102 protein-coding genes, 1 tRNA gene and 1 pseudogene (2 of these 104 only partly in view) are annotated in these 115,343 nt (G+C 62.3%); 62 read left to right on the forward strand and 42 right to left on the reverse strand.

Annotated features, from left to right (window positions below; translation table 11 throughout):
• From fabG to QEH68_RS10810, 3 genes are all read left to right on the forward strand, one after another.
• Positions 1 to 516, forward strand: partial view of a 3-oxoacyl-ACP reductase FabG gene (gene fabG, locus QEH68_RS10800; protein ID WP_207593539.1) — the 3' portion only. Its footprint begins 210 nt before the window's first position; the window shows 516 of its 726 coding nt (coding positions 211–726); its start codon lies beyond the left edge, outside the window; the stop codon is at positions 514 to 516.
• A gap of 108 nt (positions 517 to 624) precedes the next feature.
• Positions 625 to 1,377 (forward strand): SDR family oxidoreductase, encoded by a 753-nt coding sequence (locus tag QEH68_RS10805; RefSeq protein ID WP_207593540.1) that lies wholly within the window; start codon positions 625 to 627, stop codon positions 1,375 to 1,377.
• Positions 1,378 to 1,645: 268 nt separating this feature from the next.
• A complete protein-coding gene (locus tag QEH68_RS10810) occupies positions 1,646 to 3,148 on the forward strand; it encodes a sugar ABC transporter ATP-binding protein (RefSeq protein WP_280627944.1) in 1,503 nt (500 codons plus the stop codon).
• A 77-nt stretch (positions 3,149 to 3,225) separates the two neighbouring features.
• Here QEH68_RS10810 and QEH68_RS10815 read toward each other — a convergent pair whose 3' ends face one another.
• Entirely contained in the window at positions 3,226 to 3,822 is a 597-nt protein-coding gene (locus tag QEH68_RS10815) for a hypothetical protein (RefSeq protein WP_280627945.1), read from the reverse strand.
• Between the two features lie 316 nt (positions 3,823 to 4,138).
• Positions 4,139 to 5,032, reverse strand: a complete 894-nt coding sequence (gene serB / locus QEH68_RS10820) for a phosphoserine phosphatase SerB (protein ID WP_280627946.1) — start codon at positions 5,030 to 5,032, stop codon at positions 4,139 to 4,141.
• A 111-nt stretch (positions 5,033 to 5,143) separates the two neighbouring features.
• Between serB and QEH68_RS10825 the strand changes: the two genes are divergently transcribed.
• The 5 genes from QEH68_RS10825 to QEH68_RS10845 all read left to right on the forward strand — a co-directional run bounded on the left by QEH68_RS10825 (position 5,144) and on the right by QEH68_RS10845 (position 9,137).
• Entirely contained in the window at positions 5,144 to 5,929 is a 786-nt protein-coding gene (locus tag QEH68_RS10825) for an ABC transporter ATP-binding protein (RefSeq protein ID WP_207593543.1), read from the forward strand.
• 19 nt (positions 5,930 to 5,948) lie between these two features.
• On the forward strand, positions 5,949 to 6,734 hold the full coding sequence (locus tag QEH68_RS10830; protein WP_207593544.1) for a sulfite exporter TauE/SafE family protein: 786 nt from the start codon (positions 5,949 to 5,951) through the stop codon (positions 6,732 to 6,734).
• A gap of 7 nt (positions 6,735 to 6,741) precedes the next feature.
• On the forward strand, positions 6,742 to 7,551 hold the full coding sequence (locus QEH68_RS10835) for an RNA methyltransferase (protein WP_280627947.1): 810 nt from the start codon (positions 6,742 to 6,744) through the stop codon (positions 7,549 to 7,551).
• Between the two features lie 143 nt (positions 7,552 to 7,694).
• Positions 7,695 to 7,952 carry a type B 50S ribosomal protein L31 gene (locus QEH68_RS10840; protein ID WP_017200906.1) on the forward strand — a complete coding sequence of 86 codons (258 nt, stop codon included), beginning with the start codon at positions 7,695 to 7,697 and terminating at the stop codon, positions 7,950 to 7,952.
• A gap of 84 nt (positions 7,953 to 8,036) precedes the next feature.
• Entirely contained in the window at positions 8,037 to 9,137 is a 1,101-nt protein-coding gene (locus QEH68_RS10845) for a biotin/lipoate A/B protein ligase family protein (protein ID WP_280627948.1), read from the forward strand.
• A gap of 14 nt (positions 9,138 to 9,151) precedes the next feature.
• On the opposite strand, the gene pepN is transcribed toward QEH68_RS10845, so the two are convergent.
• Entirely contained in the window at positions 9,152 to 11,758 is a 2,607-nt protein-coding gene (pepN, locus tag QEH68_RS10850) for an aminopeptidase N (protein WP_280627949.1), read from the reverse strand.
• A gap of 4 nt (positions 11,759 to 11,762) precedes the next feature.
• Positions 11,763 to 12,800 (reverse strand): putative sulfate exporter family transporter, encoded by a 1,038-nt coding sequence (locus QEH68_RS10855; protein WP_280627950.1) that lies wholly within the window; start codon positions 12,798 to 12,800, stop codon positions 11,763 to 11,765.
• Between the two features lie 111 nt (positions 12,801 to 12,911).
• Here QEH68_RS10855 and QEH68_RS10860 point away from each other — a divergent pair, with 111 nt between their 5' ends.
• Genes QEH68_RS10860 through QEH68_RS10870 form a run of 3 tightly spaced genes read left to right on the forward strand, consistent with a single transcriptional unit; the run spans position 12,912 to position 16,298 of the window.
• Positions 12,912 to 14,468 carry a circularly permuted type 2 ATP-grasp protein gene (locus tag QEH68_RS10860; protein ID WP_207593549.1) on the forward strand — a complete coding sequence of 519 codons (1,557 nt, stop codon included), beginning with the start codon at positions 12,912 to 12,914 and terminating at the stop codon, positions 14,466 to 14,468.
• 55 nt (positions 14,469 to 14,523) lie between these two features.
• The gene (locus QEH68_RS10865; protein ID WP_026540668.1) at positions 14,524 to 15,450 is read left to right on the forward strand and encodes an alpha-E domain-containing protein; all 927 of its coding nucleotides are present in this window, start codon (positions 14,524 to 14,526) and stop codon (positions 15,448 to 15,450) included.
• Positions 15,447 to 16,298 (forward strand): transglutaminase family protein, encoded by an 852-nt coding sequence (locus tag QEH68_RS10870; RefSeq protein WP_280622841.1) that lies wholly within the window; start codon positions 15,447 to 15,449, stop codon positions 16,296 to 16,298. The genes QEH68_RS10865 and QEH68_RS10870 overlap by 4 nt, the downstream gene beginning before the upstream one ends.
• 87 nt (positions 16,299 to 16,385) lie before the next feature.
• On the opposite strand, the gene QEH68_RS10875 is transcribed toward QEH68_RS10870, so the two are convergent.
• Both QEH68_RS10875 and glgC read right to left on the reverse strand, forming a co-directional pair.
• A complete protein-coding gene (locus QEH68_RS10875; protein WP_280622842.1) occupies positions 16,386 to 17,837 on the reverse strand; it encodes an SDR family NAD(P)-dependent oxidoreductase in 1,452 nt (483 codons plus the stop codon).
• A 73-nt stretch (positions 17,838 to 17,910) separates the two neighbouring features.
• Positions 17,911 to 19,323, reverse strand: a complete 1,413-nt coding sequence (glgC, locus tag QEH68_RS10880; protein ID WP_172322769.1) for a glucose-1-phosphate adenylyltransferase — start codon at positions 19,321 to 19,323, stop codon at positions 17,911 to 17,913.
• 93 nt (positions 19,324 to 19,416) lie between these two features.
• Between glgC and glgA the strand changes: the two genes are divergently transcribed.
• Positions 19,417 to 20,613, forward strand: coding sequence for a glycogen synthase (glgA, locus tag QEH68_RS10885; RefSeq protein WP_207593552.1), 1,197 nt, complete (start codon positions 19,417 to 19,419; stop codon positions 20,611 to 20,613).
• A gap of 123 nt (positions 20,614 to 20,736) precedes the next feature.
• Here glgA and QEH68_RS10890 read toward each other — a convergent pair whose 3' ends face one another.
• Positions 20,737 to 22,836 (reverse strand): acyl-CoA dehydrogenase, encoded by a 2,100-nt coding sequence (locus tag QEH68_RS10890; RefSeq protein ID WP_280622843.1) that lies wholly within the window; start codon positions 22,834 to 22,836, stop codon positions 20,737 to 20,739.
• 47 nt (positions 22,837 to 22,883) lie between these two features.
• A complete protein-coding gene (locus QEH68_RS10895) occupies positions 22,884 to 23,639 on the reverse strand; it encodes a TetR/AcrR family transcriptional regulator (protein WP_280628000.1) in 756 nt (251 codons plus the stop codon).
• Between QEH68_RS10895 and QEH68_RS10900 the strand changes: the two genes are divergently transcribed.
• The 3 genes from QEH68_RS10900 to QEH68_RS10910 are packed head-to-tail and all read left to right on the forward strand — an operon-like array spanning position 23,638 to position 27,264.
• Positions 23,638 to 24,990 carry an acetyl-CoA C-acetyltransferase gene (locus tag QEH68_RS10900; protein WP_280622844.1) on the forward strand — a complete coding sequence of 451 codons (1,353 nt, stop codon included), beginning with the start codon at positions 23,638 to 23,640 and terminating at the stop codon, positions 24,988 to 24,990. The genes QEH68_RS10895 and QEH68_RS10900 overlap by 2 nt on opposite strands.
• A 10-nt stretch (positions 24,991 to 25,000) precedes the next feature.
• Entirely contained in the window at positions 25,001 to 26,341 is a 1,341-nt protein-coding gene (locus tag QEH68_RS10905; RefSeq protein WP_280622845.1) for a 3-oxoacyl-ACP reductase, read from the forward strand.
• Positions 26,338 to 27,264: a MaoC/PaaZ C-terminal domain-containing protein gene (locus tag QEH68_RS10910; RefSeq protein ID WP_280622846.1), complete on the forward strand. Its 927-nt coding sequence runs from the start codon at positions 26,338 to 26,340 to the stop codon at positions 27,262 to 27,264. The genes QEH68_RS10905 and QEH68_RS10910 overlap by 4 nt, the downstream gene beginning before the upstream one ends.
• Positions 27,265 to 27,444: 180 nt before the next feature.
• On the opposite strand, the gene QEH68_RS10915 is transcribed toward QEH68_RS10910, so the two are convergent.
• Positions 27,445 to 27,527 (reverse strand) — tRNA-Leu (locus QEH68_RS10915).
• Between the two features lie 267 nt (positions 27,528 to 27,794).
• Here QEH68_RS10915 and QEH68_RS10920 point away from each other — a divergent pair.
• Both QEH68_RS10920 and QEH68_RS10925 read left to right on the forward strand, forming a co-directional pair.
• Positions 27,795 to 29,099: a M20/M25/M40 family metallo-hydrolase gene (locus QEH68_RS10920; protein WP_280622847.1), complete on the forward strand. Its 1,305-nt coding sequence runs from the start codon at positions 27,795 to 27,797 to the stop codon at positions 29,097 to 29,099.
• A gap of 30 nt (positions 29,100 to 29,129) precedes the next feature.
• The gene (locus QEH68_RS10925) at positions 29,130 to 30,308 is read left to right on the forward strand and encodes an acyl-CoA dehydrogenase family protein (RefSeq protein WP_280622848.1); all 1,179 of its coding nucleotides are present in this window, start codon (positions 29,130 to 29,132) and stop codon (positions 30,306 to 30,308) included.
• Here QEH68_RS10925 and QEH68_RS10930 read toward each other — a convergent pair.
• Positions 30,288 to 30,521: a DUF5703 family protein gene (locus QEH68_RS10930; protein ID WP_280622849.1), complete on the reverse strand. Its 234-nt coding sequence runs from the start codon at positions 30,519 to 30,521 to the stop codon at positions 30,288 to 30,290. The two genes, QEH68_RS10925 and QEH68_RS10930, sit on opposite strands and share 21 nt — an antisense overlap.
• A 39-nt stretch (positions 30,522 to 30,560) precedes the next feature.
• On the opposite strand from QEH68_RS10930, the gene QEH68_RS10935 reads away from it, so the two are divergent.
• The 12 genes from QEH68_RS10935 to QEH68_RS10990 all read left to right on the forward strand — a co-directional run bounded on the left by QEH68_RS10935 (position 30,561) and on the right by QEH68_RS10990 (position 44,273).
• The gene (locus QEH68_RS10935) at positions 30,561 to 30,818 is read left to right on the forward strand and encodes a hypothetical protein (protein WP_207593559.1); all 258 of its coding nucleotides are present in this window, start codon (positions 30,561 to 30,563) and stop codon (positions 30,816 to 30,818) included.
• Positions 30,819 to 31,070: 252 nt separating this feature from the next.
• Positions 31,071 to 32,753, forward strand: coding sequence for a sugar transferase (locus tag QEH68_RS10940; RefSeq protein WP_280622850.1), 1,683 nt, complete (start codon positions 31,071 to 31,073; stop codon positions 32,751 to 32,753).
• 58 nt (positions 32,754 to 32,811) lie between these two features.
• Complete coding sequence (locus tag QEH68_RS10945; protein WP_280622851.1) at positions 32,812 to 33,921, forward strand: Gfo/Idh/MocA family oxidoreductase; 1,110 nt, start codon at positions 32,812 to 32,814, stop codon at positions 33,919 to 33,921.
• The gene (locus QEH68_RS10950; protein WP_280622852.1) at positions 33,918 to 34,937 is read left to right on the forward strand and encodes an NAD-dependent epimerase/dehydratase family protein; all 1,020 of its coding nucleotides are present in this window, start codon (positions 33,918 to 33,920) and stop codon (positions 34,935 to 34,937) included. Before QEH68_RS10945 ends, QEH68_RS10950 begins: the two co-directional genes overlap by 4 nt.
• The gene (locus QEH68_RS10955) at positions 34,934 to 36,100 is read left to right on the forward strand and encodes a DegT/DnrJ/EryC1/StrS family aminotransferase (RefSeq protein ID WP_280622853.1); all 1,167 of its coding nucleotides are present in this window, start codon (positions 34,934 to 34,936) and stop codon (positions 36,098 to 36,100) included. Before QEH68_RS10950 ends, QEH68_RS10955 begins: the two co-directional genes overlap by 4 nt.
• Positions 36,097 to 36,759: an acetyltransferase gene (locus QEH68_RS10960; protein ID WP_207593564.1), complete on the forward strand. Its 663-nt coding sequence runs from the start codon at positions 36,097 to 36,099 to the stop codon at positions 36,757 to 36,759. Before QEH68_RS10955 ends, QEH68_RS10960 begins: the two co-directional genes overlap by 4 nt.
• Positions 36,756 to 37,829 carry a glycosyltransferase gene (locus QEH68_RS10965; RefSeq protein WP_280622854.1) on the forward strand — a complete coding sequence of 358 codons (1,074 nt, stop codon included), beginning with the start codon at positions 36,756 to 36,758 and terminating at the stop codon, positions 37,827 to 37,829. Before QEH68_RS10960 ends, QEH68_RS10965 begins: the two co-directional genes overlap by 4 nt.
• Positions 37,826 to 39,328: an oligosaccharide flippase family protein gene (locus QEH68_RS10970; RefSeq protein ID WP_280622855.1), complete on the forward strand. Its 1,503-nt coding sequence runs from the start codon at positions 37,826 to 37,828 to the stop codon at positions 39,326 to 39,328. Before QEH68_RS10965 ends, QEH68_RS10970 begins: the two co-directional genes overlap by 4 nt.
• Positions 39,325 to 40,593, forward strand: coding sequence for a glycosyltransferase family 1 protein (locus QEH68_RS10975; protein WP_280622856.1), 1,269 nt, complete (start codon positions 39,325 to 39,327; stop codon positions 40,591 to 40,593). Before QEH68_RS10970 ends, QEH68_RS10975 begins: the two co-directional genes overlap by 4 nt.
• Positions 40,590 to 42,050 carry an O-antigen ligase family protein gene (locus QEH68_RS10980; RefSeq protein ID WP_280622857.1) on the forward strand — a complete coding sequence of 487 codons (1,461 nt, stop codon included), beginning with the start codon at positions 40,590 to 40,592 and terminating at the stop codon, positions 42,048 to 42,050. Before QEH68_RS10975 ends, QEH68_RS10980 begins: the two co-directional genes overlap by 4 nt.
• Complete coding sequence (locus QEH68_RS10985; RefSeq protein WP_280622858.1) at positions 42,038 to 42,913, forward strand: chain-length determining protein; 876 nt, start codon at positions 42,038 to 42,040, stop codon at positions 42,911 to 42,913. The genes QEH68_RS10980 and QEH68_RS10985 overlap by 13 nt, the downstream gene beginning before the upstream one ends.
• Before the next feature lie 10 nt (positions 42,914 to 42,923).
• Positions 42,924 to 44,273, forward strand: a complete 1,350-nt coding sequence (locus tag QEH68_RS10990; protein ID WP_280622859.1) for a hypothetical protein — start codon at positions 42,924 to 42,926, stop codon at positions 44,271 to 44,273.
• Here QEH68_RS10990 and QEH68_RS10995 read toward each other — a convergent pair whose 3' ends face one another.
• The 3 genes from QEH68_RS10995 to rfbB all read right to left on the reverse strand — a co-directional run bounded on the left by QEH68_RS10995 (position 44,274) and on the right by rfbB (position 49,711).
• Positions 44,274 to 47,111 carry a WecB/TagA/CpsF family glycosyltransferase gene (locus tag QEH68_RS10995; protein ID WP_280622860.1) on the reverse strand — a complete coding sequence of 946 codons (2,838 nt, stop codon included), beginning with the start codon at positions 47,109 to 47,111 and terminating at the stop codon, positions 44,274 to 44,276.
• 188 nt (positions 47,112 to 47,299) lie between these two features.
• Entirely contained in the window at positions 47,300 to 48,709 is a 1,410-nt protein-coding gene (locus tag QEH68_RS11000) for a bifunctional dTDP-4-dehydrorhamnose 3,5-epimerase family protein/NAD(P)-dependent oxidoreductase (RefSeq protein WP_280622861.1), read from the reverse strand.
• 3 nt (positions 48,710 to 48,712) lie between these two features.
• Positions 48,713 to 49,711: a dTDP-glucose 4,6-dehydratase gene (rfbB, locus tag QEH68_RS11005; protein WP_207593572.1), complete on the reverse strand. Its 999-nt coding sequence runs from the start codon at positions 49,709 to 49,711 to the stop codon at positions 48,713 to 48,715.
• A gap of 53 nt (positions 49,712 to 49,764) precedes the next feature.
• Here rfbB and rfbA point away from each other — a divergent pair, with 53 nt between their 5' ends.
• Complete coding sequence (gene rfbA, locus QEH68_RS11010) at positions 49,765 to 50,631, forward strand: glucose-1-phosphate thymidylyltransferase RfbA (RefSeq protein WP_280622862.1); 867 nt, start codon at positions 49,765 to 49,767, stop codon at positions 50,629 to 50,631.
• A gap of 6 nt (positions 50,632 to 50,637) precedes the next feature.
• Here rfbA and QEH68_RS11015 read toward each other — a convergent pair whose 3' ends face one another.
• Positions 50,638 to 51,570 carry an aldo/keto reductase gene (locus tag QEH68_RS11015; protein ID WP_280622863.1) on the reverse strand — a complete coding sequence of 311 codons (933 nt, stop codon included), beginning with the start codon at positions 51,568 to 51,570 and terminating at the stop codon, positions 50,638 to 50,640.
• Between the two features lie 52 nt (positions 51,571 to 51,622).
• Between QEH68_RS11015 and QEH68_RS11020 the strand changes: the two genes are divergently transcribed.
• Positions 51,623 to 52,456: an undecaprenyl-diphosphate phosphatase gene (locus QEH68_RS11020; RefSeq protein WP_207593575.1), complete on the forward strand. Its 834-nt coding sequence runs from the start codon at positions 51,623 to 51,625 to the stop codon at positions 52,454 to 52,456.
• Positions 52,457 to 52,471: 15 nt separating this feature from the next.
• Positions 52,472 to 53,749: a cysteine--1-D-myo-inosityl 2-amino-2-deoxy-alpha-D-glucopyranoside ligase gene (mshC, locus tag QEH68_RS11025; protein ID WP_280622864.1), complete on the forward strand. Its 1,278-nt coding sequence runs from the start codon at positions 52,472 to 52,474 to the stop codon at positions 53,747 to 53,749.
• 99 nt (positions 53,750 to 53,848) lie between these two features.
• Here the strand turns inward: mshC and QEH68_RS11030 are convergent, their stop codons facing one another.
• Positions 53,849 to 54,754: a PAC2 family protein gene (locus tag QEH68_RS11030; protein WP_207593577.1), complete on the reverse strand. Its 906-nt coding sequence runs from the start codon at positions 54,752 to 54,754 to the stop codon at positions 53,849 to 53,851.
• 123 nt (positions 54,755 to 54,877) lie between these two features.
• On the opposite strand from QEH68_RS11030, the gene QEH68_RS11035 reads away from it, so the two are divergent.
• The 18 genes from QEH68_RS11035 (at position 54,878) to QEH68_RS11120 (ending at position 75,837) form a co-directional block, all read left to right on the forward strand.
• Positions 54,878 to 55,597: an HAD family phosphatase gene (locus QEH68_RS11035; protein WP_280622865.1), complete on the forward strand. Its 720-nt coding sequence runs from the start codon at positions 54,878 to 54,880 to the stop codon at positions 55,595 to 55,597.
• A complete protein-coding gene (locus QEH68_RS11040; protein WP_280622866.1) occupies positions 55,598 to 56,764 on the forward strand; it encodes a site-2 protease family protein in 1,167 nt (388 codons plus the stop codon). It abuts the gene before it with no gap.
• A 115-nt stretch (positions 56,765 to 56,879) separates the two neighbouring features.
• A complete protein-coding gene (locus QEH68_RS11045; protein WP_280622867.1) occupies positions 56,880 to 57,959 on the forward strand; it encodes a tRNA (adenine-N1)-methyltransferase in 1,080 nt (359 codons plus the stop codon).
• A 97-nt stretch (positions 57,960 to 58,056) separates the two neighbouring features.
• The gene (gene arc / locus QEH68_RS11050) at positions 58,057 to 59,865 is read left to right on the forward strand and encodes a proteasome ATPase (protein ID WP_280622868.1); all 1,809 of its coding nucleotides are present in this window, start codon (positions 58,057 to 58,059) and stop codon (positions 59,863 to 59,865) included.
• Between the two features lie 50 nt (positions 59,866 to 59,915).
• A complete protein-coding gene (gene dop, locus QEH68_RS11055) occupies positions 59,916 to 61,535 on the forward strand; it encodes a depupylase/deamidase Dop (RefSeq protein WP_280628001.1) in 1,620 nt (539 codons plus the stop codon).
• A 119-nt stretch (positions 61,536 to 61,654) separates the two neighbouring features.
• Positions 61,655 to 61,858 (forward strand): ubiquitin-like protein Pup, encoded by a 204-nt coding sequence (locus tag QEH68_RS11060; RefSeq protein ID WP_026540702.1) that lies wholly within the window; start codon positions 61,655 to 61,657, stop codon positions 61,856 to 61,858.
• 79 nt (positions 61,859 to 61,937) lie between these two features.
• Positions 61,938 to 62,747, forward strand: a complete 810-nt coding sequence (gene prcB, locus QEH68_RS11065) for a proteasome subunit beta (protein WP_207593581.1) — start codon at positions 61,938 to 61,940, stop codon at positions 62,745 to 62,747.
• A 1-nt stretch (position 62,748) separates the two neighbouring features.
• A complete protein-coding gene (gene prcA, locus QEH68_RS11070) occupies positions 62,749 to 63,456 on the forward strand; it encodes a proteasome subunit alpha (protein WP_207593582.1) in 708 nt (235 codons plus the stop codon).
• A 1-nt stretch (position 63,457) separates the two neighbouring features.
• On the forward strand, positions 63,458 to 64,822 hold the full coding sequence (pafA, locus tag QEH68_RS11075) for a Pup--protein ligase (protein WP_280622869.1): 1,365 nt from the start codon (positions 63,458 to 63,460) through the stop codon (positions 64,820 to 64,822).
• Between the two features lie 111 nt (positions 64,823 to 64,933).
• Entirely contained in the window at positions 64,934 to 65,860 is a 927-nt protein-coding gene (locus QEH68_RS11080) for an FKBP-type peptidyl-prolyl cis-trans isomerase (RefSeq protein WP_280622870.1), read from the forward strand.
• Between the two features lie 85 nt (positions 65,861 to 65,945).
• The gene (locus QEH68_RS11085) at positions 65,946 to 66,341 is read left to right on the forward strand and encodes an FKBP-type peptidyl-prolyl cis-trans isomerase (protein WP_017200957.1); all 396 of its coding nucleotides are present in this window, start codon (positions 65,946 to 65,948) and stop codon (positions 66,339 to 66,341) included.
• A 94-nt stretch (positions 66,342 to 66,435) separates the two neighbouring features.
• On the forward strand, positions 66,436 to 68,448 hold the full coding sequence (locus tag QEH68_RS11090) for a WYL domain-containing protein (RefSeq protein WP_280622871.1): 2,013 nt from the start codon (positions 66,436 to 66,438) through the stop codon (positions 68,446 to 68,448).
• A 9-nt stretch (positions 68,449 to 68,457) separates the two neighbouring features.
• Complete coding sequence (locus tag QEH68_RS11095; protein WP_207593586.1) at positions 68,458 to 68,808, forward strand: hypothetical protein; 351 nt, start codon at positions 68,458 to 68,460, stop codon at positions 68,806 to 68,808.
• 36 nt (positions 68,809 to 68,844) lie between these two features.
• On the forward strand, positions 68,845 to 69,114 hold the full coding sequence (gene tatA / locus QEH68_RS11100) for a Sec-independent protein translocase subunit TatA (protein ID WP_280622872.1): 270 nt from the start codon (positions 68,845 to 68,847) through the stop codon (positions 69,112 to 69,114).
• A gap of 6 nt (positions 69,115 to 69,120) precedes the next feature.
• A complete protein-coding gene (gene tatC, locus QEH68_RS11105; protein ID WP_280622873.1) occupies positions 69,121 to 69,957 on the forward strand; it encodes a twin-arginine translocase subunit TatC in 837 nt (278 codons plus the stop codon).
• Between the two features lie 24 nt (positions 69,958 to 69,981).
• Positions 69,982 to 72,957, forward strand: a complete 2,976-nt coding sequence (locus QEH68_RS11110) for a DEAD/DEAH box helicase (RefSeq protein ID WP_280622874.1) — start codon at positions 69,982 to 69,984, stop codon at positions 72,955 to 72,957.
• 49 nt (positions 72,958 to 73,006) lie between these two features.
• Complete coding sequence (locus QEH68_RS11115) at positions 73,007 to 74,665, forward strand: amidohydrolase family protein (RefSeq protein ID WP_280622875.1); 1,659 nt, start codon at positions 73,007 to 73,009, stop codon at positions 74,663 to 74,665.
• Positions 74,666 to 75,093: 428 nt separating this feature from the next.
• Positions 75,094 to 75,837, forward strand: a complete 744-nt coding sequence (locus QEH68_RS11120; protein WP_280622876.1) for a polyprenol monophosphomannose synthase — start codon at positions 75,094 to 75,096, stop codon at positions 75,835 to 75,837.
• Positions 75,838 to 75,925: 88 nt separating this feature from the next.
• Here the strand turns inward: QEH68_RS11120 and QEH68_RS11125 are convergent, their stop codons facing one another.
• The 5 genes and pseudogenes from QEH68_RS11125 to QEH68_RS22530 all read right to left on the reverse strand — a co-directional run.
• On the reverse strand, positions 75,926 to 76,273 hold the full coding sequence (locus tag QEH68_RS11125; RefSeq protein WP_011774875.1) for an RNA polymerase-binding protein RbpA: 348 nt from the start codon (positions 76,271 to 76,273) through the stop codon (positions 75,926 to 75,928).
• Positions 76,274 to 76,529: 256 nt separating this feature from the next.
• Positions 76,530 to 77,507, reverse strand: coding sequence for an SPFH domain-containing protein (locus tag QEH68_RS11130; protein ID WP_207593592.1), 978 nt, complete (start codon positions 77,505 to 77,507; stop codon positions 76,530 to 76,532).
• Between the two features lie 82 nt (positions 77,508 to 77,589).
• The gene (locus QEH68_RS11135; RefSeq protein WP_207597560.1) at positions 77,590 to 78,051 is read right to left on the reverse strand and encodes an NfeD family protein; all 462 of its coding nucleotides are present in this window, start codon (positions 78,049 to 78,051) and stop codon (positions 77,590 to 77,592) included.
• A 79-nt stretch (positions 78,052 to 78,130) separates the two neighbouring features.
• The gene (locus tag QEH68_RS11140; RefSeq protein WP_348537390.1) at positions 78,131 to 78,787 is read right to left on the reverse strand and encodes a methyltransferase domain-containing protein; all 657 of its coding nucleotides are present in this window, start codon (positions 78,785 to 78,787) and stop codon (positions 78,131 to 78,133) included.
• Between the two features lie 88 nt (positions 78,788 to 78,875).
• A pseudogene (locus QEH68_RS22530) lies at positions 78,876 to 78,929 on the reverse strand (hypothetical protein); the annotation flags it as partial.
• Between the two features lie 107 nt (positions 78,930 to 79,036).
• On the opposite strand from QEH68_RS22530, the gene QEH68_RS11145 reads away from it, so the two are divergent.
• Positions 79,037 to 81,064, forward strand: a complete 2,028-nt coding sequence (locus QEH68_RS11145) for a S9 family peptidase (protein WP_280622878.1) — start codon at positions 79,037 to 79,039, stop codon at positions 81,062 to 81,064.
• 31 nt (positions 81,065 to 81,095) lie between these two features.
• Here the strand turns inward: QEH68_RS11145 and QEH68_RS11150 are convergent, their stop codons facing one another.
• The gene (locus QEH68_RS11150; RefSeq protein ID WP_207593595.1) at positions 81,096 to 81,770 is read right to left on the reverse strand and encodes a peptide deformylase; all 675 of its coding nucleotides are present in this window, start codon (positions 81,768 to 81,770) and stop codon (positions 81,096 to 81,098) included.
• 51 nt (positions 81,771 to 81,821) lie between these two features.
• Between QEH68_RS11150 and QEH68_RS11155 the strand changes: the two genes are divergently transcribed.
• Positions 81,822 to 82,229: a nuclear transport factor 2 family protein gene (locus tag QEH68_RS11155; protein ID WP_207593596.1), complete on the forward strand. Its 408-nt coding sequence runs from the start codon at positions 81,822 to 81,824 to the stop codon at positions 82,227 to 82,229.
• Here the strand turns inward: QEH68_RS11155 and QEH68_RS11160 are convergent, their stop codons facing one another.
• From QEH68_RS11160 to QEH68_RS11170, 3 genes are read right to left on the reverse strand one after another with little or no spacing between them, the layout of a single operon-like run.
• Positions 82,230 to 83,360: an NAD(P)/FAD-dependent oxidoreductase gene (locus QEH68_RS11160; RefSeq protein WP_280622879.1), complete on the reverse strand. Its 1,131-nt coding sequence runs from the start codon at positions 83,358 to 83,360 to the stop codon at positions 82,230 to 82,232.
• Complete coding sequence (locus QEH68_RS11165) at positions 83,353 to 84,084, reverse strand: class I SAM-dependent methyltransferase (RefSeq protein WP_280622880.1); 732 nt, start codon at positions 84,082 to 84,084, stop codon at positions 83,353 to 83,355. The genes QEH68_RS11160 and QEH68_RS11165 overlap by 8 nt, the downstream gene beginning before the upstream one ends.
• Positions 84,081 to 85,217, reverse strand: a complete 1,137-nt coding sequence (locus QEH68_RS11170; protein ID WP_207593599.1) for a type III polyketide synthase — start codon at positions 85,215 to 85,217, stop codon at positions 84,081 to 84,083. Before QEH68_RS11170 ends, QEH68_RS11165 begins: the two co-directional genes overlap by 4 nt.
• Positions 85,218 to 85,345: 128 nt before the next feature.
• Here QEH68_RS11170 and QEH68_RS11175 point away from each other — a divergent pair, with 128 nt between their 5' ends.
• A complete protein-coding gene (locus QEH68_RS11175) occupies positions 85,346 to 87,745 on the forward strand; it encodes an excinuclease ABC subunit UvrA (protein WP_280622881.1) in 2,400 nt (799 codons plus the stop codon).
• 51 nt (positions 87,746 to 87,796) lie between these two features.
• Here QEH68_RS11175 and QEH68_RS11180 read toward each other — a convergent pair whose 3' ends face one another.
• Positions 87,797 to 88,711: a helix-turn-helix domain-containing protein gene (locus QEH68_RS11180; RefSeq protein ID WP_280622882.1), complete on the reverse strand. Its 915-nt coding sequence runs from the start codon at positions 88,709 to 88,711 to the stop codon at positions 87,797 to 87,799.
• A 41-nt stretch (positions 88,712 to 88,752) separates the two neighbouring features.
• On the opposite strand from QEH68_RS11180, the gene QEH68_RS11185 reads away from it, so the two are divergent.
• The 3 genes from QEH68_RS11185 (at position 88,753) to QEH68_RS11195 (ending at position 91,327) form a co-directional block, all read left to right on the forward strand.
• A complete protein-coding gene (locus tag QEH68_RS11185) occupies positions 88,753 to 89,751 on the forward strand; it encodes a phytanoyl-CoA dioxygenase family protein (RefSeq protein ID WP_280622883.1) in 999 nt (332 codons plus the stop codon).
• 135 nt (positions 89,752 to 89,886) lie between these two features.
• Positions 89,887 to 90,441, forward strand: a complete 555-nt coding sequence (locus QEH68_RS11190; RefSeq protein ID WP_280622884.1) for a hypothetical protein — start codon at positions 89,887 to 89,889, stop codon at positions 90,439 to 90,441.
• A 655-nt stretch (positions 90,442 to 91,096) separates the two neighbouring features.
• Positions 91,097 to 91,327 (forward strand): hypothetical protein, encoded by a 231-nt coding sequence (locus QEH68_RS11195; protein WP_280622885.1) that lies wholly within the window; start codon positions 91,097 to 91,099, stop codon positions 91,325 to 91,327.
• An 80-nt stretch (positions 91,328 to 91,407) separates the two neighbouring features.
• On the opposite strand, the gene QEH68_RS11200 is transcribed toward QEH68_RS11195, so the two are convergent.
• Positions 91,408 to 91,683, reverse strand: coding sequence for a hypothetical protein (locus QEH68_RS11200; protein ID WP_280622886.1), 276 nt, complete (start codon positions 91,681 to 91,683; stop codon positions 91,408 to 91,410).
• A 324-nt stretch (positions 91,684 to 92,007) separates the two neighbouring features.
• On the opposite strand from QEH68_RS11200, the gene QEH68_RS11205 reads away from it, so the two are divergent.
• The 3 genes from QEH68_RS11205 (at position 92,008) to iolB (ending at position 94,524) form a co-directional block, all read left to right on the forward strand.
• Positions 92,008 to 92,502 carry a hypothetical protein gene (locus tag QEH68_RS11205; RefSeq protein WP_280622887.1) on the forward strand — a complete coding sequence of 165 codons (495 nt, stop codon included), beginning with the start codon at positions 92,008 to 92,010 and terminating at the stop codon, positions 92,500 to 92,502.
• Positions 92,503 to 92,869: 367 nt separating this feature from the next.
• The gene (locus QEH68_RS11210; protein ID WP_207593601.1) at positions 92,870 to 93,610 is read left to right on the forward strand and encodes a GntR family transcriptional regulator; all 741 of its coding nucleotides are present in this window, start codon (positions 92,870 to 92,872) and stop codon (positions 93,608 to 93,610) included.
• Positions 93,611 to 93,630: 20 nt separating this feature from the next.
• Entirely contained in the window at positions 93,631 to 94,524 is an 894-nt protein-coding gene (gene iolB, locus QEH68_RS11215) for a 5-deoxy-glucuronate isomerase (RefSeq protein WP_280622888.1), read from the forward strand.
• A 77-nt stretch (positions 94,525 to 94,601) separates the two neighbouring features.
• Here iolB and QEH68_RS11220 read toward each other — a convergent pair whose 3' ends face one another.
• The 7 genes from QEH68_RS11220 to QEH68_RS11250 all read right to left on the reverse strand — a co-directional run bounded on the left by QEH68_RS11220 (position 94,602) and on the right by QEH68_RS11250 (position 102,019).
• On the reverse strand, positions 94,602 to 95,636 hold the full coding sequence (locus QEH68_RS11220) for a Gfo/Idh/MocA family oxidoreductase (RefSeq protein ID WP_280622889.1): 1,035 nt from the start codon (positions 95,634 to 95,636) through the stop codon (positions 94,602 to 94,604).
• Complete coding sequence (locus tag QEH68_RS11225; RefSeq protein WP_280622890.1) at positions 95,633 to 96,721, reverse strand: Gfo/Idh/MocA family oxidoreductase; 1,089 nt, start codon at positions 96,719 to 96,721, stop codon at positions 95,633 to 95,635. The genes QEH68_RS11220 and QEH68_RS11225 overlap by 4 nt, the downstream gene beginning before the upstream one ends.
• On the reverse strand, positions 96,718 to 97,716 hold the full coding sequence (locus QEH68_RS11230) for a Gfo/Idh/MocA family oxidoreductase (protein ID WP_280622891.1): 999 nt from the start codon (positions 97,714 to 97,716) through the stop codon (positions 96,718 to 96,720). The genes QEH68_RS11225 and QEH68_RS11230 overlap by 4 nt, the downstream gene beginning before the upstream one ends.
• Positions 97,717 to 97,819: 103 nt before the next feature.
• Entirely contained in the window at positions 97,820 to 98,746 is a 927-nt protein-coding gene (locus tag QEH68_RS11235; protein ID WP_280622892.1) for an ATP-binding cassette domain-containing protein, read from the reverse strand.
• Positions 98,747 to 98,758: 12 nt separating this feature from the next.
• Positions 98,759 to 99,805 carry an ABC transporter permease gene (locus QEH68_RS11240; RefSeq protein ID WP_207593605.1) on the reverse strand — a complete coding sequence of 349 codons (1,047 nt, stop codon included), beginning with the start codon at positions 99,803 to 99,805 and terminating at the stop codon, positions 98,759 to 98,761.
• Positions 99,806 to 99,859: 54 nt separating this feature from the next.
• Positions 99,860 to 100,855, reverse strand: a complete 996-nt coding sequence (locus QEH68_RS11245) for a substrate-binding domain-containing protein (RefSeq protein ID WP_207597561.1) — start codon at positions 100,853 to 100,855, stop codon at positions 99,860 to 99,862.
• A gap of 141 nt (positions 100,856 to 100,996) precedes the next feature.
• A complete protein-coding gene (locus QEH68_RS11250; protein WP_207593606.1) occupies positions 100,997 to 102,019 on the reverse strand; it encodes a LacI family DNA-binding transcriptional regulator in 1,023 nt (340 codons plus the stop codon).
• 149 nt (positions 102,020 to 102,168) lie between these two features.
• On the opposite strand from QEH68_RS11250, the gene QEH68_RS11255 reads away from it, so the two are divergent.
• From QEH68_RS11255 to QEH68_RS11265, 3 genes are all read left to right on the forward strand, one after another.
• The gene (locus tag QEH68_RS11255; protein ID WP_280622893.1) at positions 102,169 to 103,356 is read left to right on the forward strand and encodes a Gfo/Idh/MocA family oxidoreductase; all 1,188 of its coding nucleotides are present in this window, start codon (positions 102,169 to 102,171) and stop codon (positions 103,354 to 103,356) included.
• The gene (locus QEH68_RS11260) at positions 103,353 to 104,375 is read left to right on the forward strand and encodes a sugar phosphate isomerase/epimerase (RefSeq protein ID WP_280622894.1); all 1,023 of its coding nucleotides are present in this window, start codon (positions 103,353 to 103,355) and stop codon (positions 104,373 to 104,375) included. The genes QEH68_RS11255 and QEH68_RS11260 overlap by 4 nt, the downstream gene beginning before the upstream one ends.
• Before the next feature lie 103 nt (positions 104,376 to 104,478).
• Positions 104,479 to 104,745 carry a hypothetical protein gene (locus tag QEH68_RS11265; RefSeq protein ID WP_280622895.1) on the forward strand — a complete coding sequence of 89 codons (267 nt, stop codon included), beginning with the start codon at positions 104,479 to 104,481 and terminating at the stop codon, positions 104,743 to 104,745.
• 152 nt (positions 104,746 to 104,897) lie between these two features.
• Here the strand turns inward: QEH68_RS11265 and QEH68_RS11270 are convergent, their stop codons facing one another.
• From QEH68_RS11270 to QEH68_RS11310, 9 genes are all read right to left on the reverse strand, one after another.
• Positions 104,898 to 106,352: a sugar porter family MFS transporter gene (locus QEH68_RS11270; protein ID WP_280622896.1), complete on the reverse strand. Its 1,455-nt coding sequence runs from the start codon at positions 106,350 to 106,352 to the stop codon at positions 104,898 to 104,900.
• A gap of 25 nt (positions 106,353 to 106,377) precedes the next feature.
• Positions 106,378 to 107,250, reverse strand: a complete 873-nt coding sequence (locus tag QEH68_RS11275; protein WP_280622897.1) for a sugar phosphate isomerase/epimerase family protein — start codon at positions 107,248 to 107,250, stop codon at positions 106,378 to 106,380.
• Positions 107,251 to 107,260: 10 nt separating this feature from the next.
• Positions 107,261 to 108,274 carry a Gfo/Idh/MocA family oxidoreductase gene (locus QEH68_RS11280; RefSeq protein ID WP_280622898.1) on the reverse strand — a complete coding sequence of 338 codons (1,014 nt, stop codon included), beginning with the start codon at positions 108,272 to 108,274 and terminating at the stop codon, positions 107,261 to 107,263.
• 48 nt (positions 108,275 to 108,322) lie between these two features.
• Entirely contained in the window at positions 108,323 to 109,240 is a 918-nt protein-coding gene (locus tag QEH68_RS11285; protein ID WP_280622899.1) for a sugar phosphate isomerase/epimerase, read from the reverse strand.
• A gap of 37 nt (positions 109,241 to 109,277) precedes the next feature.
• Positions 109,278 to 110,789: a CoA-acylating methylmalonate-semialdehyde dehydrogenase gene (locus QEH68_RS11290; RefSeq protein ID WP_207593612.1), complete on the reverse strand. Its 1,512-nt coding sequence runs from the start codon at positions 110,787 to 110,789 to the stop codon at positions 109,278 to 109,280.
• Between the two features lie 44 nt (positions 110,790 to 110,833).
• Positions 110,834 to 112,780: a 3D-(3,5/4)-trihydroxycyclohexane-1,2-dione acylhydrolase (decyclizing) gene (gene iolD / locus QEH68_RS11295; protein ID WP_207593613.1), complete on the reverse strand. Its 1,947-nt coding sequence runs from the start codon at positions 112,778 to 112,780 to the stop codon at positions 110,834 to 110,836.
• A 6-nt stretch (positions 112,781 to 112,786) separates the two neighbouring features.
• On the reverse strand, positions 112,787 to 113,746 hold the full coding sequence (locus QEH68_RS11300) for a deoxyribose-phosphate aldolase (protein WP_280622900.1): 960 nt from the start codon (positions 113,744 to 113,746) through the stop codon (positions 112,787 to 112,789).
• Positions 113,743 to 114,762 carry a 5-dehydro-2-deoxygluconokinase gene (gene iolC / locus QEH68_RS11305; RefSeq protein ID WP_280622901.1) on the reverse strand — a complete coding sequence of 340 codons (1,020 nt, stop codon included), beginning with the start codon at positions 114,760 to 114,762 and terminating at the stop codon, positions 113,743 to 113,745. The genes QEH68_RS11300 and iolC overlap by 4 nt, the downstream gene beginning before the upstream one ends.
• A 228-nt stretch (positions 114,763 to 114,990) precedes the next feature.
• A protein-coding gene (locus QEH68_RS11310; protein WP_280622902.1) for a tautomerase family protein crosses the window boundary here: on the reverse strand, positions 114,991 to 115,343 show its 3' portion. 52 nt of this gene lie beyond the right edge of the window; 353 of the gene's 405 nt are visible here — the last part of the coding sequence; its start codon lies off the right edge, out of view — the gene reads right to left on this strand; its stop codon occupies positions 114,991 to 114,993.

Genomic DNA, 115,343 nt, shown 5'->3' on the forward strand with positions numbered 1-115,343 from the left:
GAAGCCCATGGACCTGTTGAAGTCCTGGTTGCCAATGCCGGCATCACGAAGGACACGCTCCTGCTCCGCATGAGCGAAGACGACTTCACGTCGGTCCTCGACACCAACCTCACCGGCGCATTCCGTGTGATCAAGCGGGCATCCAAGGGAATGATCCGGCTCCGGAAGGGCCGTGTGGTCCTCATCTCTTCCGTCTCCGGCCTCTACGGAGCACCCGGCCAGATCAACTATTCCGCGTCCAAGGCCGGCATGGTGGGCATTGCACGTTCACTGACCCGCGAGCTCGGCAGCCGGGGCATCACCGCCAACGTGGTGGCGCCAGGTTTCATCAACACCGACATGACGGCTGAACTGCCCGAGGACACCCAGAAGGCCTACCTGGCCAACGTCCCGGCAGGTCGCTTTGCCGAGGCCTCCGAAGTGGCTGACGTAGTGCGCTGGGTTGCCAGTGACGAAGCTGCGTACATCTCAGGGGCCGTGATCCCGGTGGATGGTGGTCTGGGTATGGGCCACTAGCCTCAAACGCGGTTTTTGTCCGGGGCCCACAAGCGATTTCGTCCTTGCCGCTGGCATGATGGAAGGCGAGGCCACGGAATTTGGATGAAGTGAACAAAAGGAGCATGAATGGGAACGCTGGATAACAAGACCGCCATCGTCACGGGATCTTCCCGCGGAATTGGCGCCGAAGTTGCCAAGATCCTCGCGGGCGAGGGTGCCGCCGTCGTCGTTAATTACCGGCAGAAGGCGCCCCGCGCCAACAAGGTAGTGGCGGGCATCCAGGAAGCAGGCGGCCGCGCGGCTGCCGTGGGCGCTGACCTGACCACCGATGAAGGCGTGCACGCCCTTGCCAGCAAAGCCATGGAGGAGTTCGGATCCCTTGACGTCTTGGTGCTGAACGCGTCAGGCGGCATGGAATCGGGCATGGAAGAGGGTTACGCCCTCAAACTGAACCGTGATGCCCAGGTCAATATGCTCAACGCAGCCGTTCCGCTCATGCCTGAGGGTTCACGCGTCGTTTTCGTGACCAGCCACCAGGCGCATTTTGTGGAGACTGTTCCCACCATGCCGGAGTACGAGCCCGTCGCGAAGAGCAAGCGCGCCGGTGAGGACGCACTGCGTGAACTGATTCCCCACCTCGCGGACAAGGGCATCTCGCTGGTGGTGGTCTCCGGTGACATGATCGAGGGCACAGTGACTGCGACCCTGCTGGATCGCTCCAACCCTGGAGCCATCGAAGCGCGCCGCGCCGAGGCCGGCAAGCTTTACTCCGTGGAGGAATTCGCTGCCGAGGTTGCGAAGATGGTCACCGCGGACGTCGAATCCGGACACACGGAATACGTTGGCGGAGCCGATTACTTCGGCAAGACTGCCGAGTAGCAAATACCACCACAGCTGCGGCCCGGGACCTGTTCCCGGGCCACAGCTGTTTAACGCCACAACAGCGCAATAGTCACCCACGCTTTGAAGTATCATTTTGGTAAATTATCTGGTTTTTTGCGTCACGAAATGCGACTAGTCGTTTCGAATAAATGGCTTTGCATTATAAGAATTCTTCTGGTTGACTCTCCAAGGCAGCCTCGCACGTAGTTGTCAGCACGTTGCGTAAACCACAATGAGAGGGTTTATGCATGCCTTAGGAGCTTCTTTGGACCTGTTATTAGATGCTGATGATATTCACGCGTCGTATGATCAACGGCGCATCCTCAAAGGTGTGGGGCTTTCGTTGCATCGCGGCGAGATTCTGGGGTTGATTGGGACCAACGGCGCCGGCAAGACCACCCTGATGGGCGTCCTGGCCGGTTCCGTCAAGCACGACCATGGACGGATCACCCTGGCGGGTGAAAAATACATGCCGGATTCCATCGCAGAAGCGCAGGCTTGCGGAGTGGGGCATATTCCCCAGAACTTCCACATAGACCCGGAACTGACCATCACCGAAGCCATCTTTCGCGGAACCTTCCAGTCGGGCCGGCCACACGCGGAACTCCGCGATCAAGCGGGCAAGCTCATCCGGGACATTGGTATCACCATGGACCCCGACGCGAGGGTCGGAACGCTGATTCGAGCCGAGCAGGCCTTGGTGGAGGTACTCCGGATGGTGGCCGAGGAAGCCCAACTGGTGATCATGGACGAAGTGGCCGCGTCACTTCCGGACCACGATGTCGCGGTTTTGCATCAGGTCCTGAGAATGCTCACACGGCAGGGCCGGGCCATCATCTACATCACCCACCGCCTTGATGAGGTCCGTTCCATAGCCCACCGCATTGCTGTTATGCGCGACGGTAAGGTGCACAAGATCGTGGAGGCCAGCAAGACCGACGTCGACGAACTTGCCTTCCTCCTGCTGCAGCAGGAACTGGAGCGGATTTCCCGGCCCTCCGGCCCTGCGGCCGGGGGAGAGGCCTTGCGGATCTCCCACCTCAGCGTGGAGGAGAAAGTCCGTGATGCGAGCTTCAGTGTGGCCAAAGGCGAAATTTTCGGACTGGCAGGAACCCACAGATCGGGCGTCTATCAACTGATATCAGCCCTGGCGGGTATCCGCCCCTGCACGTCGGGAGAGATCTACGTGAACGGAACCCACGTCCAAATCCGCGGGCCCCAGGACGCGCAGCGGTTGAAGATCGGTTACTCGCCGGATGCGGCCTTTACCCTTGGTCCTGGGACGAGCATTGCGGAAGGGCTTCATCAGGGCGCCGGGGCGGGCGCTGAAAACCTTCGGGATGAGATCACCCACCTGAGGAATGTGGCTGACGTTGTGCACCGCATGCGCATCAACACCACCAACATCCAGGGCGCCCTCTCCACTTTGTCCGGCGGCGACCGCCAGAAGGTGGAACTGGCCCGATGGATCTCCAGCGACTGTGACGTCCTGATTCTCAGTCATCCCAGCCGCGGGATTGACGTTGGAGCCAAAGAGGTTGTGTACAAGATGTTGACGCAGCTCAGCAAGACTGGTGTCGCCATCATTCTCCTGTCCTCAGACCTCTCGGAGATGGTCAACTGGTGCCACCGGATTGGTGTCATGCGGGACGGGGAACTTGTCACCATTGAGGCCAACGCCAATACCAATGAGGATGTTTTGGTGCACCATATGCTGGGCGTCAAGTTCGAATCGGGGGGCAGCGCGGCCCGCCGCGCGAAAGTCTGACGCTTCCTGAAACACCGGCGAATGAATGGGGGGGCGGCTGCGATATTCGCAGCCGCCCCCACGGTTAGCACCGGAGATCAGATGGCGATGGCCTTGGCGATGTTATTGAGCTTGTGCCGTGCCAGCGCCAGGTTGGCATAGGTCCGGTCCAGCACGAGGTAGACAAAGAGCCCCTTGGACCCCGCCGAGTTCAGGACATTGATGAGGTGGTACTGCGAATCCAGGGTGATGAGGACGTCCTCGATGGAGCTGTCCAGTCCAAGGTCGGCCATGGTTCGGAGCTTGGAGCTGACAACATTGGAGTTTCCGGCAGCAGCGACGCCCAGATCGAAGCCTGGGTTGCCGCCCTGCGCCAGCGCCATTCCGCTGGTGTAGTCAACAATGGCCGCACCCGTGGCGCCTTCTATGGCGAGCAGTTCTTTCGTAGCTTCGTCAAGTGAGCTCATGATCAGTTCTTCCTGTTCTGTGGTTTCATCACTGGCAGCCATGAAATAGACGGACGGAACTTCCTGGTAGGCGGGCGCGCCGGGGCCGGAATCCCATTGGTTGGGAGCCATCCCCGTTGCCACCGCGTCAGGGTGCCGCTCGCGAATGATCTCGTGGAGCGGTGTTGGAAGGGGTTCAAATCCTGCGCTGCGTTTCCACCATTTCCACGTACGCTCCGAACGGTTCACTTACTGACCCTGCACTTCCGTCATTCAGACTGCCGTATGTTCTACGGATTTCTTCGTCGAGTTTTTCACTCTACACATGAATTACGGGGATAACGGAAAGAGCGTTCATTTCCATCGAATCCTTGGCAAAGAATGTGCTATTAATGACGATTTGATAAACAGTCAGAATAATCGCGTCACGAAATACACATTGTTGTTTCACGCGACAGACAACCAGGGAGTGCAGATGAGGCATCACTTGTTTTTGGGCGCGCTGAAGCGGACTGCAGCAAAGTGCAGCTGGCCGCGGGTCACCGCGGCGTGGGCACAGCAGGAGTCAGACGTTGGCGATGTGCCGTACGGCGTCAAGGTAAGGCATGTTGATTGCAGCGTCCGCTACCGCACGAACTGCTGGTTTGGCATTGAACGCAATACCAATTCCTGCCGCACTGAGCATGTCCAGGTCATTGGCGCCGTCGCCCACTGCGATGGTGTGCTCAAGACTGATGCTCTCCGCTGCTGCCCACTCACGCAAGTACTTCTCTTTGGCCGCCCGGTCGATCACAGCGCCAAGCACCTTGCCCGTCAACACGCCGTCGATGATTTCGAGCTCATTGGCGATCCAATGGTCCAGTCCAAGGTCTGCGGCAATGGGACGAAGAATCTGGTTGAAGCCGCCGGACACCACGGCAACAACGTGGCCTGCTTCCTTGAAGGCGGCGACGAGTTCTGCAGCACCAAGGCTGAGGCGCACCTCTTGCCGGACTGACTCGACGACCGCCACGGGCAACCCTGCGAGCACGGCAACCCGGGCATGGAGACTCTGGGCGAAGTCCAATTCACCGCGCATGGCGGCCTCGGTGACAGCAGCGACTTCCTCGCGCTTGCCTGCGTGGGCTGCCAGCAATTCAATGACTTCCTGCTGGATCAGCGTGGAATCGACATCCATGATGAGGAGCTTCCGGGTGGCCTGGCGCAGGCCCTCGGGAACAATGGCTGTATCAAAGCCGTCACTGGCTGCCGCAGCAACGTGCCGCCGAACGGTTGCAAGATCCGCCAACGTCTCCGTGCCCGCAGCAAGACCGGCCGTCATGACACTGAAACGATGATCGCCACCCTGTGATTCCGATGACACCTCGACGCCGGCGTCAGCAAGTACCCTCCGAAGGCCAACGAGGGATTCGGGGGACAAATGCACGCCATAGCTGACTGCAGCCAAGTTCGAAGTCATGGCGTCAATCCTACTGAGCACTTCCTGTCCGCCCGAATTCATTTCGACTGGCAAACACTGCTACGTGACCGGTTATCAGTCATATGGATTTTTGTCCTAGTGTCTACTGCTATGAGTGATGTTCTGGAATTGGCTTCCGTCAGCGTTGTCCGAGGCAAGAAGACCCTGCTGGACAAGGTTGACTGGCAGGTCAACGAAGGGGAGCGCTGGGTCATTCTGGGACCGAACGGCGCAGGCAAGACCACCCTTCTCCAAATTGCCGCAGCCCGGCTCCACCCCAGCAGCGGAAAGGCCGGGATCCTGGATGAGGTCCTGGGTCGCGTTGACGTCTTTGAACTCCGCCCCCGGATCGGACTCTCCTCGGCCGCACTTGCTACCCAGATTCCCGAGCACGAGAACGTCCTGAACGTGGTGGTTACCGCCGCCTACGGTGTTACCGGACGGTGGCGTGAGGGCTACGAGCGCGACGACGAACGTCGCGCCTTTGGGCTGCTGAACGACTGGGGGATGGGCCCGCTGCTCAACCGGACCTTTGCCACGTTGTCCGAAGGGGAGCGCAAGCGTGTGCAGATTGCCCGCGCCCTCATGACGGACCCCGAACTGTTGCTCTTGGATGAACCGGCTGCGGGCCTGGACCTCGGCGGCCGGGAGGAACTGGTCCACAAGCTCGGCGAGTTGGCCGGCGACGAAGCCGCACCCGCCATGGTGCTGGTCACCCACCACCTTGAAGAAGTGCCTCCAGGGTTCACCCACGCCATGCTGCTTCGCGAAGGTGGAGTGGTCGCTGCCGGCCCCATCAAGGAAGTACTCACCGACGAACACCTGAGCACCACGTTCGGCCTTGCCCTGGATGTCTCGGAAAACGGTGGCCGTTACACTGCCACCGCCCGCCGCTAGAGCGGTCCGGTAGCCAACAGTGGAGATTCTTAGCAGCATCCTGGTCTTTTTTGCCGGCTTGTGGGCCGGCACCATCAACGCGGTAGTCGGCTCCGGCACGCTGGTGACCTTCCCCGTGCTCATCGCCATCGGCATCACACCCGTGGTTGCGTCCATGAGCAACGCCATGGGCCTGGTGGCTGGCACAGCAGCAGGGGCGTGGGGTTACCGCCGCGAGTTGGCCGGCAGGGGACGGCAGCTGATGAAGCTGCTGCCGGCCTCACTGCTGGGCGGCATCACCGGTGCTTGGCTGTTGCTGCATCTGCCGGAGAAAGTCTTCCACTACGTAGCGCCCGTCCTGCTTGTCCTGGCGCTCCTGATGGTGCTGTTCCAGCCCAAGCTGCAGGCCTGGGTGCGCAGCAGGGAACAAAACCCCGAACATGCCATCCGGGACCGCAGCCACGGCATCCTCCTGGTGGTGCTTGTCTACCTCGCCGGCGTCTACGGTGGCTATTTCGTGGCGGCGCAAGGGATCTTGCTGGTAGGCATCCTCGGTGTGTTCCTCACGGGAACCATGCAAAATGCCAACGCCATGAAGAACATCCTGGTGCTCGGTGTCAACATGGTGGCAGCAATCTCCTACCTGATTTTTGCTTTCGACCGCATCGAATGGCTGGTGGTCCTCCTCATTGCCGTGAGCTCCACCATCGGCGGCTTGGTGGGATCAAAGGTTGGCCGGAAGTTGTCCCCGCGCGTCCTCAGGGCCGTCATCTTCACCCTGGGGATAGTGGCCCTGGGCTTCATGATCGCCAACCTGCTGAAATAATCACCCGGTGACATTCCACTACCTTGAGTCCGCGGATGATCCGCGCGTGACGGACTACACCACCCTCACCGATGTGCACCTGCGGAAGTTGCGCGAGCCGGAAGAAGGCATGTATATCGCCGAATCCTCCAGGGTCCTGCGCAGGGCACTGGCGGCCGGGCACCAGCCCCGCTCCTTTTTCCTGGCAGAGAAGTGGATGGAAGACCTCGACGACGTTTTCCAGGCATATCCGGACGTTCCGGTGTTTATCGGCAAGGCTGCCTTGCTGGAGGAAATCACGGGATTCCACCTGCACCGCGGTGCAATGGCGGCAATGCACCGGCCGGCCCCTGTTCCCCTGGAAGTGCTGCTGGCCAACGCGCGGCGCGTGGCCGTGCTCGAGGACATTGTTGACCACACCAACGTGGGAGCCATCTTCAGGTCCGCTGCTGCACTTGGCGTGGACGCTGTCCTGGTCTCTCCACGCTGTGGAGATCCGCTCTACAGGCGAAGTGTCCGGGTCAGCATGGGAACGGTCTTCCAGGTTCCCTGGGCACGCCTGGAAAGCTGGCCTGACGACTTGTTCCGCCTCAAGGAGCAAGGCTTCACCGTGGCAGCAATGGAGTTGACCGAGGACGCGGTGGATCTGGATGATCTTGCGGCGAAGCAATATTCCAAACTGTCCTTGGTGCTCGGTACAGAGGGTGCCGGCATGAGCCAGGACACGTTGGCCGCGGCGGACCTCGCAGTCAAGATTCCCATGCGTGCCGGCGTTGACTCACTCAACGTCGCCGCTGCCTCGGCGGTGGCCTTCTGGGAACTCCGCCCACGGGACTGACCGGCGGTTCGTCTGGCGGGGCGCTTTCCGCTATGATTGGTTGTTGGCCCGGCAGCTGGATTATTCATCCTGCAGCAACCGGACCACCTCCATTCATACCTGGCAACTGGCAAAATCCAGTTGCGTGAACAAAAGGTCCCATTATGAAGTCTGATATCCACCCGAAGTACGAAGCTGTTGTTTTCAACGACCTGGCTTCCGGTACGCAGTTCCTGACCAAGTCCACCGTGTCTTCCTCGAAGACCATCGAGTGGGAAGACGGAAACACCTACCCGGTTATCGACGTCGAAATCTCTTCGGAGTCCCACCCGTTCTACACGGGCAAGCAGCGCATCATGGACTCCGCTGGCCGCGTCGAGCGCTTCAACGCCCGCTTCAAGGGCTTCGGCGGCAAGAAGTAACCACTTCACCCCAAGGCTTTCAAGGCCCGCATTGCTGGATCTCCGGCGATGCGGGCCTTTGCGTTTTCCGGCAAGATGGAACGCATGACTTCCAGCCCTGGGCAGCGACCCACCCTCAACGACGCCGACCACCCCTTTCACGGCGAATATAAAGTTCCCGGCGGAAAACTGGTGGTGGTTGACCTGGACGTCGTGGCGGGGAAGTACGCCAACGTCTCGCTGAGCGGTGACTTCTTCCTTGAACCGGACGAAGCCCTGCAGGCCATCAACGCCTCACTCACCGGACTTCCGGACAGCTCAACGGCAGCAGACATCGCCGCAGCCGTCACGGCCGGGCTGCCCAAGGATGCCGTCCTGTTTGGGTTCTCCGCGGAAGCCGTAGCTGTCACCGTCCGCCGTGCACTGGCCAAAGCCACCAGCTGGGCGGACCACCAGTGGGACGTCATCCCGCCGTCCGTGCTGCCCACCCAGCTGAACGTCGCCCTGGACGAGGTCCTCACTGAAGAGGTAGGCGCCGGATTGCGCAATCCTACGCTGCGCTTCTGGGACTGGGAGGAGCCATCCGTGGTGATAGGCAGCTTCCAGTCGGTACGCAACGAGGTGGACCCGGAGGGTGTAGCCCGCCACGGCATAACCGTGGTGCGACGCATCAGCGGTGGCGGCGCCATGTTCATGGAAGCCGGCAATTGCATCACCTATTCGCTCTACCTGCCCCAGACCTTGGTGGACGGCATCAGTTTTGCCGACTCCTATGCTTTCCTGGATGCCTGGGTGATGGCAGCCTTGGAGAAACTGGGCATCACGGCTTTCTACGTTCCCCTCAATGACATCGCTACCGAACAAGGCAAGATCGGGGGCGCAGCCCAGAAGCGCCTGGCGAACGGTGGCATGCTGCACCACGTCACCATGAGCTACGACATCGATGCCGACAAAATGGTGGATGTTCTTCGCATCGGCAAGGAAAAACTCTCGGACAAGGGGACGCGGAGCGCCAAGAAGCGTGTTGATCCGCTTCGACGCCAAACGGGTCTCGCCCGCGCGGCTATCCTCGCGGCCATGCAGGAGGTCTTCGCGGAACGCTATGGCGCCGAAGAGTCCCGCCTCACCGAGGCCGAGCTCGGTGAGGCCAGGAAACGTGTAGAGGCCAAGTTCGGCACCGACGAATGGTTGAACCGGGTTCCGTAGCCGGCCGGTGGGAACTACCCCACGGCGGCCTGTGCCGTGAGTGCCCGCAGCAAGTGGCTTCGCTGCTCGATGACTATCCGGCGCAGGGCGCGGGGAGCGTCAGCATGCGCCTTCAGCCAAGCATCCGTCCGTACCAGCACCGGATGTTCGGCGGGCTGCATGCCCTCGCTCAAGTCCTGGGCGCCCGGGAACAATCCGCGCACAATCCTGCCGGCAATCTCGATGCTGCGTTCCGCCCATACCTGCTCGAGACAGTCGAAGTAGCGTTCCACATACGGTTCCAACAGGAACCCTGGGGCCGTGGAGAAACCCGTGATTGTCGCGCTCAGGATCTCGTTGGACAGCCCAGGGCTGTTAACCATGGAATCCCACGCAGCTGCCTTGACTGAGGCATCCGGCACGGCAGCCGATGCCATAGCATGGCCCTCCCTGCCGGACGCTGTGGTATCGGCCTGCAGTTCCCGGTCCAGTTCGGCACGTGACGCCTGGCCTTGGGCGGACAGGGCCTGCCAGAAGCTCCACCGCAGTTCTGCGTCCACCGCAAGTCCGTCAATGACAATGTTGCCTTCCAGGATTCCGCGCAGCAAAGGAAGTTCAGTGTCCCCATGCCGGGACACGTCTGCCAAGGTCCTGGCCCATGCCAGTTGTTGGTCTGAGCCGGGGGCTGCTGCCTTCATCCTGGCCGCCACGACTGCGAGGAAATCCTTGCGTACCCCTTCACGGGCTGCCGCCGGAACGTAGCGTTTAATGGCGCCGGAGGCATTGCCAAGCACGTTCAACAGGACCCCAATGCCGGTCTCCGAGGAGGCAAACTGCTCTACTGCGGCCACGTAGCGCACGGCGGGCGTCACACCGTCGCGGGCAGAATCCCACAATGCGGTCCAGCAGAGGGCGCGGGCCATGGGATCGGTGATTTTGTCGAGCGACGTCCGGACCGTGTGTTCGGAATCCGGATCCAGGCGGACCTTGGCGTAGCTCAGGTCATCATCGTTGACCAGAAGCAGGGCTGGACGGCGCTTGCCGTTCAGTTGGGGCACCAACGTGCTGGGCCCTGTCACGTCCACCTCATGGCTTTCGGACCGGACGAGCCGGCCCGAAGCATCAGCGTCGTACAGGCCCAACCGCAACCGGTGAGGTCGGAGTTCCTGATGTCCCGTGATGGGGTCAATAGCATCCTGCCGAAGCGTCACGGCGCCAAAGACGCCGTTGTCGTCCACGATTTCTGCCGAAATCGTGGAGATGCCGGACGTCTGAAGCCATTGACGGGCCCAGTCTCCAAGGTCCCTTCCTGATGCGGTGCTGAGTGCGCGGAGGAGGTCCTGGAGAGAGGTATTGCCGAACGCATGGTCCCGGAAGTACTGACGGGAGCCGGCAATGAAGGCATCAAAGCCTACGTAGGCCACCAGTTGTTTCAGTACCGAAGCGCCCTTGGCATAGGTGATCCCGTCAAAGTTCTGCTTGGCTGCTTCAAGGTCCGGGATGTCGGCCACAATCGGGTGCGTGGTGGGCAGCTGGTCCTGGACATAGGCCCAGGCTTTACGCTTATTGGCGAAGTTCACCCATGCGGTGTCCCAATCGGTGGCACGGTCCACGCCAAGTGTCCCCATGTAGTCGGCGAACGACTCCTTGAGCCAGAGATCGTCCCACCAGTTCATGGTCACGAGGTCGCCGAACCACATGTGGGCCATCTCGTGCATCAAGGTGTTCGCACGGGCCTGGTACTGGGCATCGGTGGCGCGGGAGGCGTAGACATACTTTTCCGTGAATGTGACCAACCCGGGATTTTCCATGGCTCCGAGGTTGTATTCGGGCACGAAGGCCTGGTCATACTTACCCCACGGGTAGGGGTAGTCGAAGAGGTCGTTGAAGAAGGCCAGCCCGCTCTTGGTCAACCGGAACAGTTCTCCGGCATCGAAGGAGTCCGCCAACGAGGCCCTGCAGAAAAGTGCCAGCGGCACGTCAAGGCGGGTGTCGTCGTCGAGCGTTACGCCCCAGTGGTCAGTTGCCTTGAAGTAGGGTCCCGCGAGGACGGTGGTGATGTACGTGGACATGCGTTGGGTTGTGGCGAAATCCCAGCGCGCGGCGCGGGTGTCACCGGCCTCCGGTGTCCGCAGTTCCTCAACTCCGTTGGACGCAACTTCCCAGTTTGCCGGAGCGATCACGTGGAACGTAAATTCGGCCTTGAGGTCCGGCTGTTCGAAGTTGGCGAAGACCCGGCGGCTGTCCGCAGGTTCGTACTGGGTGTAGAGATAGCACTGTCCATCGGCGGGATCAACAAACCGGTGCATGCCCTCGCCTGAGCGGCTGTAAAGCCCTGTTCCGGTTACGGTGACCGTGTTCTCGGCTGCCAGTCCGGCCAGGGTGATCCTGTCGCGGTCCACCACCGATCCGACGTCCAACGCCTGGCCGTTCAGCACCACGGACTGCACGCCGCCATGGATGAAATCCAGGAAGGTGGCAGAGCCAGGCTCAGCGGAGAAAGTGATGGTGCTGACACTCGGATAACCGGAGACGGCGGGATCTTCCGCGTCGCGGACATCGAGGGTGACGTCGTAGCTGTGGGTGGTGATCAGGGCTGAACGGGTAGCGGCTTCATCGCGCGATAGATTGTGATTCGACACACAGCTATCTAATCATGATCAAGGCGGCGCCCAGGCCCAGCGATGCGATGAGCAGCCAGGAGCCCAGGGCTACCAGAACAGCCCGCCCTCCGGTGTGGATCAGGGTCCGTATGCGCACGGCTGAGCCCAGTCCAAAGAGCGCCGTCGCCAGCAGAATGTCCTGGACCGCTGCCGCGATCTCCATGGCCACCGGCGGGGCCCAGCCCAACGACCGTACGGCCACCAACGCGAGGAAGCCCACCACGAACAGAGGGACAATCGGCGGAAACCTGCTCTCCATTCCGGCCGTTCCATTGGCGCGTTCCCGGACATGGAGAATCCGCTGATGAAGCCCCGCGGTGGCTGCTATCGGTGCCAGCAGGACAACCCTGGTCAATTTCACGACGACGGCGATTGCCAACGCCGAAGTCCCGGCGGTTTGGGCGGTGGCTACCACCTGGCCGACGTCATGGACGGAGGCCCCTGTCCATGCACCGAACTGCCCAGGGCTGAGGCCCAAGGGGTGCATGAGCAGGGGAAGAACCCCAATGGCCAACGTGCCGCAGAGGGTCACCAGCGCTACTGGCAGGACCGTGTCCTGGTGCCTGATCCGCCGCACTGCAGCCATGGCCCCGATAGCCGATGCGCCGCAGATGGAAAAGCCTGTGGCAATCAACAACGCCGCCTCGCGAGGGAGACGCAACAAGCGGGCCAGGCCATACGTTCCTGCGAAGCTCACCAGGACCACCCCGGCGATCAGCAGCAGTGCCACCCATCCAAGTCCAAGGACATCGCCCATGCTGACCTTGAGTCCCAGCAAGATAATGCCTGCACGCATGAAGTGTTTCCCCGCGAAGTCGAGCCCCTGGCGGGCGCGCCCCGCCGTGAGGACAGCCGTCCCCGGTATATTTGCTGAGAGTAAGCCCAAGGCGACAGCGAGCGTCATGGCCGGAACCGCCGGAAACACGGCGTGGATTGCGAAGGCAAGACCCGTAGCGGCGATGCTCAGGACCAACCCGGGCCCCAGCCGGGACAGCTGGGGCGTAAGACTGTTGAAGGGCATGCCATAACCCTGCCGGATGGGGGCACGGAAAGGCGAACCGGGAGCATCCGGAAACCGCGACACAATCAGTGCGTAATGCGCTCGACTCAAAAAGGTGATTGTCTAATTCCCATGTCTGACCTATTCCAGGATTACTCCGAGGCCGCTGCCCGCAGCGGCGCCTATGACGAGATGTTTGCCCCCGGCCACGTTGCCAGAAAATCCTACGGTCAGGTTTCCGGCGCCTTGCGGGAGCTGTCCCTGGCCGATGTGACCGCCCGGGCCGACTCCATGGCGCGCACGTTCCTGGACCGCGGAGTCACCTTCGACTATGCGGGGGAGGAGCGCCCGTTCCCGCTGGACATCGTTCCCCGCGTTATCCCTGCCGACGAATGGGACGTCCTGGAACGCGGGGTAGCCCAGCGGGTCAAAGCACTGGAGGCTTTCCTCAACGACGTCTATGGACGCATGGCGGTAGTCACCGATGGCGTGATCCCCCGGCAACTCGTCACCACCAGCGCACACTTCCACCGGGCAGTCCATGGATTCGAACCATCCGGCGGTGTGCGTGTCCATGTCTCGGGCATCGACGTCGTCCGTGATGCTGCCGGGACCTTCAGGGTGCTTGAGGACAACGTCCGCGTTCCCTCCGGCGTCAGCTACGTTCTGGAGAATCGCCGGGCGATGGCCAAGGGCCTTCCAGAGGCTTTCGGCCAGCAACACATCCGTCCTGTGGAGGAATATCCCCGGCGGCTTCTCTCAGCACTCCGTAAGACAGCTCCCGCGGGCGTGGACGATCCTACGGTGGTTGTCCTGACGCCCGGCGTGTTCAACAGCGCCTACTTTGAACACACGCTCCTTGCCGGCCTCATGGGCGTGGAACTGGTGGAAGGCCGCGACCTCATCTGCCGCGGCAACCGGGTCTACATGCGGACCACTGCGGGCGAACAACGCGTGGACGTCATCTACAAGCGCATCGATGACGACTTCCTTGATCCGCTCCAGTTCCGTTCCGATTCCATGCTGGGTTGCCCTGGCCTGGTCAATGCCGCACGTGCCGGGGGAGTGACAATAGCCAACGCTGTGGGCAACGGCGTAGCTGATGACAAGCTCGTGTACAGTTACGTCCCTGACCTGATCCGGTACTACCTTCACGAAGAGCCGATCATCGCCAACGTTGACACTTTCCGGCTTGAGGAAAAGGAAGCCAGGGAGCATGTGCTGGACCGCCTTGACGAACTGGTGGTGAAGCCCGTGGACGGTTCAGGCGGCAAGGGACTGGTCATAGGACCTGATGCCACGAAGGACGAACTCGATGCCCTGCGCAAACGGGTTATTGCCGATCCGCGCGGATGGATCGCGCAGCCTGTCCTGCAGCTGTCAACCGTGCCGACGCTTTCCGGGGACAAATTCGGACCCCGTCACGTTGACCTCCGTCCCTTCGCTGTCAACGACGGCGACGACGTCTGGGTCCTCCCCGGCGGACTGACCAGGGTGGCACTCAAGGAAGGTTCCTTGATAGTGAACTCCAGCCAGGGCGGCGGCTCCAAGGACACCTGGGTGTTGGCCGACTCGCCGAAGCTGCCCGCCGAGGTCATCCCGCGCCAGTCCGTCACCGTCCGTGAACAGGTCTCTGTATGGCCCGTCGAAAGCAATTGGCGTGACCGCCAAACGGAGCAGCAACAGTGACCCCGATCCACCACCACTTGAACTTCGACCTGCACCCCTCGAAGGAGGCAGTTCCATGCTGAGCCGTATTGCTGAGTCTCTTTTTTGGATCGGACGCTACGTAGAACGCGCCGATGGTACGTCCAGGATCCTGGATGTGCACCTCGAACGACTGAACCACCTGCCCCTCGAGGAGCAGCGGAGCGTAGCCCGGGAACTCCTTGCCGTGATGGGTGCCAAGCCCCAGAGCGAGGACTTCGGACTCCCTGAACTCCTGCATGCCCTCGCTTATGACAAGCAGAGCGCGTCCTCCATTGCCGGTTCGCTGGGGGCTGCACGCGAGAATGCACGGCGCGCCCGGGAAACTGTTTCGCAGTCACTCTGGGAAAGCCTCAACACCACCTACTACGGCCTCAACCAGCATCGCAAGGATGTGGTGGGAACCTACCGTTTCTGCAACTGGGTCCTCGAACGGACAGCAATGGTCCGCGGTCTTGCGGACACCACAGTCAGCCATGACGAGAGTTGGTTGTTCATGGTGTTGGGCCGGTCCTTGGAACGGGCGGACATGACTGCCCGCATGCTCTCAACGCGCGATGTCCAGTCTGCGGGTATGTCGTGGGTCAACATGCTCCGATGCGCGGGCGCATATGAGTCGTTCATTCGTACGCGCAGGGCTGCCTTCGGAGACCAGCACGCCGCGGAATTCCTGCTGTTGGACCGTTTGTTCCCGCGGTCAATCGTCTATGCCTTGCGCGATGCCGATGAATGCCTCGCGAAACTGGACCCGTCAGCCCAGCGTGTGGGCTTCATCAACGATGCCCGGCGCATTGTCGGCCAGGCCCGCACGTTCCTCGAGTTCCACCGCACAGACGACCTCATGTCCGAGCTGCCAGAGCACATGGAACGTGTGCAGAAGGCCGTGACGCAGGCGTCCGATGCGATTTCCCGTAAGTACTTCAATCAGGCTGATGAGCATGCCTGGGTGGGAGAAGTTTCATGACCCGGCTGAGCATCGTGCACAAGACGGCTTACAAGTACAACCGCCGCGTGACGTTGTCCTATAACGAGGCCCGGATGACGCCCCTCACCGACGGCCAGCAGGTGGTTCTCGAGTCCTCGCTGAAGGTCTCACCCCATCAGGCGTCCGTCAGCACCTACCGTGACTACTGGGGTACCAGGGTCACGGCATTCGATATGCAAATGCCGCATGAGAGCCTTGAGGTCCTCGCCACGGCCACCGTGGAAGTGCACCGCACCGAACGCGTGGCAGTCGAGGACGACATCGTCGGATGGGACGTCATTGCTTCGGACAAGGTCCAGGACGAGTTCAGCGACTGGTTGCCCCAGTCCAGGCTCAGTGGGCCGGGCGAGGAGGTCCTGGGCATTGTTCCCGGCGTTGTGGAGGGTAAGAATCCCCACGAGGCGGCCTTGGCGGTGTTCGCCTGGATGGCCGGTGAGATGACCTATATGAAGGGCACCACCGGGGTGACGACGAATGCCGAGCAGGCGTGGTCCCAGCGCCAAGGCGTGTGCCAGGATCTGGCACATCTGGCCATTGGGGCATTGCGCTGCAGTGGCATCCCTGCCCGCTATGTTTCGGGGTACATCCACCCAAGGTCCACGGCCGACATTGGCGAAACCGTTGCGGGACAGTCACACGCGTGGCTGGAATGGTGGGATGGGGAATGGCGCAGCTGGGACCCCACCAACCACAAGCCTGCAGGCGATTACCACGTCACGGTGGCGCGGGGCCGAGACTACCGCGATGTTCCCCCACTGAAGGGCATCCTGTCCGGTGGCGGCGGCTCGGGACTCTCCGTTTCGGTGGAGATCACGCGCCTCGCGTAGGAGTTCAGTCGCGGAGGAGTTTAAGTACAGATAAGGCCCTTAAGAGCTGCTCTTGAGGGCCTTATCTGTACAGAGACTCCAGATTTTCTACCAGGGCGAGGGCTTGTAGTCCTTCAGGAAGACACCGTACTGGTCCTCGCCCTTTTCGCCCATCACGATGGGGTCGTAGACTCTCGCGGCACCATCCACCAGATCCAACGGGGCATGGAAGCCTTCTTCCATGAGCCTGACTTTGGTGTAGTGCGGGCGCTCATCGGTGATCCATCCGGTATCCACGGCGGTCATGAGGATGCCATCGGAATCCAGCATTTCCTGGGCGCTGGTCCTGGTCATCATGTTTAACGCGGCCTTGGCCATGTTGGTGTGGGGGTGTCCGGGGCCCTTGTAGGCACGGGAGAACTGTCCCTCCATGGCCGAAACGTTGACGATGTACTTCCTGTGGGCCGTTGACCGCTTCATGGCATCCCGAAGTCGGCTGACCAGCAAGAATGGCGCAGTGACGTTGCACAGCTGGACCTCGAGCATCTCCAAGGGATCCACCTCATCCACCACTTGGGTCCAGCTGTTGATCGAGGCGAGGTCGGGGACCAAGCCGCCGGCGTCGATCGCTGTTCCCGACTCGATCCGTTCCAGGGACGCGGACCCGGTGGAGAGCGCCAGAGAGGTAATCGCATCGCCCGCCAGGACAGGGTGCTCGGTGACGCTGCTGGCAAGGGCCAAGGGATGTTTGTCATGGGCATGGCCGAAGGTGACCAACTCCGGGCCACCATTGGCAGCGTCAAGGGCGGCAGGCAACGGCTCGTCCTCGGCGTCGACCAAGGGCTTGTAGGCATTGCCGGAGCGCCGAACGGTCTGGGCTGCGTTGTTGATGATGATGTCCAGCGGGCCAGCCTCGTTGAGCGAGTCCGTCAGAGCCATGACCTGCGCCGGGTCGCGGAGGTCAATGCCCACGATCCGTAGCCGGTGCAGCCACTCGCTGCTGTCTTCCATGGCGGCGAAGCGACGGGCTGCGTCCTTGGGGAAACGGGTGGTGATGGTGGTGTGGGCGCCATCCCTGAGCAGGCGCAGCGCGATGTACATGCCAATCTTGGCGCGTCCGCCGGTCAACAAGGCCCTGCGTCCCGTGAGATCCGTGCGGGCATCGCGCTTGCTGTGGCTGAAGGCCGCGCATTCAGGGCAGAGCTGGTGGTAGAAGGCATCAACCTGCGTGTAGTGCTTCTTGCAGATGTAGCAGGGACGCGAGCGGATAAGGTGGCCTGCGACCTCACCCGTGACGGAGGGGGCCAGCTTGTTGCCACGGGTTTCGTCGTCAATGCGGTCCGGAGCGGCGGTGGCCGTCAGGGCAATGACGGCCCGGTCGGCCTCGGCGATGGAGTCGCGCTTGGTGACCCGGCGGTGCCGCTTGACGGCTTTGAACATCTTGCCGGTGGCACGGCGGACTGCAACGTAGTCCGGGTGCTCCTCGTCATAGACGTGGATCGTGGTCAGAACCTTGAGGCAGGCCTGGATCTCTTCAGGCGTCAGATCGGTGGAGCTCATTGACCTGATTTTACAGCCTTGGGAGCCAGTGGCCTGCCTCGGGTTCTGTCGGCGTCAGTCGGGCGTCCAGCGCTTAGTGCGAGGCGCCCTGCGCTGCGGCATCCGCTACGCGTGACTGGATTCCTGCTGCTACCTTTTCGGCAGAGTCGCGGATGTCCGGATCATCATGGGTGGCGGCCTTGACAGCCTCGGGCAGTCCACGGCGGTGTTGCGCGGACAGCGCGAGCTCGGCCTCGCCGGGCTCGGGCACAACCTGGCCCTTTGCCAGCACGGTGATGCCTGACTCCGTCACCTTGTATCCCCGTGCCTTATCCAGGGCTGGGTCCAGGCCGATGGCCGCACCAGCAGGAACCTTCACGTTCTTGTCCAGGATGGCCCGCTTAATCACGGCGCCTTCGCCTACCCGGACCTTATCCATGAGGACGGAGTCCTGGACACGGCTGCCGGCGGCCACGTAGGCGTCGTTGGAGATTACGGAACCTTCAACGATGCCACCGGAGACCACCACGCCGCTGGCAACAATGGAATCGAGGGCCGTACCCACTGTGTTGTTCTCGCCTCGGACAAACTTTGCAGGGGGCGAGATGCTCTGGCGCGTGTAGATCGGCCACTCGGAGTTATACAGGTTGAAGATCGGCACGGGGGAGATGAGGTCCATATGGGCGTCATAGAACGAGTCGATGGTACCGACGTCCCGCCAGTACGTGCGGTCCCGATCCGTGGCTCCCGGGATGTCGTTGAGCGTGAAGTCGTACACGCCCGCTTCCCCCTGGTCCACGAAATACGGAATGATGTCCCCGCCCATGTCGTGCTTGGTATCGAGGCGCTCTGCATCCACATGCAGGGCTTCAACCAGGGCGTCTGCGTTGAAGACGTAGTTGCCCATGGAGGCCAGGAACTGCGTGGGATCTGCTGCCAGCCCGGGGGTGCTGGCCGGCTTTTCCACGAAGGCGGCGATTTTCTGGGGATCGTTCTGGTCTACCTCGATCACGCCGAATTGGTTGGCCATGTTCAGGGGCTGCCGCACAGCAGCAACCGTCGCTTTGGCGCCACTGGCAATGTGCTGCTCCACCATTTGGGAGAAGTCCATGCGGTACACGTGGTCAGCGCCGACCACAACCACGATGTCCGGGGCGTCGTCATGGATGAGGTTCAGCGATTGGTAGATTGCGTTGGCGCTGCCAAGGAACCAGCTCTTGCCCACGCGTTGCTGCGCGGGCACAGAAGCTACATACCGGCCCAGTTGCGTTGACATACGCCAGGTCTCCGAGATGTGCCGGTCAAGGCTGTGCGATTTGTACTGCGTCAGTACAACGATTTTCAAATATCCCGAATTAACGAGATTGGATAGTGCAAAGTCGATTAGCCTGTAGCCGCCTGCGAACGGAACCGCGGGCTTGGCCCGATCCGCCGTCAGCGGCATGAGTCGGTTGCCTTCTCCGCCTGCCAATACGATTGCCAGAACTTTCTTCAACGCCATGGTCACAGCTCCCCGTACGTCTTCGTATCCCCCAAAAGTCCGATTTTCCGGACTCTTTCACACTAGAACACATACGCCGGAACGACTACGTTGGTTAGCGTGCGAATAGACATTGTGACTAAAGAATTCCCTCCGGAAATTTATGGCGGTGCCGGTGTCCACGTTGCCGAGCTCAGCCGGGTGCTGGCAAAGCACGTCGACCTTCACGTGCGGGCCTTCGGCGCGCTGCGTGAGACCGACTATCACGGGGCTTCGGTGGCTTCCTACGCCACCCCCGAAGACCTCGGCGACGCCAACCCAGCCCTTCAAACCCTGGGCGTGGACCTGAGGATCGTTCCGGATATTGCGGGAGCGGACCTGGTCCACTCGCACACCTGGTATGCCAACATGGCGGGCCACCTCGCCTCGCTGCTGCACGGAATTCCCCACGTGCTCAGTGCCCACAGCCTTGAGCCTCTCCGCCCGTGGAAGGCTGAGCAGCTGGGGGGCGGCTACGCGTTGTCCTCCTGGGTGGAGAAAACGGCCTATGAGGCAGCAGCGGCGATCATCGCCGTCTCCGACGGCATGCGTCAGGACATCCTCCGCAGCTACCCCGACGTTGATCCGGACAAGGTCCGCGTTGTCCACAACGGCATCGATGTGTCCCTCTGGGAACGCGATGAAGAGGACGATGCCATCCGAGCACTGGGCATCGATCCAGCCAAGCCCAGCGTGGTCTTCGTGGGACGCAACACCCGCCAGAAGGGGGTACCGTACCTGCTTCGCGCGGCGTCCAGCCTTCCTGACGACGTCCAGTTGGTGCTGTGCCTGGGAGCCGCCGATACCCCCGAGCTTGCGGCCGAAACTGCACGGCTCATCGAGGAACTGCAGACCAAGCGCCAAGGGGTCGTCCTCATCGAGCGGATGCTGCCCCGGAAGGAACTTATCCAGGTGCTCAGCCATGCCACGGCGTTCGCCTGCCCTTCGATCTACGAGCCCCTGGGCATCGTGAACCTCGAAGCCATGGCATGCGGCGCGGCGGTAGTGGCCAGTGCCACGGGCGGCATTCCGGAGGTGGTCCAGCATGGCGAAACCGGGCTGCTGGTACAGCTGGAGCAAGTCACCGACGGAACAGGGACGCCCCTTGACCCGGAGAAGTTCGTCAGCGACTTCGCGGCTGCCTTGAACGAGGTGGTGGCAGATCCTGCACGTGCCCGCGACATGGGCATTGCGGGGCGCCGCCGCGCGGAAGAGCACTTCTCCTGGGAGTCCATTACGGAAACAACGCTGGAGGTCTACCGCTCGGTCCTGCGCTGAACCACCAGCGCCGCTACAGCGGAAGACAGGAAAACACGACGGCGCCGCCCCCTTTGGTGGGGACGGCGCCGTCGTGCTGTTCAACAGTTCCGCAGCTGTTAAGCGCGTGGCTGCCCGGGTCTGCTAGCGGGTTTTGGACGCCTTCAGTGCAAGAAGGGTTTTCTCGTCGGCGGGTGCGCTGCCGCTGGCCCGCTGCTCACGGAAGTGCTTCCGCGCCTCGTCCTGACGGGTGGATTCTGCGCCGGTCGCGATCGAGGCCCGCAGGTGCTCAGGTCCGTAGCCGAAAGCATCGACGAGGTCCACAGCGTGCGGGCGGATCTTGACGAGCAACCTGTTGATGTACGTGCCCACCGTTCGGCCACGCTGCATCGAGAGCCGTCCGTTCATGAGGTACCAGGACAGGTGCTTTTCAATCAGGGACAGCCCGAAGAGGTCACGCAGCCACGTCAAGACACGCTTGGTTCCCTCATCGGAGACCTGTGCCAGGGCTTCTGTGAAGGCCTCCCACTGGAGCAGTTCCGCGTGCGCCTGGGCGGCTTCGATGAGCTCGTTCTGATGCTGGTTGAACAGTGCCGCGGCCTGGTGCTGGGGAAGTTTGTTGGCTCCCTTGAGTGCAGCACCGACCTCGGCAACCATGGACTGCACCCGGTCGGCGAGCAACGTCCGCTGGCCTTCCTCGTCCCGCAGGGCCAGGGCGGCTTTCTGGACTGACCCCGTGTCGGCCACGAACTGGGCAACCTGGCGAAGCCCCGTCCGGTGGAGCGCCACTCCGGCCGCCTGGTCCACCACGTAGCGGGCAAGGACACCAAAGTCTGCGCTGCGGAATTCCTTGGCGTAATCGGCCAAAAGACGCTTGGCCACCAACTGCAGCAGCACAGTGTTGTCGCCCTCGAACGTGACGTACACGTCAAGGTCCGCGCGGAGGGAAGCAAAGCGGTTTTCGATCAGGAATCCGGCGCCACCGCAGGCCTCGCGGCATTCCTGCAGCGTGTCCAGGGCATGCCACGTGCTCAGCGGCTTGAGAGCGGCGGCCAACGTTTCAAGGTCCTGCCGGTCGGCGTCGGTGTCATGCGCACCGGAGAAGACGTCGTCGAATTTCTGCAGGAGCTGCTCGTGCGCGAAACTGGCCGCATAGGTAGTGGCCAGCCGGGTGAACAGCCGGCGCTGGTGCCGCTGGTAGTCCAGGAGGACTTCCTCGTCGGTTGCCGAGGAGGCGTTGAACTGACGGCGTTCAGTGGCGTACTGGATGGCAGTCTTCAAAGCAACCTTGCTGGCAGCAACCGCTGCTCCGTCCAGGGAAACGCGTCCTTGGACGAGGGTGCCAAGCATGGTGAAGAAGCGGCGCCCCGGGCTCTCGATGCTGGAGGAGTAGGTGCCGTCCACAGCCACATCGCCGTAGCGGTTCAGCAGGTTGGTGCGCGGGATCCGTACATTTGTAAAGTGCAACCGGCCGTTGTCGATGCCGTTGAGTCCACCCTTAATGCCGTCGTCTTCACCGCCGATGCCCGCAAGGAACTCCTTGGTGGCTGGATCACGGAGTTCCACATAGAACGCATGGACGCCGTGATTGACGTTCCTGGTGATCAGCTGGGCGAACACCACTGCGGCGAGGCCGTCGTTGGCAGCATTGCCGATGTAGTCCTTCCACGCCGCCCGGAAAGGTGTATTGATGACGAATTCCTGGCTGGCTTCGTCGTACGTCGCCGTGGTGGCGATGCTGGCAACGTCAGAGCCGTGGCCGGTCTCGGTCATGGCGAAGCACCCGGGAATCTCCAGGCTCATAATGCCGGGGAGCCACTTGTCCTGATGTTCCGTTGTGCCGAGGTGCATCACGGCAGAGCCGAACAGGCCCCACTGGACGCCGGCCTTGATCTGAAGTGACGGATCGGCGGTGACGATCTCTTCGAAGCCGGCGATGTTGCCGCCATGATCGTCGGAGCCACCCAACCGGGTGGGGAAGGCACGATGGACAGTGTTGTTGTCCACCAGGAACTTCAATTGCTCGAACACGCGGGCGCGGTGCTCGGTGTGGTGCAGCCCTTCGATCTTTTGTACCACCGGATTGCCTGCCACTTTGCGGGCCTCGTGGCGGATGTGTGCCCACTTGCCGAGAAGCTGCTCTCCAAGCGAGGCGACGTCCACCGCAGGCTCGGCGCCAGTAGCGGCATCCTTGCTGCCTGTGGGGTGCTGGGCCGATGCGGTCCGGTCCACTACTTCAGTCATGTTGCTTCCTTCTTTGGTTTCCGACAACTGATGAGTCATTGCTGGTGTCAGGTTGATGTCTTAAGCGCTGGAGCAATGCCGAGGCACAGCCAGTCGGTGATTTGGGCTGCCATGGTTTCCTGGTCCGGCTTGGCGTCGCCTGCCGGGCTCCCCAGCCACATCTCTCCGGCGTTCCTGACGAGGCCGATGGCGGCGGTGGGCCAATAGACAAGCACCGCTTCCTTCTCTTCGCCCAGGTACTCCCGCATGGGGGTGGCGATCATTTCAGTGATTTGCTCAAAGAAGTTCCCCAGCGCTCCCGAGGCGGCAATGGCGTCCTGCGCTGACGCTTCACCTGGAGTAAGCCGGGTAATGAACGCATACACGTGGGGGCTTGATTCGGCCATCTGCAGGTAGGCGGAGACCATGGCGAACAACCCTTCGCGGGGAGTCGGTGCCAGCTGTGCGGCTTCCTGCATGCGGCGCTGCATCTGCCCCAGCACTACCTCGCCCATGGCTTGCTGAAGTCCCGCTTTGTCGCCGAAATAGCGATAGAAAACAGACTTCGACGTACCGGCGGCTCCCGCTATGTCCTCCATGGACGCGTCACTACCGAGCCTGTGAACCGCTTTGCGCGCTTGCCTGATGAGTTCGGCACGCCGCTCCTCGCGGTGGGACTGCCAACGGGCAGTCCGGCCGTCGACGACGGTATTCTGCGCATCCGCTGCGGTACTGGCGAATTCTTCGTGGCGACTGTTCACGATACCCAGCGTATCAGGTACGCTGGGTATCAGTAACTGGCATTGATCGAAGGAGACCAGCATGGCTGCAGCAGACGTCACCACGGGTGGGACCCGCGAACCGGCTTCCACCCCCCAAGCACCACGCAAGGCGGTCATCGTGGGCGGCAACCGCATCCCCTTTGCCCGCACAGGAGGCGCGTACGTTAAGTCCTCCAACCAGGACATGCTCACCGCGGCGCTGGAAGGCTTGATCGCCAGGTTCGGGCTGCAGGACGAACACATTGGCGAGGTAGCCGCAGGAGCGGTGCTCAAACATTCGAGGGATTTCAACCTCACCCGCGAAGCCGTCCTCGGCTCAGCGCTGTCACCGGAAACTCCCGCCTATGATCTGCAGCAAGCATGCGCGACCGGGCTTGAAACGGTGATCGGGCTGTCCAACAAGATCAAGCTGGGGCAAATTGAGTCAGCCATTGCCGGCGGGGTGGATTCGGCATCCGACGCCCCGATCGCCGTGAGCGAGGGACTGCGTGAGATCCTGCTGGATCTCAACCGTGCCAAAACCCCTGTCCAGAAGCTGAAGATCATCGGCCGCATCCGCCCCAAGGACCTGGCACCTGATGCACCGAACACGGGTGAGCCGCGCACCGGCCTTTCCATGGGGGAGCACCAGGCACTCACTACGGCGCAGTGGAAGATCACCCGCGAAGCCCAGGATGAACTTGCTTTCAACAGCCACCGCAATCTTGCTGCCGCTTATGAACGCGGCTTCTTTGATGACCTCATCACTCCCTACCGCGGCCTCAACCGCGACTCCAACCTGCGCGCAGATACCACTTTGGAGAAACTCGGATCGCTGAAGCCGGTCTTCGGCAAGAACCTCGGCGCGGAGGCGACCATGACGGCGGGCAACTCGACGCCACTCACTGACGGCGCATCCACCGTCCTGCTCGCAACGGGGGAGTGGGCCGACGCCCACGGCCTGCCTAAGCTCGCGACGGTCCTGGACGGCGAAGCCGCCGCAGTGGACTTCGTGCACGGTAAGGACGGCCTCCTCATGGCGCCCGTTTTCGCAGTTCCGCGCCTGCTGGCCCGTCATGGCCTGACGTTCGAGGACATCGATTTCTTCGAGATCCACGAAGCATTCGCCGGCACGGTCCTGAGTACACTCGCTGCCTGGGAGGACGAAGACTTTGGCCGTACCAGGCTCGGACTCGATGGAGCGCTCGGAAAGGTTGACCGGGCAAAGCTCAACGTCAACGGATCGTCGTTGGCTGCCGGGCACCCGTTCGCCGCTACCGGTGGCAGGATTGTGGCAACCCTTGCGAAGATGCTGCATGAGAAGGGCTCCGTGGACGGGCGTCCGGCCCGCGGCCTGATCTCCGTTTGCGCCGCAGGCGGCCAGGGCGTCGTTGCCCTTCTGGAAGCATCATAGGGGGAACTCCATGACAGACAAATACACACAACTGGTGAGCCACGGGCTGGGAAGGAACGTCGCCAAACGGCTCGGATTGCCTCAGCCGGTGGAGCTTCGCCGCTACCAACCCGGCAGCCCACTGGTCACCGGCCCGGTTCTGGTCAACGGAGACAGTCCAGGTGCGGATGATATTGCCACCACACTCCTCGGGTGGGGTCTTGACGTCCGACGGAACGCGTTGCCCCAGGAAAAACTGGGCGCCATCATTGTGGTCCTCGATGCTGTCCAACACCCCGGAGACCTTGCCGGACCCGTCCTGACCGCAGGCACTTCGCTTCGGGATCTGGGCGCCAACGGACGGGTAGTCACCATCTCCCGGACATCCCAGTCAGCCCAAAACCCTTCCGGGGCCGCAGCGCGCCAGGGCATTGACGGGCTGGTGCGGTCCTTGGCCAAGGAACTCCGTGCAGGCTCCACCGCCAACGGCATACTGCTCGACGACAACCTCGCCACCACGAGCCCCTCGGCATTGGGTGCACTCAGGTTCTTCCTCTCCGGGCGTTCTGCCTACGTGGACGGACAGTTCCTGACGGTCAGCTCGACGTCGGGCACCTTGCCCAGCGACCAGGACAGGCCGTTGGCCGGCAAGGTTGCAGTAGTCACCGGGGCGGCCCGGGGTATTGGTGCTGCCATTGCCCGGACGCTGCACCGCGACGGCGCCAGAGTGGTTGCAGTGGACATCCCGGCAGCCGGGGACCACCTGGCTGCAGTGGCCAACGAGGTACGGGGCACCGCTCTTCAGCTCGATATCAGTCGTGACGACGCCGGTCACCGGATCATCGAGCACGCGGTGGAACGCCACGGCCGGCTCGACATCGTGGTCCACAATGCCGGAATCACCCGCGACAGGCTGCTGGCGAACATGGACGAAAGCCGATGGCAGTCGGTGATCGCCGTCAACATCGCAGCCCAACTGAACATCAACGAGGTCCTTCTCGCATCCGAACACTTCAAGGACGCACCGCGCATCGTGTCGGTGGCTTCCACCAGTGGCATCGCAGGCAACAGGGGACAGACCAACTACGGTGCTTCCAAGGGCGGGGTGATCGGCATGGTGAGGTCCACGGCCTTGCTGATGGAACCCTTCGATGGAACCATCAACGCGGTGGCCCCCGGGTTCATTGAAACCGAAATGACGGCCCGGATGCCCTTTGCCATTCGGGAGGCTGCCCGCAGGCTTAACTCGCTCAAGCAGGGCGGACAGCCGCGGGACGTAGCCGAGGCCATCTCCTTCCTGGCCAGTGACGCCGCTGGTGGAATTTCCGGCCAGGTCCTGCGGGTCTGCGGTCAGCAATTGGTGGGAGCATGACCAATCCCCAGCCAGTGATCCTCGGGGAGCTGCCCTCACTGTCCAAGCTCTACGTCAATGCGGCAACAACCGCGGCCCGCCGTCGGGTATTGGGGGCGGCAACAGGCCAGCTCAGCTTGCCCTCAGTCAGCCACGAAGTGAGGAACGTCAAGGCAGACGTGGGAAACCTGACGGCCTACCAACATCTGGTGGGGGAGACGGCCAGCGACACCTTGCCGGCCGGTTATGTCCATGCACTGGCCTTCCCGGTGTCCTTGAGCGTCATGAACCGGGATGATTTCCCGTTGCCGCTCCTGGGCATGATCCACCTGAAGAACCATGTGGAGCAACGGGTTCCCATTGCCTTCTCCGAGGCTTTGGACATCAGGTCCTGGGCTGAGAACCTCGCGGGCCACAAAGCCGGAACCCAAGTGGATGTTGTGGCGGAGGTCCGTTCGGCTTCCAGTGGCGAACTGCTCTGGCGTGGCGTCTCCACCTATTTGGCCAAGGGCATCTTCCTGCCGGGCATCGACAAACCAGGAAGCGCGAACGGAGCAACAGCACCCAGCGATTTTTCTCCTCCCAACCCCACCGCTCTGTGGCAACTCGGCTTGGATACCGGACGAAGCTACGCAACGGTCTCCGGGGACTTCAACCCGATCCACCTCAGCGTCCTGTCTGCCAAGGCTCTTGGCTTGCGTGGGTCCATTGCCCACGGAATGTACCTTGCCTCCCGCGCGCTGGCTGACGTGGGGGCCGTCAAGGCCGATGCGTTCACGTGGGACGTTGCCTTTGAGGCTCCGGTGTTCCTCCCGGCACGGGTCGCCGTGGATATCTCGACGGTTCAGTCGGTTTCAGGGGGGTGGGAACGCTCGGATTATGCAGCGTGGAATGCCCGCAGCGGCCGGCGGCATTTCACTGGCACTGTTGCTGCGTTGGGGTGAGTAGGGTCCCGTCGTCAAGCGAAGGGCGGCGGTCACCATATGGTGACCGCCGCCGTCGTCGTTAAACCCGTATCTGCTGCCTGGAACCGCAGGAGCGGACCGTGCGGTTCCACAGCGACACCAGAAAGTTCCGCAAACAAAACAAGGCCCGGAATCCGTGGATTCCAGGCCTTGCGATAGTGCGCGGAGGGGGACTTGAACCCCCACCCCCTTTCGAGGACTAGCACCTCAAGCTAGCGCGTCTGCCATTCCGCCACCCGCGCAGGTGGTGTTCCGTGGAGTCGTTTGCACCTTCCGGTGCTTCACTTTCCTTCGAAGCAGCGAGAAAAACTCTAACACGGTTTCCGGTGGCGAAAAAATCGGCGCTGGCCAGGATGGCCCCAAGGGACACCCGGCGACTTCCGGCGCCATGCATTCCTGACGGGGACCGCGTCCGGTGAGTAGGCTGATGGGACAGGGGACGTCCACGCTGCGGAAGCGGCAGTGCACGTCGCCGAAACCTGCAGCCCAGCCACGCAAGGAGAGTTTCCATGTCTGTCATCCGCCCCGAAGATGAAGTTGTCCGGATCTGCCAGGAGCTGATCCGTATTGACTCCTCCAACTTCGGCGACGACACCGGACCGGGGGAACGCGCGGCTGCCGAGTACACGGCCGGCCTCATTACTGAAGTGGGGCTCGAGGCAGAGATCTTCGAATCCGCCCCCGGCCGCGCCAACGTCGTAACGCGGATGGCCGGCGAAGACCCGTCTGCCGACGCCTTGGTGGTTCATGGACATCTGGATGTTGTTCCGGCCCTGAAGGACCAGTGGAGCGTTGATCCGTTCAGCGGCGAACTCAAGGACGGGCTGGTTTGGGGCCGTGGCGCCGTGGATATGAAGGACATGGACGCCATGATCCTGTCGGTCATGCGCGACTTCGCCAGGACCGGCCGCAAACCCAAGCGGGACATCATTTTCGCATTCTTCGCCGATGAGGAAGCAGGCGGCACTTACGGCGCCCGCTATGCGATCGAACACCGGCGCGAGCTTTTTGACGGCGCCACCGAGGCCATCTCCGAAGTGGGCGGCTTCTCCGCCACCATCGGCGGCCAGCGGACCTACTTGCTCCAAACAGCTGAGAAGGGCCTCTCCTGGCTCCGGCTGGTGGCACATGGCCGCGCCGGCCACGGATCGCAGATCAACACCGACAACGCCGTCACCCGTTTGGCTGCTGCCGTCACCAGGATCGGCGAATACAAGTGGCCGGTGGAGCTGACCCCTACCACCCGCCAGTTCCTGGACGGCGTCACCGAACTGACCGGCGTCGAGTTCGATGCCGACAACCCTGACATCATCCTGAAGGAACTCGGCACCGTCGCCCGCTTTGTCGGTGCGACGCTGCAGAACACGTCCAACCCCACGCTGCTGCGTTCCGGGTACAAGCACAATGTCATCCCGGAGTCGGCCGAGGCATTCGTGGACTGCCGGACGTTGCCCGGCCAGCAGGAACTGGTGTTCGAGACCATCAAGGAGCTTGCGGGCGAGGGCATCGACATCAGCTATGTCAACAAGGACGTGTCCTTGGAAGTGCCGTTCGCCGGCAACCTGGTGGATTCCATGATTGACGCCCTGCACTCCGAGGATCCCGGCGCCAAGGTGCTTCCCTACACACTGTCCGGCGGCACGGACAACAAATCCTTGAGCAAGATCGGCATCACCGGTTACGGTTTCGCCCCGTTGATGCTTCCTGATGAGCTTGACTTCACCGGCATGTTCCACGGCGTCGATGAGCGCGTGCCGGCCGAGTCCCTCCAATTCGGCGCCCGCGTCCTGAACAGGCTGCTGAGCAACTACTAGACCGATAATCAACGAGAAAGAGGCCTGGTGATGGCACCCGAGGAAATCCTCCCCGACGCCCTGCTTGAGCGGCTGCGCGGCCGCGCTGCCGGCTACGACCAAAACAACGGATTTTTCCACGAGGACCTGGAGGAGCTGGCCGCGGCCGGCTACTTGAAGCTTTTCGTCCCGGAATCCGACGGCGGATTCGGGCTCGGTCTCGAAGCGGTAGCTGCCTTGCAGCAACGGCTCGCCACGGCTGCCCCGGCCACAGCGCTGGCCGTCAACATGCACCTGGTGTGGACCGGCGTCGCGCAGGTCATGGCTGCCCGGGGCGACATCTCGTTGGACTTCGTCCTCAAGGAAGCGGGCCAGGGTGAGGTTTTCGCTTTCGGTATTTCCGAAGCGGGCAACGACTCCATGTTGTTCGACTCGGGCACCGTTGCCGAGCCGTTGCCCGATGGAGGTTACAAGTTCACCGGCCGGAAGATCTTCACGAGCCTTTCCCGGGGCTGGACCCGGCTGGGCACTTTCGGAAAAGACTCCGATGCCAGGGCCGGTGAGGGAGAGCTGGTCTTCGGTTTCCTGCGCCGCGACGAGCCCGGACACGAAACCCTCAGCGACTGGGACACACTGGGCATGCGGGCCAGCGCTTCAAACACCACGCTCCTGCATGGCGCCGTGGTCCCGGCTGAGCGGATCTTCCGCAAGCTCCCGGTAGGACCCAACAAGGACCTGCTGATCTTCGCCATTTTCGCGTGCTTCGAAACGCTTCTAGCCGCGGTCTATACGGGGGTGGCCCAACGTGCTTTCACTCTGGGAGTAGAGAACGTCAAACGCCGGGTGTCGGCCAAGCACGGTGGACGCAGCTTCGCCCAGGACCCTGATATTCGGTGGAAGGTGGCCGACGCCGCACTGGCCATGGACGGCATCGCGCCACAAATATCCACCATTGCCCGCGACGTTGACAACCTGGTGGACCACGGGGCCCAGTGGTTCCCCCGGCTGGTGGGGCTCAAATCCCGGGCTACGGAAAACGCGCGCTACGTGGTGGACCTTGCCATTCGGGTCACGGGAGGCTCCAGCTATTTCAGGGGCTCTGAGATGGAACGCCTCTACCGGGACGTCCTTGCAGGAATCTTCCACCCGTCCAATGACGAATCTGCGCACAACACGGTGGCCAACGCCTGGTTGGGGCCGCTGGAGGAGTTAGACGGTCCGCTGCACTGAATACACTTTGCGGCGCAGCCAAAAACGGCGGCCACCGCCAAGGTAGAGCACGCTGCGTTCGAGCTCCCATTTGCCGTATTCGGAATGCTCCGCGAGCCGGCGTCGGGCGTCGGGCAGAGAATCGTCAGGTCTCACCGTCAGTACGAGGTACTCGTACTGACGTGCATAGTCTCGTTGGCGCTCTACGGAGCTACCCGGAAATTGTTCTCTCATCCCTCTCCATTTTCGTCCTTTTCCGGCTAACGTGAAGGCATGAGCATCGATCCGCGTGTCGCGCTTCAATCATTGACCGGCGCCCTTGAAGAGCACCTGGCTGCGGCCTCCGCCCGCCGAGGTGAAGGGGACCCCACCGTCGAGGCCGCGTTCTTCGCTGTTGCCGACGCTTTCGAAGTGTATGAGGACGCACTCTACGAGGCATATTCCGAGGTTACTCCGCTCCAGGTGTTCGATGATGAGGAAGACGAAGACGACGAGGTGCCCGACGAAGACCTCGAAATCGTCGAGGACTAGCCCTCCCACCGACCGGCCGCCTTGGGGCGGCCGGTTTTTTGTGTCCTGCTCTCATCTTTGTAGCCCTTCAGGCCCGGATTTCCGGGGTTTTCTGCAGTTAAGGCACGTAGTCCCTGCACCCCCGGATAGGTACTCGCACGTAGGGGTCATAGGTAATCCTGCGCAAAGTTGAGTATCGACTACTGGTGCGCCTTCGGAGTGCCGCGGCTTCACTGATAGGTAGGCAACGGCAGGTCTGCAAAGAGGGCTGACATGGTGAGAGTTCCAGTCTTGCGATCAGGCAAGGCAGCGGCACCCCAGGGTGCCGCTCATGCCTCCGCGGGGTCAGCCTTCCGGACAGACTCTGCCGCCGCCACCGTCAATCCGCCGGCGTCTCCCTGGATTGGCAAGCCCGCTGCTGCACAGCGGACTGAAAAGGCGGGACTGGCGGCGCTGAGGTCGGATGTCACCCTGGACCCCGTGACGCCGCCAGTCACCCACCGCCACGCGCGGATCAAGGCACCGCTCAAAGACCGTTTGACGTGGACTCGCTTCCTGACCACCAGCCTCCTGCTGGCTGACACGGCCTTGGTTGCCGGAGCTGTCCTGGCCGGGACAGCCCTGAGCCCCGATGGAATGGGCGTATCGCCCGGAAGCCCGGCACAGGCCCAACACTTGTCCATGGGGTTGGTCCTGGGAGTGGTCTGGCTGGCGGCCCTGGAGGTGTACAGGACGCGCGATCCCAAAGTCCTCGGAGTAGGCCCGGAGGAGTACAAACGGGTACTTTCCGCCAGCTTCCGGGTTTTCGGATTCCTGGCCATCGTTGCGGTGGTATTCCGTCTGGAGGCTGTCAGTTCCTTTGTCCTGATCTCCTTGCCGCTCGGCCTGGTGGCCCTGACCGGAAGCAGATGGGGCTTCCGCCGATGGTTGAGCCATGAGAAGTCGAGGGGCCGTTGCCTTTCCCGCGCGATCGTTGTGGGCGAACCCCAGGACGTCAGGTACGTCATCAAGCAGATCAACCGAAAGTCCGGGGCCGCCTACGACATCCTGGGTGCCTGCCTCCCAGGTGCCCGCCGCGGTACCGTCCTGGCCGTGGACCACCTGCGCGTACCGGTCCTTTCCTCCATTTACGGCGTGGCGCATACCGTCCGGCAGACCGGTGCCAACGCGGTGATCGTGGCAGGCCCGGTTCCTGGTGGCAACCAGTTCATCCAGGAACTTGGATGGCGGCTGGAGGAAAATGCCGCTGAGTTGGTTCTGGCCGCTACCTTGACCAACGTTGCAGGTCCACGCATCCACTGGCGGCCCGTTGAGGGACTTCCACTCATGCACGTTGACATTCCGCATTACTCCGGTGGCAAGCACACGCTCAAGCGGCTGATGGACATCACAGTCTCTGCAGCGGCTTTGCTCGTCCTGGCTCCTGTCTTGCTCGTCCTGGCCGCAATCGTCCGGGCCGACAGCCCCGGGCCTGTCCTGTTCAAGCAGGAGAGGATCGGAAAGCGGGGCACGACCTTCCAGATGCTGAAGTTCCGTTCCATGGTGGTGGATGCCGAAGCACACCTTGAAGCCCTTGGCAGCCAGGATGAGGGAGCCGGAGTCCTGTTCAAGATCCGCGGAGACCCCCGCGTTACCCGGTGCGGCCGGTGGATGCGCAAGTACTCCCTGGATGAACTGCCGCAGTTCTGGAATGTCCTGGTGGGAAACATGAGCCTGGTGGGGCCCAGGCCGCCACTGTCACGGGAAGTCAGCGGCTACGAGCGCCATACTCACCGCCGGCTGTTGATCAAACCCGGAATCACGGGGTTGTGGCAAATCAACGGACGCTCTGACCTTCCGTGGGACGAGGCAGTCCGGCTGGATCTCTACTACGTGGAGAACTGGTCAATAGCGGGGGACCTCATGATCATGTGGCGGACCTTCCGGGCGATGACCCGGCCATCGGGCGCCTATTAGTGAACGTTACGCATTACCTGATAAGAACCGCGCTTTCAACACAGAAGTCGAGTGGGAAATGAGCATACGAACAATTCCATCGGGACAACTGAATGGCCACGCAGTTCGGCCCAAGCTTCAAATTGCAGTGGTCGGGGCAGGCTATTGGGGTCCCAATCTCGCCAGGAACCTTAAAGCCAGCCCTGACTGGGACCTGGTGGCCATTTGCGACCTGGACGTAGAACGCGGGCTCAGGCTCGCCGAAACGGTAGGTGGCGTGGCCGTCGTCGAGTCCTTGGACGAACTGCTGGACACATACAACCTTGATGCCGTTGCGGTGGCGACACCGGCACACACCCATCACGGAGTGGTGATGACGGCGCTGCGCGCCGGGAAGCATGTGCTGGTGGAAAAACCCTTGGCGGACAGCCGGGCAAAAGGCCTGGAGATGGTGGAAGAAGCCAAAGCCAGGGGTTTGGTGCTGATGGCGGACCATACCTACTGCTTCACCCCGGCAGTCTTGAAGATCCAGGAGCTTGTAGCCACCGGGGCGTTGGGCGATATCCTCTACGTCGACTCGGTCCGTATCAACCTGGGCCTGGTCCAACCGGACGTCAACGTTTTCTGGGACCTGGCTCCCCATGACCTTTCCATCCTTGACTTCGTCCTGCCGGGCGGCCTGCACCCCACAGAGATCGCGGCCCATGGGGCAGATCCGCTGGGTACCGGCCGTGACTGCGTGGGACATTTAACGTTTGGACTTCCCAACGACGCCATGGTGCACATCCACGTGAACTGGCTCAGCCCCACAAAGATCCGGCAGATGATCATCGGGGGATCGAAGAGGACCCTCGTGTGGGATGACCTGAACCCGCAACAACGCCTCAGTGTCTACGATCGTGGGGTCAGCCTTGAACACCAGCCCCGGTCAGCGGCGGACAAACGGACCTCCGCCATTTCCTACCGCCTCGGCGACACGTGGTCGCCTGCACTGCAGGAGCGCGAGCCCTTGGGCCAGGTGGTGGCCGAACTCGCTGCGTCCATCCGTAACCACACCATGCCCCGTACCAGTGGAGAGTCCGGGCTCCGCGTCCTGTCTGTCCTGGAGGCCGTCACCCAAAGCCTGAGCACCGACGGGCAGTCCACAGTGGTGGCCGGCAACGAGGTCAATCTCCAGGTTGCACGGTGAAAAGGCTCCTCGGCGCCAACGTCCTGGTCACCGGTGGCGCCGGAACCATAGGGTCCACGCTGGTTGACCAACTGCTCGACGCCGGTGCCGCGCACGTGGACGTCCTGGATAACCTGGTGCGGGGACGCCTGGCAAACCTGGACGCCGCATTGGCCAGTGAACGGGTGGACCTGGTGGAAGGTGACCTGCGGGACCGCGACCTGGTGCATGACCTCACCCGGGGCAAGGACCTGGTGTTTCACCAGGCCGCCATCCGCATCACCCAATGCGCCGAGGAACCACGGTTGGCACTCGAAGTGCTGGTGGACGGAACGTTCAACGTGATCGAGGCCACCGCCCAACACGCCGTGGACAAGCTCATCCTGGCCTCCAGCGCTTCTGTGTACGGCATGGCCGAAGAATTCCCCACCACCGAACGCCACCACCATCACAACAACGACACGTTCTACGGCGCAGCCAAGTCCTTCAACGAGGGAATGGCGAGGAGCTTCCGGGCGATGACCGGCCTGAACTACGTGGCCTTGAGGTACTTCAACGTTTATGGTCCGCGGATGGACGTCCACGGGCTGTACACCGAGGTGCTGGTCCGTTGGATGGAGCGGATCGTCGATGGCCGTCCGCCACTGATCTTCGGCAGCGGTCAGCAAACCATGGATTTCATCCATACCGCCGATGTGGCCCGGGCCAACGTCCTGGCAGCAGTCAGTGACGTCACCGATGGTGTCTACAACGTGGCCAGCGGGACCGAAACCAGCCTCGCCGGGCTGGCCCAAACGCTGCTGGACGTCATGGAGTCACCGCTGCACCTTGAGCACGGACCGGAAAGAGCCGTCAACGGCGTGGCGCGCCGCCTGGCCGATACCTCGGCCGCGCGGGAGGACCTCGGGTTCGAGGCTGCCGTCGGCTTGGAGGATGGACTGCGCTCGCTGGTTGCCTGGTGGCGGCCACTGCGTGAAGAGATTGCCGCAGCACGCACCACCACCCGACCTGACGCTCCGGTAGCTGGTGCGAGATGACCGCCTCCGGTCTGCACCTGGCACGCATCGACGTCATGAAGCCGTGGCTGGGCGAGGACGAGGCCCAGGCAGTGGCCGAGGTGATCGCCTCCGGGTGGGTGGCACAAGGTCCCAAAGTCCGCCAGTTCGAAGAGGCGTTCTGCCTGCTGCAACAGGCAGGCTTCGCCGTCGCGACCTCCAACTGCACTACAGCCCTGCATCTGGCCCTTGTGGTGGCCGGCGTGGGCCCGGGCGATGACGTAGTAGTCCCGTCCTTCTCGTTCATTGCCACAGCCAACGCAGCAACGTACGTGGGGGCTCGTCCGGTGTTCGCCGACGTTGATGTCGCAACCGGTTGTGTCACTGCAGAGACACTGCGTGCCGCCCTGACTCCGGCCACCAAGGCAGTCATCGCCGTGGACCAGGGCGGAGTGCCCGTTGATCTGGCTCCCATCCGGGCGATGTGCGATCCGCTGGGCATCACCGTGGTGGAAGATGCTGCCTGCGCCATCGGTTCCCGCTACCACGGCCGGGCTGTGGGGGCCGGAGCGGAAGTCGCCGCCTGGTCCTTCCACCCACGCAAGATCCTCACCACCGGGGAAGGCGGCATGCTGTCCACCTCGCGGCAGGACTTTGCTGATACATCAAGGCGCCTTCGTGAACACGCCATGAGCGTCTCTGCCGCCGACCGGCACGCCAGCATTCTGGCGCCCCCGGAGGAGTACCTCGAAATCGGGTTCAACTACCGCATGACTGATCTTCAGGCCGCCGTCGGAATCGTCCAACTGGGCCGGCTCCGGGAGGTCATCCAGCGGCGGCGGAAACTGGCAGCTACCTACGCGGACGCTTTCGCAGAAATCGAGGGCTTGCGCCTGGTCAGCGACCCGGACTACGGAATCAGCAACTTCCAGTCCTGCTGGCTTGAAGTCGGGCCAGGGTTTCCCTTGGGACGCGACGGCTTGATGTCTGTTTTGGCCGAGGATGGAATTTCTGCGCGGCGGGGCATCATGGCAGCCCACCGCCAACCGGCCTACGCCGGCAAAGACACCGGGAAGGCAGCCCTGGATGCCACTGAATGGCTGACTGACCACACCCTCATCCTGCCCCTGTACCACCAGCTTTCCCTGCACGATCAGGTCCGGGTCATCGATTCCGTGTATCGGGCAGCAGGTCGACTGACATGAGTGAACTTCTCCTCATAGCAGCCAGCGGCCTGGCCAGGGAGGTCCTGGCCATGGTCCGCAGCAACGGGCCCTTTGACGTTATCGGGATCCTCGACGACGACGAAGACAAACTCGGGCGGGTGGTTGACGGGGCCCACGTCCTGGGCCCCATCCGGGATGCCCTGAATTTCCCCCATGCATTGTTGCTGGTGTGCATCGGATCAGGATCGGGGCGGGAAGCCGTCGTCATGCGGCTCAGGACCCTGGGACTGGATGAAGGCCGATATGCCACGGCCATAGACCCCTCCGTGCAGGTCCCCGAAGGCTGCATGATCGGCAGGGGCAGCATCCTCCTAGCCCACGTGAGCATGACGGCGTCCGTGACGATCGGCAACCACGTAGTAGCCATGCCCGGCGTGACCTTCACCCACGACGACGACATCAGTGACTTTGCGACTTTCGCCTCAGGGGTTTCGCTCGGGGGCAACGTTCACATCGGGCGTGCCGCCTATGTCGGGATGAATGCCAGTGTCCGCGAGCGCACGTCCATCGGCGCAAATGCCACGATCGGGATGGGCGCGGCGGTCCTCACGGACGTACCGGCAGAGGAAACCTGGGCCGGGGTCCCGGCACGGGTGATCAAGCGGGGAAATTCCCCTGCGCTGGAGGGCATCCAATGAAACTGATGCGTCCCGTTCCCCTCCGGCACCCGGTGAGTGTTTCGGTGGTAGTGCCGTGCTACAACTACGGACACTTCCTGCCTGAGGCTGTTGCCAGCGCTTTGACGCAGGAGGGCGTGGACGTTGAGGTCATCGTGATCGATGATGCGTCCACGGATGGCAGCGCCGCCGTGGCCTGGCGGCTGGCCTCCGAGGATCAACGCATCAGCGTTGTCCTCCACGACAGCAACAAGGGGCACATTGCCACCTACAACGACGGACTCTCCAGGGCGCGGGGCCGGTACGTAACGCTTCTGTCCGCAGATGATGTCATAGCCCCCGGCGCGTTGGCCCGGGCTGCCGCGCTGATGGAAGCCAACCCCCGGGTGGGAATGGTGTACGGCCTGCCGCGGGACTTCACTGACAAGCCTCCCGCCCCTTCCTCCCATGACCACAGCACATGGACTGTGTGGGAAGGCCGGGCATGGATTTCCCTGGCGTGCGCCCGCGGGAGGAACTTCATCCTCTCACCCGAGGTAGTCATGAGGACCGCGGCAGTGCTCAGCGTGGGTGCTTACAGCACCACGCTGCCGCACTCCGGGGACCTGGAGTACTGGCTTAGGGCCGCAGGCTCCTGGGATGTGGGCAGGATCAACGGGCCGGTGCAGGCGTTCTACCGGGTCCATGGGGCCAACATGCATCAGACGGAGTTCGCAGCGGCCGCTGTGGACCTGAAGCACCGTCTGGAGGCTTTCCGGGTCCTTGAAGACTCCCGGTTTCCGGGCAATCCGAAGAACCGGGCACGGCAGGTGCAGCGGGCCAAGTGCGCCCTCAGCAAGGAAGCCGCGCAGCTGGGGTTCAGGGAAATCAACCAGGGCGGATCGGTGGAGGCCGCAGTCGAGCTCCGGAAATTCATCGAGGGCCTGCACGAGGTTCCCGGAAACATCCACCGGGCCAACGCGTTGCAAGCCAGGATCGCCCGGGCAGCCCGCGGCCGGAAACCAAGGGCAGAAAGGCTCGCCGCTGCTTTTGTGCGCAGCCAGCTGGACCGGGTCCGTTGGAGGCTATGGGCCATGACGGGAATCTCATGACCGCCGTCAGCGGCCAAGACCGCACACTGGGCAACCGGGCTGCGAGCGCCACGCTGTGGGGCGGTGTCAACATGGCCTTGGGCAGGATCGTCCAGTTTGCCACCACCATCATCGTGGCCAGGATGATTGCCCCGGAGCACTTCGGCGCGCTCGCCGTAGCCATAGTGGTGCAGACCGTCGCCACCAACATGGCCGAGCTCGGTGCGACCGCAGCCTTGGCACGCGGCACCGGGGATCCGGACAAGATCGCCCCTACCGTCTTCTCCATTGCACTGGTCACCAGCGGAGTCATGACGGCGGCAGCAATCGCCCTTGCACCAGCCTTGGCAACAGCGTTTGATGACCCCGCCGCGACGCCCGTGATCCAGGTGCTCTCGCTCACCATCCTCCTCCAGGGAGCCGGCGCCGTCCCTTCCACCATGGTGTGGCGGGAGTTCCTGCAAAAGCCGCGGGTCGTCGTCGACCTCTGCAGCCTGGTCACCGTGCTGGTACTGGTGGTGCCGATGGCATTGGACGGCTGGGGAGCGATGGCGCTCGCCTGGTCCAGGGTGGGTGGACAGTTGGTGGCCCTGGCCGGCTATTGGATCATCACTCCCAAGCGGTACGCCCCGGGCTTTGACCGGACGGTGGCCGCGGAGATCCTGCGCCTGGGAATGCCGTTGGCCATGGCGAACCTGGTGGTGTTCGTGACCTTGAACGTGGACTATCTCCTGATAGGCCGGATGCTTGATCCGACGGCATTGGGCCTGTACCTCCTGGCGTTCAACCTGGCCGGGCTGCCCAGTTCGGTGATCACTGCGGTCATCCGGGCCACTGCGGTGCCGACCTTTGGCAGGCTCTTCTCCGAAGGAACCTTGGGGGTGCTGGCCGCCCGGTTCGTGACCGGGGTTTCCTATGGCGCATTTCCTATCTCCGCCATGGTGATTGCGCTGGCACATCCCTTGATCGTCACCGCCTATGGCGGGGCATGGGCGCCGGCGGGCATGGCACTTGCCACGCTGGGGGTCTTCGGCGCTACACGGATCCTGGTGGAGCTCTTCGCTGACCTGAGCGTGGGTGCAGGCAAGACCGGATGGCTCTTTTGGGTCCAGGTAGCCTGGCTTGCCGCCCTGACGCCGGCCCTTCTGGCCGGCATCACGTGGTGGGGGATTGCCGGGGCAGGGATCGCCCACGCGGCAGTGGCGTGCCTGGTGGTCATTCCCCTCTACGTCACGTCCTTGACATCGGTCCTGCATACCAGCGCCTGGCAACTCCTGCGCGGAAGTGTCCGCCCCCTGGCGGCTGCCGCCGTGGCAGGGGCTTGTGTTTGGATGGCCACCCAGGGGATAGCCAACCCTGCCATGGCCCTGGCCTGCGGCCTGCTGATCGGTTCGGTCCTGTACGGCCTTCTGACCTTCCGCCAGGGCAAAGAACTCGTGGCTGAGATCCGCGGGCTGCTCAGGTCCACGGCGTCCGGGCCGTCCCCTGCCGGTATTCCTGGAAGCCCGGTCCAGCCATGAAGCCCATAACACTGTCCACCGCCCGCCTGGCAGCCCAGCGTGTCCGCCGGGATGGCTGGCGGCCTGTTGCCCGGGTGGTGGCGGCAAAGCTGGTCACCTCCGCTGTGGACGCCTGGCATCTGGCAGAACCGGCCATTCCCCTGCGGGAGGAAGACATCATGGACTCCCGGTCTACCGCCCGTCCTGTCCCCGCCCCCGCCACCGGACGCCTCAGGATCGGCTGGCTCTGCACACCCCCTGCGCCAGGCTCCGGGGGACACACCACCTTCTTCCGGATGGTCGAGGAGATGGAAGAGAGAGGCCATCAGTGCACTTTGTTCCTCTACGACACCAAAGACGACGACACCAGCCGTCACGAAGAGACCATCCACAGCCACTGGCCGGCGCTGCGTGCCGGGGTTCGCAGCGCCACATATGGGATGGAAGGGGTGGATGCACTTATTGCCAGTTCCTGGCCTACGGCACACGTTGCCGCGGGGCGGGCACCTGGCAGCGTCCACCTCTTCTATTTCATCCAGGATTACGAGCCTTACTTCTACCCCCGCGGATTCCTGTACGCACTGGCAGAGGAAAGTTACCGCCTGGGGCTCACCAACGTCGCGCTGGGCGGCATGATCGCCGAGGTCATGCAGGAAGAACTCGGCGAAAAACCCCAAGCCGTGGTTCCCTTCGGATGCGATACCCGTACCTACAGGCTTTCCGCGTCCGCCGGGCATCCTCCGCGGTCCGGCGTGGTCTACTACGCCAAGAAGAAAGTCGACCGACGCGGCTACCTCCTGGCCAAGCTGGCCCTGGAGCGTTTCCATACCCTCCAGCCTGAGCAGGAAATCCATATCTACGGAGACAACGTCACCGGGTGGAACATCCCCGTCACCAACCACGGCAACCTCACCCCCACAGAACTGAACAGCCTGTACAACCAAACGATCACCGGACTGGCCATTTCCTTCACCAACATTTCCCTGGTCCCCGGCGAACTCCTCGCAGCCGGTAACATTCCTGTACTGAACCACGCGCCCTTCGCTTCGGGACTGCTCAACGATCCCGACGCCGTGTGGGCGCCGGGAACTCCCGCCGGCTTGGCCGCTGCGCTCGCGGACGTTGTCAATGCACCGGACATCGAGGACCGTGCCGCAGCCGTTGCCGGCAGGAAACGGCTGGATTGGGCAGATTCACGCGCGGCGTTCGCCCACTTCGTGGAAGCCTCCTGTGCCCGGCTCCCACAAGAGACCTTCGAAGATTCCCTGCCCGGAGGCCGCGCATGAAGCGGATGAAGAAGATCCTCTTTTTCCCTCCGGCCCGCGAAATCGAGGTGGGCGATCTGGACGGAACGTCGGGCACCGCCGGCCACGTGGGCCTCCTGCTCAAATTCACGGCCTTTGCCGTGTTTTTCTTCCCTTCGAACATGGTGGTCAAACCCATCGGAGCCGTGGGGACCGTTCCCATCATGCTGGCCCTCCTGCTGCTGACCTTTTGGCTCTGCTCGGCATTCTTTGGCCTGCACCATCCACTGCGGACCAGGTATCCGGGACGGCTGGGGCTGGGACTGCTGTGGGTGGGAACGTGTGCGTCCTATGTGGCACTGTTCTCCGGCTTCACGGGCAATACCAACGTTTCGGCCCAAGCTGCGGCCGACCGTTGGCTGATCCTGATTCTGGCCTGCGCCGGGATCGCGTTGGTGGCGAGCGAAGCCGTCCGCACACTGGACAACGCCATGTCATTGGTCCGCGCCATCCTTGCCGGCGCCTTCTTCTGCTGCCTTGTGGCCCTGGTCCAGTTTCTCTTCCGGGTCAACCCGATGCTCTGGATCCAGGAGGCCATGCCGGGATTCACGGACAACGGAGGAAACACGGCCTTCCAAGTGCGCGGCCTCATGACGCGTGTTGCGGGAAGCACGTTCCATTCCATTGAACTTGCCGTGGTCTGCGCCATGCTCCTGCCCTTGTCCATCTGGCGGGCCATCTACGACCGGACGGGCTATAAATGGTTGCACTGGACGGGTACAGCCTTGCTGATCGTCGCCATTGCCTCCACGGTCTCCCGGTCCGGCGTCCTCGGACTGTTCCTGGGAATGCTTGTGTTCATTCCCTTCCTCCCACGCCCAGCCCGACGCTGGGCGGTGGTGGCGGCGCCGGCAGCCATGGCGGCACTGTTCGTAGCCATCCCCGGCCTGGTGGGGACACTGACGTCCTCCTTCACCGCGGGAAACAGCGACCCCTCGCTCACAACCCGCACCAACAACTATCCCCGCGTGGCCGAGATGTTCGGTGAACTGCCCTTCCTTGGGCTTGGACCCGGGAACTACATGCCGGAGAACGCCCTTTACATCCTGGACAACCAATACCTTAACTCGCTGGTTACCCTGGGTCTGGTGGGCTTCATCGGCATGGTGGCATTTCTGGTCCTGCCTGCCGTGTCATGTTTCATCGCCGCGCGTGCATCCCGGATCCCCGCCCTGCGCTGCCTGGCAGGGGCGGCAGCGGCTGCCGGCGCTGTCGCAGCAGGCTGCTCACTGACCTTCGATTCCATGGCTTTCCCCGTGTTTGCCCTGGTGTACCCCTTCATCATCGGCCTCGGAGGAGGCGCTTGGATCATGATCCGCCGTGAAATCGAACTCAGGGAAACCACAGCACCTGACCTGTTAAAGAACGGTCCGCCCCAGGACGGACACCTCCGCAACCCTTCAACCCCGAATGTCGAGGCGATCACATGGACCCGGTAGCAGTCATCAAGACGTTGTGGCATCACAAGTTCGTCGTGTTGCCTGTCCTGCTGGTGACGGTGCTGGCAGCCGTCTACGTGTACTCCTTTGCCCCACGCTCCTACGAAGCCAAGGCAACGTACGCGATTGTCAATCCAAAAATCCCCACCGCCGCCGAGCTGGAGAAGAACCCGGCACTGAACCTGCTCAACTCGGACAACCCCTACCTTCGTTCGGCGGATTCCTCGCTGATCGCCCAGGTAGTGGGCACCAGGCTGAACGACGACACCACCGGAGATGCCCTCCTCAGGGAGGGACTCAGCACGGACTACACGGTCCAACGTCCCCCGGCTTCTTTCCTGATCGAGATTGCCGCGGCTTCCGAGAGCAAGGACAAGGCCGTTGCCACAGTCAAAGCCTTGGGGTCCCGGCTGGAAACGGACCTGCTGGCCATCCAATCGATCAACGGGGCTGATGAGCGCTTCTTGTACACATCCCTGATGGTTGCGTCGCCGGACAACGCCACCGAACAATTCTCCAGCCGCCTCCGCTCACTGATCGTTGTCCTGGTGGCCGGAATCGTGCTGACCTTTGGGGCCGTATCCATAGCCCGCGGCCTTGAAACATCGCGGGTGCGGGCCAGGACGGCATCCCCTGCAGGGGAGCGGAACAAGAAGTCCCGCCGCAAAAACCATCACGACCCTGACCCAAACGGGCCGGCAGCCGGCGGTCCCGGCCTTGACGAGCTCACCATCCAGGAGATTTTGACACCCGCCCAGGCAGGCCGCAGGGCAGAGCGTCCATTTACAGCCAACAGCCCGCTGAGCGAACCCCTGCTGTCCACCAGCAACGGGAAGTCACCCATCAAGGAAACATCTGCCTGAGAGGTAGCCCGTGAAACCAAGGACAGCAGGGGTCCTCAGCGCGACTGTTCTCACCGGTCTTGCCGTTGCCGTTGCTGTTGCGGCAGCCAGCGGAGTAGTGCCCTTCGCCGGGGCGGGCACGCCCAGTCCAGGGCCTGCTACCCCCTCGACAACGATGGCAGAAGACTATGACGGTGTGACGCTGCGCCCCATTGACGGTGGCGCGGACTATTACGCACGATTCAAAGGTGGCCTGCCCGGAGATCCCGGGTTCTTCCCCATCGCAGTCTGGTTCGAAAGCGTCCTGGACAAAGGAAACATTGCCCTCGACACGGAAGCCGGGCTCAACACCTACGTGGAGCTGACCGCCAACTCCGACCTGAGCCTGGTGAAGGCTTCGGGCATGTACGCCATTCCTACCTTCGAGTCCCCGGACGCCGCCGGCTTCGCCCTCAGCGACGAAGTAGACATGTGGGCCGGGCCCGGCAATGCCCCCTGGACAGGAAAGTACCCCGGCGAAGGCCCCCTGTGCGTGCCGGAAAACAGCAAATGCGGGTACACAGTCCAAAACGAACGGCGCGCAGCAGCGCCCCCGGGGGCCATGCTGTACTCCAACTACGGCAAAGGCGTCGCCTTTTGGCTCTCCGACGAAGAGTCCGTGGAATTCTTCAAAGGAATCCAGGACGTCGTGTCCGCAGACACCTACTGGTTCACCGACCCCGGCATCTGCTCCAAGGGTGAAGGTGGTGCGCTTGTTGACTACGCCCGGGACCTGACACAGGATGAATGCCGGTTGGCGGCCAACTATGGTTGGACCATCGAGCGGGTCCGGACACTGCAAGCAGGCCGCCCTGCCATACCCATTTGGGCCTTCGTCGAAGCAGGGCACCCCTTCAAGGATTCAGTCAACGCCACCACCATCACAGCGCCCCAGATCCGGGCAGCAGTATGGAGCAGCCTGATCCACGGCGCCAGGGGAGTGATCTACTTCAACCACAACTTCGGCGGCGACTGCATCTCCCAGCACGTCCTCCGCGACTGCGGGGTACAGGTCCGCCCCACAGTTACCGCGCTCAACCACCAAATCACCGCGCTCGCCCCCGTCCTCAACGCCCCGTTCCTCGACGGCGCCACCACCGCCACAGGTCCCGTGGATTTCACCACCAAACTCCACAACGGAACGGTCCATATTTTCGCCGGGGCAAACAAGAACGCCGGCGGGAAGGCAAGCTTCCGCGTCCGCTGCGGCGGCAGCACCGCCGTCGTGATTGACGAAGACCGCACCATCCCGGTGGTGGACGGCACTTTCACCGATACGTTCGCTGACGGAAACGCAGTCCACCTCTACCGCATCGACGGCGGCGGGAGCTGCGGCTTCTGACTATCGGCTGCTGTCGTCCCGCTCCCAGCCGGCTGCCACAGTACGCCCCAACAGCGGAGGACGGCGGCCAGCCACGGCGAAAGCCACGTAAACTACGGCGTCAACCGCCGACAACAGCCCCTTGACGGAGGCCAGTAGCTCCCGCACCGTCCGGGACGTCGTAGCCCCGGCCTCCTGCTGGTTCTGCTCCGCATTGCCACGGTAGGACCGGCGAAGGACAGCCAGCAGGGCTGACCGGGTCCGTGGCGTCCGCACCACCACAGGCATGGTGGGCAGCACTGCCTTTTCCACCCCACTGAACAGGCGATCCACGTAATAGTCATCACCCGTCAGGACCGGAAACCCACCCAGACGATCATGACCAGCCCTGCCCAGGGCGTACGCACCCGCACCCCACAGCCCCTGGGCGTTGGACGGTATCCTGGCCCGCGCCCGGTAGTAGGACCGCACCAGCGCCGAAGCGCCCTCCGTGTCATAACGGAAAGCCGGACGGGCCGCCAAGAGAGGACCGTCCCCCAGTGAGGTCAGGACAGCGTGGACGGCCTCCGTACTGACCTCGATATCCGCGTCGAGGTAAAGCCGGGGCCAACGCTCCGCCGCCTGATCAGCGGCGTTCAACGCAGCGGCCTTGGACGCCGCCTCCACTTGGATGACCCGTACCCCGTGGAACGCGGACGCAACGGTCTCCGTCCCATCGGTGCACCCGTTGCACGCGACAATGACCTCCACGGTGCCCCAAGCAATCACGCCCTCCAGCGATTGCAGGGTCCTCGCGATGACGGAGGCTTCGTTATGGGCAGGGATGATCACAGCACCGGATGGTGGCGCCACGCCGTGCGCGGGGGACGTTTGCTCGGGGGACATTTGCGCGGGGGACCGTTCGCCAAAGGAAGCATGAGGCAACGCCTTCCACCGCCTGCGGTCCACCACAGCCAAAGCAGCCTCGCGATGCCCGGGCTTATGGAGCCGGACAAGCTCCGAAACCAGCACCACCGCCCTGAACGCCGCCACCCAGTGCGGGTCGCAATACTTCGCCGCGTACCGGACACGATTCACGGACATCAACGCATTCAACTGCGGTGAAGTACCCGAACCCCCACGCTCATGCCACATCCGGGCCAACGGCTCACACCAGATCGAACGGCCCGAATCACGCACCCTCCGGCAATAATCCGTTTCCTCCGAATACAGGAAGAACTGCTCATCCCACCCGCCCACGTCCCTGGCGGTATCAGCACTGATCAACAGCGCAGCACCGGTTGCCCAATCAACACGGTGCGCATGGAGGTAACTCTCCGGATCAAAGTCCATCTCAGACAACCACCCAGGCCTCCCCTTCACCCGGGAGCCCAAAGCCGCATCACCCAGCGCTCGCAGAATGCCCGGCTCCCGCCGCAGCGATGGGTACACACTGCCGTCGTCATCCAAAAGGACAGGAACCACCATCCCTGCGCCGGACAGTGCCATCCTTCGACGCAAAGCAGCTACCGCGCCAGGCTCCACCCGCAGGTCCGGATTCAGGATGAGATACGCGTCCGCGTCTCCGGCCACACGCATTGCGGCATTGATACCCCCGGCGTACCCGAGGTTCCCGCCCGTGCGCACGGCAGTGATGTCGGGGTGCTTCAGCACCTCGGCCATGGTGCGGTCATCGGGGGAGTTGTCCGCCACCACAACTTTGATGGACTGCGCCGCGGTTTCCTCCCGCAGGCTTGCAACCAACGCCGCGACGTCCTCGGCGTTGTTGTACGTCACCACCAGCACTGCGACGTCGGCCCTGGCCCTTGCCGGGACGAACTGCCCCGGAGCACGGCTGGGCCCGTCCTCCGGGGTGCTGAAAACGGCAGGGGACGGGCCGCCCGCTGCCGGGGCCACCGGTTCAGGCTGGGCTGCACTGCTACTGGACATCCGCAGCGTCAGGTATGCCCCCGGGCCGTCCACCAGGTACCGCCGGGCCAACCGTCGCGGTTCCAGCATCAGCCGCCACGCCCATTCCAGTCCATGGGTGCTCACCCACACCGGAGCGCGCCTGATCCTGCCGGCGAGGAAATCAACAACCGCACCAAAGGCCAGCAGCACCTTGGCTCCCGCCAACTGCCCATATTCGGCAATCCAGAGCTCCTGCCTGGGCTTTCCCAAACCCACCACCAGGACGTCCACGGCAGCGCCGGCGATTTCCGCCGCCAAGAGCTTGGAGGCGTTCACATCGACAAGCACGGGACGCTCAGGGGCCCACCAGCCCGCCACCGTCAAACCGGGACGTTCCTTGGCAAACCTCTTCCGGATGAGTTCCTGCGCCTGCGGGCTTCCACCCAGAAAACCCACGCGAAGACCCAGGCGCTCGGCCTCGTCCAGCAAGGGTTCCACCACATCACTGCCGGCCAGCCGTGGCCAGGCCCGGCCCGTGACCCTGGCCGCTTCGGCCACCAACGGCGCACCGTCCAGCAAAGTCAGCCATTCCACTGGTGAAGGTTGGTCCAACGTGCCGTTCCACCGGCTCCCCGAACCGAAATGACGGAGGTGGTCCAGATTGGCCGAACAGACTCCCAAAGGCTTCGCACCGCCGGACTGTGCTCGGTCCATGATGAGCTCCACAGCCCGCTCGAAGTCCATCAGGTTCACCAGGGCGCCGCCCAGGTTCACCGGCTGCCCTGCGCTGGGCTGGTCTGTCGCGGGGCGACCCGGGCCGGCGTGGACGGTCGTGGCGGCGCCCCGGCTGGAGGCCGCCCTGGACCGGCGTCCGTGGGGAGTCAGCAGCAGTGCGCTGCCGTTCATCTCCAGGCCTGATGAAGGGTGGGGGAGTGCGCCTTGTCGGGGCGCGATCTTCGGCAGCAGCATGCTCGGCTCTCCAGGCTTCCGGGTCCAGCTCAGGACACAACAATTGAGCCGGCGATCCATGCTGCTGCACTGCCTGGATCGCCGCGGACAGCCTAGGCTGCCCTTCCAACGTGTTCACTTGAGTTGTCTCCCGGCCTGCCTCAGGCGGGCTGCCGTACGGCCACTGTAGGCCCTTTTTCCGGACGCCGCTAGGGTTCCAGGCCGTCCAAATACTCCGCCAGGCGCACGGGCGCTGGAGCCGGGTCAAATCCGGCAGCCCGGATCTTCGACAGGTCCAGGACGCTGCTGCGGGGGCGCGGCGCGGTACCAGGCTTGGCATAGTCCGCAGTGCTGACGGGGTTCACCCGGACGGGATCGGCCCCGCAGTGCCGGAACACATCCCGGGCAACGCCGGCCCAGGATGCCCGCTCGCCGCTGTTGCTGACGTTGTACGTGCCGTACGGGGCCCGATAGTCCACCAGGTGACGGATGGCAGCAGCGACGTCGACGGCGAAGCTCAGCCTGCCCCATTGGTCATCAACCACGGACGGCGAAACTCCTTGGGCGGCCAAGGCAGCCATGGTTCGAACAAAGTTTCGGCCCTCACCCACTACCCAACTGGTCCGCACGATGTAGTGCCGCGGGACCGTCGCCACGGCTGTCTCTCCAGCTGCTTTGCTCTGGCCGTAGACACCCAGGGGCGTCGGGTTCTCGTCCTCCCGGTGAACGTCGGCAGTTCCGTCGAAGACGTAGTCGCTGGAAACATGAACCAGCGTCAGTGAATGCTCGACGGCGGTCCTCGCCAAGCGGGCCACTGCGGTTGCGTTGATGGCCCAGGCAGCCGCACGGCCCTCTGCGGTTTCGGCGGCGTCAACACCCGTAAAAGCCGCCGCATTGATGATGGTGGAGTACTTCCGCCAGTCCCGTGCCGCATACGATTCCCACGATGTGAGATCGAAGTCTGCCCGGCCGGCGAAGTCCACGCTGGCATCCCCGGCATACTCCCCCCGCAGGGCCTTGCCCAGTTGCCCGTCCGCTCCGAGGACCAGCGTTCGCCGTGGCTGCATGGGCTTTACGTCCGGCAAGCGTGGATGGCCCTTGTCCTGGGTCGACAGAACAGCACGGTCCAACGGAATGGGCCAGGGAACGGCTACGTGGTCGTCGGCTGCATTGAGGAAGGTGTAGTCCTTCTGCGCCTCAGCACTCCAGTGGTCATTAACCAAGTACGTGTAGGCCGTGTCGTCTGCCAGGGTCTGGAAGGCGTTTCCAACACCACGGGGAACGTACACCGCGTCCTTGGCCGTCATTTCCGCGCAGAACATGGTGCCGAAGCCGGGCCCTTCGCGCAGGTCCACCCATGCGCCGAAGATCCTCCCTGCGGCAACCGAAATGAACTTGTCCCACGGTTCGGCATGGATTCCCCGGGTGGTTCCGCGCGCAGTGTTGAAGGAGATGTTGTTTTGCACCGGCCCGAAGTCCGGGAGCCCCAGGTCCAGCATCTTCTTGCGATGCCAGTTTTCCTTGAACCATCCACGGTCATCCCCGTGAACCGGCAACTCGAAAAGCACCAGCCCTGGGATCGGCGTGGTGCGTGAACGCAACTGCTGTACCGGCTCCACGGCTTAGTGGCCCTGGCCGGCGTATTTGGATTCCGTTGAGGCTTTCTGGGGCCGCCACCAGGCTTCGTTGTCCCGGTACCACTGAACGGTGGCAGCCAGGCCGCCGTCGAAATCCGAAAACCGGGGCGACCACCCAAGTTCCCGGCGGAGCTTGCTTGAATCGATGGCGTAGCGCAGGTCATGGCCTGGACGGTCGGTCACCAGATCGTAGGCGTCACTGGGCTGGTTGGCGAGGGACAGCAGCTTTTCCACCACCTCCTTGTTGGACCGTTCTCCGTCGGCTCCAATCAGGTAGGTTTCGCCCACTCGGCCACCCTCAAGAATGGCCACCACTGCCGAGGAATGGTCTTCGACGTGAATCCAATCGCGCACGTTGCGGCCATTGCCGTAGAGGCGCGGCCGCGTGCCTTCCAGGATGTTGGTGATCTGCCGGGGGATGAACTTCTCAACGTGCTGGTAGGGACCGTAGTTGTTGGAGCAATTGCTGATGGTCGCCTTGAGGCCGAAGGACCTGACCCATGCCCGCACCAGCAGGTCCGAGCCGGCTTTCGTGGCGGAGTAGGGGCTGGTGGGCCGGTAAACGGATTCTTCGGTGAACCGGCCCGGTTCATCCAGGGCAAGGTCGCCGTACACCTCGTCCGTGGAGATGTGATGGAACCGGGTGCCATGCTTTCGCGCGGCTTCGATCAGGGTGAATGTTCCCAGCAGGTTGGTGTCGAGGAAAGGCCGGGGCTCTTCCAGGGAGTTGTCATTGTGGGACTCGGCGGCGAAGTGCACCACGGCATCCGCGGCGGCAGTCAGCGGATCCACCACTGCGGCATCACAAATGTCACCCTGGACAAATTCGAAGCGTTCAGGCGGCAACCCGGCAAGTGATTCGATATTGCCTGCATAGGTCAATTTATCCAGGACCGTGACATGGAAGCCGGTGTGCCCCATGATGTAGTGGACAAAGTTGCATCCGATGAATCCGGCCCCGCCGGTGACAAGGATTCTCTGCATGGCCCTAGAGTAGCCGTCCGCGGCGGGACAGGGCACAGGTGAGGACGGCAGGTTTGCGAGGAATTATTCTTGCAGGTGGAACGGGTTCCAGGCTCCATCCCATCACGCTCGGAATCAGTAAACAGCTGGTCCCCGTGTTCGACAAGCCCATGATCTATTACCCGTTGTGCACACTGATGCTCGCCGGTATCCGCGATGTCCTCATCATCACCACACCCGGCGACGCCACCCAGTTCCAGCGGCTCCTGGGCGATGGTTCACAGTTCGGCATCAACCTGACGTACGCAGAACAGCCGACGCCGGACGGGTTGGCCCAGGCGTTCATCCTGGGGGAGCGGCACATCGGGACCGGCAAAGTGGCCCTCATCCTCGGGGACAACATTTTTAATGGACCCGGCATGGGCAACCAGTTACGCCACTACGTGGATGTCGACGGCGGTGCCATCTTCGGATATTGGGTCAAGGACCCGTCCGCCTACGGGGTGGTGGAGTTCGACGACGACGGCCTGGCGGTATCCATTGAAGAGAAGCCGTCCATACCCAAAAGCAATTACGCCGTCCCCGGCTTGTACTTTTACGACAATTCCGTAGTTGCCATGGCCAAGGACCTCAAACCCTCCCCGCGCGGCGAACTGGAGATCACGGACATCAACAGGATGTACATGGACCTCGGCCGGTTGCACGTACAGAAGTTCCCCCGCGGCACCGCATGGTTGGATACGGGGACCTTCAGCGACCTGAACGATGCTTCGAATTACGTTCGCACCACTGAGAACCGACAGGGCTTAAAGATCGGCGCCCCTGAGGAAGTTGCCTGGCGGATGGGCTACCTGGACGACGACGGACTCCGACAGCAGGCGGCAAAGCTGGCCAAGAGCGGGTACGGCAGCTATTTGCTGGACATCCTGGACCGGCAATAGACCGGCTTACTGGGCAGAAACGTCCTCCAGGGCACGTCCTATCTCCGCAGGCAAAACCGTCAATTGCGCGTCCAGCAGTTCCTTGAGCTGGACGGCGTTCCTCGGCCCGACGATTGCCGTTGCCACGCCGGGACGGGAGAGCAGCCAACTCAGGGAGACATCCATAGGGGTGCGACCCAGCCCGCGGGCAGCCATGGCCACCGCTTCCACCACACGGGAAGCCCTCGGTTCCAGGTACGGCTCAATATAGGCAGCCAGCCGGTTCTGCGCAGCACGGGAATCCGCTGGAATCTGGCCACGGTATTTGCCGCTGAGGACACCCCTGCCCAAGGGCGCCCACGCCATCAGGCCCAATCCGGCGTCCTCCACGGCAGGGATCAGTTCCTCTTCCGCCTTGCGCTGGACCAGGGAATACTCCGACTGGTTGGCCACCAGGGTGAATCCTGCCACAGCAGCGGCTTTGGCGGTCTGCCAGCCGTTGTAGTTGGAAATTCCCACATACCGGGCACGTCCGGTCCTCTGGGCAAGTTCCAGCGCTGAAAGGGTCTCATCGAGGGGCACGTTCGGGTCCCATTCGTGGGCGAACCAGATGTCGATGTAGTCGGTTCCCAACCGTGCGAGGCTGGCATCGAGCGCGGACAGCATGGCGCCGCGTGAAGCATTAATGCTGCGCCGTGAGTCCGACGACGACACGCCGGCTTTGGTGGAGATGACCAGTTCGGAGCGGGCCACGACGTCGCCCAACATGGAACCCAGCATGGCCTCGGCCTGCCCATGGGCGTAGGAGGCCGCCGTATCAACCACGGTGCCGCCGGCAGCGACAAATGTGTGGAGGACTTCGGCAGCGTCCTGCTCATCGGTCTCCTGTGCCCAGGACATGGTTCCAAGGGACAAGGAGGACACGCGGAACCCACTGTTCCCGACATAACGCTGCTGCATAGCTGCTAGCTTACGGGGAGTTCCCAGTCTTCATGACGTAGGGTCTATTCACGTGAACTGGATAGAAGCAGCCTTGCTGGGCCTGGTGCAGGGCCTCACCGAATTCCTCCCGATCTCCTCGAGCGCACACCTGCGGATCGTCGGCTCATTCCTCCCGAATGCTTCCGATCCCGGCGCCGCGTTTACTGCCATCACGCAGTTGGGAACCGAAACCGCCGTCATCGTCTACTTCTGGCGCGACATCGTGAGGATCGTCCGTGCCTGGTTCGGGTCCCTCATCGGCAAAGTGGAACGCAGCAATCCCGATGCCCGTATGGGCTGGCTGGTCATTCTGGGCAGCCTCCCGATCATCGTCCTGGGCCTGCTGTTCCAGGACCAGATCGAGTCGGTGTTGCGCAGCATGTGGATCGTCGCCACCATGCTGATCGTTTTCGGCATGATCCTGGCTGTTGCGGACGCGATCGGGCGGCAGGAGAGGGATCTCACACAACTGACGTACAAGCACGGCATCCTGTACGGGTTCGCCCAGGCCATGGCCTTGATTCCGGGTGTCTCCCGCTCCGGTGGAACCATCACCGCCGGACTGCTCATGGGCTACACCCGTGAAGCCGCTGCCAGGTATTCGTTCCTGCTGGCCATCCCCGCCGTATTCGGCAGTGGCCTGTACCAGTTGTACAAGACGGTTTCGAACGATGGTCTGGCCGGTCCATACGGTCTGGCGGAGACTGCGATGGCTACGGTCATTGCTTTCGTGGTGGGCTACATCATTATTGGCTGGTTCCTGAAGTTCGTCTCCACCCGCAGTTACCGGCTGTTCGTCTGGTATCGGATCCTCTTGGGCCTGGCCTTGTATGTCTTGCTGTATTTCAATGTCATCAGCGCCTAGCACTAAGGTTGAACCGTGAAATCGTGGACCTCCCGCCCTGTTCCTGAGCTGCCCGGCAGCATGCCGCAATTACGGCTGTTCGACACAGCCCTAGGCCGAGTAGTGGAGGTTGAACGGCAACCGGAACAGTCCATGTATGTCTGCGGCATCACGCCATACGACGCGACACACATGGGTCACGCGGCAAGCTACGTGGCCTTTGACCTATTGAACCGGGCTTGGCGAGATGCTGGCCTCCGCGTCTCCTACGTCCAAAATGTCACGGATATCGATGACCCCCTGCTGGAGCGCGCCACCGCCACGGGAGTGGACTGGCGCGAACTGGCCCAGAGCCAGATCGAGCTTTTCCAGACCGACATGGACGCACTTAATGTCCTTGCACCCAATCACTACATCGGCGCCGTTGAGGCCATCCCGGATATCGTTCCCGCCATCGAGCGCCTCATTGCCGACGGCGTTGCCTACCGCGTTCCTGGTGCTGACGGTGAGCCTGACGGCGATGTCTATTACGACGTCGAAATGGCCGGCAAGCGCTCGGACGCGACAGACGCCTGGACACTGGGAGATGTGTCGGGACTCGGCGAAACAGAGATGCTGTCGCTGTTCGCCGAACGCGGCGGAGATCCCGCAAGGGCTGGAAAACGCCATGCACTTGATCCGCTGCTCTGGCGCGTGGCCCGTGAAGGCGAACCGCGTTGGCCTGGCGGAACCCTCGGAGACGGCCGGCCCGGGTGGCACATCGAATGCACGGTCATTGCACAGAAGTATCTTCCGGCACCCTTTACCGTCCAGGGCGGAGGCTCGGACCTCGTGTTCCCGCACCACGAAATGGGAGCAGGCCATGCTTACTCTCTGTCCGGAGTGCCGTTGGCGCGGCACTATTCGCACGCAGGCATGGTGGGTCTGGACGGAGAAAAGATGAGCAAGTCCAAGGGCAACCTTGTTCTTGTCTCCAAGCTCCGCGCGGCTGGAGAAGAACCGCCGGCCATCCGCCTGGCGATTCTGGCCAACCACTACCGTTCGGACTGGTCTTGGACCGATGAGGAGTTTGCGGCAGCCAAGAAACGGCTGGCGCAGTGGCGTGAAGCAACGGAGCATGCCCAGGCCGGTTCGGCGGGACCACTGGTGGCCGCGATGCGCAAGGAGCTGGCCAACGACCTCAACGCTCCCGGTGCCATCTCCGCAATCGATCGATGGGCAGAAGACACCTTGCGGGGCAATGCTCCGGCATCCGAGCAGGACCGTGCCGTGATATCTGACGCCATTAATGCGCTGCTGGGCGTTGAACTCTGAGGCCGCAAAGTCCGCAGAAACACGCCCAAAACCCGTAGGAAGCAGCAACGGCCCCGACGCTTCGTCGGGGCCGTTGCCGGTTTATGACGGCAGCAGGGGTCAGGGTCGGTCCTTACCGCGCCGCTTGAGGTACCGCTCGAATTCGCGGGCAATGGACTCCCCGGACGCTTCCGGAAGATCGGCCGTGTCTTTGGCCTCCTCCAGTTGACGTACATACGCGGCAATTTCCGGGTCCTCGGTAGCGAGTTCGTCCACTCCGCGCTCCCAGGCTTCCGATTCTTCAGCCAAGGCCAGACTGTCCAACGGAACCTGCAGCAGATCCTCGACCTTGTGCAGAATGGCGAGCTGGGCTTTGGGAGAGGGCGGCTGGGCCACGTAGTGGGGGACTGCTGCCCACAGGGAGACAGTCGGCAGGCCCGCAAGCATGGCAAATTCAGCAAGCACACCGACGATGCCTACCGGCCCCTCGTACTGGGAAGCCTCAAGATTAAGCCGCTCCCGCAATGAGCTGTCCTCGGTGGTGGTGCTCACCGGAATGGGACGGCTGTGGGGCACGTCAGCCAGCAATGCGCCAATCAGGACCACGGAGTCAACCTTGAGTGCTTCGGCATGGACCAGCAATTCCGTGGTGTAGGCACGCCAACGGTACGAAGGTTCCGTTCCAAGGACGAAAACCACGTCCACGTTGCTGTCCGGTACTGATGCCTTGTAGATCCGGGTTGATGGCCATTTGACCTTGCGGGCACCGGAAGAGGTTCGCCTCACGGTGGGCCGTGTGAACTGGAAGTCGTAGTATTCCTCGGCGTCCACAGTGGCAACCTTCTTGCCATCCCACAGCTTGTTCAAATAGTGCAGCGCATCGCTGGCCGCCTCACCGGCATCGTTCCAGCCCTCAAACGCGGCGAGCATTACGGTGACACGCTGGCCTTCCGCGGGTTCCTTGAGGAAACGCTCGGGCTCCGCGGTGATGTCCTGTCCTTCGGGGGTCCCGTCCACACTGTTCATCCACTCACCCTACGTCCAAGACCCTCGTGGATGCATGGCATTTGATGTCAATGCGTGTCACCGATTCGCCCACAGCGCAAAGCACGGACAGCCCTTGGCCAGGTTCCACGTAGACTGGAAACCATGCATTCCTCACCCAGCCAGCCCCACCTCAAAGCCGTGCTCTGGGATATGGATGGCACACTCGTGGACACCGAACCCTACTGGATCGCTGCCGAGCGCGCGCTGGTTGAGGCACATGGAGGCAGCTGGTCGCACCAGCAAGCCATGCAGTTGGTGGGGCAGTCTTTGCTGCATTCTGCTGCTGTCCTGCAAGCCGCCGGAGTCGGGCTTGAAGCCCGTAAGATCGTGGATACCCTCAGCGCCCAGGTCATTGAGCAGGTCCGCAAGGAAGTTCCGTGGCGCCCGGGTGCGCGCGAACTGTTGGATGAGCTCCAGCAGGCCGGCATCCGCTGCGCCCTGGTGACGATGTCCGAGGGCCCGCTGGCCGGCGTTGTAGTGGAAAGCCTGCCCAAACCCTACTTCGAGTTCATGGTTACCGGGGATACCGTCGCCAACGGAAAACCGCACCCCGAGGCGTACCTTACGGCCGTTGAACGGCTCCGGCTGGACGACCCGTCCCTCACCATTCATCATTGCGTCGCCTTGGAGGATTCCGTTCCGGGCGCAACCGCGGCCATCGCTTCGGGCGTGATCACCGTGGGTATTCCGCATCAGGTACCGCTGCCCGAGGATCACCGGATGGTCATGTGGGACACCTTGGTGGGCAGGACCTCATCCGATGTCCAGCAATTGGTCGTTGACCGCTTTCAGGCAGCAAACCTCCTCGAAGGGGCCAACTAGGTGAGCAGTCCCTCGACACCGCATCACTCGCACAGCAAAAAGAGGGACGGCATCCCCCTCGGACGAATCGCCGGCATTCCCGTCTTTCTCGCCTACTCGTGGTTCGTGATCGCCGGCTTCACGGTCATCGTGTACGGACCCGCGCTCCTGGTACGGATGCCGGATCTCGGCATCGGAGCCTACTTCGTTGCCTTGGGATACGCCTTGCTGCTGGCCGTCTCTGTCTTGGTCCATGAGCTGGCGCACGCCTTGAGCGCCAAAGTGTTCAACTGGCCCACGGAGAAGATTGTGCTGAACCTCTGGGGTGGCCACACCCAATTCGAGAACTTCACGGCTTCGCCCGGACGTTCAGTAGTGGTCGCCCTGGCCGGCCCTGCCTCCAACTTCGTCTTGGCGGCCGGGATGTGGGCCGTACTCTCTACTGGCGTCCTCAGCGGTGTATCCGACATCCTGGCCAACATCCTGATGTGGGCCAACCTCCTCATCGGCCTCTTCAATGTCCTCCCCGGCCTTCCCCTGGATGGCGGGCGTTTGGTGGAATCGGCTGTGTGGAAAGCAACGGGCAGCCAGGACAAAGGCACCATCGCCGCCGGCTGGTCCGGCCGCATAATCGTTGCCGCCTTGGTCATCTGGTTCATCGGCCTGCCGCTCCTCAGCGGTTCACCCCTGGACATCAACCTCATGCTGATCACTGTCCTCGTCTGCGGATTCTTGTGGATGGGCGCTTCCAGTTCAATTCACCACGCGAAGCTCCGCAGCCGCCTTTACCTGGTGAGCGCCGCGGGCCTCGCAGAGCGCGCCGTGGGCCTACCGAACTCAGCCACCGTGGCCGACGTCCTGGACATATCACCGTCCGGAAGTCCCGCCGTCGTGATCTGTGGACCGGATGGCAAGCCGCAGGGCGTAGTGGACTTCGGCGCAGCGGCCGCAGTGCCTCCCCAGTCAACGGCGACGACGCCGGTCACGGCAGTGGCCCACGCCCTCGGCGCCGGGGCGTACGTCCCGGAATGGTCCAAAGGCCAGGAGCTGATCCAGTACTTGGCACGGTTGGAGGGCGGCGAATACGCTGTGGTGGACCACAACGGAATCGTGACAGGGCTTCTGCGCCAGCAGGCGGTTGTGACGGCCATAACAGGCAAAGAAGCCCGCAGGAGCGGGCGCCCCTGACATCCTTGCCGGTAGAGTTGCATGCCGGCGGTTTTACCGAAGAACCCATTGATTTTTGGCGCCCATTCGCCAGCACGATGTTGCGGCCAAGCCGTACAGGAGCGAGGAACAGTACATGAGCAGCGAAACCGCCGCCCCCGAAGCAAACGCCGGCATCGACGAGGCATCCGCGAGCCAGGCGATGACCGCCCAGGCCGCGCAGCCGACGGGCGCTGCCCGCCGCCGCGGCCCTTTCCGCGTCGGTGAGCGGGTCCAGCTCACTGACGAGCGCGGCCGCATGAACACCATCACCCTGGAGGTTGGTGGTGCTTTCCACACCCACCGCGGGTTCCTGAACCATGACGAAATCATCGGCAAGGTGGATGGCTCCGTGGTCAGCAACAACGTTGGCCAGCAGTACCAGACGCTGCGTCCCCTGCTCTCCGACTTCGTCCTGTCCATGCCCCGCGGCGCCGCTGTGGTCTACCCGAAGGACGCGGGCCAGATTGTCACCATGGCCGACATCTTCCCGGGCGCACGCGTCGTTGAAGCCGGTGTCGGCTCCGGTGCCCTGTCCATCTCCCTGCTGCGCGCCGTGGGTGACGGTGGTTACCTCCACTCGTTTGAGCGCCGCGAGGAATTCGCCGACATCGCCCGTGGCAACGTGGAGACCATTTTCGGTGGACCACACCCGGCATGGCAGATCTCCCTGGGCGACTTCCAGGAAGAAGTGGTCAAGGCTGAAGCTCCAGGCTCCGTGGACCGTGTGGTCCTGGACATGCTCGCTCCGTGGGAGTGCCTTGATGCCGTGGCCACCGTCCTGGCGCCTGGCGGTGTCTGGATCAACTACGTGGCAACCGTCACCCAGTTGTCCCGCACGGCCGAGGCCATCCGTGCTGACGGACGCTTTACCGAGCCTGACGCTTGGGAATCGATGGTCCGCGGTTGGCACCTCGAGGGCCTTGCTGTCCGTCCGGATCACCGCATGGTGGCCCACACCGGCTTCCTCCTGGTGACCCGCCGCCTCGCCGACGGTGTCACCGGAATTTCCGTCAAGCGCCGCCCGTCCAAGACGGAGTTCAGCGAAGAGGACCTCAACGCGTGGACCCCTGGCGCAGTGGGGGAGCGGTCAGTATCCGACAAGAAACTCCGCCGGGCTGCCCGTGACGCCATCGCCGGCACCAACGTCCAGGACGATCCCGCAGTCACAAACTGACAAAGGTCACAATAGGGTCCGCATTCCGAATGTCACCCAGCACCCTGAGCTTTTCGGGACTAAGGTCTTGTTAAGCGCAGGAAGGGGCTGATGAATCGTGGATACGTCAAACAACGACCTTGGACGGCCGACGCCGGAGGAAGCACACGCCGCAGCGGAAGAAGCAGCAAGCCGGGGGCTTTCCGCTGTCCAACCGCCCGAGCCCTCGAGTGATCTGACCGTCGCCGAACGGCAAATCAATATCCTCCGGGACAAGCTTCGCCACATTGACCGCCAGTTGGCAGCCGTTACCCAGAACAACAGCAAGCTCGTGGGCATGCTGGAGACCGCGAAGGCCGAGATCCTCCGGTTGAAGGGCGCGCTGGAGCAGGAGGGCCAACCCCCCTACAGCTTCGGAACCGTGGTGCAGATCAATCCGCGGAAACAGCCGGCTGCCGGCAGTTCCAGCCAGGCCGCCACCGAAGAGTCTGTGGACATCTTCAATTCCGGCCGGAAAATGCGGGTGGGTGTCAGCCCACTGGTCAATGTGAACCAGCTCGCAGTGGGGCAGGAAGTCCTCCTGAACGAGGCATTGCTGGTGGTGGCCGGCCTCGGCTACGAACGCGCCGGCGAACTGGTGACGCTCAAGGAAATGCTCGGCAAGGACCGCGCACTGGTGGTGGGCCGGGCCGATGAGGAACGGGTGGTCCGGCTTTCGGGCGCACTGCAAAGTGTTCACTTGAAGGTCGGCGACGCCCTGTCATTGGATTCCCGCACCGGTTACGCCCTTGAGAAGGTGCCGCGGGCCGAAGTGGAGAACCTCGTCCTCGAAGAAGTCCCGGATATCACCTATCAGGACATCGGTGGCCTCGGCCCCCAGATCGAACAGATCCGCGACGCTGTGGAGTTGCCGTTCCTGCACCCGGACCTCTACCGTGAGCACGGGCTGAAAGCCCCCAAAGGCATCCTCCTCTACGGCCCTCCGGGTTGCGGCAAAACCCTCATCGCCAAAGCCGTGGCGAATTCACTGGCAGCGCGTGCGGCGGAACGTGCCGGCAACACCGACCTGAAGAGCTACTTCCTGAACATCAAGGGTCCGGAATTGCTGGACAAATACGTGGGCGAGACTGAGCGGCACATCAGGTTGATCTTCTCCCGCGCACGGGAAAAGGCGTCCGATGGCAGCCCGGTCGTTGTTTTCTTCGATGAAATGGACTCGCTGTTCCGGACCCGCGGCACCGGCGTTTCCTCGGATGTGGAGACCACCATTGTTCCGCAGCTGCTCAGTGAGATCGATGGCGTGGAACGCTTGGACAATGTGATTGTCATTGGCGCCTCCAACCGCGAGGACATGATCGATCCCGCCATCCTCAGGCCGGGCCGCCTTGACGTGAAAGTCAAGATACAGCGTCCCGACGCCGAGGCAGCGGCTGACATTTTCGCGAAGTACATCACCACCGACCTGCCCTTCCACGCGCAGGACCTGGCCGAATATGGCGGCGACGTCCAGGCCACCGTCGATGCCATGGTCCAGCGCACCGTGGAAGCCATGTATTCAACGGAGAAGTCCAACGAGTACCTTGAGGTGACCTACGCCAACGGCGATACCGAGATGCTGTACTTCAAGGACTTCAACTCCGGTGCCGTGGTGCAGAATGTGGTGGACCGCGCGAAGAAGTACGCCATCAAGGACCTCCTGACCAACAATCAAAAGGGACTCCGCATCGAGCACCTTCTGCGGGCCGTGGTGGACGAGTTCCGTGAGCACGAGGATATGCCCAACACCACCAACCCGGACGACTGGGCACGGATCTCGGGCAAGAAGGGCGAACGGATTACCTACATCCGCACCATCGTCCAGGGCAAAGCCGGCCAGGAACCGGGCAAGTCCATTGAAACCACTGCCAACACGGGCCAGTACCTGTGACAGCAAGACCCGAAGGTACGCCCGCTGAGAAGTTGCCCGCCGGCGGTGCCATGCGCGTCATGGGCTCCGAAACTGAATACGGCATCCATGCACCATCGGCTCCCGGGGCGAACGCCACCATGATGTCCGCAAGGATCATCCAGGCGTATGCCGCAGTCACCCGGCAACGGGCAGCCGGAGGAGCCGAAACGCGCTGGGACTACACCGACGAGGAACCGTTGCACGATGCCCGCGGCTGGACCGTGGACCGGGCAGCGGCGGACCCCAGCCAACTGACGGACCAGCCACCAGTGCTCGACGCCGAGGCAGTCGCGTTGGCCTATGGCCGCCAGGAGTTGGAACTTGACGGCGCGGATGAGTCCGGTTCCTTGCTGATGAACATGGTCCTGGGTAACGGTGCACGCCTTTATGTGGACCATGCGCACCCCGAGTATTCGAGCCCTGAGGTCACCAACCCCCGGGATGTTGTTGCGTGGGATGCGGCTGGGGACTTGGTTGCCTTGGCCACGGTCCGGAAGGTGGCGGCCGATGCCGGCCTGCCTCCCATCAACCTCTACAAAAACAACACGGACAACAAGTCAGTGTCCTATGGTTCGCATGAAAACTACCTCATGCCCCGTTCGGTTCCCTTCGGCGACATCATTCGCGGCCTGACACCGTTCTTTGTGTCCCGCCAGGTCATGTGTGGGGCCGGACGCGTTGGACTTGGGCAGGACAGTTCGACCCCCGGTTACCAGATCAGCCAACGTGCCGACTTCTTCGAGGCAGAGGTGGGGCTGGAAACAACCATCCGGCGCCCCATCATCAACACCCGGGATGAGCCGCACGCAACAGCTGACAAGTACCGCCGCCTTCACGTCATCATTGGCGACGCAAACCTCAGCCAGGCCTCGAACTACCTCAAATTCGGCACCACTGCCATGGTCGTGAGCCTTATCGAGGCCGGCCAGGCGCCCAGGATCGAGGTCCACGAACCCGTCCAGGCACTTCAGTCCGTCAGCCATGACACAACGCTGACGGCGACAGTGAGGTTGCTTGACGGCCGAAGGGTGACTGCCCTGGATATCCAGTGGATGTTCTACGAGGCGGCAGCAAAACTTTCCCAGGAAACGGGAGTGGCGGATTCCGTGACCGGAGACGGCCACACCCATGGTGTCTTGACGCGGTGGGAATCAACGTTGACGACGCTGGGCAGCGACCTCGATGCCGCCGCATCCTCTGTTGAATGGGTGGCCAAGAGGTCGCTCCTGGAAGGGTACCGGAAGCGCGACGGACTGTCCTGGGATGACGCCCGGCTGGGGCTGGTTGATCTTCAGTGGTCCGATATCAGGCCGGAAAAGGGTCTTTACTACAGGCTGCTGTCCAAGGACCGCATGCTGAGGATCGTCGACGACGCCGACATCGCCCGGGCGGTGACCGAACCGCCGTCGGACACCCGCGCATACTTCCGCGGCCGTTGCGTTTCGAAATTCGGCAAGGACGTGGTCGGGGCAAGCTGGGACTCGGTTATTTTCGATGTCCCCGGGTTGGGCAAGCTGCAGCGGGTCCCCACCCGCGAACCCCTCCGGGGCACGGAGGCGTTGACCGGAGCGCTGTTTGAGCGCCATCAGGATGCAGGCGCCTTCCTGTCTGAGTTGATGGGCCGGAATGTACCCCCGGCGAAGAGCTGACGGCGCTCCGCCACGGGAAGATCCGGGCCTGGTCAAAGCCGTACGCAGCAGCCCGCAGCGTGGCAATATGGCAGTAGGAAGTCTCCGTCATCAGGAGACTGACAGTAGGGAGAAAGAAAATGGCAGCACAGGAGCAGCAACAACCACAGTCACGGGACACCGAAACTGAGGTGGATGTCCCTGAGGCCCCGCCCGCAGCACCTGCGGCACAGGCTTCGGACGCAACGCAGGGCGTGGATGACCTTCTCGACGAAATCGACGGCGTTCTCGAATCCAACGCTGAGGAATTCGTCAGGGCGTTTGTCCAAAAGGGTGGCCAGTAAGCGGACCCGCAACAGGATGTACTGCCCGGCAGGCGTGAGGCCGCCGGGCATCGGAACGCAGAGTCGAAGGAGTGCAGCAATGCAGGACCCATCAACCGGCCCCCTGGCCACCCAGGCAACATCTTCTTTCACGGAGCATCTCCAACGCTCGCGTCCCGAACTCCTCCCGTTCAATCAGTCCTTACCGGCCGGCACTGTCCCGTCCTCACCGCACGCCACCACGATCGTTGCCTTGACGTATCCGGGCGGCGTGCTGATGGCGGGGGACCGTCGCGCCACCATGGGCAATGTCATCGCCAGCAGGCACATCGAGAAAGTGTTCCCTGCGGATGAGTACTCCGTCTTGGGTATTGCCGGAACGGCTGGCCTGGCCATCGACATCACCCGTCTTTTCCAGGTTGAACTGGAGCATTACGAGAAGATCGAGGGCACTTTGCTCAGCCTCGTGGGCAAGGCGAACCGCCTTGGCGCCATGATCCGTGGAAACCTGCCAATGGCCATGCAGGGAATGGCGGTCATTCCCCTGTTTGCAGGGTTTGACCACGTCTCCGGCGTGGGCAGGCTGTTCTCCTACGACGTCACCGGTGGCCGCTATGAAGAGCAGGAACACCACTCGGTGGGTTCCGGTTCAGTGTTTGCCCGCGGAGCCCTGAAGAAATTGTGGAAGCCGAACCTCTCCGAGGAAGCCGCCGTTGCGGTGGCTGTTGAGGCCCTCTACGACGCCGCCGACGACGATTCCGCTACCGGCGGCCCCGATCCAGTCCGCCAGTTGTGGCCCGTGGTCTACACCGTTAACCGCGCCGGGACCCGCCGTGTTCCGGAACGGGATTTGGCGGCCATAGCGGGCGCCATCGTCGAATCCCGCGCCATCGCCGGACGGGAGGCCTGAGATGACCCAGCAGTTCTACGTCTCTCCTGAGCAACTCATGAAGGACCGTGCGGACTTCGCGCGGAAAGGAATCGCACGCGGCCGGTCAGTAGTGGTGATCAGTTGCGCCGACGGCATCGCGCTGATCGCAGAGAACCCCTCGCCGTCCTTGCATAAAATTGGTGAAATCTACGACAAAATCGCGTTCGCGGCTGTAGGCAAGTACAACGAGTTCGAAAGTCTCCGGCAGGCCGGCGTCCGCTACGCCGATGTCCGGGGCTATTCCTACGATCGCGAGGACGTCACCGCCCGCGGACTGGCCAGCGTGTATGCCCAGAGCCTCGGTGCCGTGTTCACGGCTGAACAGAAACCCTTCGAAGTGGAACTCGCCGTAGCCGAGGTCGGCTTGACGCAGGAGCAGGACCACCTCTACCGGCTGACGTTTGATGGCTCCATCGCCGACGAGAACGGCTTCGTGGTCATGGGTGGACTCGCCGAGCAAATTTCAGACGTCGTCAGCGGCGCCTGGGATCCTGAGCTCACCCTGTCCGGCGCCATGCGCTTGGCCCTGCGCGCCCTGTCCACGGACAAGGACGCCGATGCCCTGCCGGCCACCGCCGTCGAAGCTGCAGTGCTGTACCGCGCATCCGAAAGCCACCGCGGTTCCCGGAGGGCGTTCCGGAGGCTTTTGCCGGAGGACATGACCCGGTTGCTCACAGAGGAGGCTTGAGATGGACAAGAGAATATTTGGCATCGAAACGGAATTCGGGATCTCTTATTCCAGCCCGGATTCACGGCCCTTGGCTCCCGAGGAAGTAGCCCGCTACCTCTTCCGCAAGGTGGTCAGTTGGGGCCGTTCGTCCAATGTGTTCCTGACCAACGGCTCGCGGCTGTACCTGGATGTGGGTTCGCATCCGGAGTATGCCACGGCCGAGTGCGACGACCTCGCACAGCTGATTGCCCATGACAGGGCGGGCGAACTCATCCTGGACGACCTCGTGGATGAGGCCCAGGCAAGGCTGGCGGCCGAGGGCTTCAATGGCACTGTTTACCTCTTTAAGAACAACACCGACTCCGCGGGAAACTCCTACGGCAGCCACGAGAACTACCTGATCCCGCGCCGCGGCGAATTTTCCCGCCTTGCTGAAATCCTCATTCCCTTCCTGGTGACGCGCCAGCTGATCGCCGGTGCAGGCAAGGTCCTCAAAACACCCCATGGGGCCACCTTCGCGTTCTCCCAACGGGCGGACCACATTTGGGAGGGCGTGTCCTCAGCAACCACCAGGTCCCGCCCCATCATCAATACCCGCGACGAGCCCCATGCCGATGCCGAGTTCTACCGCCGCCTCCATGTGATCGTGGGGGACAGTAATATGTCCGAAACCACGGCACTGCTCAAAGTGGGAACAGTGGACCTGATCCTCCGCATGATCGAGTCGGGCGTCATCATGCGCGACATGCGCATGGAGAACCCCATCCGCAGCATCCGCGAAATCTCCCATGACCTGACAGGCCGCGCCCTGGTCAGGCTTGCCAACGGCAGGCAGCTCACCGCCCTCGATATCCAGCGCGAATACCTCACCAAAGTCACCGAATTTGTCGCCACCAACGGGGCGCACAATCCCCATGTACCGCTGATCCTGGACCTCTGGAAGCGCACGCTGGACGCCATCGAAAGCGGTGACACGTCCACCATTGATACCGAGGTGGACTGGGCCATCAAGAAGAAGTTAATGGACGGGTACATGCACCGGCACGACCTCAGCCTGGACTCTCCACGAATCGCCCAACTTGACCTCACTTACCACGACATCTCGCGGCAACGCGGCATCTTCTTCCTGCTGCAGGCGCGGGGGGCAGCACGTCGGTTGGTCACGGAAACAGAGGTCAAGGACGCCGTGGACGCACCGCCGCAAACAACGCGGGCGAAACTGCGTGGAGACTTTGTCCGCCGGGCCCAGGAGCTTGGACGTGACTACACCGTGGATTGGGTCCACCTGAAGCTGAACGACCGCGCCCACCAGACAATCCTCTGCAAGGACCCGTTCCGGAGCATCGACGAGCGGGTGGATGCGCTCCTGGACTCTATGAGCTGACTCCCAGCTTCACGGGCTATTCTGGATAGTGGTCTCTTTACGGGACCCAACCTGCTTGGAGGCGCAAAGCGCCCTTCCGAGTGTCCCTTGCCCCGACGAAAGTGTCTTTTTGTGCGCCGACTCCTAGCAATCCTCCTGCCCGCCCTTTTGCTCATCACCGCCTGTGGCGGCGAGAGCACGCCGGCGGCCGAGCCCACCAGCAAGTCCGTAGGCGACGTCTCCAAGCTCGACTCCGTCAAGGTAACGGACAACGGCAACGACAAAGCGCCGGGCATTGAATTCTCCAAGCCCCTCACTGTGGCTGAGCCCACGGTTGACGTCGTCAGCGAAGGCGATGGAGCCCGCGTGAAGGCGGGGCAGACGGCTGAACTGGCCTACGTCGCCGTGGACGGCAACGATGGCAAGACCCTCGAGGACGGCTACGCGAACGGCCCCCAGCCGATCGATCTGACGGATCAGATCAAGTCCAGCAATGAACTGATCTACAACGCCATTATCGGCGCCAAGGTCGGCAGCCACGTTGCCATCGCCGCCCCCGGCAATTCCTCGGGTGACACCCCTGCCGGCACACAGCTGGTGGTCTTCAAGATCGTCTCCGCCAAGGACGCCGCTCCGGTCCTGGAGAAGCCCGAAGGTGAAGCAGTGACTCCTCCGGCCGGCCTGCCCACCGTGAAGGAAGACGACAAGGGCATTCCGCAGATTTCCGTGGATGGCGTCGCCGCGCCCAAGGAACTCATCGCCCAGGACCTGATCAAGGGCTCCGGAGCTGCCGTCAAGGCCACTGACACCCTGACCGTCAACTACGTCGGTGTAAACCTCGTAGGCGGCACCAAGTTCGATTCGAGCTTCGACCGGGGAGAGCCCACCAGCTTCCCCCTCACCGGCGTCATCAAGGGCTGGACGCAGGGCCTTGAAGGCAAGACCGTCGGCTCGCGCGTGCTGCTGGTCATCCCGCAGGACCTGGCCTACGGTGAAACCGGTCAGGGCGAAGCCAAGGGCGACCTCGTATTCGTCGTCGACATCCTCGGCGTCAAGTAACCACCACCGAAACGTCGACAAGACTGCCGGGCACTGGCTTAGGCTGGTTCCTGACACCAATCCGACCCCACACCAAGGAGCAACCATGTCATTTGGTCAGCGTGACTTTGACCGCACCAAGCCTGAAATCGACTTCCCTGAAGGCGATGTCCCCACCGACCTCGTGATCACGGACCTCATTGAGGGCACCGGTCCCGAAGCCAAAGCCGGCGACACCGTCTCCACCCACTACGTTGGCGTCGCCTGGTCCACCGGCGAAGAATTCGACGCTTCCTGGGGCCGCGGCGCTCCGCTGGACTTCCGCGTTGGCGTCGGCCAGGTCATCCAGGGCTGGGACCAGGGCCTGCTGGGCATGAAGGTCGGCGGCCGCCGCCGCCTGGAGATTCCTTCGGAGCTCGCCTACGGTTCCCGTGGCGCCGGTGGAGCCATCAAGCCCAACGAAGCACTGATCTTCGTTGTAGACCTCGTGGCCGTCCGCTAGGACACCTCTCAGGGCAAGGCGCGTTACTTTCCGGTTTTACCGGTTGGTGACGCGCCTTGCTGCTTTCCCGCCGGACTTTAGTAACGTAGCAACCGTGTCCGCATCCCGCACTGAACGACTCTTGAACCTTCTCCTGGCTTTGCTCAATACCCGGGTGGGCCTGCCACGCTCCGTCCTGCGCGAGAAGGTCTACCACGATTCCGCAGAGAATGACGTTGCCTTCGGGCGCATGTTCGAGCGCGACAAAGTGGATTTGAAACAGTTTGGCTTTGAGATCGAGACACTCACGGATCCACGCCACTTCGGTGTCGACGACCCTGCGTCCACGCGCTATCGCATCGGCAAGGACTCCAACCGGCTGCCCGATGTGAGCCTCACGCCCGCAGAATGCACCGTGTTGCTTCTCGCTGCGCAGCTGTGGGAACGGGCAGCACTTGGCTCCGCGGCAGCCAACGCCGTCCGCAAGCTGCAAGCCGCAGGAGGTTTCACGGATGTGGACCTCCCCGCCGGGGTCCAGCCCCGGATCAAACCCGCAGGACAAGCCTTCGACGACGTCGTGGCAGCCATGCATGGCAACCATCCGGTCCGCTTCGGCTACCTCGCCGTCAGTACCGGGCGTGAAGAAGTCCGCGAGGTTGAGCCTTGGGGACTCGGCAGCCGCTTTGGCCAGTGGTACCTCGTGGGCTTCGACCGGGGGAGGGGAGCAAAGAGGCTCTTCCGGCTTTCACGGATGACTACCGCGGTGGTCCTGGTGCCGGGGAGCAGCTTCGAGCCGCCGGTCGGTTTCAATGCCAGGGCCGAGCTGGATGCCCTCCATGAATTACCCGTGCAGCGGGCCATGCTCTCCGTCGACAAGGACCGCCTGCTCGCCTTGCGCAAAAGGGCGGTCGAAACATCCCCCGTGGATTCCACCCGGGACCGCGTTATGGTGGAGTTCCGGGATCCCGAGGTTCTCGCCGAAGAGCTGGCCTCGTACGGTCCGCACGTAAAGGTGGACGGCCCGGCTGAACTGCGTGCCGCCGTCGTGCGCCGCCTCCAAGGTGCCCTGGACTTCGATGCTGGACCGCCCGTACCGGTGGTGTTCCCGGAGGCCGCGCGGGCCCAGCGTGCCCGTAAGCGCACCTCCGAGGACCAACTCGCCAGAATGCTGCAGCTGGTCCCGTTCCTGGTCCATCACCAGGGTCTCCACATCCAGGAAGTGGCAGACCACTTCGGCATCACCCGCAAGGCGCTGATAGACGATCTGAAGATCCTCATCTGTTCGGGACTCCCTGAGGGATATCCGGATGACCTCCTGGACATCCAGTGGGAAAACGACCATGTGTACATCTCCGAGCACCTGGACCTGAACCGCCCGGTACGCTTCAGCGAAGATGAAGCCGCTGCCTTGCTGACCGGCCTGGCCATGCTGGGAGACCTTCCGGCGTTGGCGGGCGTCTCCGAAGACGAGCCAGGGAGTGCCTTGGAATCCGTCACCATCAAGCTGACTGGCGCTGCAGGGCAGGCGGGACGCTTGGCTGGCGCAGTAGCCGGCCAATCCGTTGAGCCCGAGCAATCACAGGCGTTCGCCGTCATTACCCAGGCGATCAGGGACGGCCGCCAACTGCACTTGAAGTATCTTTCCCGGCAGCGGGACGAGCTGACCGAACGGGACGTTGACCCCCTGCGGCTCTATTCGCTGGATAATACGTGGTACTTCGAGGCGTATTGCCACAGCAAGGCAGGCATCAGGAACTTCCGCCTGGACAGGGTGGAAATCGTCGAACCGAACGGACGCCCTGCCTCAGGGACGGCCACTGCAGAGCAGGACTTCCCTGCCCGATTGTTTACGCCCAGCGACGACGACGTCCTGGTGGTGCTGCACCTGACCAGGCAGGGTTTGGGGCTGGCGGATGACTACTACGCGGAGCGCACTGCGCAACTGTCCGACGGCGGCCTCCTTGCCGAGGTGCGGTTCGGCACAGCGGAGTGGCTGCCCATGTTCGTTTCCCAGCACGGCGGCTCCGTCCGAATCCTGGAACCCATGGCCCTGCGCGATCAAACCAGGACATGGCTTAACGTGGCCCTGGAGCAGTACGACTCTCCGTCCGACCGCGCGGCTGGCTAGACTACTCAGATGCCTTGGTGGTTCTGGATCCTGTTGTGGATCGCGCTCATAGCCCTGTCGTTGCTGCTTCACCTGACGCTGGGGTATCGCTTGTTCAGAAAATTCATGTCAACTGTTCATGAACTGGGCGACGCGGGTAAACGTTTCAGCAACCTTCCACCTGTCGTCGAAACCTCCGACGTTGAAACCTCGGAAAACCGCCCCGGGCCCGGGTCCGCAATTTTTGCCTCACCGGATCAGATGCGTCATGATTACCTGACGGCCAAAGCCTTCCGCCAGGAAGTTCGTCGCCAAAGGCGCGTCAAGCGCAAAGCAGAGCGGGGTCAGCCCCAATCCCTGCACGACATTGAATTCAGATAGACGTAGGATGTATCCAAAAGGAAAGGACCTCCCCACATGAGGCTCGAAGGCTGGCATCTCATCATCATCATCGTCCTGGCTCTGGTGCTCTTCGCAGCGCCGAAGCTGCCGTCCATGGCGCGCAGCATTGGGCAGTCGATGCGCATTTTCAAGTCTGAAGTCCGCGAAATGAAGAAGGACGGTTCTTCCGAAGCGAAGGACTCCCAGGACGCTTCCGACGCCGTTGAAGGCAAGGTAGTAGGCCACCCGGACGCCAAGGCCAAGAACACCGGCGAGACTGACGTTCCGCCCTCCAACCGCGTCTAGAGAGAAGTGGTGGAAACGAAGGGGCGCAAGGCCAACCCCGAAGCCCGGATGGCGCTCCTTGACCACCTCAAGGAGCTGAAGAACCGGCTCTTCAAGGCTGCAATCGGCATCATCCTTGGCACCGTGGTGGGCTTCATCGTCTACCAACCGCTTCTGGAGGCCCTGATCAAACCGATCAAGGACCTTAACGAGAAGGAGGGGCGCGCCGCCACCCTGAACTTTGACGGAGTGGCCAGCTCTTTTGACCTCATGGTGCAGGTCTCGGTGTTCCTCGGCGTGCTCCTTGCCTGCCCGGTGTGGATCTACCAGCTCTGGGCCTTCATCGTGCCTGGGCTGCACAAGAAGGAACGGCGCTTGGCGTTGGCCTTCGTGGCCGCGGCCGTACCCCTCTTCGTCGGCGGGGTACTCCTTGCCTGGCTGGTGCTCCCCAATGCCGTCAGGGTGTTGACGGATTTCACCCCGTCGGGTGCCTCCAACTTCATCACCGCCCAGGTGTACCTGGCGTTTGTCCTGAGGCTCCTGCTGGCGTTCGGCATCGCCTTCCTGGTTCCCGTGGTGCTCGTTGGGCTGAACCTTGCCGGGATCGTCAAAGGCAAGCAACTCATCAAGAGTTGGCGCATTACCATCTTCCTGGTCTGCTTGTTCGCTGCGATGGCCGCTCCCGGCGCTGACGCCATGAGCATGTTCTATCTCGCAGCACCCATGCTGCTCCTGTTCTTTGCGGCCATTGGAGTCTGCGTCCTTAACGACCGTCGCCGTGAACGCCGTGCCATCAAGCGGGCAGCTGAGACTGAAGCCACGGCGGACATCGCCACCCCGGCATCGGATCTGGAGAATCTCTAGACCGTGGGCCACTAGGCTTGATGCATGTCCTCCATCTCCGGGTCTCCATCACCATCAGAGAGCTACCAGGCTGCAGCGCAGCGGGCCTCTGAGTCCAAAACCTATCTGGGCGCCTTTGCCCGTTCCTTGGATTTTGATCTGGATGACTTTCAACGCGAGGCATGCAGGTCCCTCCAGGAGGGCCGTGGCGTCCTGGTGGCAGCACCCACGGGGGCAGGCAAGACGATCGTGGGGGAGTTCGCGATCTACCTTGCTCTGGAACGAGGCCTCAAGGCTTTCTACACCACCCCCATCAAGGCGCTGAGCAACCAGAAGTTCTCGGAGCTGGCATCAAAATACGGCGCTGCGAACGTAGGCCTGCTGACAGGCGATACCACCATCAATGGCGACGCCCCTGTGGTGGTCATGACCACCGAAGTCCTGCGGAACATGCTGTATGCAGACTCCGAGACCCTGGGCGACCTGGGGTTTGTGGTAATGGACGAAGTCCATTACCTGGCTGATCGCTTCCGGGGTGCAGTCTGGGAAGAAGTCATCATCCATTTGCCCAGCGAGGTCCAGGTGGCTTCGCTCAGTGCCACCGTTTCCAACGCTGAAGAGTTTGGCGCCTGGCTGGATACTGTCCGGGGTGATACCGACGTCATCGTCTCCGAACACCGGCCGGTACCGCTATGGCAGCACGTCATGGTGGGCCGCGAAATAGTTGATCTCTTCGCCGGCGACACCACCTTCGATGAAATTGCACCCCACGCCACCGGGGCGCCGGAGACTGAGGTGCCCGATATTTCCGAGGCCGCCGAGGTAGCCAGCGAACCCGCCCCCACGGACCGGCGAAACGTCCATGCCAAGCGTTCCTCCGCCGCCAAAGTCCAGCAGGCCGTCACTGGACCTGAGTTTGAGGTCAATCCGGATCTGCTGGCCATGGCCCGTTCCGAGAGCCGCATGAACATGAGCGGCCGTTTTGGCCACGGGGGACGCAGCCGCCGCCGTCAGGACCGTCACCGCGATGAACGCCAGCAGTCAGAGCAACGCAGCCCGGTTCGCAAGGCAAGCCGGCCCCAGGTCATTGAGAGCCTCAGGCGCCAGGATCTGCTGCCTGCGATCACGTTTATTTTCTCCAGGGCCGGCTGTGACGCAGCCGTCGCACAGTGTGCAGCCTCCGGGCTATGGCTGACAACGGAGCGTGAACAACAAATCATCGCCCAGCGCGTGGACGAAGCCAGTCACGAAATTCCTGCAGACGATCTCGACGTCCTCGGTTTCTGGGGCTGGCGCGACGGACTCCTCAGGGGCTTTGCCGCCCACCACGCGGGTATGCTGCCCACCTTCAAGGAAGTGGTGGAAAAACTCTTTGCCGATGGCTTGGTCAAGGCCGTCTTCGCCACCGAAACGCTGGCCCTGGGCGTCAACATGCCGGCCCGCTGCGTGGTGCTGGAGAAACTGGAAAAGTTCAACGGTGAAGCCCATGTCAATATCACAGCGGGGGAGTACACCCAGCTGACGGGCCGGGCAGGACGCCGGGGCATCGACGTCGAAGGCCATGCGGTGGTGCTCTGGCAGCCGGGGACCGACCCCGCAGCCGTGGCAGGCCTGGCCTCACGGCGGACGTACCCCCTGAACTCCAGCTTCCGGCCCACCTACAACATGAGCATTAACTTGATTGCCCAGTTTGGCCGTGTTCGCGCCCGCGAAATCCTGGAGTCCTCTTTTGCCCAGTTCCAGGCAGACCGCTCCGTGGTGGGTATCGCCCGGCAGGTGCGGGGGCGCGAAGAGTCTCTGGCTGGCTACGCCAAATCCATGCAGTGCCATCTGGGTGACTTTACCGAGTACGCAAAACTCCGGCGGGAGCTGAGCGACGCAGAGAATTTCGCGGCCCGCGACCATCAGCGCGCCCGCAAGTCCCACGTTGCCGATTCCCTGGCCCGGCTGATCCCCGGCGATGTCATCAGTATCTTCAGCGGCAGGCTGGCCGGCCATGCGGTTGTTCTCGAAGTGGATCCGAATGCCCGTGAGCCCCGGCCATCGGTGCTGACCTCGGATAACCAGCTTCGCCGGATCGGCGTGCACGATCTCGACGGACCGGTCTCGCCCGTGACGCGGATCCGCATACCCAAATCGTTCAATGCCAAGGTGCCCAAGGCCCGCCGCGACCTCGCCTCCTCCATGCGCCACGCCATCAGTGAAGATGCACCGCACAGCCGCCGCAACAGCAGGCACGAGGACTTCGGCCTGGGGGCCCGCCTGCCCGACCAGGAAAAGAAGATCGCCGATCTGAGGCGTGCACTGCGCGCCCACCCCTGCCACGGCTGCAGCGAACGCGAAGACCACGCCCGCTGGTCGGAGCGCTGGTGGAAGTTGCGGAAGGAAACCGACGGACTGGTCCGCCAGATCCAGAGCCGCACCAACACCATCGCCAAAACCTTCGACCGCGTGTGTGATCTGCTCTCCGCGTATGGCTACCTGGAGACGAACGACGCCGGCCACGTCAGCATCAGTTTCGACGGGCAGCGGCTTCGCCGGATCTATGGCGAGAAGGATCTGCTCATTTCACAGTCGGTCCGACGCGGGGCATTGAACGATCTCGATGCCGCCGAGTTGGCGTCCTTGGCCAGCACGCTGGTCTACCAAGCCAAACGCGAAGACCGCGGCCTGCGGCCCAAGATGCCCAGTGTTTCGCTGGAGACCGCCGTGGATATTGTCGTCCGCGAATGGTCCCAGCTGGAGGATACCGAGGAACATTACAGGCTCCCTTTGACGGGCGAGCCGGAACTTGGACTGATGTGGCCCATGTATAAGTGGGCCAAGGGCCGCCACCTGCAGGATGTCCTGAGCGGAACCGACCTCGCCGCCGGCGACTTTGTCCGTTGGGCCAAACAGGTAGTGGACCTCCTTGACCAATTGGCCAAGATCCCCCAACTCGACCCCAGAGTGGCAAGGATCTGCCGTGAGGCCATTGAGCTGGTTCGTCGCGGCGTTGTTGCCTACTCCACTGTGGCCTAGCGCCACCCTTCACTGATTGACCGTTTCCAACGCTCAAGGAGCACAACGCATGAACCAGCCAGGCGTGCCAGCCGGCCACAACCGTACCGCTGAGGGCCGCAAGGTCACCATGTACCGCAACGGATCCATTTATACGGCCGCTGATCCCTTTGCCACGGCCATGGTGGTGGACGGCGATACCGTCGCCTGGGTGGGCTCCGAGCAAGCCGCCACGTCCATCGCTGACTCATCCATGGAGATCATCGATCTCCGCGGCGCCCTCCTTGCGCCCGGCTTTGTGGACTCGCATGCGCACCTCACAGAAACGGGCCTTGCCCTTTCCGGCGTGGACCTCGCCACCGTGCGCTCAGCCAAGGAACTGCTCGACGCCGTTGCCACCGCCGGCGGCGACGGCACCATTATCGGGCACGGATGGGATGAGACAGCGTGGAACGACTCCTCGCTGCCCACCATCGAAGAACTTGACCGGGCAGGGGCTGGACGGCAGGTCTACCTCTCCCGCATTGATGTCCACTCCGCCTTGGTTTCTTCATCGTTGGCCGCAGCTGCCGGCCTGAAAGGCGTGGACGGGTTCTCCGGCGGCCCACGGGTTGTACGTGCAGCGCATACCGCTGCGCGCCTCACAGCCCGGCAGTTTCCCGAAGCGGTGCGGCGGGGACTCCAGGAACGTGCCCTCAAGGAAGCGGCGTCCCAAGGCTATGTAGCAGTGGCTGAAATGTCGGCACCCCACATCTGCGGCCCGGACGACTTGCGACTGGCAGCGTCGTGGAACGACCTCGGTGGCAGCCCCGAAGTGCTCCCGTACTGGGGCGAGCTGGCCTCGTCTGTGGAGCACGCCGAGAACATTCTGGGCGGCCTGGGGACCAAGGTCCTGGGTCTCGCCGGAGACCTTAACGTAGACGGTTCGCTTGGTTCCCGAACAGCTGCCCTCCTGGATGACTATTCCGATGCGCCTGGGCACCGCGGCAGCCTGTACCTCTCCGTGGATGATGCAGCCCGGCACCTTGCTGCAACCTCCCAACTTGGCGTCCAAGCGGGCTTCCACGTCATTGGCGACGCTGGCCTCGCCACCGTTCTGGAAGCCTTGGACGTTGCCGCAGCTGAGGTAGGGGAGCAGCGGATCCGGGCCGCGGGCCACCGGCTGGAGCACGTTGAACTGGCCGATCAGTCCGCCATCGACAAGCTGGCCAAGTACTCCATCACCGTCAGCGTGCAACCTGGCTTCGACGCCGCGTGGGGCGCTCCAGGCGGGTTGTACGAGCAGCGTCTGGGAGGTCGAAGCAAGGCCATGAACCCCTTCGCGTCCTTCTACGCGAGTGGTGTCCCTATCGCCTTTGGCAGCGACAGCCCTGTCACGCCTCTTCATCCGTGGACCAGCGTGCGCGCGTGCTTGGAACACAGCAACCCGGAACAACGGATATCCGCCAGGGCCGCTTTCCTGGGCCATACACGCGCCGGCTGGCGCGCCGCGAAGTACCGCAACCCCCTGATGGGCCAGCTGGTGCCCGGTGCACCTGCCAGTTTCGCGGTGTGGGAAGTGGAGGAGCTGATGGTCCAGGTGGCAGACAGCCGCGTCCAGTCATGGAGCACGGACCCGCGGGCGCGGACACCGCTGTTGCCCGCACTGGATACCGGCAGCGACCCCCGGTGCCTGCAGACCGTCCGTGAAGGACAAGAGCTGTTCGCCCACGGGTCGCTCCGGGTTTAGGGGAATCAATTTCCAGCCGCCAGTAGCCTGCTGAACTGGGCCGATGCCAGGATCCGCAGGTCACCGGGCGGTTGACAGCGTGGGGTGAGTCCGTAGCATTGAGGCTCAACGGATGATCAGCCCGCGGGCGAAAGCCACGGTTTGATGGTTCGGTCGCGGCCGGAGCACGTTCATGGTGGCGGCAAACAGGTGGGCAGGTCCGCAGCGACCCAGAAAACAGTTCGTCCGGGACTCAGTTGCCCGGCGCCACTGGACCTGGGCTTGTGGACCTGCCCGCGGCATGCCGCCTCCGGCACCTCCGCCTGTGTCCCACGCCACTACCGCCCAGGGAGCGCGCTGCGGCGTCCTATAATGGAGAGTTGCGCCAGAATGCCAGCCGCCACGGCTGGTCCGGCACACTGACCGCTCCATCAAGGAAAGGCCTCTTCTTGCGTGTCCTGACGATCATTCCCACCTACAACGAGCTCGAATCGCTCCCGGTGACCCTGGGGCGGCTGCGCGCAGCAGTTCCCGAGTCCGATGTTCTAGTGGTTGACGACAACAGCCCTGATGGTACCGGACAACTGGCCGATGAGTTTGCTGCCAAAGACCACCAGGTTCATGTCTTGCATCGTAAGGGCAAGGAAGGCCTCGGTGCGGCCTATATCGCCGGTTTCAAGTGGGGGCTCGCCGCCGGGTATGACGTTCTGGTGGAAATGGACGCCGACGGTTCGCACAAGCCGGAACAGTTGCCGTTGCTCCTGGATGCCGTTAAGGATGGAGCCGACCTCGCCATGGGCTCACGCTGGGTCCCCGGTGGCAGCGTGGTCAACTGGCCGCTCTACCGCCAGGCCATCTCACGTGTCGGCAGCACCTATGCCCGCATCATGCTCGGCGTGAAGATCAAGGACGTCACCGGAGGCTACCGCGCCTTCAAGCGCAGCACCCTGGAGGCGCTGAACCTGGATGAGGTCGAGTCGGTCGGCTACGGCTTCCAGGTGGACCTCGCCTGGCGGGTGGCCAAGCTGGGCCTCCGCATCGAGGAACGCCCCATTACCTTTGTGGAGCGGGAGCTGGGTGCGTCGAAGATGAGCGGCAACATTGTGGTGGAAGCCATGATCAACGTCACCAAGTGGGGATTGGCGGCCCGCTGGGCAAAGCTCACCCGCAAGACGCCCGCCACGGCAAAGTAGCCCTTCCAAAAGAAAGGCCGGGTCTGGTTCCCTAGGGAACCAGACCCGGCCTTTCTTGGTCTGGGCGTGCTTTTGTCTGGGTTGCAGACTAAGCCGAGCGGCGCTCTCCGCGGCGCTCACGCAGAATGTTCAAACGATCTTCAAGGATCTGCTCCAGCTCAGGAAGGCTGCGGCGTTCCAGCAGCATGTCCCAGTGGGTGCGGACGGCTTTCTCGTTGGCATCCACAGGACGCTCGCCATCGACCAGAAGAGCTTCCTTGCCGGTCTTCGAAACCCAAACCGGGGGAATCTCTGCCTCGGAGGAGAAAGTTACGAAGACCTGCTCGCCGTCCTCGCAGCGGTACTCGACCCGCTGGCGCGGTGCCGGTTCAACGCCGGATTCGGTTTCCATGCTTTGGGCGCCAAGACGCATACCCCGCAGGCTGCGATCGCTCATGATTACTCCCTCTGTCTGTACGCGGAGCAGGAACCCCGCGCTGGCCGTAAGCCGTTTTCACGATCCTTACGGACTACTTCTGCACACCTTGCATCACTAATTGCAACGCCTGGCCAAGCTTTTATGTTCCATCCAGGCTGAACCAGCCGGACAAATATCCCATTATACGCGGAACATCTCCTACTACTCAAAAGCCACGACACGCAACGAGCGGCCAGCCGGAATGGCTGACCGCTCGTAAAGCCTTAACCTCTGGTTATTCGGCAGGCCGTGCATGCTCCGCGGACGCTGCGGGAGCGGGCGTCTTACTTTCGTCCCCGCCACCGAAGAGACCTACGGGGGAGTCCCCGTTGTTCCCTCCGAGGGCGCCGCCGATGCCCTTGAGGGCTTCGCCGACTTCGCTGGGAATGATCCAGAGTTTGTTCGAGCTTCCTTCAGCGATCTTCGGGAGGGTCTGCAAATACTGGTAAGCAAGAAGCTTCTGGTCCGGGTTGCCCTTGTGGATGGCGTCGAAGACCTTCTGGATGGCCTGGGCTTCACCGTCGGCGCGGAGGATGGCCGCCTTGGCATCACCCTCAGCGGCGAGAATGGCCGCTTGGCGCTGGCCTTCAGCGGTGAGGATTTGCGACTGCTTGGTACCTTCGGCGGTCAGAATGGCCGCACGGCGATCCCGCTCTGCGCGCATCTGCTTTTCCATCGAGTCCTGGATCGAATGGGGCGGATCAATCGCTTTCAGCTCCACGCGCGACACGCGGATTCCCCAACGGCCCGTGGCTTCGTCCAGGACGCCACGCAACTGACCATTGATCTGGTCGCGCGATGTGAGCGCCTCTTCGAGGTTCAGCCCACCGACCACGTTGCGGAGCGTGGTGGTTGTCAGCTGCTCGACCGCCTGGATGTAGTTGGCGATCTCATACGTAGCCGCCCGGGGATCGGTGACCTGGAAATAGACCACGGTGTCGATCGAGACCACCAGGTTGTCCTCAGTGATAACAGGCTGCGGCGGGAAGGACACCACTTGTTCGCGGAGGTCCAGGAGCGGCAGGAGCCGGTCAACAAACGGGATCAGGATGGTGAGGCCCGGGTTCAGCGTGCGCTGGTACTTACCGAGTCGTTCAACGACGCCGGCGCGGGCCTGCGGGATGATCCTGACCGAGCGGACCAACACTATGATGACAAAAATAACGAGAACAATCAGCACAATTGCTGCTGCTGTTCCTCCTAAGCCGTCCATACATCTCCTTCGTTCCCCAATTGCGTGGTTTGATGCGGCGGTCCGGCCAGGCTGCCGAACCGCGTGAATTCTAGGCGCGTGGTCAGCGCGGGCTGTTGTCGGCCGGCGAGGTGACTACCGCCGTCGCGCCGTCGATTTTGGTGACCTGTACTGTGGCGCCGGCGTCGATGACACCGGCGGTGCTGCGGGCGCTCCAGACGTCACCGCCAATTTTGACGAGCCCACTGGTGCCGCTCACGGCTTCAATGACGAGAGCGGGCTGGCCAATCAGCCGGTCGATGTTGGATCGCTGCTCTTCGGGACCCTTGTGAAGGTGCTTGAGCGCTACGGGCCGCACGAAGGCGATCATCAGGAGGGAAACCACGCAGAAGATGACAATCTGAAGCCAGAAATCCGCGCCGGCGAAGTCGGCAACCAAACCCGCCAAGGCTCCTCCGCCCAGCATGATGAAGAAGAGGTCCAAGGTGAGCATTTCCACCACTGCGAACGCGAGGAAGACCGTGAGCCAGAGGGCCCACCAATTCTCGCCGAGCCATTCAAACATCATTCCCCCTTGGTCCCGGACCCCGCAGGCGGGATCACAGTCGCTGTTCTTCCATCCTAGCCCGCTGCGCTGTCCCACGTCAGGGCACGGTAAAGACGTTGATCCGGAATTTCGCGGTGGTGGACACAGAACCAGTGGGCTCGCCCATCTGTCCCTGATCCCGGAGATGGTGGCCGGCAGGACCCATAAAGGCGAGGTCGCCCATCTGCGGTCCGGTCAGCTCCAAGGGCATATCCAGTCCGTACACCGCAGCGGGGCTGAAATACTCCTTCATGGTGTCAGCCAGACGTTCCTCCTTGCCCTCTTCGATGCCCAGCATTCCTGTCCTGGCAGCAACCTCGGCGAGATGGCCCGGCCGGGGTGTCACCACGATCAGTTTCCCGCCTGGGCGGGTGACCCTCGCGAACTCGGCTGGGTTGCGCGGGGCAAAGACCACCATGACCACGTCCACCGAATTGTCAGCCACCGGTAAAGGACGCCAAATGTCCCACACGAGGTTTGCAGCCTGGGGGTTGAGCCGGGCCGCCCTGCGGAGCGCGAACTTGGAGATGTCCAGGCCGATCGCAGCAGCCCCGGATTCTTCGACAACCGCGTGGAGGTAGTGACCGGTGCCGGTCCCTGCATCCAGAACCACCGCACCGGGAAGGCGGAGCGCGCCGGCCGCTTCTTCGGCGACGGCGGCGGCTAAAGCAGCGTAGTGGCCTGCGTCCAGGAACCGGTGACGTGCTGCCACCATGGCGGCAGTGTCGGATTCAAAGACTGTTCCCTTGCCCGTCAACAGATTGAAGTACCCCTGTTTGGCGGAGTCGAAAAGGTGCCCGGACGCGCAAGCCAACGTCCTCTGCGGATCTTCCTTCAACTGGAGCGCTCCTTGGCACAGCGGACAACGGAGGGCAGCGACGGCTTCGGACAACATGGCTTCAATCCTACGGCTGGACGGAGTGTCAGGTGCCGGGCGCCGGGCTCCCGGGCTAGGCTCACCCTCGTGAAACCCGAGCAACTGCCACTGCTGAACTCCGTGTCCGCCCCTGCCATCCACCCCGATGGGACCAAGGCGGTGGTTTCTGTCACCAGGCCGGATTTTGACGCAGACAGTTATGTTGGCCAACTGTGGACGGTCCCCTTGGACACCACCAAACACCCGCGTCGCATTACCCGCGGCTTCAGGGACAGTTCGCCTGCCTTCTCACCCGACGGCCTTGTCCTGGCCTTCCTCCGGAGCGATCCGGACGGCAAGGCGCAAATATTCGTCGTGGAGGCTGCCGGCGGCGAGCCGCAGCGGATCACGGATCAGCACACCGGAGTGGCAGGATTCGTGTGGGCGCCCGATTCGCACCGGATTGCTTTCCTGGCGCGCGTCCCGGAACAAGGGCGTTACGGAACGGTGGAGGGTGTGACCTCCGGCGGCGAGGATGCCCGACTGCTCACTGCGAACCAGTACAGAATGAACGGCGTGGGGTACACCTCCGATCAGCGCCAGCAGGTCTTCGTTGTTGAAGTACCGGAATTAGGCGGTGAGCCCGCGGTAGCGCCCCGTGGGCGCGCGGCCCACGAACAGCCAGCACCTGCTGCGCCCGGGATTCCAGCGGCCAGGCAACTGACGTTTGGTGATTCAGACCACGAGTCCCCGTGCTTTTCAGCCGACGGCGCGCACCTCTACTTCGTGGCGGCGCTGCATGAAGGGCACGACGACGATCTTGTCACCTCGGTTTACAGGGTGGAGGCCGGCGGAAGCCAGCCGTCCGTCGTCGAACCATCCAATGCAGGCCTTCAAACCGTCACCGGCGTCCGGGCCTCCTTGGATGGACGCTGGCTGTTCTATACCGCCCAGGACCTGGGCACTACAGGCAAGGACTTTGTTGCCCGGAACGGGGTCCTGTACGTCATGCCGGTGGACGGGGGAGAAGCAATGGCCCTGACCGATGAAGAACATCTGGACGTTTCAGGGCCTTTGGAACCGAGCGGACCTGCCAGCGTGCTTGTCCTGAATACCGCCCTGGGCAGCGTTGAACTGCTCGACGTTCCCGCCGATGGCGAGATCATGCCGCTGGTCCATGGTGCCCGGGTAGTCATTGGCGCAACGGTTGCCGCCAACGGTGAGATCGCAGTGAGTCTCGCGGACGCTTCAACCATGGGCGACGTCGCTTCCCTGGTTCGTGGGGAACTGCGCTTGTTGACCGACTTCTCGGCCGCGCTCAGGAACAATTCCCGCGTCAGCGAGCCCTTGGACTTCGACACCGAATCCTCTGATGGGCACCCGGTGCATGGTTGGCTGGTCCTGCCGGACGGGCCCGGACCGCATCCGGTGCTGCTGTCCATCCACGGTGGTCCATTCGCCCAGTACACGGGAGCTTATTTCGATGAAGCGCAGGTCTACGCTGCCGCCGGATACGCAGTAGTGATGTGCAATCCCCGTGGCTCAGCCGGTTACGGCCAAACGCACGGCCGCGCCATCAAAGGGCGCATGGGGACCTTGGACATGCAGGACGTGCTGGCATTTCTGGATGCGGCCTTGGCCGCCCATAGCGCGGTGCTGGACAAGGACCGGGTGGGCATCATGGGTGGTTCCTACGGGGGTTACCTGACCGCCTGGACCATCGCCCACGATCACCGCTTCAAAGCAGCAATCGTTGAACGCGGATTCCTGGACCCGGTCAGCTTCGCGGGGTCCTCGGATATCGGCTGGTTTTTCGGCGGTGAGTACACGGGTGGCACTCCTGAGCAGATGACGGCCCAGAGCCCCATGGCAGTTGTGGGTGCCGTTCAAACTCCAACGCTGGTGGTACACAGCGAAAACGACCTTCGATGCCCCATCGAACAAGGGCAGCGCTACTACTCACACCTGAAGGCCCAGGGCGTTGAGACCGCTTTGTTGGTTTTCCCCGGCGAGGACCACGAGTTGTCCAGGTCCGGGACGCCGCACCACCGCAAGCAGCGCTTTGACCACATCCTTGACTGGTGGGCACGGCATTTGCCTACTGCCTCGAATCAGGCGGATGGCCACGTGCACTAACCCAGCGGGCCGCTTGACCTGACCCTGGCCGTCAGCGCAGGAAGCCCAGGCTCCGGCGTGCATCCTCGATCTCCGGAGTTGCCCAGCGGGCCGAGTGCTCCGCGTTACTGGATAACGACCTGATTTCGGCACGGTCCAGGTACAGCGTGCCGAGGAGATGGTCCGTCTCATGTTGCACTATGCGCGCCTGCCAGCCTGAGAACCATTCCTCCACTGGCTCACCCGCGGGCGTAACGTAGCTCAGTTCTACATTCCGGTGACGGGTCACCACAGCCTGGTAACCGTTGACGGAGAGGCAGCCCTCATAGAAGGAGGCCGTCTCCACCCCCAGCGGACGGCACTGCGGGTTCACGATGGCGAAAAACTCCATATGCTCCCGATGCCGTACCGCGGCGGAGGCGGGGTCAAGATCGTACTGGTCCTCCAGCACGGCCAACTGCAGGGGGATGCCCAGCTGGGGTGCAGCCAACCCGACGCCGGGAGCGTCGTGCATCACCTCGCGCATCCGCTCCACCAACGCCATCAGTTCGACGTCGTCCAGCTGGCCATCGAAGGGGGCGGCGAGTTGACGCAGCACGGGGTGTCCAGCCTGGACGATCGTGGGAAGTTCTTCCGCATCAAGCAACCTGCGGACGGCGTCCCGGATCTGGGTGGGGTTGTAGTCCGTGGCTGGGCTCGCGGCCTCGTGATGAGGTTGATGGTTCATGGCACGAGCCTATCGCCATGCCAGTCTGTTGCGTTGGGCTAGGCTCGATGAATGACCGATTCATCTTCTTTGGACCACGTATTGGGGTTCGTCAGGACTGTTGAAGCCGGCGGCGGAGCTGCTGAGCTGCGGCCCTACCTTGCTGAGGACTTCCAACTCACGGAGTGGCCCCATGCGTTGTCCAAAACAGGTTCCACCAGGAACCTGCAGGACACTCTGGCCGGCGCCGACCACAGCAAGGACATTGTTGCCGATCAGCGTTTCGAGGTGGTCCGCACCACCAGCGAAGGCGACCGCGTGGTACTCGAGATGAACTGGTCGGCCACGCTGCTCCTTGACCTCCCGCACTGGGACCGCGGCGATACCATCAGGGCCAGGAGCACAGCGGTCTTTGAGCTGCGGGACGGGCTGATAGTCAGCCAGGATACGTACGACTGCTATTACACGACGCCGGAGTAGCTAACGCATGGTGAAACGCCGTTCCACCACCCCTGCTATTGATGGAAGCCCGAGCACGCCGGCGAAAAACCTGTTCCGGGCGTCCATGACCGACGGTGGCAACGGCCTGCCCAGCGCCATGTTAAGTCCGGCCTGACGCGAAGCCCGTTGGGCCGCCTTTTTGCGGGACCGTTCGAAATGCTCCAGCAGCCGCCCCACGTCGGCCCCACCAAATGAAGCATCCATGATCGGTGCAAGTACCGCAGCGTCCAACCAGCCCAGGTTCATGCCTTGACCACCAATCGGACTGATTTCGTGGGCGGCGTCGCCGAGCAACACCACCCGGCCGTGGACCATTCGCGCCGCGAGCCGGGACCGCACCTCGAAGGCACTCAGCATGGTGTTGCTGCGGGCGTCCGGAACTTCGCCCGTTCTGGCGCCGATCAGCTCAGCCAGCCCGGCCGCCGTCGTGCCCTTGTCCGGTGACCCCAGCCTCACCACCCATCGGCGTACTCCGTCCGGCAGCGGAAACGACTCCACAATCCCGGCCGGTTCCAGATAGAGGACGGCATCCGTGCCATGGGGAGTGGCATCAGCGAAATCGCCCATGATGTAGCAGTCCGGATAGCTCCGTGACGGCAAGTGCGGCAGGATCCTTTGGCGGATCCCTGAGTGCGCCCCGTCTGCGGCTACCACCAACCGGGCGCGGAACTCCAGGCCTCCAACGGCTGAATCCGCCAAGACGCGCACGGACCTGAAGTCATCCACCACTTCCTGGACATCCGCACCGCGAACGATCGCCGCGGAGTCCAGATCCATGACGGTCCTTTCCAGGACCTTTTCGGTAACCGTCTGCGGTACCGCAAGGATGAACGGGAAGTGGGGGTCGCCGTCGAACGCCAGCCGGGCAACCATGCGCCCCTGGCTGTAGGCAACTCCACGGTGGATATGAACGCCGGCTGCAATCAACTCTCCGGCAACCCCGGCGCGGGCCAGCTCCGCCAACGCCGGTGGATGGATACCGATGGCCCGCGAACTGTCACTGTGGCTGGCCCTCCGTTCCAGTATCCGCACCTGATGCCCTTGCTGAAGCAACAGGGCTCCCATGAACAGTCCCACGGGCCCGGCACCGACGATCACTACGTCAAACATTCTCTTCCCTTGTTTCAGAATCCGGGCGCTCCTCGTGGACCAGCAGGTGATGCCAAGGGCCGTTTGCCTGGACCCTCCAACTCGCCGGAACGGTGGATGCCAGTTCCGCGGCGGTGTAGCTGCGCTTGATGGACACAAAGCCGTCGCCCCAGATAAAGGAGCCCAGGCCCAAGGGCCAGAAAAGGGCCATGAACAGCAGGTAGGAGAGGTTGCTGCGTTTGAGGTCGTTGTGGAGGACGAGGCCGCGGCTGAGCGCCTCCGAGTCGCGCAGGACACCGGCGATCTGCCCGGCGTCGAGGTGGTGGAGGATGTGGTTGGAGATGACGAAATCGAACACCAGCCCTTCTGCGACGAGCTCGGAACTGTGTGCTTGACGGTAGGTGACACCCTCCATCGCGGGAAGCTTCGCGGCAAAGGCAAAAGCCCTGGCATCCGGATCGATCGCAGTCACAGTGAGACGGAAGCCATCCTTCCGGGCCCACCCAGCAAGGCTCCGTGCCACGTCACCGCTGCCGCACCCGATGTCCAACAGCGACGCTGCGCCCTTGGCAGCCAACACCGGGCGGATCCTGCGGCGATAGGTACCGCGCCACCCCGAAAGAAGACTGTTGACCACCGGAAACCTGGCATAGGTCCGGGTGAGGCGGTCGGGGTCGCAGTCAGCCTTGTCCATCTCCTCCACAGACGACAGATCCCTGTCCCGAAGGGACCCCCAAGGACTCACAGATCGGGGGAGACCAGCGTGAAGAGGCCCGTCTCCACCGTCAGGCCTGGACCGAACGCCATGGAACAGATACGTTCTTCGCGTTCGGTAGCGGCCTGGCCCAACATGTACTTCAGGACGAAGAGCACCGTAGCGCTGCTCATGTTGCCGTATTCACGCAGTGTCTCCCGGGCCGGAATCAATTGTTCCTGGGTTAGCTCCAGCTTGGACTCGACCTTGTCAAGGATGCTGCGGCCGCCCGGGTGGATGGCCCAATGGGTGATATCCCGGTAAGGGAGCCCAGCGAGATTGGGTTCCTTGGCGAGGAGTGGTTCCAATGCCCCTGTGATGTGTTCCTCGATGATGTGGGGTACGTAGGAGCCCAGCACCATTTCGAATCCTTCGTCGCCGATGTTCCAGGCCATGGCTTCCTCGCCCACAGGCGTGAGAACCGTTTCGAAGTGGTCCAGCCTGATGACCGGTTCCGGTCCTTCGGGTTCCCGGGCCGTCACGACGGCTGCCGCCGCGCCGTCACCGAAGATGGCCGAACCCATGATGGTGTCGGGATCGTTGGAGGTGCGGACGTGAAGGGAGCAGAGTTCAACACAGATGACCAGGACCACGGCCTCCGGATCAGCCACGCAGAACTGTTTGGCGGCTTTGAGGGCAGGGAACGCGGCGTAGCAGCCCATGAAACCCAGGTGGTAGCGCTGGACGGCAGGGTTCAGGCCCAAGGCCCTGACAACCTTGTAATCGGGGCCCGGATTGAAGAAGCCCGTACAGGACACGGTGATGACGTGGGTGATGTCGTCGAGGTCGATACCGGAAGCTTGGGCAACCGCCGTCTTTCCGGCCTCCACAAACAGCTTGGTGGCTTCGGTAGCGAAAATTTCGTTGCGTACTTTGGTGCTGGGGCTAAGGACCCTGTTGGTTTCGGGGTCGAAGAACTTGGGATTCTCCGGATGGGCATCAAGGCTGAGCTCGGCAACGGCCGTGTAGCGGGTGTCGATTGCCGCCGAGTCGAAACAGGTGGTGACCAGGCGCGTTCCCAGTCGTGTCAGGCCTGGTTGGGAGGCGAAGACTTCGCGGGCCTGCTGCTGCACGAGGATTGTTGGCGGAACTGCGGTTTCAAGGGACCTCACGTATACCGGCATGCTTCATTCTTAGCGAGTAAACGGAGGAAGACAATGGCAGAATCGAACTTACTGACCGAGGCTGGTCACGGAAAGCCAGGCGACGCCGACGGGGGACTGTTGGGCAGCGTCGCCCCACAGATGGAGAAATGATGACTATTGCCGCGAGCACTGACACAGAGTTTCCCGAGCCGCATGTCGCAGACACCCACGATCTCATCAGGGTCCAGGGTGCGCGCGAGAACAACCTGAAGGACGTCAGCATCGAGATTCCGAAGCGCCGGCTGACGGTGTTCACGGGCGTCTCCGGCTCAGGAAAGAGCTCCTTGGTTTTCGCCACGATCGCTGCAGAGTCGCAGCGCATGATCAACGAAACGTACAGCGCTTTTGTCCAAGGGTTCATGCCCTCGCTGGCCCGCCCCGACGTGGACGTGCTGGAAGGCCTGACGACGGCCATCATCGTTGACCAGGAGCGCATGGGCTCCAACCCCCGTTCAACAGTTGGCACCGCCACGGACGCCAACGCCATGCTCCGGATCCTCTTCAGCCGTCTCGGCCAACCACACATTGGTTCACCCAACGCCTACTCCTTCAACGTCCCCACAGTGAAGGCCAGTGGAGCCATCACAGTAGAGCGCGGCGAGGGAAAAACGAAGACAGAGAAAGCCACGTTCAACCGCTTGGGCGGTATGTGTTCACGCTGCGAAGGCATGGGATCCGTCAATGACTTCGATCTCACGGCACTCTACGACGACACCAAGTCGCTCAGCGAAGGCGCGCTCACCATTCCCGGGTACACCATGGATGGTTGGTATGGACGGATCTTCAGCGGTTCCGGGTTCTTCAATATGGACAAGCCCATAGCCAAGTTCACCAAGAAGGAACTCCACGATCTCTTGTACCGTGAGCCCACCAAAATCAAGGTGGAGGGAATCAACCTCACCTACGAAGGCGTCATCCCCAAGATCCAGAAGTCGATGCTCAGCAAGGACGTGGACGCCTTGCAGCCCCACATCCGCGCATTCGTTGAGCGGGCCATCACGTTCACCACATGCCCGGAGTGCGAGGGCACCAGGTTAAGCCCCGAAGCACGGTCTTCGAAGATTAACGGCAAGAGTATCGCCGATGTCTGCACCATGCAGATCAGCGACCTCGCCGGCTGGATCCGCGAACTCCATGAGCCCTCAGTGGCGCCCCTCCTGAAAGGACTCCAGCACCTTTTGGATTCGTTCGCGGAGATCGGGCTTGGTTATCTGTCGCTCGACCGGCCTGCCGGCACGTTGTCCGGGGGAGAGGCGCAACGTACCAAGATGATCCGACACCTGGGATCCTCCCTCACCGATGTGACGTACGTTTTTGATGAACCCACCATCGGACTCCACCCGCACGACATCGAGCGAATGAACCAACTGTTGCTGCAGTTGCGGGACAAGGGCAACACGGTGCTCGTGGTGGAACACAAGCCCGAAACGATCGCAATCGCAGACCACGTGGTTGACCTTGGCCCCGGCGCAGGAACCGGCGGGGGCTCTGTCTGCTACGAGGGAGATCTGGAGGGTTTGCGGGGGAGCGACACCATCACTGGGCGCCACCTGGACGACCGTGCTTCGATCAAGGATTCAGTACGTTCCGCCACCGGCCAGCTGGAGATCCGGGGAGCCTCAACCAACAACCTCAAAAACGTCGACGTCGACATCCCCTTGGGCGTTCTCTGCGTTCTGACCGGCGTGGCAGGCTCAGGCAAAAGCTCACTGATCCATGGCTCGGTGGCCACGCGTGAGGGCGTGCTGGTGATCGATCAAGGCGCCATCCGCGGCTCGCGCAGGAGCAACCCCGCCACCTACACCGGACTCCTGGAACCCGTCCGTAAAGCCTTCGCGAAGGCAAACGGTGTGAAGCCGGCCCTGTTCAGCTCCAACTCGGAGGGCGCCTGCCCTACATGTAATGGCGCCGGTGTCATTTACACTGATCTCGGAGTCATGGCGACCGTGGAATCCACCTGTGAAGAATGCGATGGAAAGCGCTTTCAGGCATCAGTTCTGGAATACACGCTGGGGGACCGCAATATTGCAGAAGTGCTTGCAATGTCTGTGGATGAGGCGGAAGTCTTCTTCAAAGAAGGAGAGGCCAAAACGCCGGCCGCGCACAAGATCCTGGACCGCTTGGCAGATGTTGGCCTCGGCTATCTGACCCTTGGCCAGCCGCTGACCACGTTGTCCGGCGGTGAGCGCCAGCGCCTGAAGCTCGCCACGCAAATGTCCGAAAAGGGTGACATCTACATCCTGGACGAGCCGACCACCGGCCTGCACCTGGCCGATGTCCAAAATTTGCTGGGAATGCTGGACCGCCTGGTGGAGTCGGGCAAATCCGTGATTGTGATCGAACACCACCAAGCAGTAATGGCGCACGCCGACTGGATTATCGACCTGGGACCTGGCGCAGGACACGACGGCGGAACGATCGTTTTCGCCGGAACGCCTGCTGAGCTTGTGGCCGGGAAATCAACACTGACGGGCAAGCACTTGGCGGCTTACGTCGCGAATAGCTGACGGCCCCGGTGGTGGTCGTTCCGAAAGGGTTCGGAACGACCACCACCGAATCTACTGGTGAAGCTCGAATTTCCGTTCGATCCCCAGATGCTGACGCCGCCAAGTGCCAGGGGACATGTGACAGACGGCGGAGAACGTTTCATGAAAGGAGCTCAAGGACTGAAAACCCGCTCGCGCGGACACAGCCGCGGTGGGAAGATCTGTCGTCAGAAGAAGACGCTGAGCGTGAGCGACGCGGTGTTGTCGCAGGTAAGCGTTGATGCCTACGCCAAACACCTCACTAAAGATGGAAGCCGCCCGGTTGGGATGAAGGTGAATTGCAGCCGCCACATCCGTTGCACGGACTGGTAACCCTGAGTTTTCCTTGATGAACAGCGCCATCTTGGCGGCGCGTTGCATGTTTACAGAAGATTTGCCATGTTCCGGCATGGCTTCGGACCAATCACCAAGGGATAACCGAACCAGCAGCCCTTGGATTTCCAGCTCCGCAGCGTGTTGTCCAAGATGACCCGGGAGGTAGAGATCGTAGGCCCAGCGATGGAAACTCGCCTCCAACCCGGAGTAGTCCCCGTTTGATGGTCCATGGAGGATCTCTCCCTGGAGCAGCCGGGCCTTGACGTTCGGAGGGACTGACCAAGACAAGAACCGGGCCAACGGAACTGTGGCGAAAGCAAATGGCGTTGCCGGATCCATCTCCACCAATTGATGCGGTTGGGCGCCCCAAAACGCCGCTGGAATGCCTGCAGGGATGACGGAAGTGCGGCCGCCGGAGTCGTAGATCACTGGGGCGGCACTGAAGTTCACCTCAATGTCATTGTGAGCATGCGCTTCTGACATGCGGCTTGAATTGCCGCGCCACGCGACAAAGCCGAACGAGTTGTCGGTTTGCCGAGGCTCAGGGATATCTAACATGGTGGATTCTTGGAATTCTGTGGGGGAGAAGGCGACAAAGGTCCAGAACTCCAACCGTAGCATTGTGGTCACGATCAAGTTCAAGGAGATAAGTCGTGACTCAAGAAATCCACCCTGCGGCCGGACCAGCTGCTCTATTCGCCGAAGCCCCCCGCGGGTACCATCTGACCGACGAGGAGATCGCCAGCTTCGACGAGAACGGTTACGTCATCTTGCGCAATCGGATTGGCGGCGACCTGCTGAGAAAGCTGCAGGTCGCCTCGACTCGATGGATTGCCGACGGGCACGCACTGAAAAGTGAGGAAGACGGGCGTGGTGATTACAACTTCGCCACCCGCCCATCAGGGAGAGTACTCTTTCGAATCAACTACCTGCACAGTAAACAGGAGAGCGCTTCACTGGAACTGCTTGGGAGCCCTGAAATGCTTGGAATCGCCGAAAGCCTTGCCGGCCCGAATTTCGTGCCAACCTACGAGTCGCTCGTCTTCAAGAACACTGGCGACGGAGCCCCGATCGATTGGCACCAGGATGCAGTGCACCCGCGAACCCACCGCATTTTCAATGTTGACGTCTATCTGGATGCCAGCCGGAGGGGCGCCGGATCATTACGGGTCGCGCCCGGCTCCCACAACCACATCGTTGATGTATGCCAGCTCGAAGAGGAATACGGATGGGACGCACCGGGTGTCATCCAGACAGAGATGAACCCGGGCGACGTTTTGGTGCACGACGTGATGTTGGTTCATGGCTCCGAGGCCACCCTGGCGAATGCGCTACGCCGGACTATCTACTACGAATTCCGCCCGGCGGAGCAAATCCTCGCTGAAGGTCCTTGGGACCACAGCTTCATCGACCAAAGACTGCGACTGGTGGCCTTGGGGCTGGCTGAATGGAAGAAACAAAACCCGACCAGGGCCCCGTTTGCATGGAACGTCGACAAAGAACTTGCGCCGACCCTAAGCAGCAACGCCGAGACCGAGCTTAGGATTGCCCACGCCACCCATAGTCCTGGGTCATTCTGCAGCGCCGGCAACGTCGCGCAGACTCCCAACGGCCGCGCAGTCCGGATAGCATCACAGGGAGAAGCTCATTAATAGTCGGCTTGAATCCGGAGGGACTTAGGAGCCGCCGGATTCAAGCCGAGCTAGCGGCTACTTCTACTCACCCTACTGGACTGGCAGCGGGACGTGTTGAAGTGAGACGGGTAGCACTACGGCTAGATTTATGGCGTGAGTTCTCTTGTTGAAGAAGCCATAGAGGTGCTTTCTGCGGCCAAGGTTCCTCTGGCTCCGGGCTTATCGCCTTGGCAGATCGAGGATGTTGAGGAGCAGTTCTCGTTCGAGTTCAGTCCTGATCATGCGCGGTTTCTGAGTCTGGCGATGCCTATAGGCCCGAAATGGGTTGATTGGATGGGCGACCCTGCGGGCATTCAGAAGAGGCTCGACTGGCCTCACGATGGCGTGTTGTTTGATGTTCGAGAGAATGCTTTTTGGCCCGAGGAGTGGGGTGTCAGGCCCACTGAGGTTGAGGTAGCCCTTCAAACGGCACGTGATCGCTTGCGCGCCGTCCCGGTCCTCATTCCGATCTATTCGCATCGTTTCATGCCAGCAGCTCCAGCGCCTGCCGGCAGCCCGGTCTTTTCCGTGCATCAAACAGACGTGATCTACTACGGCAGCGATCTCGCCTCCTACTTTCAAAGCGAGTTCTTCAACAATCCTGACCGAAAATCACCCATGCATCGCGTCGATTTCTGGTCTGATTTAGCGGAGGGCCGGTGGATCTAAGGAGTCATCATTCGCGGTGAGGCGCGCACTAGACTGCGATCATGGAGCTCCTACCCACCGTTGCGTTAGGGATCAGTCTGTATGTCGTCCGGACCGCAGAAGGTGGCCGGAACACGCCCCTGCTAGGGGGTTTTGCCGTGAAGGATAGATTTCGTTATCGACCGAACTGGGGTTTACCTGGCTGGGCCGATGGCGAAACTGGCGTCAACGATCCATGTCAGCGCACTGGCGCTCGTAACCTTACGCCGCGCCAACGACCGGGCGAGCAATTATGGCTGCCATTCGATTCGTGGTGGCATCGAGATCACGGCAATTTCTCCGAAGTGTCCGGCCATCGACCACAGGATGTCGTCGAACTGCAGAACATCCGGGGATCCGTAGTCTGTCTCACCGTTAGCGTCTGCAGGAGCTCTTGATATACGCGGTCGAGAGCCCGCGCGCCAGCATCTGCGCACGCCAACCATCGAGCAGCGCCCAATGTTCTCGGTGTTATCTCATCTACTGCTACTCGTCCCACTCAAACGCCGATAATCTACATTATGTAAAGTAGTAATCTCCGTATCTCATCAGATGAATCAATTCGCCCCCCTGATCCTTAACCGGCGGACAAGCCACACTCCAGAAAAGCTGAAAGACACCAAACGAAAGGACCTGGATGGGTAAGCGTAAACCCGCTGCGTGGGGCATAGTCGTGCGCCTGGACACAGGAGCGACGTTGTATTACTACCTGCATCCCAGCCGGCCCGGCGACGAATGGACGCCCAGGGAAAATCAGGCCCTACGGTTCAGTTCCGAAGAAGAAGCTCAGTCCCGATGCCGCACCTTCGTGACAAACAGCAAGGCAAAGGAATACTACGTCGTGCCGCTGCCGCTGCTGAAGGTCTAGGCCTCTGGCGCCACGGCTCTCTCCGTTCATCGGGCTCTGGACGACCACGATTTCTGGTTGCCATAGGATCCCGCCATATCCTAGCGCTCGGGCAGTTCATATCCTCGGCGGCTAAGCTCCTCCCGCACCCGCACGAAAGCGAACTGAGGCTTGGCAGAAAGCAGCGGAACCAGATCGACCACAGACGGGGTGCTCTCCATGATGTCTGCGACCGGGTTGATGACAACCTCAGTGAGCTGTTCGAGGAAGGCATCATCGGGGATCCGGCTGCCCATTTCAGCGTCGAGCAGGATGGTTCCAGGAAGGTCCCGCGCAACCAAGCCATCAGGTCGAGCAAAATCGATCGTAGGGATCACGTCTGCTTCTTCGGCTCGAAGGCTCAGAAGACAGAAATTCTCTGAACGGAACTCCCCACTCGGGACCGATGAGTCCCAACCCAGGTTCAGATAGAAATCTCCGCTCCCCCACCGGGACTTTTGAAGATTAACCACCTGATACTCACCGGCCGACGTCGTCCGGAACCAATTCCGGCCCCGCTTCCGGAACCCGCGCAACTTGAAAGCATCAGCGAAGGCCGACTCGACCAATTTCGTTCTATCCACACGGGATATTCTCCAGCATGGAGACGTCCGCATAGACGAATGTATCGACGCAGTCGTGCCCTCTGCGAAACTCGTCCTATGACGCATAGAAACGATCTCCGCGTGCTTGCCATCCGGGAAGCCCTTTACGAGGAAATTGTGGGCGCCGACGTGTTGATTGCAACAGCTCTCAGCGCACTGTTGGATGGCGTAGATTCTCCATCGCTGCCACTCCTTGCCGGTCTTACGCGGCGGGAGGAAGGCGAGGCACATGATCTGTTCAACGCAGTTGTGAACGAGTTGAACATTGCACCGCCGACACCCGCAAAGACCACGCCCGAACGCTGGAACTTGGTCCGATGGCTCTGCCAGGCGCTGGTAGACGGGGACCTGAAGCCCGAGTACGCGTCTCGCATCATTTGGTGGGAGGGGTGGAACGAACTTGGATATCCCGACTCGCTGCGGCCCTTCGTTGGCCTAATGAGCGAGTGGGAAGAATGGACGCCATCCTGGAACATCAGCCGAAACGATATCGGTCAACTAATAGTCGATGAAGCGAGGCAGCTCCTCGACGGGCCATGGCCACCGAAGTAACTGAACGACCCTCTTCAAAACAAGGAATACGCCCATCTTCAATCCGCAGGGACGCCACTAAACGGAATGAGGCCTCCCCTTAGTGTCCGCACCCAACGGCCTCGCGGCTTGCGTCATGCCTCTTCAGTTCACACCAAACTTCGCGCCAATGCAGCCGCGATGCGGCCGGCGTTGGGCTGACGTCAGGACATGGCTCACCAGCCCTAACAGAGGAAATAGCTGTCTTCGCTGCACTTGACCCTTGCTGCACTCCTGCTAGTATCGAAAAAACGAAAGCATGTCCTATCAAAAGAACAAAGGGTGACATACTCGGCGCGTCGTACGTAGTGGCGGAGCGGAGTTGAGCCGGGAACGCGGGGAACATTCAGTGGCGAATCAACTTGGCCTGAACATCGACCGATCCTCCCCCGTGCCCCTTTACCATCAGGTCGTCCAAGGCATCGAAGCCGCGATCCACAGCGGCCTCCTGGAGCCCGGAAGTCGGCTGGATAACGAGATTGACCTCGCAGCACAGCTCAACCTGTCCCGGCCCACCATGCGGAAAGCCATGGATGAACTGGTCCGTTCCGGCCTTCTGGTTCGCAAACGCGGCGTCGGAACCCAGGTGGTCTCCAGTCAGGTCCGTCGGCCGCTGGAGCTCTCAAGCCTGTTTGACGACCTCACCAACAACGGTAAGAAACCCACCACGGAAGTACTGAGTTTCTCCCACATGGAGGCTGACGCGCCAACTCTGGCAACCCTGCAACTCCCGGCCGGTTCCAAGGTTTACCACTTCACCCGCCTGCGCAAGGTGGGCGGTAAGCCATTGGCGTTGATGGAGAACTGGGTTCGCGACGACATCGCCACCATGGACGAAGCCATGCTTGCGGCCGAGGGCCTCTATGCGATTCTGCGCAGGGGTGGCGTGAACTTCCGCTTGGCCACGCAGCGGATCGGCGCAATGATCGCCAATGACTACCAGGCACCCCTTCTTGAAACCGACGTCAACTCTGCCTTGGTCACCATGGAACGTACCGCGGTAGACGACACCGGACGACGGGTCGAAACCGGCCATCACGTGTACCGCGCCGATTCCTACAGCTTTGAAATGACCCTCGTACAGCGCTAAACGCAAAGGACTCCCCTGCCATGACCAATTGGGTCTACCCCCTGGGCACCGCCGCAGACGGCGACTGGGATATTTCACTCGGAACCTCCGACTCCGCAACGGTGGTGGACGGCTGGGCCCATACGGGACTGAAGGTCGCCACGCTCGCCGCGGGCGCCGCCGTCGAACTTCCAGCGGTGAGTGAGGAACGGATTGTGGTTCCCCTCAACGGATCATTCACTGTCACAGTGGACGGCGTCGAACACCCCCTAGCGGGACGATCATCCGTATTCAACGGTCCCACTGACGTCTTGTATTCAGGCATAGGCAAAGCAGTCACCATCAGTTCGTCCGACGGCGGTCGCGTCGCTGTCGCCACTGCCCCGGCACAAGCCTCCCACCCAACGCGACTGGTAACAGCTGCTGAGACACCGGTTGAATTGCGTGGAGCCGGCAATTGCTCACGGCAAGTCCACAATTTCGGGACACCGGCTGCCCTGGAAGCAGACCGTTTTATTGTCTGCGAGGTCATCACCCCTGCCGGCAACTGGTCCTCCTATCCCCCGCATAAGCATGATGAGGAGAAGGACGGAGAAACGCACCTCGAGGAAATCTACTATTTCGAGACCCAGGTTGCCGCCGGCTCCGGCGCTCCTTCCGACGCGGATGCCATTGGCTATCAGCGCGTATATGCCTCTGATGAGCGCCCCATTGATGTTTCGGCAGAGGTCCGCACGGGTGACGTAGTCCTGGTTCCCTACGGCTGGCATGGCCCCGCCATGGCGGCACCTGGCTATGACATGTATTACCTCAACGTGATGGCTGGTCCCGGACCGGTCCGCGAATGGCTTATCAGCGACGACCCCCACCATGGCTGGGTCCGGCAGAGCTGGGACGGCCAGGACATCGACCCACGGCTTCCGTTCGGGGCTTGATCCGGCCGGTGGCCTTTCGCTGCAAAGAGAAAGCCTCCTCCAGAATCCTTTGGATCCTGGAGGAGGCTTTTCGTTCGTCAGAACGTGACTGTCAAGGCCACCTTTACCGGCGATCCGGTGACCAACGATTCCTGGGCCGCGTCTGCCACCCGGGATGCTGCCACGGCATCTTCAGGCGTGCACGGGTTCTCCCGCTCCCCCAGAATCAACTCAACGAATGCCGCCATTTCGGTGCGGTATGCCGCCTCGAAGCGCTCGGCAAAGGTCTGGTGCGGATTCCCCGCCGGGAAGTTGACACCCGGTTCAGCCGAAACCATGGCAGTCTTCGCGTCCAAGCCCACCATGACTGAGTTCTTGGAACCCTGGATCTCCAGGCGGACGTCGTGGCCCGCCCCGTTGTAGCGGCTTGCCGAGACTGTTCCCATCGTGCCGTCGTCGAAAGTGACCACGGCAAGTGCCGTGTCCACATCGCCCACAGCACCAATGGCGGGATCACCGTTGTTGGAACCCTTCGCATACACCTCAACGATTTCCCGCCCTGTCAGCCAGCGGAGGATGTCGAAATCGTGAACCGAGCAGTCGCGGAACAGACCACCGGATGTCGCCAGGAACTCCACGGGCGGCGGGGTCATATCGCAGGTAACGGCACGCAACGAATGGATCCACCCCAGTTCTCCGGCCTGGTAGGCGCGTTGAGCTTCGAGGTAGCCCGCGTCGAACCGGCGTTGATGGCCGATTTGCACCACGCCGTTGTTGTCCCTGACGTAGTCCAGCACCGGAAGCGCATCAGCCACGTTCATTGCCACCGGCTTCTCACAGAAGACCGGAATGCCGGCGTCCACGCCCGCCCGTATGAGCTCGGGGTGTGTCCCTGTTCCAGTGGCTACGACCAGGCCGTCCAGTCCGGACGCGACGAGCTCCGGGACAGTCGGCACAAATTCAGCGCCGAGGTCCGCCGCGACCGTCCTCGCGTGGTCAGATGCAACGTCAGTGAGGCGAAGTCGCACCTTGACACCTTTGTTACTGAGGTCCGCGTTCAAGGCAGTGATGTTGTTCGCGTGCATGACGCCGATGCGTCCCACGCCGACCAAGCCGAGAATGATGTCTTTCATGATGTTCCTTCCGGGAAAGTACTGCTACAAGATCGGATGGGCTGAGCCGTCATGTCGCCTTCGCCAGGGAACACGATTCCCACCTGGCGGCGGATCACGTCAGCAACTTCAAGTGTGCGAATGGAATCTGCGAGCATTCGTTGGCCCGCCTGCAGGCCACCCTCGGCAATGGTGCGGGCCACGGCTGCAGCCTCGTAGTGCAGGCCTTCGAAATGTCCGCCTCGTGCTTCGTCGTAACGAAGCCGGTGACCCTCGGGGAATCTGACCTCGAACGCGCCCGGCATATTAAAGGGGCCTTCAATCACCAGAGTCGCCAGGGTACCCACAATCGTGGCTGCTGTGGATGTGAAATTGTGCAGGTGGGTGTTCACGGTTGCCTGCGCACCGCCGTCGAACGTCATGATGGCTGATAATTGGGCATTGACGCCTGTCATGTGGGGCTGCCCCAATGCATGAAGCCGGAGCGGACTGCCCAAAACCTCCGTGACCAGTGCCAGCGGGTACGTGCCGAGGTCAAGAAGTGGGCCTCCGGCCAGTTCGGGATTGAAGATACGGTGGGAGGGATCGAAGTGCTCACCGTACTCGGCAACAACAGTGGTGATGGTACCCAGCGTTCCGGCCTCCAGGAGTTGCCTGATCACATCGAATTTCGGCAGGAAGAAGGTCCACATGGCTTCGGCGGCAAACACTCCCGCGGCCCCTGCCCGCGCAGCAATGTCCTTCGCTTCGCGGGCATTGAGCCCCAGGGGCTTTTCGATCAGTACATGCTTGCCGGCGTCGATCGCCAATACCGCTGACGCGTGATGCACGGTGTGGGGCGTACAGACGTAGACAATGTCCACGTCCGGAGCGGCGGCAAGTTCCTCATAGCTGCCATAGGCGGCTGGTATGTTGAATGCCTCGGCAAAGGCTTTTGACCGGCTTAGCGAACGGGATCCGACGGCGGTTATCACCTGGCCGGTATGCGCCTGGACAGATTCCGTGAACCGTTCGGCGATCCACCCCGGTCCCATGATGCCCCAGCGAAAGGCCGGAGCATCCCGGGATTCCGGGACACGGGACTGTGGCAGCAAAGCAGGCCTCATGAATAGCTGACTTTCGTAGAGGCACCGTCGTCGTGCAGTGACTGGATCATTGCCTGCGCAACAAGTGCTGCGTTGAGTCCTTCCTGCGCGCCGGCCAGCGGAGGCTTTCCTCCGTTGGCAAGTGCGGAGATCCAGGCCTGCAACTGGATCCGGTACGCATCGGCGAACCGGGGGCGCCAGTCAGGCGGAATGGCCTCCTGCTTTGTTCCGTCCTGTTCCATACCGAGCAGGGAAGTATCCCGCAACGCCGTAGTTCCCAGCTCGGAGACCACCTCACAGCGTGTGGTGTAGCCGTACCGGGCATTGAGGTACAACTCCAAAGTAGTGAGTGTTCCGTCGGCGGCACGAAGTGTCATGAACGACGGATCCTGCAGCCCGTCTCCTGCACTTCGGGTGCTCTTTCCCGCCTGCCACGACACTTCCGCAATGGGCGAGTCCAAGAGCCAGGGAATGATATCCAGCTCGTGAATGGCCGAGTTTGTAATAGCGGATTCCGAAGTGGTTCCGGGTGCTGCGGAAGCATTGCGACTGATGCAATGAACCATCAGGGGCTCCCCTTGCGACCTCTCCTGCACGGTTTTCCGGAGTGCCACATAGCCAGGGTCAAAACGCCTCATGAAACCAAGGGAAAGAAGCGAGGTTCCCGTTGCGGCAACCATGTCGGCGTCGGCTGCCACCACTTCCAGGCTTTCCAAAAGCGTCGGCGCCAGCGGCTTCTCGCACAGCACCGGGGTCATCGCCTCGAAGCACTCCAAAACCAAGCCGGCGTGCGTGGCATCGTGTGAGGCGACTACCACGGCGTCCACCACACTGGAATTGATCAGTTCTGACGGGTCCGTAGTGACGCGTGCGGAAGCCGGCGCCGCCGCGGCTGCGCGTTCGGCGTCGAGATCTGCCACAAAAGTGACTTCGGCTCCGCCGATGGTGGTGGAGAGGTTCCTGATGTGGTCCGCGCCCATGATTCCGGCGCCAATGACGCCTACACGGATCGGCATGGTGTTCCCTTCTGATGTATGACGTGAGTCCCGCCTGGATGGAGTGCACAGCGACGCGGGGTGCTCCGGAACAAGCTCCGGAACACCCCGCCTCCTGCTCGCGTCAGACGTGCTTCGGGCCGCCGGCGTTCACAGTGTCGTCGACGTCGGCAACCTCGGCCTTGACCGCTTCGACCACATCGCCATGGCCCCCCAACTGCTCCAGCTCGTGGGCGAGTTCGGCAAGCTCTGCACCGCCGGCCATCTGAGCCGTCAGCTCGTCCAGGGTGATGTCCTTCTTGTCGTAGTAGCCAATTGATTTGCCGCGTTTGAGCAGCAGGAACCGATCACCCACTGGGAACGCGTGGTGCGGGTTGTGGGTAATGAAGATGACGCCGAGGCCGCGGTCGCGGGCTTGGAGGATGTAGCGGAGCACCACACCGGACTGTTTGACGCCCAACGCTGCCGTGGGTTCGTCCAAAATGAGGACTTTGGCGCCAAAGTACACGGCACGGGCAATCGCGACACACTGGCGTTCGCCGCCGGAAAGCTGCCCAATGGGCTGCTCCACATCGCGCAGGTCAATGCCCATCTCGGCCAGTTCCTTGAGCGTGATGGCCTTCATCTGTTCAACATCCATGCTCTTGAACGGTCCGAAGCCCTTGGTTAGCTCCGAGCCGAGGAAGAAGTTCCGCCAGATCGGCATCAACGGAACCACTGCAAGGTCTTGGTAAACAGTTGCGATACCCGCATCCAAGGCATCACGGGGGGAACCGAACTTTCGCTCCTCCCCCATGATGTTGAGCAGGCCTTCATCGTGCTGGTGGAGGCCCGCGATGATTTTGATCAGCGTTGACTTGCCCGCGCCGTTATCGCCCAGCACACAGGTCACTCGGCCGTTGTCCACGGCCATGGTGACGTCACTCAGCGCGATGATGTTGCCGTAGTGTTTGCCCACTCCCTCAAGGGAGAGAAGGTGCACAGGTGTATGGGTCAGGGGGTCGCTTTCGTTCTTAAGCAGAGTTTCCTGGTCGATTGCTTTTGCATTCATTTCCTTGGCCCCTTACTTGAGTTCCGCGCGGCGCTTGACGATGAGGTTGACGATGGTGGCGAGCAACAGCATCAGGCCCAGGAAGAACTTGAACCAGTCCGGGTTCCACTGTGCGTACACAATTCCCTTGTTGGCCATGCCGAAGATAAACGCGCCGATGGCACCGCCGACCGCTGAACCGTAGCCACCCGTCAGAAGGCACCCACCGATGACTGCGGCGATGATGTAGAGAAACTCATTGCCCACGCCTTCGCCGGACTGCACCGTGTCGAAAGCGAAGAGGTTGTGCATGCCCAGGATCCACCCGCAGAAGCCAACGCCCATGAACAGCCCAATCTTGGTGGCCTTGACCGGAACACCAACAGCCCGGGCGGCATTCGCGTCGCCTCCAACTGCGAAGATCCAGTTCCCCACCCGGGTCCGCATGAGGACCCAGGTGGCGACGGCTACGAGGGCGATCCAGATGAACACGGTGATCTTTACGTCGATGCCCGCGATGTTCACCGACGAGGCAAAGACACCACGTGCGGAGTCAAATCCGTCCATGTTCGAGATGGACGGTGAGGAGACGGAGCCACCAATCAACCGGGTCAAACCCAAATTAAGGCCGGTCAGCATCAGGAACGTTGCGAGGGTGACGATGAAGCTGGGGAGCTTGGTCTTCATAAGGATCCACCCGTTGATGAAACCTATGGCCAGTGACACCAGCAAGGCCAGGATCACACCGACCCAGACATTGGTGCTGAAGTACCAGCTGAACATCGAGGCAGTCAGGGCCGACGAGATCACAGCGACGCCTGTGGAAAGGTCGAACTCTCCACCGATCATCAGAAGCGACACTCCAACGGCCATGATTCCGATGGTTGAGCTTCCGTACAGCACGGTGGCGAGGGCGTTGGGTTGGGTGAACGTCGGGGAGACCAAAGCAAAGAAGATAAAAAGTACGATGGCACCGACGAGGGCACCCACCTCGGGCCGGCCGAGCATCTTCTGCAATGGGCTGCGGCGGGCGACCCGCTCATCAAGGGCGGGAGGAGTGAGCTTTTGAGTGATGGTCATGATAATTCTCCTTGTTGCCGGGCCGGCCGCTGGGCCGGCCCGGCCAGCTGGCTGTTAGCGGATACCCTGTTCAGCGAACTTCAGGACGTCGGCAGCGTTGGACTGATCAACGATGGCAGGTCCCGTGAGCACTGACTGCCCGCCGCCGACTTTGAAACCGCCACGCTTGTTCTGCCACAGCGCATCCACGGCCCCGTAACCCTGGAGCCACGGCTGCTGGTCCACAGTGAACAGGACGCTGCCATCGGCAACCTTTTGGGCGAGTTCCTTATTGAGATCGAAGCTCGCGACCTTCGCCGAACTCCCGGCCGTGCTGACTGATTTCAACAGTGTCAGGGTGATGGGCGCACCGAGGCCGATGATGACGTCGGCATCCTTGGAGGCCTGCAGTTTTGCAGTGGCCGTTGACTCCACCGATGTCATGTCAGCTCCATTGACGTAGAGGATCTCCGTCCCAGGGACTTTTGCCTTAACACCTGCGCACCGGGCTTCCAGTCCTACGTGCCCTTGCGCCTGGATGACGCATACCGGGTGCTTGTATCCGCCCTCTGCCAGGCGCGAACCCACTGCCTCACCGGCGAGCTTTTCATTTGAACCAAAGTGCGTAAACGCTCCAAGCTGCGCGGAGGCCGCCTCCCCCGCATTGAAGCTGACGATCGGAATGCCGGCGTCCGCTGCCTTCTTCAAGGCATCTTTTAATGCATCCGGGGTGGCAAGCGTTACGGCTATGCCGTCAACCTTCTGATCCACAGCCTGCTCAATGAGCTGCGCCTGCCGGCCGGCCTCCGGATCGGAGGTGTACAGGAGCTCCACATTGTCCTTCGCCGCGGCTTCCTCAGCACCTTTCCGTACGGTGTCCCAGAAGGTGTCACCCGCGGGTGCGTGGGCAATCAACGCAATCTTCATCCGCTCCGTGGTGGCCACCTGGCCTCCCCCACCGGCGGAGCCAGCCTCGGGAGCCCTCCCGCCGGTACTCGAACAAGCACTCAGAGCCACCATCGGCACAACTGCCGCAACCAGTGCTGCTTTGCGCCACGAAAAACCAGTCACCATAATCTCCTTTGATCCCAGGCCCGGGCCGCCACCTTGCAGCCTCCGGAGCACCGTCTACGTTTGATCATGGTGACTTGGCTCACGAATGTCAATAGTTTGTCCTGACATTAGTATGTTTGGACGTAGCCGCCGTTGGTTTTATTGCCTGCCCGCCGCGGGTACAGCGGTTGTTCCCCGGATAACCAAAGCTGGCTCGATCAACTTCCTGTGGGAACCCGCCGGGTTGCCTTGGATTCGATCCAGCAGCGCCCGCGCCACCGCCATGCCCACCATGTCGCTGCGGTTATCCACGGACGTCAGCTCCAAAAAGCGCGACTTCGCCAAGGACGAATTGTCATAACCGACCAACGAGATATCCTCCGGCACCGTCAGGCCGCGGGACTTTATGGCGCCGAGTGCGCCCAGCGCCATGGTGTCATTGGCAGCGAAAATCGCTGTAATGCCGGGATGATGGTCCAAAAGCCAGCAAGCGGAGGCGTAGCCGTCCTCTTCCGAGGTACCTCCCTCCTCCCCCACAATCACCGGATCCATGCCGGCCTGGCGGGTACGCCACTGAAAACCATCCCTTCTGTGGGCAGCGGCGCCACCAGTTCCCGAAAGGTGTCCGATGCTGCGATGCCCAAGGCGCATCAGGTGGTCCGCGGCCATGGCGCCGCCACCATCGTCATCGTTGGTTATCAGGCTTACCTCCTCCGGCACGCCATGACGCCACCCAGCCACGACGGTGGGAACCTCGGCGCCGCCCAGCGCAGTGCCCCCAGGTTCCGCCGCAATGACCAACCCATCAACGTGCATCGCCAGCAAGCCATCCGCGGCCTCCTTGATGCGGTTTTCACCCGGACGCGAGTCAGCGAGCATGACCTGGAAGCCCGGTTCCGTCAGGACGGATTCCATCCCGCGCAGCAGGTCAACAAACCATAGGTTGCGGTAGTCGTCGATGACGAGCCCGATACTTTTAGTCCGGTTGCTCGCGAGCGTGGTCGCCGCCCGACTGGGGCGGTATCCCAGCTCCGCAATGGCATTCCGGACCGCCTCGCGGCGCTTGTCACTGACCCGATCAGGGTTCTGCAGGACCAGCGAAACGAGCGACGGCGAGACGCCGGCCGACTTTGCGACATCGTAAATGGTTGGTCGTCGAGCCTGGGGTATGCGTGGAGTCATGAGGCATATCCCCCACGGGCCTGGTTACGGCACAGGCAATGATTGACAGGACATATAGACATAGTTACGCTCAAAGTCAGCATACAAAATTGTAGCGCTACAAAATGCCGTTGAGCCTCCCGCCACGGCTGAATTTCAAAGGAGAAATCATGGCTGACAGCCTTGGTGTCGCGGTTATCGGCGCAGGTATGGCCGGTAAGGCCCACGCGGCGGCCTACCGGACAGCGTCTACCCTCTACAGCCCGGTGTTGCCGCAGATCCGATTGGTTTCCATAGGTGACGTCAACGCCGAATTTGGCTCACTTGCTGCCCGCCGCTTTGGCTACGAACGCCATGACACCTCGTGGCAGGCCATCGCCGAAGCAGACGATATTGACGTCGTCAGCGTGGTCATTGCCAACTCGCTCCATCGCGAGGTAGTTGAAGGCCTCCTGGCCGCCGGCAAGCACGTGCTGTGTGAGAAGCCCCTCAGCGATTCGTTGGAGGACGCTCGCGCCATGGCCGAAGCTGCGCGGGCTGCCGAGGGCCGCGGAAACCTGGCCCGAATCGGCTTCACCTTCCGCCGCACCCCGGGCATTGCCTATATCCGTAACCTCATTCAGAACGGTGTTCTTGGCAACGTCCTGCACTTCAGCGGCCGGTACTGGACCGACTACGGCTTCAGCCCCTCCGCCCCCATGAGCTGGCGCTATAAGGGCGGCCCCGGTTCCGGCGCGCTGGCCGACGTCGGAAGCCACCTGACCTATGTTTCCGAATTCCTCTGCGGCGACATCAAATCCATCAGCGGCGGCCGCCTGACCACCGCGATCGACAAGCGGCCCCTGCCGCTGAGCGCCGTCATGGGTCATGACCACGTTGCCGTCAGCGACACCTTCGAGGCCGTCGAGAACGACGACTATGCAGCCTTCAACGCAGAGTTCGCCAACGGCGCCGGCAGCTTCGAGGTCTCCCGCGTCGCCGCAGGACACGCCAACAGCCTCCAGTTTGAGGTCTTCTGCGAAAACGGCGCAGCAAAGTTCGACCAGCGCCGCCCCAGCGAAATCCAGCTGTTCCTCACCGACGGGTCCGGCAACGAGAATGGCTACCGCCAAGTCATCCTCGGCCCAGGCCACCCCTACATCACTGGCGGGCTGGCCATGGACGCTCCGGAGGTCGGCTTCGGCCAGAACGATGCGTTCGGTTACCAGGCCCGCGCGTTCCTTGAAGAAGTGGCAGGGCTCAGCGATGAAGCATCACTGCCCCGCTGCGCCACGTTCGAAGACGGCGTACGCAACATGGAACTTCTCGGCGCCGTTACCGAATCCGCCCTGAACAACGGAAAGAAGATCCAGCTATGAAGCTCGGCGTCTACAACGCGATTCTCCATGACCGTCCCCTGCCGGAGGCTTTGAAGGTCATTGCGGATCTGGGACTTACGGGAATTGAGATCAACACCGGCGGTTTCCTGCCTGCCGTGCACGTCCCAACTTTTGACGAGATCCTTCAGAGTGATGCCGCCCGTGACGATTACCTCGGAATTTTCGAGGGAACCGGGGTTTCCATCGCAGGGTTGAACTGCAACGGCAACCCGCTGCACCCCAAGCGCGAAATCGGTGAGAAGCATGCCGAAGACATCCGCCGCTCGATCCGTTTGGCCGAACGCCTCGGACAGAACCGCGTGGTGACGATGTCCGGTCTGCCCGGCGGTGAGCCCGGAGCCACAACGGTCAACTGGGTGGTCAACGCTTGGAATTCCGCAGCACTGGATGTACTCGACTATCAGTGGGGCGTCGCCGCGGAATTCTGGAAGGAAACCGATTGCCTTGCTGCGGACCATGGGGTAAAAGTGGCCTTGGAACTGCACCCGCAGAACATCGTCTTCAACACCGCGGACGTCCACAAACTGATTGAGCTCACGGGCGCCACGCACGTCGGGGTCGAGCTGGACGCTTCCCACCTGTTTTGGCAGCAGATGGACCCGGTCGCTGTAGTCCGCGAACTGGGGCCGCTGGTGTTCCAGGCAGCCGCCAAGGATGTCCGCGTCAACACGGAGAATGCTGCACTCTACGGCGTACTGGACAACAGCTTCCGTCGGCTTTCCCCAGAGGAGAACCGCACCAACCTCGGCGGGGACGAATGGGCCAACGAATGGCCGAAAAATTCCGCGTGGGACTTCGTGGCCCTGGGCCGGGGACACGATACGGGGTTCTGGACAGAGTTCCTCCGCGCACTGCATGAGGTGGACCCTGAGATGCTGGTCAACATCGAGCATGAAGACGTCTCCCTCGGCCGGATCGAAGGATTGCAGGTGGCAGCCCAAGTTCTGCTGGACGCAGATTCGGCTCTTTCAGCTTCCTTGAAGCCTGCCCAAGGCTAGACGGCTTTGAACTGTCGGGCATGACATCCCGACCCTGAGGGGGACAGCGCCAACGCGCCGTCCCCCTCATCTTTTCCCCTGGGACACCGACAGGAGGAAAGATATGCGCATTGGCATTGTCGGCTGCGGAACAGGGGGAAGCGGCAACTTCCATAACCGCCGCTGGGATGCGGACATCCTGACGCTCGCCACGGTGTTGGCATCAGGCGAGCCGGGTGAGCTATGGCGCGCGCAGGGCCAGCATGGGCTCGTCCCGTCTGCGCAGGAAAACTACGCCGGCTTCTACACAGAATTCGCAGGGGCAATCCGTGGCGAAGGCACCCCAACCAGTTCCGGCGTCAGAAGGGATCCATACCCTCGAAGTCCTTGACGCGGCCCGCCCGTAGCGCGCTGGAGAATGTTGTGGTTGCACTCTGAAGAGGCCCTGCTCCAAGCGCAGAAAACGCCCGATGCCTGCCGGCGTCGGGCGTTTTCCGCCTGGCTGGCAACAAGCACAGCCTCGGAGGACAGCAATGCTGCCAGTCAGCCGCTTACGCCGGCTTTCTCTTTGAAAAGGTGCTCCAGTTCCTCAAGGGCCTTGCCTTTGGTCTCCGGAACAGTGCGCTTGACCCACACAATGGCGCACAACTGCAGCGCCACGAAGATAAAGAATGTCGCGGAGACTCCCATCAACGAGACCAACTGAGGGAAAAAGAAGCCGATCAGGAAGTTGATCATCCACAAGACAAAGACGCAGATACCCATACCGATGCCACGGACGTGCATCGGGAAGATCTCGGACATGGTCAGCCACGTCACGGTTCCAATACATCCCTGCATGGAAGCAAGGAATGTCACCATGAACAGCAACACCAAGTAGCCACGCAACGTACTTTCCGGCAAGGCAAGGGAGATAAGCGCAATGGCAGTCAGTGATGACGCCGTCCCCATCAACCCCACAATGAGCATGGGCTTCCGGCGCACCCGCGTCATCAAATACATGCCTACGATGACGGCTGCTACGGACGTCATGCCGTTGAGGACGTTGGCAATCAGGGCCCCTTGGTCCCCAAAACCGGATGAGGACAAGATGGTGGTCCCGTAATACATGATGGCATTGACGCCGCTGATCTGGTTGATGATGGCCATGCCAAGACCGACCACGAAGATCCTGCGTATCCAGGGGACAGCGAGATCCTTGAACGTGCCGAGCTTGGACTGATAGTCCTCCCTGGCCGCCTGGCGCACTTCGTCGAACTCAGCCCCGACATCCCCTGCACTCCTTGTCGAGCGCAGAACTTCCAGGACTTCGCCGAATCGACCGGCTGACGCCAGCCAGCGTGGGCTCTCCGGCAGGACGAGCATGCCGAACCATAGAATCACGGCGGGAAGCGTGGCAATCACCAGCATCCAGCGCCACACGTGCATCTCTTCAGGGAACAGGTTTCCCAGCACCGCGTTGGAGGTAAAGGCCAGGAACTGGCCGGTGACGATCATGAGCTCGTTCTGCGTGACGATCCTGCCGCGCTGGGCAGCCGGCGACATTTCGGCCAGATACACGGGAACGATGACCGATGCACCGCCGACGGCGAGACCCAGGACTGTACGGGCAAGGACCAGGAGCTCCGTGCTTGGCGCCAGCGAGCAACCCACGGTGGCAAAGGCGAAGACCAGGGCCAGGCCCATGATCGTCCTGCGCCTTCCAAACCGGTCAGACAACCGGCCCGCGCTGATCGCGCCAAATGCCGCTCCGAACAGCAGCGTTGAGGTGACAAGGCCCTCGGTCAGCGGAGTCAGGCCGAGGTCTTTCTGCATGAACGGCAAAGCACCATTGATCACGCCGGTGTCATAGCCGAACAGCAGTCCACCGAACGTGGAGAACAGCGCTACCTTGCGGAGGAATTTCTTTGGATCAGACGGCTTGCCGGTCTTCCCGGAAGTGGCGGGAGGGGCAGCTGTCCGACCAGTGTCGGTCTCGATGGAAGAAGACTTGGTCATGGTTTCCTTTCCTCGCTACCGCTCCTCAGTTTGTCCGGGCAACATAGTCCACCATTGTCTTGAGCTGGTAGCGGGAAACATCTTCCCCGTTCTCATCCTCGGCGAAGACCGAGGAGACCATCACGGTGTTCTCCTTGTCCAGGAACCCGATCTCCTTCAGACCGCCAAAGAACTCGTCCCAGTTCACGTCACCATCGCCGATCTTGAGGTGCTGGTGGACGCGGACGGCATTGCCGGGCGGGTTGGTGATGTAGCGGAGGCCGTGGGAGGCGTGGTGGTTCATGGTGTCGGAGACGTGCACCAAGCGAAGCTTGTCCCCCGCCGCCCGCATGATCTCCAACGGCTTGTTTCCCATGTGGAACGTGTGCGAGGCAACGTAAACCATCCCGATGTTCGGCGAGTTGACGCCCCGAATGACGCGCAGGGCTGCCAGCCCGTCTTCCACAAAGTCATCAGGGTGCGGATCGATGAGCACGTCCATGTCCTCGCGTTCAATGATCGGCAACAGCTCTTCCATGGAGCGGTAGAACGCGCGCTCGGATTCCTCGGCCCTCTCAGGACGGCCGCTGAACTCGGTGTTCATGGTCTGGACGCCCAAGTCAACCGCGATCTGGATGGCACGCTTCCAGTAGCGAACGGCTGCCTCCCGGGCATCCTCGTCCGGCCCCGACCAGCGAAGAACGGGCAGGACAGACGCGATTTCAACGCCGGCGTCCTTACACGCTGCTTTCAGCTTGGCCACCAGTTCGTCGTCTGCCTTGGGGTGGTTGAAGAATGGGATGAGGTCCGCGTGCGGTGTCATCTGCAGGTACTTGTAGCCAAGGTCTGCAGCTATCCGGGGAAACTCCAACAAGCTGTGGCTGTGGTGGAACGGCGTGGGATCAAGTGCGATTTTCATGGCCCATCCCCTACTTGTAAAGATCCGGTTTGGTGTTCAGCCGGACTTTGACCTTTTCGCCGGACTTCTGGGCCTCGACGCCTGCTTCGCAGCAAGCAGCGGTGGCATAACCGTCCCAGGCGGTTGGACCGCCGATGTCGCCGCGAAGGGCGGCGTCCACCCAAGCCTGCACCTCGACGTCGTACGCTGCTCCGAAACGGTCCTCGAAGCCGGGCGTTACGTTGCCGCCCCACTTGCCGGCGCTTTGAACGTAGGGGCCGTTGTCGCCACCGATGCTGACGATCCCGTCTTCGAAGGACGCCTGCGTGGCCACCTGGTAGCCGAACTTTGCGTTGACATAGATTTCGACGTCGGCCAACACACCTGACTCGGTCTCCAGCAGTACGTGCTGGGGGTCATGCTGGCCGTTCGGTGCATTGCGTGTCGCCTTACCCAGACGGACCTGCACGGAGGTGATTTCCTCACCGGTGAAGTAGCGGATCGCGTCGAACTCGTGGACCACGGAGTCGTTGATCAGCATCTCGTTGGTGAAGCCCGCAGGCGTGCTCGGGTTGCGGTGCTGGTGGTGCAGCATCAACAACTCCCCCAATTCGTTGTTGCGAATGATCGCACCCAACGCCGAGTACTCGGCATCGAAGCGGCGCATGAAACCCACTTGGATACGTTTGTGGCCCAACGCCTGTTCAGCCTGGACAATCTTCCACGCACTTTCGGCGTCCGGCGTCAGGGGCTTCTCGCAGAGAATCGGGAAGTCTTTCTCCAAAGCCTTGTACAGGATTTCCTCGTGAAGGAAGCCGGGGGTCGCGATCAGGACGGCGTTCACGTCGCCGTTGTTCAGGGCCTCATCGGCGCTGGACAGCGCGACGGCGCCATTGATGCCCTCGACGGCGGCCTGCGCCCGGGCAAGGTCGACATCGACGACGGCGGCAACTTCAGCGCCGTGGATGCGGGTGCTGAGGCGCTTGATGTGGTCCGCACCCATGCGGCCCGCACCGATGACGGCAACGCGGAGAGTCTTGGTCACTGTATTTGTCCTTCGTGAAGTTCTTCTGGCTGGCTGTTGCTGGCAGTGTTACTGGACCCTGGTACGGGATCCGCAGGACAGCAGGTAATTGCGGGTTCGCTTGGCGATCGGCATGGGTACGTCGAAGGCTACCGGGTACATGTCCTGTTCCACGATGCCGAAGATCGGCCGGTTGAGTGCCTCGACCGCTTCGATGACGGCGCGCAAATCGGGGAGGCCGTTCGGCGGCTCGGTCATCACACCGGCCAGGTTGGCGGCTGCCCAGGTCATGTTCTTTTCGTTGACCTCGGCGAGGACCTCAGGATTGATCTGCTTCAGATGCAGGTATCCAATGCGGTCAGGATAGTTCTTGATGAGTTCCAGGCTGGACGCGCCGCAGTACTCCGCGTGCCCAGTGTCCAGGCAGAGGTTCAGGTACCGCGGATCCGTGGCAGCAAGAAGGGTCTCGATGTCCTGCTGGGCTCCAACGTGGGAGTCGGCGTGGGAGTGGAACTGTTGATGCAGCCCGAAGTCCTCCAGGAGGACCTTGCCCATACGGTTGTGGCCTGCGAACAGGTCAGCCCATTGCTCATCTGTCAGTTCGCCGTTCTCCACAGCTTCGCCGGTGACGTCGTCGCGCCACATCGCGGGGATGACCACGATGTGTTCACCGCCCAGGGCGGCCGTGAGTTCGGCCACCTTGCGGGCCGGTTCCCACGCCTGGTCGTACTGCGCCGCACCGCGGTGGAACGCCGTGAAGACCGTGCCCGCCGTGACTTTGAGGTCGCGCTGCTTCAGTTCCTCAGCCAGCCGGGTGGGGTCGTCGGGCAAATAGCCATACGGACCCAATTCAATCCACTTGTAGCCGGACTCCGCTACTTCATCCAGGAATCGCTCCCATGGCGTTTGCTGGGGGTCATCTGCGAACCATACGCCCCAGGAGTCGGGGGCGGTACCGATGATCAGCTTGTTCTCGACATCAGTCATGACGGCGTTGTCTTCCTTCGCGGCGGTGGGGGTGGGTTTAGTTGGAGGGGAAGTTGTACGAGGCGCCGGAGGCGTGGGTGGGTTCGGGCCAGCGTGAGGTGATGACTTTGCCGCGGGTGTAGAAGGAGACGCCCTCGGGGCCGTAGATGTGCTTGTCGCCGAAGAGGGAGTTCTTCCAGCCGCCGAAGGAGTGGTAGGCCACCGGGACGGGAAGGGGCACGTTGATGCCGACCATGCCTACGGTCACGGAGCGCTGGAACTTGCGGGCATGTGCACCCGAAGAGGTGAAGATCGCGGTCCCGTTGCCGTAGGGGTTGGAATTGATCAACGCGATGCCCTCTTCGAGGTCTGCGACGCGGACTACGACGAGGACGGGGCCGAAGATTTCCTCGGTGTAGGCGGTCATTTCGGTCTTGACGTGGTCGATCACGGTGGGACCCACCCAGAAACCGTCTTCGTGGCCGGGGACCACCAGATCGCGGCCGTCCACCACCATGGCAGCGCCGGCGGTTTCGGCTTCCGTGACGATCTTGACGATGCGTTCCTTGGACGCCGGGGTAATCACCGGGCCCATTTCGGCGTCGGGTTCGGTGCCGTTCTTGACCTTCACGGCCAGGGCGCGTTCTTCGACCTTCTTCACGATCAGGTCCGCGGCATCGCCCACGGCAACGGCGACGGAGATGGCCATGCAGCGCTCCCCCGCGGAACCGAAAGCGGCAGCAGCGAGGTGGTCTGCTGCGTTGTCCAGGTCGGCGTCGGGCATGACAATGGCGTGGTTCTTCGCCCCGCCGAGCGCCTGGACGCGCTTGCCGTGCTTGGTGGCGGTCTCGTGGACGTACTGGGCGATCGGAGTGGAGCCGACGAAGGAGATGCCGTCCACGTCCGGGTGGGTCAGGAGGCCGTCCACGGTTTCCTTGCCGCCGTGCAGGACCTGGAACACGCCATCGGGCAGGCCGGCCTGCTTCCAGAGTTTGGCCAGCAGCATGGACGCTGACGGGTCACGCTCGGAGGGCTTAAGGATGAAGGCATTTCCGGTGGCGATGGCCATCGGGGCCATCCACAACGGCACCATGACGGGGAAGTTGAAAGGCGTAATACCTGCAACCACGCCCAAGGGTTCGCGGAAGGAGAAGACATCGATGCCGGTGGAGACCTGGTCCGAGTAGTCGCCCTTGAGCAGCTGCGGGATGCCACAGGCGAACTCGATGACTTCCAGGCCGCGGCCGATCTCGCCCTTCGCATCGGAGAGGACCTTGCCGTGCTCGGCGGTGATCAGCTCGGCAAGTTCGTCCACGTGGGCGGCGACGAGCTCGCGGAACTTGAACAACACCGCGGTGCGCTTGGCCAGGGAAATGTCGCCCCACGAATCCGCGGCCTTGCGGGCCGCGGCAACGGTGGTGTTCAGGTCAGCCTCGTTGGCCAGGCGCAGTTCAGCCGAAACCTGGCCGGTAGCCGGGTTGTAGACCGGCTGGGTGCGGTCCCCTTCGCCTGTGGTTTCAGCGCCGTTGATGAAGTGGTGAATGGTGGTCAGTGTGGTCGTCGTCGACATGTGCGGACTTCCTTGTAGTCTGTGGCTTTTAGGCGGGGCTGTGACTAGCCGAGCAGTTTGCGTTGGCGGTTCTTGTGGTCGGTGTACGTCTTGTAGGCCTGCTGGGTGGATTCGAGATCAGAGACCTGCGAGACCGGAACGTCCCACCAGGACTCGGAGCTCGGGGCGTCCAGCAAAGGATCGGACTCGACGTGGATCACGATCGGCCCGGTTTCCGGGGCGGCCTTGGCTTCTTTGATGGCAGCGCCGAGGGCTTCGATCACGTTCTCCCCCGGTTCGATCCGGATGACCCTTGCGCCCAGCGATTCGGCGTTGGTGGCGAGGTCGATGGGAAGGTTCTCGCCGGCGTCGAAGCTGTGCTGTTCCTTGTCCAGGACGCGGTACTGCGTGCCGAAGCGCTGGGATCCGAGCGACTCGGAGAGGGAACCGATGGAGGCGTAGCCGTGGTTCTGGATGAGGACCACAATCAGTTTGATGCGTTCGGCGACGGCGGTGACCAGTTCGGTGTGCATCATCAGGTAGGAACCGTCCCCCACCATGACGACGACGTCGCGCTCAGGCCCGCCTGCTGCCGCTTCGGCCAGTGCGGCGCGCTTTACGCCCAAACCGCCGGGGATTTCGTAGCCCATGCAGGAGTACGCGTATTCCACGTGGTAGCCGAATGGATCCCGGACCCGCCACATCTTGTGCAGGTCCCCCGGCAGGGAACCGGCGGCGCAAATGACCACGTCCTGGTCATCCATGGCCTTGTTGGTGGCTCCGATGATCTCGTTCTGGGCAGGCAGCGGCGTGTAACGGGTCTCGAAAGCCTCGTCTACGATCGCGTTCCAGCGCTTCTTTTCGGCAGCGACCTTCTGTTCCAGGTCGGCACCGACGCGGTAACCGCCCAGGGCCTGGTTGAGCTTCACCAGTGCCTTGCGTGCGTCAGCGACAATCGGCAGCGTGGTGCCGTGTTTGTACGCGTCGATCGGGGCGACGTTGATGTTCACGAACTTCACGTCCGGGTTCTGGAACGCCGTGCGGGACGCAGTGGTGAAGTCCTCGTAGCGTGTCCCGATCCCAATGATCAGGTCCGCTTCGGCAGCAAAGGCGTTGGCCGCCGTCGTACCGGTTGAACCGATGGCACCGAGGGAGGACGCGTGGTCCCACGGCAGGACGCCGACGCCGGCCTGGGTGTTCCCTACTGGAATGCCTGTCAGTTCGGCGAACCTGGCGAGTTCGTCGTTGGCGTAAGCGTAGAGGACGCCCCCGCCGGCAATGATCAGCGGGCGCTTGGCGGCGCGGATGGCCTCCACGGCGCGGCGGATGTCGTCATCCTCGGCCTCAGGACGGCGGATCCGCCATTCACGCGCGGCCAGGAACTCTTCCGGGACGTCGAAGGCCTCAGCCTGGACATCCTGCGGCAGCGAAATGGTCACCGCACCGGTCTCCGCCGGGTCCGTCAGGACCCGCAGGCCATGGTGGAACGCGGAGAACAGCTGCTCCGGACGCGAAACGCGGTCGAAGAACTTCGACAACGGGCGGAAAGCATCATTGACCGTGATGTCGTAGGCGTACGGGAGTTCCAGCTGCTGCAACACCGGGTCAGCCGCGCGGGTGGCGAAAGTGTCACTGGGCAGCAGCAGCACCGGCAGGCGGTTGGTGGTGGCCAACGCTGCACCGGTCAGCAAGTTCGAGGAACCCGGGCCAATGGAGGTGCTGATCGCGAATGTCTGCCGGCGACGGGTGTGCCGCGCGTAGCCAACAGCCTGATGTACCTGGGCCTGCTCATTCCGGCCTTGGTAGTACGGCATGATGGACGGGTCCGCGGCCTGGTACTGCTTCAACGCCTGGCCAACACCGGCAACGTTGCCGTGCCCGAAGATGCCGAACGTGCCCGGAATCAGCCTCTCGCGGTAGTCCACACCGTTGATGGAGTCCACGGTGTATTGCTTGGAAAGAAATTCGACCACGGCCTGCGCCACGGTCATCCGACGGGTTGCTGTACCCATTGCTAGCTACTCCGATACTTTCACTGGAATACGGTCTGACATGGTCTGCTCATCCGCGGCGGCGATCACAGGCGAAGTTTTCAGCAACGACGCGGCAGTCGCAACGGCACCGGCCACATCGCCGTCGTGCGGGTAAAGCAGCGTCCTGCCCACAGTGAGGCCCCGAACGCCGGGCAATGCCAGGGCTGCCTGCCAACTGGCGAACACCTCCTCCTGGCTTCCGTCCGGATCGCCACCCAACAGCACGGTAGGCATGGTGGTGGAAGCCATGACACGTTCCATCTCTGCCACCACCGGCAGCTTCATCCAGGTATACGCACTGGTGGAGCCAAGGCCTTCGGCGATACCGACAGATTTGATCACGGCGTCAGCGCGAAGGTCGTTGCGGACCTTTCCGTGCGCATCCCGTACTGAAAGGAACGGCTCCACCATGGCGATGAGCTTGCGTTCGGCCAGAGAATCGATCGCCTTGGCAGTGGATTCAAGGGTGGCCACAGTGTCCGGGTCGCCGAGACAGATCCGTGTCAGCATTTTGCCGCCGTCGGCACCGAGCGCCTCCAACGCGGCAGCGGTATGGCCGGTGAAACGGTCATCGAACTCGTTCACCAGGCCTGCCAGCCCACCGCGGTTCATGGATCCGAAAACGAGCTTGCCTTCCAAGGCTCCCAGCAAAAGCAGATCGTCCATGATGTCCGGGGAGGCGAGAATGCCATCAACGGCAGGGTTCGCCAAAGCGATCTGCAAACGGTCCAGAAGATCCCTGCGATCAGCCATGGCCATCGGCTGCGAACCTACGGACAGTGCGCCGCGGGCCGGGTGGTCGGCAGCGACGATGAAGTTCTGGGTATCGTGCTTAAGGCCCGGGTGCTTGCGGCGGGTGGCCGCAGCGCGGGCAACAGCCTCAGGGTCTTCGAGCCTGATCCGGCTCAGGTGTTCATAACGGCGTGGATCATCGTTGAGGTTCAACGCACTGCTCCTTCTGCAAAAGTGGAGGAGGCTGCAAGGGTGGCACCAGGGATGGACCGGCCACGCTCCGCCAGCAGCGAGGTGACCTCGTCCGGCGTCGGCATCGCATCCGCACAGGAAAGGCGGGAGGCGACGATCGCACCGGAAGCGTTGGCGTAGTCCAAGACCTCTGACAGCGGCCAGCCGGACAGCAGCCCGTGGCAGAAGGCGCCACCAAAGGAATCGCCGGCACCCAGGCCATTGACGGTTTCCACGGGGACCGGAGCCGACACCACGCGTTCGGTACGGGTCTTGGCCATAACCCCTTCGGGCCCGAGTTTTACGACGGCGATTTCGACGCCGGCAGCCAGCAGGCGGTCCGCCTGCTCATCAGGCGTTCCCTCCCCCACGGCAACAGCGCATTCCTTGTCGTTGCCGATCGCCACAGTCACGTGCGGGAGAACCTTCGCAACCTCGGCGCGGGCTTCGGCTTCCGAGGCCCAGAACATGGGGCGGTAATCCAGATCCAGGATGGTGAACTGGCCCTCCTTGAGTCCGGTGCGGGGGCGGGCCTCGTGTGCTGTGATATGGGCTTTGCGGCTGGGTTCCTGGCAAAGGCCGGTGACAGTGGACCAAAAGATCCCGGCGTTCCTGATGGCGTCAAGATCGAGGTCTTCAGCCTTGATCTGCAGGTCGGGGGCGGTGGGAAACCGGCCGTAGAAGTACAGAGGGAAGTCTTCCGGCGGTTTGATCGCGCAGAAGGTCACGGCGGTGGGGTACTCCTTGACCGGCAAGACGAAAGAATCGTCCACGTTGAACTTTTGCAGTTCCCGGTGAAGGTAATTACCGAACGCGTCGTCACCGGTGCGGGTGATGATTCCCGTACGTCGACCATGACGTGCGGCAGCAACGGCCACGTTGGAGGGTGAACCTCCAAGGTATTTGCCGAAGGACGTCACGTCTTCCAGGTCCACCCCAATGTCGTTCGGGTAGATATCAACGCTGATGCGCCCGATCGTAAGCAGTTCGTGGGTCACGGTGATCGTTGACCTTTCTTTTGTGAACTCTGAACCTTTGAGCGCTGGGCCCCAATGCCTTGCCACCCCTCAGTGAGCGGGGCCACATGACTACTCTGCACCAGAATCAATGTCCTGTCAAAGGTTTGTACTGACATATTTACAACGAAACGTATGGACCCTGCACACTCCGGAAGGACACACTCCGCGGACCGCCCGCGGCGACGCCTCTTGGCCCGACGGCGGAGGCTACTTGCTCGGAACCGCCAGTTCGCCCGTCACGTACTGGGCGCGGCCAAAACCAAAGGACCAATCGCTTGCAGTGTTTTCGACATACCCAAGGAACACGTCCTCACCCGCGACCCCAACCCCACCCAGTCGGTCGGCAATCGCCGCGAACAAGGACTGCTTTGCTTCCCCGCTCCGCCCCTCCTGGGTGAATATTTGGATCATGACGACGTTTGACGTCCGCTCAAAACCCAACCCGGCATCCTGGGCGTAGATCTGGCCCTCGGGGTGCTCCGTGACGATATGGAAGTAGTCGCGCTCAGGGATGCCATACTCAGCGAGGATCGCGTCATGGATGCTTCGGCTGATGGCGG

This window comes from Paenarthrobacter sp. OM7, from assembly GCF_029873575.1.
Classification (GTDB): Bacteria; Actinomycetota; Actinomycetes; order Actinomycetales; family Micrococcaceae; genus Arthrobacter.

Excerpts from the sequence above, each read along its gene's own strand:
- QEH68_RS10995 (WP_280622860.1), bottom strand. The coding sequence starts at position 47,111 with ATGCTGCTGCCGAAGATCGCGCCCCGACAAGGCGCACTCCCCCACCCT.
- prcB (WP_207593581.1), top strand. The coding sequence starts at position 61,938 with ATGCAGGACCCATCAACCGGCCCCCTGGCCACCCAGGCAACATCTTCT.
- QEH68_RS11015 (WP_280622863.1), bottom strand. The coding sequence starts at position 51,570 with ATGCAGCAGCGTTATGTCGGGAACAGTGGGTTCCGCGTGTCCTCCTTG.
- QEH68_RS10905 (WP_280622845.1), top strand. The coding sequence starts at position 25,001 with ATGACAGACAAATACACACAACTGGTGAGCCACGGGCTGGGAAGGAAC.
- QEH68_RS11115 (WP_280622875.1), top strand. The coding sequence starts at position 73,007 with ATGAACCAGCCAGGCGTGCCAGCCGGCCACAACCGTACCGCTGAGGGC.
- QEH68_RS11125 (WP_011774875.1), bottom strand. The coding sequence starts at position 76,273 with ATGAGCGATCGCAGCCTGCGGGGTATGCGTCTTGGCGCCCAAAGCATG.
- QEH68_RS11150 (WP_207593595.1), bottom strand. The coding sequence starts at position 81,770 with ATGAACCATCAACCTCATCACGAGGCCGCGAGCCCAGCCACGGACTAC.
- QEH68_RS11060 (WP_026540702.1), top strand. The coding sequence starts at position 61,655 with ATGGCAGCACAGGAGCAGCAACAACCACAGTCACGGGACACCGAAACT.
- QEH68_RS11195 (WP_280622885.1), top strand. The coding sequence starts at position 91,097 with ATGGGTAAGCGTAAACCCGCTGCGTGGGGCATAGTCGTGCGCCTGGAC.
- QEH68_RS10845 (WP_280627948.1), top strand. The coding sequence starts at position 8,037 with ATGACTTCCAGCCCTGGGCAGCGACCCACCCTCAACGACGCCGACCAC.
- QEH68_RS10875 (WP_280622842.1), bottom strand. The coding sequence starts at position 17,837 with ATGAGCTCCACCGATCTGACGCCTGAAGAGATCCAGGCCTGCCTCAAG.
- tatA (WP_280622872.1), top strand. The coding sequence starts at position 68,845 with ATGAGGCTCGAAGGCTGGCATCTCATCATCATCATCGTCCTGGCTCTG.
- QEH68_RS11110 (WP_280622874.1), top strand. The coding sequence starts at position 69,982 with ATGTCCTCCATCTCCGGGTCTCCATCACCATCAGAGAGCTACCAGGCT.
- iolB (WP_280622888.1), top strand. The coding sequence starts at position 93,631 with ATGACCAATTGGGTCTACCCCCTGGGCACCGCCGCAGACGGCGACTGG.
- QEH68_RS10865 (WP_026540668.1), top strand. The coding sequence starts at position 14,524 with ATGCTGAGCCGTATTGCTGAGTCTCTTTTTTGGATCGGACGCTACGTA.
- QEH68_RS11270 (WP_280622896.1), bottom strand. The coding sequence starts at position 106,352 with ATGACCAAGTCTTCTTCCATCGAGACCGACACTGGTCGGACAGCTGCC.
- QEH68_RS11225 (WP_280622890.1), bottom strand. The coding sequence starts at position 96,721 with ATGAGGCCTGCTTTGCTGCCACAGTCCCGTGTCCCGGAATCCCGGGAT.
- QEH68_RS10825 (WP_207593543.1), top strand. The coding sequence starts at position 5,144 with ATGAGTGATGTTCTGGAATTGGCTTCCGTCAGCGTTGTCCGAGGCAAG.
- QEH68_RS10805 (WP_207593540.1), top strand. The coding sequence starts at position 625 with ATGGGAACGCTGGATAACAAGACCGCCATCGTCACGGGATCTTCCCGC.
- QEH68_RS10890 (WP_280622843.1), bottom strand. The coding sequence starts at position 22,836 with ATGACTGAAGTAGTGGACCGGACCGCATCGGCCCAGCACCCCACAGGC.
- QEH68_RS11235 (WP_280622892.1), bottom strand. The coding sequence starts at position 98,746 with ATGAATGCAAAAGCAATCGACCAGGAAACTCTGCTTAAGAACGAAAGC.
- QEH68_RS10870 (WP_280622841.1), top strand. The coding sequence starts at position 15,447 with ATGACCCGGCTGAGCATCGTGCACAAGACGGCTTACAAGTACAACCGC.
- QEH68_RS11230 (WP_280622891.1), bottom strand. The coding sequence starts at position 97,716 with ATGCCGATCCGTGTAGGCGTCATTGGCGCCGGAATCATGGGCGCGGAC.
- QEH68_RS11275 (WP_280622897.1), bottom strand. The coding sequence starts at position 107,250 with ATGAAAATCGCACTTGATCCCACGCCGTTCCACCACAGCCACAGCTTG.
- QEH68_RS10940 (WP_280622850.1), top strand. The coding sequence starts at position 31,071 with ATGGTGAGAGTTCCAGTCTTGCGATCAGGCAAGGCAGCGGCACCCCAG.
- QEH68_RS10985 (WP_280622858.1), top strand. The coding sequence starts at position 42,038 with ATGGACCCGGTAGCAGTCATCAAGACGTTGTGGCATCACAAGTTCGTC.
- QEH68_RS10960 (WP_207593564.1), top strand. The coding sequence starts at position 36,097 with ATGAGTGAACTTCTCCTCATAGCAGCCAGCGGCCTGGCCAGGGAGGTC.
- QEH68_RS10895 (WP_280628000.1), bottom strand. The coding sequence starts at position 23,639 with ATGCTGGTCTCCTTCGATCAATGCCAGTTACTGATACCCAGCGTACCT.
- pafA (WP_280622869.1), top strand. The coding sequence starts at position 63,458 with ATGGACAAGAGAATATTTGGCATCGAAACGGAATTCGGGATCTCTTAT.
- QEH68_RS11240 (WP_207593605.1), bottom strand. The coding sequence starts at position 99,805 with ATGACCATCACTCAAAAGCTCACTCCTCCCGCCCTTGATGAGCGGGTC.
- QEH68_RS10955 (WP_280622853.1), top strand. The coding sequence starts at position 34,934 with ATGACCGCCTCCGGTCTGCACCTGGCACGCATCGACGTCATGAAGCCG.
- QEH68_RS10945 (WP_280622851.1), top strand. The coding sequence starts at position 32,812 with ATGAGCATACGAACAATTCCATCGGGACAACTGAATGGCCACGCAGTT.
- QEH68_RS11220 (WP_280622889.1), bottom strand. The coding sequence starts at position 95,636 with ATGAAAGACATCATTCTCGGCTTGGTCGGCGTGGGACGCATCGGCGTC.
- QEH68_RS10900 (WP_280622844.1), top strand. The coding sequence starts at position 23,638 with ATGGCTGCAGCAGACGTCACCACGGGTGGGACCCGCGAACCGGCTTCC.
- QEH68_RS11140 (WP_348537390.1), bottom strand. The coding sequence starts at position 78,787 with ATGGTGGCAGCACGTCACCGGTTCCTGGACGCAGGCCACTACGCTGCT.
- QEH68_RS11095 (WP_207593586.1), top strand. The coding sequence starts at position 68,458 with ATGCCTTGGTGGTTCTGGATCCTGTTGTGGATCGCGCTCATAGCCCTG.
- QEH68_RS11135 (WP_207597560.1), bottom strand. The coding sequence starts at position 78,051 with ATGTTTGAATGGCTCGGCGAGAATTGGTGGGCCCTCTGGCTCACGGTC.
- QEH68_RS11045 (WP_280622867.1), top strand. The coding sequence starts at position 56,880 with ATGAGCAGCGAAACCGCCGCCCCCGAAGCAAACGCCGGCATCGACGAG.
- QEH68_RS11155 (WP_207593596.1), top strand. The coding sequence starts at position 81,822 with ATGACCGATTCATCTTCTTTGGACCACGTATTGGGGTTCGTCAGGACT.
- QEH68_RS11205 (WP_280622887.1), top strand. The coding sequence starts at position 92,008 with ATGACGCATAGAAACGATCTCCGCGTGCTTGCCATCCGGGAAGCCCTT.
- QEH68_RS11085 (WP_017200957.1), top strand. The coding sequence starts at position 65,946 with ATGTCATTTGGTCAGCGTGACTTTGACCGCACCAAGCCTGAAATCGAC.
- QEH68_RS10860 (WP_207593549.1), top strand. The coding sequence starts at position 12,912 with ATGTCTGACCTATTCCAGGATTACTCCGAGGCCGCTGCCCGCAGCGGC.
- QEH68_RS11175 (WP_280622881.1), top strand. The coding sequence starts at position 85,346 with ATGATGACTATTGCCGCGAGCACTGACACAGAGTTTCCCGAGCCGCAT.
- QEH68_RS11130 (WP_207593592.1), bottom strand. The coding sequence starts at position 77,507 with ATGGACGGCTTAGGAGGAACAGCAGCAGCAATTGTGCTGATTGTTCTC.
- iolD (WP_207593613.1), bottom strand. The coding sequence starts at position 112,780 with ATGGGTACAGCAACCCGTCGGATGACCGTGGCGCAGGCCGTGGTCGAA.
- QEH68_RS11160 (WP_280622879.1), bottom strand. The coding sequence starts at position 83,360 with ATGTTTGACGTAGTGATCGTCGGTGCCGGGCCCGTGGGACTGTTCATG.
- QEH68_RS10965 (WP_280622854.1), top strand. The coding sequence starts at position 36,756 with ATGAAACTGATGCGTCCCGTTCCCCTCCGGCACCCGGTGAGTGTTTCG.
- QEH68_RS10855 (WP_280627950.1), bottom strand. The coding sequence starts at position 12,800 with ATGCCCTTCAACAGTCTTACGCCCCAGCTGTCCCGGCTGGGGCCCGGG.
- QEH68_RS10925 (WP_280622848.1), top strand. The coding sequence starts at position 29,130 with ATGGCACCCGAGGAAATCCTCCCCGACGCCCTGCTTGAGCGGCTGCGC.
- QEH68_RS10935 (WP_207593559.1), top strand. The coding sequence starts at position 30,561 with ATGAGCATCGATCCGCGTGTCGCGCTTCAATCATTGACCGGCGCCCTT.
- QEH68_RS11255 (WP_280622893.1), top strand. The coding sequence starts at position 102,169 with ATGGCTGACAGCCTTGGTGTCGCGGTTATCGGCGCAGGTATGGCCGGT.
- QEH68_RS11250 (WP_207593606.1), bottom strand. The coding sequence starts at position 102,019 with ATGACTCCACGCATACCCCAGGCTCGACGACCAACCATTTACGATGTC.
- dop (WP_280628001.1), top strand. The coding sequence starts at position 59,916 with ATGCGCGTCATGGGCTCCGAAACTGAATACGGCATCCATGCACCATCG.
- QEH68_RS11265 (WP_280622895.1), top strand. The coding sequence starts at position 104,479 with ATGCGCATTGGCATTGTCGGCTGCGGAACAGGGGGAAGCGGCAACTTC.
- QEH68_RS10975 (WP_280622856.1), top strand. The coding sequence starts at position 39,325 with ATGAAGCCCATAACACTGTCCACCGCCCGCCTGGCAGCCCAGCGTGTC.
- QEH68_RS10920 (WP_280622847.1), top strand. The coding sequence starts at position 27,795 with ATGTCTGTCATCCGCCCCGAAGATGAAGTTGTCCGGATCTGCCAGGAG.
- QEH68_RS11260 (WP_280622894.1), top strand. The coding sequence starts at position 103,353 with ATGAAGCTCGGCGTCTACAACGCGATTCTCCATGACCGTCCCCTGCCG.
- QEH68_RS10910 (WP_280622846.1), top strand. The coding sequence starts at position 26,338 with ATGACCAATCCCCAGCCAGTGATCCTCGGGGAGCTGCCCTCACTGTCC.
- QEH68_RS10980 (WP_280622857.1), top strand. The coding sequence starts at position 40,590 with ATGAAGCGGATGAAGAAGATCCTCTTTTTCCCTCCGGCCCGCGAAATC.
- QEH68_RS10840 (WP_017200906.1), top strand. The coding sequence starts at position 7,695 with ATGAAGTCTGATATCCACCCGAAGTACGAAGCTGTTGTTTTCAACGAC.
- QEH68_RS11030 (WP_207593577.1), bottom strand. The coding sequence starts at position 54,754 with ATGAACAGTGTGGACGGGACCCCCGAAGGACAGGACATCACCGCGGAG.
- QEH68_RS10930 (WP_280622849.1), bottom strand. The coding sequence starts at position 30,521 with ATGAGAGAACAATTTCCGGGTAGCTCCGTAGAGCGCCAACGAGACTAT.
- QEH68_RS11285 (WP_280622899.1), bottom strand. The coding sequence starts at position 109,240 with ATGACTGATGTCGAGAACAAGCTGATCATCGGTACCGCCCCCGACTCC.
- QEH68_RS11170 (WP_207593599.1), bottom strand. The coding sequence starts at position 85,217 with ATGCCGGTATACGTGAGGTCCCTTGAAACCGCAGTTCCGCCAACAATC.
- serB (WP_280627946.1), bottom strand. The coding sequence starts at position 5,032 with ATGACTTCGAACTTGGCTGCAGTCAGCTATGGCGTGCATTTGTCCCCC.
- QEH68_RS11035 (WP_280622865.1), top strand. The coding sequence starts at position 54,878 with ATGCATTCCTCACCCAGCCAGCCCCACCTCAAAGCCGTGCTCTGGGAT.
- QEH68_RS10970 (WP_280622855.1), top strand. The coding sequence starts at position 37,826 with ATGACCGCCGTCAGCGGCCAAGACCGCACACTGGGCAACCGGGCTGCG.
- rfbB (WP_207593572.1), bottom strand. The coding sequence starts at position 49,711 with ATGCAGAGAATCCTTGTCACCGGCGGGGCCGGATTCATCGGATGCAAC.
- QEH68_RS11290 (WP_207593612.1), bottom strand. The coding sequence starts at position 110,789 with ATGTCGACGACGACCACACTGACCACCATTCACCACTTCATCAACGGC.
- prcA (WP_207593582.1), top strand. The coding sequence starts at position 62,749 with ATGACCCAGCAGTTCTACGTCTCTCCTGAGCAACTCATGAAGGACCGT.